This is a genomic window from Parabacteroides sp. AF18-52, from assembly GCF_003479145.1.
In the GTDB taxonomy this organism is placed as follows: domain Bacteria; phylum Bacteroidota; class Bacteroidia; order Bacteroidales; family Tannerellaceae; genus Parabacteroides; species Parabacteroides faecis.
This window is the reverse complement of sequence record NZ_QUGR01000003.1, coordinates 1-115,343: the sequence shown is the minus strand read 5'-3', so window position 1 is coordinate 115,343 and position 115,343 is coordinate 1. Positions and strand designations below refer to the sequence as shown.

General features: G+C 44.4%; 88 protein-coding genes (1 of these 88 running past the window's edge). 48 read left to right on the top strand and 40 right to left on the bottom strand.

All coding sequences use genetic code 11. The features are described 5' to 3' along the window. Positions 1-1,315, bottom strand: the 5' portion of a protein-coding gene (locus tag DWX23_RS07295) for a hypothetical protein (protein ID WP_122374006.1). It extends 470 nt beyond the left edge of the window; only the first 1,315 of its 1,785 coding nucleotides appear in the window; its start codon is at positions 1,313-1,315; the stop codon falls past the left edge of the window. Between the two features lie 351 nt (positions 1,316-1,666). On the opposite strand from DWX23_RS07295, the gene DWX23_RS07290 reads away from it, so the two are divergent. Together DWX23_RS07290 and DWX23_RS07285 are read left to right on the top strand one after the other, a co-directional pair. Further along, complete coding sequence (locus DWX23_RS07290) at positions 1,667-3,286, top strand: ABC-F family ATP-binding cassette domain-containing protein (RefSeq protein WP_122353863.1); 1,620 nt, start codon at positions 1,667-1,669, stop codon at positions 3,284-3,286. Beyond that, positions 3,283-5,124 (top strand): LTA synthase family protein, encoded by a 1,842-nt coding sequence (locus tag DWX23_RS07285; protein ID WP_122374005.1) that lies wholly within the window; start codon positions 3,283-3,285, stop codon positions 5,122-5,124. The genes DWX23_RS07290 and DWX23_RS07285 overlap by 4 nt, the downstream gene beginning before the upstream one ends. A gap of 86 nt (positions 5,125-5,210) precedes the next feature. Here the strand turns inward: DWX23_RS07285 and DWX23_RS07280 are convergent, their stop codons facing one another. The 13 genes from DWX23_RS07280 to DWX23_RS07220 form a co-directional block, all read right to left on the bottom strand. Then, positions 5,211-5,753, bottom strand: coding sequence for a DUF1097 domain-containing protein (locus tag DWX23_RS07280; protein WP_122374004.1), 543 nt, complete (start codon positions 5,751-5,753; stop codon positions 5,211-5,213). Between the two features lie 260 nt (positions 5,754-6,013). After that, positions 6,014-7,552 carry a ribonuclease Y gene (gene rny / locus DWX23_RS07275; protein WP_122353866.1) on the bottom strand — a complete coding sequence of 513 codons (1,539 nt, stop codon included), beginning with the start codon at positions 7,550-7,552 and terminating at the stop codon, positions 6,014-6,016. 107 nt (positions 7,553-7,659) lie between these two features. Continuing rightward, positions 7,660-7,956: a cell division protein ZapA gene (locus tag DWX23_RS07270; protein WP_122353867.1), complete on the bottom strand. Its 297-nt coding sequence runs from the start codon at positions 7,954-7,956 to the stop codon at positions 7,660-7,662. Positions 7,957-7,961: 5 nt separating this feature from the next. Continuing rightward, positions 7,962-8,255: a hypothetical protein gene (locus tag DWX23_RS07265; protein WP_122374003.1), complete on the bottom strand. Its 294-nt coding sequence runs from the start codon at positions 8,253-8,255 to the stop codon at positions 7,962-7,964. 148 nt (positions 8,256-8,403) lie between these two features. After that, positions 8,404-8,604, bottom strand: coding sequence for a winged helix-turn-helix domain-containing protein (locus tag DWX23_RS07260; RefSeq protein WP_007659033.1), 201 nt, complete (start codon positions 8,602-8,604; stop codon positions 8,404-8,406). 129 nt (positions 8,605-8,733) lie between these two features. Beyond that, positions 8,734-9,423 carry a B3/4 domain-containing protein gene (locus DWX23_RS07255; protein WP_122374002.1) on the bottom strand — a complete coding sequence of 230 codons (690 nt, stop codon included), beginning with the start codon at positions 9,421-9,423 and terminating at the stop codon, positions 8,734-8,736. 6 nt (positions 9,424-9,429) lie between these two features. After that, entirely contained in the window at positions 9,430-10,281 is an 852-nt protein-coding gene (pgeF, locus tag DWX23_RS07250) for a peptidoglycan editing factor PgeF (RefSeq protein ID WP_122374001.1), read from the bottom strand. Beyond that, positions 10,226-11,383: a GTPase ObgE gene (obgE, locus tag DWX23_RS07245; RefSeq protein ID WP_122353871.1), complete on the bottom strand. Its 1,158-nt coding sequence runs from the start codon at positions 11,381-11,383 to the stop codon at positions 10,226-10,228. Before obgE ends, pgeF begins: the two co-directional genes overlap by 56 nt. A gap of 15 nt (positions 11,384-11,398) precedes the next feature. Next, positions 11,399-11,971 carry an adenylate kinase gene (locus tag DWX23_RS07240; RefSeq protein ID WP_122353872.1) on the bottom strand — a complete coding sequence of 191 codons (573 nt, stop codon included), beginning with the start codon at positions 11,969-11,971 and terminating at the stop codon, positions 11,399-11,401. 121 nt (positions 11,972-12,092) lie between these two features. Further along, entirely contained in the window at positions 12,093-12,635 is a 543-nt protein-coding gene (gene hpt / locus DWX23_RS07235) for a hypoxanthine phosphoribosyltransferase (RefSeq protein WP_122374000.1), read from the bottom strand. An 88-nt stretch (positions 12,636-12,723) separates the two neighbouring features. Further along, positions 12,724-13,398, bottom strand: coding sequence for an ABC transporter ATP-binding protein (locus tag DWX23_RS07230; RefSeq protein WP_122373999.1), 675 nt, complete (start codon positions 13,396-13,398; stop codon positions 12,724-12,726). A gap of 27 nt (positions 13,399-13,425) precedes the next feature. Then, a complete protein-coding gene (locus DWX23_RS07225; protein WP_122373998.1) occupies positions 13,426-15,834 on the bottom strand; it encodes an FtsX-like permease family protein in 2,409 nt (802 codons plus the stop codon). A gap of 23 nt (positions 15,835-15,857) precedes the next feature. Then, positions 15,858-18,245: an ABC transporter permease gene (locus tag DWX23_RS07220; protein ID WP_122373997.1), complete on the bottom strand. Its 2,388-nt coding sequence runs from the start codon at positions 18,243-18,245 to the stop codon at positions 15,858-15,860. Between the two features lie 351 nt (positions 18,246-18,596). Here DWX23_RS07220 and DWX23_RS07215 point away from each other — a divergent pair, with 351 nt between their 5' ends. The 15 genes from DWX23_RS07215 (at position 18,597) to bioD (ending at position 35,612) form a co-directional block, all read left to right on the top strand. Next, a complete protein-coding gene (locus tag DWX23_RS07215) occupies positions 18,597-19,964 on the top strand; it encodes a sigma-54 dependent transcriptional regulator (RefSeq protein ID WP_122373996.1) in 1,368 nt (455 codons plus the stop codon). Beyond that, positions 19,961-21,283 (top strand): PAS domain-containing sensor histidine kinase, encoded by a 1,323-nt coding sequence (locus DWX23_RS07210; RefSeq protein ID WP_122373995.1) that lies wholly within the window; start codon positions 19,961-19,963, stop codon positions 21,281-21,283. The genes DWX23_RS07215 and DWX23_RS07210 overlap by 4 nt, the downstream gene beginning before the upstream one ends. A 335-nt stretch (positions 21,284-21,618) precedes the next feature. Next, complete coding sequence (locus DWX23_RS24855; RefSeq protein ID WP_158607057.1) at positions 21,619-21,783, top strand: hypothetical protein; 165 nt, start codon at positions 21,619-21,621, stop codon at positions 21,781-21,783. Positions 21,784-22,386: 603 nt separating this feature from the next. Further along, positions 22,387-23,898: an NAD(P)H-hydrate dehydratase gene (locus DWX23_RS07205; RefSeq protein ID WP_122373994.1), complete on the top strand. Its 1,512-nt coding sequence runs from the start codon at positions 22,387-22,389 to the stop codon at positions 23,896-23,898. 195 nt (positions 23,899-24,093) lie between these two features. After that, positions 24,094-25,812, top strand: coding sequence for a tetratricopeptide repeat protein (locus DWX23_RS07200; RefSeq protein ID WP_122373993.1), 1,719 nt, complete (start codon positions 24,094-24,096; stop codon positions 25,810-25,812). Positions 25,813-25,927: 115 nt separating this feature from the next. Further along, a complete protein-coding gene (locus DWX23_RS07195) occupies positions 25,928-26,287 on the top strand; it encodes a DUF3244 domain-containing protein (protein WP_122353881.1) in 360 nt (119 codons plus the stop codon). Positions 26,288-26,552: 265 nt separating this feature from the next. After that, complete coding sequence (locus tag DWX23_RS07185) at positions 26,553-27,620, top strand: DUF4831 family protein (RefSeq protein WP_122373992.1); 1,068 nt, start codon at positions 26,553-26,555, stop codon at positions 27,618-27,620. A 19-nt stretch (positions 27,621-27,639) separates the two neighbouring features. Continuing rightward, entirely contained in the window at positions 27,640-29,301 is a 1,662-nt protein-coding gene (locus DWX23_RS07180; RefSeq protein ID WP_122373991.1) for a peptide MFS transporter, read from the top strand. 14 nt (positions 29,302-29,315) lie between these two features. Next, positions 29,316-29,699, top strand: a complete 384-nt coding sequence (locus DWX23_RS07175; protein WP_122373990.1) for a hypothetical protein — start codon at positions 29,316-29,318, stop codon at positions 29,697-29,699. 38 nt (positions 29,700-29,737) lie between these two features. Further along, positions 29,738-30,718, top strand: coding sequence for a biotin synthase BioB (gene bioB, locus DWX23_RS07170; protein ID WP_122373989.1), 981 nt, complete (start codon positions 29,738-29,740; stop codon positions 30,716-30,718). 13 nt (positions 30,719-30,731) lie between these two features. After that, entirely contained in the window at positions 30,732-32,018 is a 1,287-nt protein-coding gene (gene bioA, locus DWX23_RS07165; protein ID WP_122373988.1) for an adenosylmethionine--8-amino-7-oxononanoate transaminase, read from the top strand. Next, positions 32,015-33,169 carry an 8-amino-7-oxononanoate synthase gene (locus DWX23_RS07160; protein WP_122373987.1) on the top strand — a complete coding sequence of 385 codons (1,155 nt, stop codon included), beginning with the start codon at positions 32,015-32,017 and terminating at the stop codon, positions 33,167-33,169. The genes bioA and DWX23_RS07160 overlap by 4 nt, the downstream gene beginning before the upstream one ends. Positions 33,170-33,531: 362 nt before the next feature. Then, the gene (locus DWX23_RS07155) at positions 33,532-34,194 is read left to right on the top strand and encodes a DUF452 family protein (RefSeq protein ID WP_122373986.1); all 663 of its coding nucleotides are present in this window, start codon (positions 33,532-33,534) and stop codon (positions 34,192-34,194) included. Next, the gene (gene bioC / locus DWX23_RS07150; protein ID WP_122373985.1) at positions 34,170-34,928 is read left to right on the top strand and encodes a malonyl-ACP O-methyltransferase BioC; all 759 of its coding nucleotides are present in this window, start codon (positions 34,170-34,172) and stop codon (positions 34,926-34,928) included. The genes DWX23_RS07155 and bioC overlap by 25 nt, the downstream gene beginning before the upstream one ends. Positions 34,929-34,934: 6 nt before the next feature. Further along, entirely contained in the window at positions 34,935-35,612 is a 678-nt protein-coding gene (gene bioD, locus DWX23_RS07145; protein WP_122373984.1) for a dethiobiotin synthase, read from the top strand. A gap of 89 nt (positions 35,613-35,701) precedes the next feature. Here the strand turns inward: bioD and DWX23_RS07140 are convergent, their stop codons facing one another. The 6 genes from DWX23_RS07140 to DWX23_RS07115 form a co-directional block, all read right to left on the bottom strand. Beyond that, entirely contained in the window at positions 35,702-36,097 is a 396-nt protein-coding gene (locus DWX23_RS07140; protein WP_122354009.1) for a YkvA family protein, read from the bottom strand. A 63-nt stretch (positions 36,098-36,160) separates the two neighbouring features. Beyond that, complete coding sequence (gene araJ / locus DWX23_RS07135; protein ID WP_122353891.1) at positions 36,161-37,336, bottom strand: MFS transporter AraJ; 1,176 nt, start codon at positions 37,334-37,336, stop codon at positions 36,161-36,163. 66 nt (positions 37,337-37,402) lie between these two features. Continuing rightward, on the bottom strand, positions 37,403-38,290 hold the full coding sequence (locus DWX23_RS07130; protein ID WP_122373983.1) for an outer membrane beta-barrel protein: 888 nt from the start codon (positions 38,288-38,290) through the stop codon (positions 37,403-37,405). Positions 38,291-38,310: 20 nt separating this feature from the next. Further along, on the bottom strand, positions 38,311-38,784 hold the full coding sequence (locus DWX23_RS07125; RefSeq protein ID WP_122373982.1) for a hypothetical protein: 474 nt from the start codon (positions 38,782-38,784) through the stop codon (positions 38,311-38,313). A gap of 12 nt (positions 38,785-38,796) precedes the next feature. After that, a complete protein-coding gene (locus DWX23_RS07120; protein ID WP_122373981.1) occupies positions 38,797-39,324 on the bottom strand; it encodes a hypothetical protein in 528 nt (175 codons plus the stop codon). Continuing rightward, the gene (locus tag DWX23_RS07115) at positions 39,321-39,830 is read right to left on the bottom strand and encodes an RNA polymerase sigma factor (protein ID WP_122354010.1); all 510 of its coding nucleotides are present in this window, start codon (positions 39,828-39,830) and stop codon (positions 39,321-39,323) included. The genes DWX23_RS07120 and DWX23_RS07115 overlap by 4 nt, the downstream gene beginning before the upstream one ends. A 97-nt stretch (positions 39,831-39,927) precedes the next feature. Here DWX23_RS07115 and DWX23_RS07110 point away from each other — a divergent pair, with 97 nt between their 5' ends. The 5 genes from DWX23_RS07110 (at position 39,928) to DWX23_RS07090 (ending at position 43,833) form a co-directional block, all read left to right on the top strand. Then, entirely contained in the window at positions 39,928-40,608 is a 681-nt protein-coding gene (locus tag DWX23_RS07110; RefSeq protein ID WP_122353895.1) for a response regulator transcription factor, read from the top strand. A gap of 4 nt (positions 40,609-40,612) precedes the next feature. Continuing rightward, positions 40,613-41,881, top strand: a complete 1,269-nt coding sequence (locus DWX23_RS07105; RefSeq protein WP_122373980.1) for a HAMP domain-containing sensor histidine kinase — start codon at positions 40,613-40,615, stop codon at positions 41,879-41,881. A gap of 67 nt (positions 41,882-41,948) precedes the next feature. Continuing rightward, positions 41,949-42,389: a PepSY-like domain-containing protein gene (locus DWX23_RS07100; protein WP_122373979.1), complete on the top strand. Its 441-nt coding sequence runs from the start codon at positions 41,949-41,951 to the stop codon at positions 42,387-42,389. A gap of 23 nt (positions 42,390-42,412) precedes the next feature. Further along, positions 42,413-43,261, top strand: coding sequence for a PepSY-like domain-containing protein (locus DWX23_RS07095; RefSeq protein WP_122373978.1), 849 nt, complete (start codon positions 42,413-42,415; stop codon positions 43,259-43,261). Between the two features lie 122 nt (positions 43,262-43,383). After that, a complete protein-coding gene (locus tag DWX23_RS07090) occupies positions 43,384-43,833 on the top strand; it encodes a PepSY-like domain-containing protein (protein WP_122373977.1) in 450 nt (149 codons plus the stop codon). A 44-nt stretch (positions 43,834-43,877) separates the two neighbouring features. Here the strand turns inward: DWX23_RS07090 and DWX23_RS07085 are convergent, their stop codons facing one another. From DWX23_RS07085 to truA, 9 genes are all read right to left on the bottom strand, one after another. Further along, the gene (locus DWX23_RS07085) at positions 43,878-44,420 is read right to left on the bottom strand and encodes a hypothetical protein (protein WP_233587537.1); all 543 of its coding nucleotides are present in this window, start codon (positions 44,418-44,420) and stop codon (positions 43,878-43,880) included. Positions 44,421-44,431: 11 nt separating this feature from the next. Then, positions 44,432-46,552 (bottom strand): glycoside hydrolase family 172 protein, encoded by a 2,121-nt coding sequence (locus tag DWX23_RS07080; RefSeq protein WP_122373976.1) that lies wholly within the window; start codon positions 46,550-46,552, stop codon positions 44,432-44,434. A gap of 110 nt (positions 46,553-46,662) precedes the next feature. After that, positions 46,663-48,363 (bottom strand): RagB/SusD family nutrient uptake outer membrane protein, encoded by a 1,701-nt coding sequence (locus tag DWX23_RS07075; RefSeq protein ID WP_122373975.1) that lies wholly within the window; start codon positions 48,361-48,363, stop codon positions 46,663-46,665. A 14-nt stretch (positions 48,364-48,377) separates the two neighbouring features. Next, on the bottom strand, positions 48,378-51,803 hold the full coding sequence (locus DWX23_RS07070; protein WP_158607056.1) for a TonB-dependent receptor: 3,426 nt from the start codon (positions 51,801-51,803) through the stop codon (positions 48,378-48,380). Positions 51,804-52,035: 232 nt separating this feature from the next. Continuing rightward, on the bottom strand, positions 52,036-53,013 hold the full coding sequence (locus tag DWX23_RS07065) for a FecR family protein (RefSeq protein WP_122373973.1): 978 nt from the start codon (positions 53,011-53,013) through the stop codon (positions 52,036-52,038). Positions 53,014-53,154: 141 nt separating this feature from the next. Continuing rightward, positions 53,155-53,697: an RNA polymerase sigma-70 factor gene (locus DWX23_RS07060; RefSeq protein WP_122353905.1), complete on the bottom strand. Its 543-nt coding sequence runs from the start codon at positions 53,695-53,697 to the stop codon at positions 53,155-53,157. A 132-nt stretch (positions 53,698-53,829) separates the two neighbouring features. Continuing rightward, a complete protein-coding gene (locus tag DWX23_RS07055) occupies positions 53,830-54,462 on the bottom strand; it encodes a DUF3256 family protein (RefSeq protein WP_122373972.1) in 633 nt (210 codons plus the stop codon). A gap of 10 nt (positions 54,463-54,472) precedes the next feature. Next, entirely contained in the window at positions 54,473-55,369 is an 897-nt protein-coding gene (locus DWX23_RS07050; RefSeq protein WP_122353907.1) for a DMT family transporter, read from the bottom strand. 3 nt (positions 55,370-55,372) lie between these two features. Further along, positions 55,373-56,125 (bottom strand): tRNA pseudouridine(38-40) synthase TruA, encoded by a 753-nt coding sequence (gene truA / locus DWX23_RS07045; RefSeq protein WP_122353908.1) that lies wholly within the window; start codon positions 56,123-56,125, stop codon positions 55,373-55,375. 124 nt (positions 56,126-56,249) lie between these two features. Here truA and DWX23_RS07040 point away from each other — a divergent pair, with 124 nt between their 5' ends. The 3 genes from DWX23_RS07040 to DWX23_RS07030 all read left to right on the top strand — a co-directional run bounded on the left by DWX23_RS07040 (position 56,250) and on the right by DWX23_RS07030 (position 61,430). After that, positions 56,250-57,848, top strand: a complete 1,599-nt coding sequence (locus tag DWX23_RS07040; protein WP_122373971.1) for an aspartate:alanine exchanger family transporter — start codon at positions 56,250-56,252, stop codon at positions 57,846-57,848. A gap of 114 nt (positions 57,849-57,962) precedes the next feature. Next, the gene (locus tag DWX23_RS07035) at positions 57,963-60,083 is read left to right on the top strand and encodes an HRDC domain-containing protein (RefSeq protein ID WP_199673251.1); all 2,121 of its coding nucleotides are present in this window, start codon (positions 57,963-57,965) and stop codon (positions 60,081-60,083) included. A gap of 675 nt (positions 60,084-60,758) precedes the next feature. Then, positions 60,759-61,430, top strand: coding sequence for a YitT family protein (locus DWX23_RS07030; RefSeq protein WP_122353911.1), 672 nt, complete (start codon positions 60,759-60,761; stop codon positions 61,428-61,430). A gap of 146 nt (positions 61,431-61,576) precedes the next feature. Here DWX23_RS07030 and DWX23_RS07025 read toward each other — a convergent pair whose 3' ends face one another. Beyond that, a complete protein-coding gene (locus tag DWX23_RS07025) occupies positions 61,577-62,197 on the bottom strand; it encodes a DUF4923 family protein (protein WP_122353914.1) in 621 nt (206 codons plus the stop codon). Positions 62,198-62,340: 143 nt separating this feature from the next. Between DWX23_RS07025 and DWX23_RS07020 the strand changes: the two genes are divergently transcribed. Both DWX23_RS07020 and DWX23_RS07015 read left to right on the top strand, forming a co-directional pair. Next, complete coding sequence (locus DWX23_RS07020) at positions 62,341-64,314, top strand: hypothetical protein (protein ID WP_122374165.1); 1,974 nt, start codon at positions 62,341-62,343, stop codon at positions 64,312-64,314. A gap of 10 nt (positions 64,315-64,324) precedes the next feature. Next, on the top strand, positions 64,325-65,728 hold the full coding sequence (locus DWX23_RS07015) for an MFS transporter (protein ID WP_122373969.1): 1,404 nt from the start codon (positions 64,325-64,327) through the stop codon (positions 65,726-65,728). Between the two features lie 478 nt (positions 65,729-66,206). Here the strand turns inward: DWX23_RS07015 and DWX23_RS07010 are convergent, their stop codons facing one another. Then, entirely contained in the window at positions 66,207-67,433 is a 1,227-nt protein-coding gene (locus DWX23_RS07010) for a FecR family protein (protein WP_122373968.1), read from the bottom strand. A gap of 71 nt (positions 67,434-67,504) precedes the next feature. On the opposite strand from DWX23_RS07010, the gene DWX23_RS07005 reads away from it, so the two are divergent. Together DWX23_RS07005 and DWX23_RS07000 are read left to right on the top strand one after the other, a co-directional pair. Further along, complete coding sequence (locus tag DWX23_RS07005; RefSeq protein ID WP_122373967.1) at positions 67,505-70,684, top strand: TonB-dependent receptor; 3,180 nt, start codon at positions 67,505-67,507, stop codon at positions 70,682-70,684. A gap of 29 nt (positions 70,685-70,713) precedes the next feature. Continuing rightward, complete coding sequence (locus DWX23_RS07000) at positions 70,714-72,672, top strand: RagB/SusD family nutrient uptake outer membrane protein (protein WP_122373966.1); 1,959 nt, start codon at positions 70,714-70,716, stop codon at positions 72,670-72,672. An 86-nt stretch (positions 72,673-72,758) separates the two neighbouring features. Here the strand turns inward: DWX23_RS07000 and DWX23_RS06995 are convergent, their stop codons facing one another. Then, entirely contained in the window at positions 72,759-73,298 is a 540-nt protein-coding gene (locus DWX23_RS06995; protein ID WP_122373965.1) for an RNA polymerase sigma factor, read from the bottom strand. Positions 73,299-73,458: 160 nt separating this feature from the next. After that, positions 73,459-74,457, bottom strand: coding sequence for a class II fructose-bisphosphate aldolase (locus tag DWX23_RS06990; RefSeq protein ID WP_122353921.1), 999 nt, complete (start codon positions 74,455-74,457; stop codon positions 73,459-73,461). A 221-nt stretch (positions 74,458-74,678) separates the two neighbouring features. Here DWX23_RS06990 and DWX23_RS06985 point away from each other — a divergent pair, with 221 nt between their 5' ends. Both DWX23_RS06985 and DWX23_RS06980 read left to right on the top strand, forming a co-directional pair. After that, complete coding sequence (locus DWX23_RS06985; protein WP_007659112.1) at positions 74,679-74,933, top strand: type B 50S ribosomal protein L31; 255 nt, start codon at positions 74,679-74,681, stop codon at positions 74,931-74,933. A gap of 180 nt (positions 74,934-75,113) precedes the next feature. Further along, the gene (locus tag DWX23_RS06980) at positions 75,114-76,211 is read left to right on the top strand and encodes a phosphotransferase enzyme family protein (RefSeq protein WP_122373964.1); all 1,098 of its coding nucleotides are present in this window, start codon (positions 75,114-75,116) and stop codon (positions 76,209-76,211) included. A gap of 95 nt (positions 76,212-76,306) precedes the next feature. Here the strand turns inward: DWX23_RS06980 and DWX23_RS06975 are convergent, their stop codons facing one another. After that, positions 76,307-76,894 (bottom strand): RNA polymerase sigma-70 factor, encoded by a 588-nt coding sequence (locus tag DWX23_RS06975; RefSeq protein WP_122373963.1) that lies wholly within the window; start codon positions 76,892-76,894, stop codon positions 76,307-76,309. 125 nt (positions 76,895-77,019) lie between these two features. On the opposite strand from DWX23_RS06975, the gene DWX23_RS06970 reads away from it, so the two are divergent. From DWX23_RS06970 to DWX23_RS06945, 6 genes are all read left to right on the top strand, one after another. Continuing rightward, a complete protein-coding gene (locus tag DWX23_RS06970) occupies positions 77,020-78,072 on the top strand; it encodes a FecR family protein (RefSeq protein ID WP_122373962.1) in 1,053 nt (350 codons plus the stop codon). Between the two features lie 229 nt (positions 78,073-78,301). Beyond that, positions 78,302-81,754: a TonB-dependent receptor gene (locus DWX23_RS06965; protein ID WP_122374164.1), complete on the top strand. Its 3,453-nt coding sequence runs from the start codon at positions 78,302-78,304 to the stop codon at positions 81,752-81,754. A gap of 12 nt (positions 81,755-81,766) precedes the next feature. After that, positions 81,767-83,797 carry a RagB/SusD family nutrient uptake outer membrane protein gene (locus tag DWX23_RS06960; protein WP_122373961.1) on the top strand — a complete coding sequence of 677 codons (2,031 nt, stop codon included), beginning with the start codon at positions 81,767-81,769 and terminating at the stop codon, positions 83,795-83,797. A gap of 165 nt (positions 83,798-83,962) precedes the next feature. Beyond that, positions 83,963-86,767: a sugar-binding domain-containing protein gene (locus tag DWX23_RS06955; protein WP_122373960.1), complete on the top strand. Its 2,805-nt coding sequence runs from the start codon at positions 83,963-83,965 to the stop codon at positions 86,765-86,767. A gap of 33 nt (positions 86,768-86,800) precedes the next feature. Further along, positions 86,801-88,513, top strand: coding sequence for an alpha-L-fucosidase (locus DWX23_RS06950; RefSeq protein WP_122373959.1), 1,713 nt, complete (start codon positions 86,801-86,803; stop codon positions 88,511-88,513). A 10-nt stretch (positions 88,514-88,523) separates the two neighbouring features. Further along, on the top strand, positions 88,524-90,941 hold the full coding sequence (locus DWX23_RS06945; RefSeq protein WP_122374163.1) for a hypothetical protein: 2,418 nt from the start codon (positions 88,524-88,526) through the stop codon (positions 90,939-90,941). 60 nt (positions 90,942-91,001) lie between these two features. Here DWX23_RS06945 and DWX23_RS06940 read toward each other — a convergent pair whose 3' ends face one another. Continuing rightward, positions 91,002-91,925 carry an AraC family transcriptional regulator gene (locus DWX23_RS06940; protein ID WP_122373958.1) on the bottom strand — a complete coding sequence of 308 codons (924 nt, stop codon included), beginning with the start codon at positions 91,923-91,925 and terminating at the stop codon, positions 91,002-91,004. A gap of 164 nt (positions 91,926-92,089) precedes the next feature. On the opposite strand from DWX23_RS06940, the gene DWX23_RS06935 reads away from it, so the two are divergent. Both DWX23_RS06935 and DWX23_RS06930 read left to right on the top strand, forming a co-directional pair. Next, entirely contained in the window at positions 92,090-95,416 is a 3,327-nt protein-coding gene (locus DWX23_RS06935; protein ID WP_122373957.1) for an SUMF1/EgtB/PvdO family nonheme iron enzyme, read from the top strand. Between the two features lie 35 nt (positions 95,417-95,451). Beyond that, positions 95,452-96,297, top strand: coding sequence for a hypothetical protein (locus DWX23_RS06930; RefSeq protein ID WP_229801123.1), 846 nt, complete (start codon positions 95,452-95,454; stop codon positions 96,295-96,297). 29 nt (positions 96,298-96,326) lie between these two features. Here DWX23_RS06930 and DWX23_RS06925 read toward each other — a convergent pair whose 3' ends face one another. From DWX23_RS06925 to DWX23_RS06915, 3 genes are read right to left on the bottom strand one after another with little or no spacing between them, the layout of a single operon-like run. Then, entirely contained in the window at positions 96,327-97,628 is a 1,302-nt protein-coding gene (locus tag DWX23_RS06925; RefSeq protein ID WP_122373955.1) for a PAS domain-containing sensor histidine kinase, read from the bottom strand. An 11-nt stretch (positions 97,629-97,639) separates the two neighbouring features. After that, positions 97,640-99,019, bottom strand: a complete 1,380-nt coding sequence (locus DWX23_RS06920; RefSeq protein ID WP_122353934.1) for a sigma-54 dependent transcriptional regulator — start codon at positions 99,017-99,019, stop codon at positions 97,640-97,642. 29 nt (positions 99,020-99,048) lie between these two features. Continuing rightward, positions 99,049-100,533, bottom strand: a complete 1,485-nt coding sequence (locus DWX23_RS06915; RefSeq protein WP_122373954.1) for a TolC family protein — start codon at positions 100,531-100,533, stop codon at positions 99,049-99,051. A gap of 744 nt (positions 100,534-101,277) precedes the next feature. Here DWX23_RS06915 and DWX23_RS06910 point away from each other — a divergent pair. Further along, positions 101,278-101,553, top strand: a complete 276-nt coding sequence (locus tag DWX23_RS06910) for an HU family DNA-binding protein (RefSeq protein WP_122353936.1) — start codon at positions 101,278-101,280, stop codon at positions 101,551-101,553. A 194-nt stretch (positions 101,554-101,747) separates the two neighbouring features. Here DWX23_RS06910 and DWX23_RS06905 read toward each other — a convergent pair whose 3' ends face one another. Further along, positions 101,748-104,516, bottom strand: coding sequence for a family 78 glycoside hydrolase catalytic domain (locus DWX23_RS06905; protein ID WP_122373953.1), 2,769 nt, complete (start codon positions 104,514-104,516; stop codon positions 101,748-101,750). A gap of 35 nt (positions 104,517-104,551) precedes the next feature. Next, on the bottom strand, positions 104,552-107,359 hold the full coding sequence (locus tag DWX23_RS06900) for a glycosyl hydrolase (protein WP_122373952.1): 2,808 nt from the start codon (positions 107,357-107,359) through the stop codon (positions 104,552-104,554). 237 nt (positions 107,360-107,596) lie between these two features. Between DWX23_RS06900 and DWX23_RS06895 the strand changes: the two genes are divergently transcribed. From DWX23_RS06895 to deoC, 8 genes are all read left to right on the top strand, one after another. Then, positions 107,597-109,243 (top strand): family 78 glycoside hydrolase catalytic domain, encoded by a 1,647-nt coding sequence (locus DWX23_RS06895; RefSeq protein ID WP_122373951.1) that lies wholly within the window; start codon positions 107,597-107,599, stop codon positions 109,241-109,243. Between the two features lie 40 nt (positions 109,244-109,283). Next, positions 109,284-109,793 carry a DUF2867 domain-containing protein gene (locus tag DWX23_RS06890; RefSeq protein WP_122353944.1) on the top strand — a complete coding sequence of 170 codons (510 nt, stop codon included), beginning with the start codon at positions 109,284-109,286 and terminating at the stop codon, positions 109,791-109,793. 164 nt (positions 109,794-109,957) lie between these two features. Next, on the top strand, positions 109,958-111,046 hold the full coding sequence (locus DWX23_RS06885; RefSeq protein ID WP_122373950.1) for an SMP-30/gluconolactonase/LRE family protein: 1,089 nt from the start codon (positions 109,958-109,960) through the stop codon (positions 111,044-111,046). 18 nt (positions 111,047-111,064) lie between these two features. Next, positions 111,065-111,448, top strand: a complete 384-nt coding sequence (locus tag DWX23_RS06880) for an electron transporter RnfD (RefSeq protein WP_075556422.1) — start codon at positions 111,065-111,067, stop codon at positions 111,446-111,448. Further along, positions 111,445-111,924 carry a hypothetical protein gene (locus DWX23_RS06875; RefSeq protein WP_122373949.1) on the top strand — a complete coding sequence of 160 codons (480 nt, stop codon included), beginning with the start codon at positions 111,445-111,447 and terminating at the stop codon, positions 111,922-111,924. The genes DWX23_RS06880 and DWX23_RS06875 overlap by 4 nt, the downstream gene beginning before the upstream one ends. Positions 111,925-111,941: 17 nt before the next feature. Beyond that, complete coding sequence (gene xylB, locus DWX23_RS06870) at positions 111,942-113,465, top strand: xylulokinase (RefSeq protein ID WP_122373948.1); 1,524 nt, start codon at positions 111,942-111,944, stop codon at positions 113,463-113,465. Positions 113,466-113,485: 20 nt separating this feature from the next. Further along, positions 113,486-114,520, top strand: a complete 1,035-nt coding sequence (locus DWX23_RS06865; protein ID WP_122354013.1) for a zinc-binding dehydrogenase — start codon at positions 113,486-113,488, stop codon at positions 114,518-114,520. A gap of 12 nt (positions 114,521-114,532) precedes the next feature. Further along, positions 114,533-115,228, top strand: a complete 696-nt coding sequence (deoC, locus tag DWX23_RS06860; RefSeq protein WP_122373947.1) for a deoxyribose-phosphate aldolase — start codon at positions 114,533-114,535, stop codon at positions 115,226-115,228. Positions 115,229-115,343 lie beyond the last annotated feature (115 nt).

Genomic DNA, 115,343 nt, shown 5'->3' with positions numbered 1-115,343 from the left:
TATTTTCTTCTATTCTTTCTTGCTCTACAGCTATTTGTTGCTCTAACTTTACGATAGTAACATTTCGCTCTTTCAAATATTCCTGGCTTTCTTTATATTTCTGCTCCTGAAGACGCAACGATTGGTCCTGCTGTTCTTCTTTTTTCTTCTTTTCCTTAAACAAATAAAAAGCAACGCATACCGCCATCAATAAAAAGAAAGAACTTCCTCCCCAAAGCCTGTACAAATAATTTGTTTTACGGTCTGCCTCCTGCCTGTAATACTCTTTTTCTTTTTCCACCAACCGATAATCATACAAACTTTGTAACCGAGCCAATGTTTCCATATAGGTCTGTTTCTCAATCGAGTCACGCAATAACTCATACTGTTCCTGAAAGTCGGCACTGGCTTTCCAATTTTGTCTGTATTTTTCGAAACGTGATAAATTACGATAGGCATCACACACTGTATGAAGATCAGTACTTTTCCTGGCAAAAGAAAAATAAGAATAAGCAGAATCCATTTTTCCGGTCTTCAAATACAAATCTCCTAAAGTTAAACTGACCAGACAGGAATCGTCGGCAGTCTCTATTTTTGAATAAGCTTTCCAGGCATAAGACAAACCTCTCTCATAGTCTCCTACCCGGCTGTACGCATCCGCCAATTCATTCGACATATAAAGCTCATGCGAATCGGATGTATGCAGCAAGGCTATCGAATAATAAATAATTGCACTATCCAGTTTATTCTCGCAAACATAAATACGAGCGATATTTCGAAGAGTCACAGACAAACTGACGGTATCTGCATCCTGAACAAAGTAGTCGACCGCTTTCTTCTGGTAATTCAAAGCCGGTTGATACAGTTTTTGGAAGGTATACAAGGAACCTAAATTGGCACACAATTGTCCGAGTAAAGAGGGAGCATCCAAACTCTTTCCCACTTCATAAGCCTTTAAATAATATTCCTGTGCCTGAAGTGCATCATTCAAATCATAGAATACATTCCCGCAATAATAATAAGCCTGCATCTTCCGATCCTCCCAACCAGCCTTCTCATAATACCTGACAGCTATTTGTATTAAAGAATCGGACGAATGCTTTATCCGATTCTTCTCCTGTGCCTCCGTATACAACAAACACCAGAGAGCCTGTTCCTTGCGCGACAAATCTTCCGGCCATTTTACACTGTCTAAAAGACATAAAGCCCTATCCGGCTTTACAGTCATATAGCTTTCAGCCTCACTCAACAGGGAAGCTACCTCGTTTTTTCCGCTACAGGCTAACAGTAAGAGAAAAAACAAAAGACCTAACAGTGGTTTAAATAGTTTGAACATATTAGCTACCCTTATTAATAACACTAATGTAAAACTTTATTTTCAAAAGTTCATCAATAAGAGTAATATTTATAAAAAACATACCTGATCAACGATACAAATCCTGCTATCCTGTGAACTTTTTTACTCATTCATTTTTGCGTTTGATATATATCAAACGAATAAAGCACAATTGTGTTCCTTTCGTTTGATAATTGCGTTTCTTTCATTTGATAATAATCAAACGGATGTTTATTCAGTATATACAATATTTTAATACGGTAACTCCGATTAAAACGATTCCGATTGGCACAGAACGTCCGTTTTTAGTATCTTTGCACACTCATTCGAAATTTAATAGATATTCAAAATATGATAACAGTAAACAATCTGGACGTACAGTTCGGCAAGCGCATCCTTTTTCAGGATGTAAATATGAAGTTTACACCGGGCAACTGCTACGGTATTATCGGTGCCAACGGTGCCGGAAAATCAACATTCCTTCGTGTAATCAGCAAACAACTCGACCCGACTCGCGGTTCAGTGAGCTTAGGTCCGGGAGAACGTCTTTCGGTTTTGAGCCAGGACCACTTTGCTTTTGACGAATATACGGTAATGGATACTGTATTGATGGGGCATACCACTTTATGGGATGTGATGAGCGAAAAGAATGCGCTTTACGAAAAACCTGATTTTAGCGATGCCGACGGTATCCGCGTATCGGAACTGGAAGAAAAGTTCGCAGAGATGGAGGGATGGAATGCAGAAAGTGATGCTGCCAGCCTGTTGAGCGGCCTGGGTATCAGCGAAGAATATCACTACAGCATGATGAAAGACCTGAGCGGTAAGCAAAAGGTACGTATTCTACTTGCCCGCGCCTTGTTCGGCCAGCCGGATAACCTGCTGCTGGATGAGCCGACCAACGACCTCGATCTGGAAACGGTCAGCTGGCTGGAAAACTACCTGTCCAACTCGGAACACACCATCCTGGTAGTAAGTCACGACCGTCACTTCCTGGATTCCGTTTGTACACATACGGTAGATATCGACTTCGGTAAACTGCAGATGTTTGCCGGTAACTATAGTTTTTGGTACGAATCGAGCCAGTTGGCACTCCGCCAGCAACAGAACCAGAACAAGAAGGCTGAAGAAAAGAAAAAGGAGCTGGAAGAATTCATCCGTCGTTTCAGTGCCAACGTGGCTAAGTCTAAGCAGACCACCAGCCGCAAGAAGATGTTGGAGAAACTGAATATTGAAGAGATCAAGCCGTCTTCACGCCGTTATCCGGGTATCATCTTCACCCCGAACCGTGAACCGGGCAACCAGATACTGGAAGTGAAGGGACTGACCAAGAGGATCGAAGGAAAAGTGTTATTCAAGGATCTGAACTTCAATGTCGAGAAAGAAGATAAAGTGGTATTCATCAGCCGCGACCCGCGTGCCATGACAGCCCTGTTCCAGATCATCAACGGCGAAGAGAAAGCGGATGAAGGTACTTATCAGTGGGGACAGACCATTACGACAAGTTATCTTCCGCTGGATAATGCCAAATATTTCGCATCCGATTATAATCTGATCGACTGGTTAAGCCAGTTCTCACCGGACACGAACGATGTGTTCCTGAAAGGTTTCCTGGGTCGTATGTTGTTCTCAGGTGAAGAACTGCTGAAGAAAGTGAGTGTATTGTCCGGAGGTGAAAAGATGCGTTGCATGATCTCCCGTATGATGCTTACGGATGCCAACTGCCTGATCCTGGATACACCGACCAACCATCTCGACCTGGAATCGATCCAGGCTTTCAATAATACGTTGCAGCAATTCAGAGGAAACATCATTTTCTCCAGCCATGACCATGAGTTCATCCAGACTGTAGCAAACCGTATTATTGAACTGACTCCGAACGGCATCATCGACAGGATGATGGATTATGATGATTATATCACTGATCCTGTTGTTGCCGAACTGCGCGAAAAGCTATATACCGCTTCATGAAAAAACGGTTATTATTTCTTCTGACAGTATTTTTCTGCTGGCTTCCGATCCTTGCGATTCAGAAGCCAGTCTTTATGTTATATCACCATGCCTTAGCGAACGAATGTTCGCTAATCGATTACCTTAAGGTAATTACCCATGGTTTATTGCTTGACTGTACGGTTTCAGGATATCTGACTGTAATTCCTTTACTCTGTATATTGGTTTCCGTCTGGTTACCAGGCACATTCTATCAGAAGCTCATCAAAGGGTACTTCCTGGCTACAGGGCTTCTGGTCGCTGCAATCTTTGCTGTCGATGTGGCACTTTACGGATATTGGGGATTCCGGCTGGATGCCACCCTGTTCTTTTACCTGCAATCGCCGGCAGATGCGATGGCAAGCGTTCCTATCGGAACTTTTTTTCTGCAGTTCCTACTATTTCTTATCTATGCTTATGGTATATACTGGGTGTTCAAACGGTTTGTCGTGCCTTTATTCCCCACTACTCCTGCCCATAACAGGCTAGGCGGAACGATCGTCATTCTTTTGTTGGGCGGTATACTGTTCATTCCTATCCGGGGAGGCGTAACGACTTCCACAGCCAATGTCGGGATGGTTTATTTCAGTAAGAACCAATTTCTGAATCATTCGGCTATCAATCCGGCCTTCAGCTTGCTTGCGTCGTTAAGCAAGCAACAGGACTTCGCCGCCCAGTTCGATTTTTTCCCTGAAGAAGAAAGAAAGGAACGTTATGCAGCGCTGACCGCCCATAACAACCTTCCGATGAACGATGCCGATACGGAAAAGCTGCTGACAACAGACCGCCCCAACATTCTGATCATCCTGATGGAAAGTTTTACGGCAAATGTAATCGAAGCTGTAGGCGGAGAGGTCGGCATCACCCCCAACCTGAACAGACTGAGCCGGGAAGGGGTCACATTTACGAATATGTATGCCAACTCTTTCCGCACCGACCGGGGAATAGTGGCCGTGCTGAACGGTTATCTGGCACAGCCGACAACATCTATTATGAAGTATCCGGCCAAAAGTCAGACACTCCCTTCCATCGCCAAAAGTCTGGGTGAACAGGGATATACGGCTGATATGCTTTATGGCGGAGATATCAACTTCACGAATATGCAAAGTTATTTCTTCAGTTCCGGATATAGCCAAATAACAGCCGACCGGGATTTTCCGCTCTCCAGCCGTTTAAGTAAATGGGGGGCAAACGACGATATAACCTTTACCCACCTATACGAATCAATCAAGGATCGGAATGAAAAGGCACCCTGGCTCAGTACTTTCCTGACATTAAGCAGCCATGAGCCTTTCGAAGTGCCCTACCATCACCTGGAGGATCCGTATCTCAACTCCGTAGCTTTCACGGATAGCTGTATCGGTAGTTTCGTCGACAAACTGAAAGAATTGCCTGTCTGGAAAAATACATTGATCGTATTGGTATCCGACCACGGCTACCGCTATCCTTCCTCGTTAACAGACTATGAACCCCGTCGTTTCCATATCCCGATGATCTGGCTGGGCGGTGCCGTCAAAGAGCCGACTGTCATCGAAACGTATGCCAATCAGACAGACCTGGCGGCTACCTTACTTAGCCAGCTGGGCCTACCGCACGACCAATTCATATTCAGCCGTGACATACTGGCTCCCGGGTATCCGGAATATTCTTTCTATACATTCACGAACGGATTCGGATTCATCGACAGCACAGGCGTTTCTGTATATGACAACGAAAGCAACAAACCGCTGATCGAAAATCCGGCAGCTGGCAGTGAAGAACGCCTGAATAGAGGAAAGGTGTTGTTACAAACATTATACGACGATTTGGGTAACCGGTAATAACTGAAAGACTACTTTGAAACAGCTGTTCCTTATATCCGGTACAGTCGCTTCAAAGCAGTCTTTTTATATCATTCCGTTATTCCTTATTCTTTTTCTTCCTTCGAATTATCTTCCGCCACTTTCTTTTCATAAGCACTACGCAGACAGATCGTGACATAACCGAAGATCAAACCGATCGTACAATAGATCATCTCCGTCAAAGCAGCCGTACAGAAGGTTGCATTCGGCACATAATTCATAAAAGCAAAGAAGGCACCTGCCCCGATAAACAACGCCGGAACCAGAGACAACCATTCGCTACGTTCGCAGAAAATAGCACAGAAAGCAATCACACCAACCGCAACAGGAACAGCAAAGAACCCTAAGGCCGGAGTCATCGCACCACCGAGAAGCATAATAACGATAGAAGCCGCAATACCGATCGCATACGCAATAAAGGCTTTTATCCCTCCCCTCACCGTACAACCGGCCAGGAAGTAAACAGCCCATGACTGAAAGGATATCCAGCTAAATCCGACATTTCCTTCAGGAGGTACCGAGGTATACAATAACTGATCTAACGCCTGGATCAGGCATGCAAGAACTCCGATAATCACCGGGATCAAAACAAACTTTTTTAGTGTCATGTGGTAAAAGATTTAAATGAGTAATTAGATATAGAATATAAGTGATTTTGTACCTCTCGCGGTAAATATATTAATTAAACAAATAGAATACAAGACCGGACACGATGATAACTCCCTGTTATTGTGCAAAATATAATAATACTATCAACCCACTTCTCCTATCTCAAAGTCTAAGAATTAACAGTTGCACAAAATAAAAATGGCCGATCTGAATAGACCGGCCACCTTAAATATTTGTTCTAAATATTTCCTAAAAGACTTTATTTCGCATAACTTACGGCACGTGTTTCGCGGATAACCGTGATTTTCACCTGTCCCGGATAAGTCATTTCGTCCTGGATCTTCTTAGCAATTTCGTTTGACAGATTTTCTGTATCCTTGTCGTCGATCTTATCTGCTCCAACAATTACGCGAAGCTCACGACCAGCCTGGATAGCATAAGTCTTCACAACGCCCGGATAAGACAAAGCCAATTGTTCGAGATCATTCAATCGTTTGATATAAGCCTCGACGATCTCACGACGGGCACCCGGACGGGCACCTGAGATAGCATCACAAACCTGAACGATCGGAGCCAGCAGGGTCTGCATCTCGATCTCATCGTGGTGGGCACCTACCGCATTACAAATATCCGGTTTTTCCTTATATTTCTCGCAAAGCTTCATACCCAGAATTGCGTGCGGCAATTCCGGTTCATCATCAGGCACTTTACCAATATCATGCAGTAAGCCGGCACGTTTTGCTTTCTTCGGGTTCAGTCCCAGCTCGGAAGCCATCACAGCACAAAGATTGGCTGTTTCACGGGCATGCTGCAACAGGTTCTGACCATAAGAAGAACGGTATTTCATCTTACCGATCATACGGATCAACTCAGGATGCAATCCATGAACCCCCAGGTCGATCACGGTACGTTTACCGGTTTCAACAACCTCGTCTTCCACCTGCTTTTTCACCTTAGTTACCACCTCTTCGATACGGGCCGGGTGGATACGTCCGTCCTGTACCAATTGGTGCAATGCCAGACGGGCTATTTCACGGCGAACCGGATCAAATCCGGAAAGTACGATTGCTTCAGGAGTATCGTCCACAACGATCTCGATACCGGTAGCAGCTTCCAGGGCTCGGATATTACGACCTTCACGACCGATGATACGACCTTTGATCTCATCCGATTCGATATGGAACACAGTGATAGAGTTTTCAATCGCCGTTTCAGTTGCTACACGCTGGATAGACTGGATAACGATCTTCTTTGCTTCTTTATTAGCAGTCATCTTCGCTTCTTCCATGATCTCATTGATATAAGAAGTAGCTTCCGATTTGGCTTCGTCTTTCAACGATTCGATCAGGCGTTCTTTTGCTTCATCGGCAGAAAGACCGGAAAGAGCTTCCAACTGCTCGATCTCTCTCTGGTGAAGTTTTTCCAGATCCTGTTTTTTACGATCTACCAGTTCCAGCTGGTTAGCCAGATTTTCCTTTACAGCATCTATTTCACAGTTTTTACGCTGCAAATCTTCCTGACGCTGATTCAGGGTCAGTTCACGTTGTTTCAGTTTACCTTCGGCCGACTGGATCTTTGCGTTCCTTGCCGATACTTGTTTTTCCAGATCCGCTTTCAGATGAAGGAATTTTTCCTTTACTTCCAGCAATTTATTCTTCTTGATCACTTCCGCTTCCTTCTCCGCTTCCCTCAGTACGGAATCGTACCTCGATTTCAGAAGAAAACGCATGCTCAACCACGTCAACAGCCCCCCTATCAGGAGAGCCACAATTGATGATATGATTATATACACAGCCATTTTACTTATAGTTTAAATTCATTTATATATAAAAACAAAAAAAGCACTACAATACACGATTCACCGTGCAGAGCAGTGCGGAAACTCTTCTTACAATTATTATATAATTACTTATCCTTCAAATACTTCTCCAACTCACCCGTGAGTTCTTGTATCTTATCTGTAATAGGACTTGTATCGTTTTTATCTTCCAATTGCAAATTACTCATAGACAATTGAAAAGCAACCATGGCTAACAAATCTTTTACATCCACATCGGATTTAGCAAAATATTGCCGATACTGGTTGATCTTATTACGTATTTGCTTGGCAGCATCCCGCGCAAGCTGTTCTTCACCCCGATCAATCCAGAGGCCGTAACTCTTTTCGGCTATTTCTAAATGTATAAGAAATTTATCGTCCATCGCTTCTATTCGTTTAATAGTGCAATGCACTTGTCTACTTCCCGCACTAACTTCGATAAGCGCATCCTTGCACTTTTCATTTCCCCTTCATTTACAGAAACTACTCTTGCTGTCAACAGCTTATCGCATTTGGTATTCAACTCTTCAATCGTTTTTATTGCCTGCTTCAATTCTGTTTCCTTATGGTTCAAAACAGTTGTGAGCTCGTTGATCTTATGGTTTTGCTTATTACATAATTCCATTAAATCACGAACCCTTACCTCAAATACAGCCAACAGTCTCTTTTGATCTTCGGTCATTTCACACCAAATTCTATACAAAAGTAAAATTTAGAATTGAATTAAGCAACAGTCAGTCCGTTTTTTTAAACCGAAAACGTATAGACACACAAAAGGCCGTCCAAATACTATCCGAACAGCCCTCCTTTACCTAGTATCGGTTACGTGATTAAATCAGCGCAACAAATAATTCACCTTCAATCTCTTCGAAAGACAACTTTCCTTCTTTTGCTAACCAACCAAACGCAGCATACATGTCTTTTTCTGCTTTGATCTTAGTTGCTTTCTTTACTGCCTTTACACTCATTTTTCCGCCTTCGTTCAATACTGTCCAAACGAGGCCGGCGTTTGTTCCAATCAATTCGATCATTTTCTTTTTCGTTTTGTTAATTCGTTAACGGGGGCAAATTTAGAGATTAATCGATTAAAACAAAAGGAAATAGATGTTTTTTAGCATAAAACCGGGTGTTTTTGAGGTTTATAAACATAATTAACACGTTTATAACAATATTTTCACTCTACTTTCAGGCGTAATTTCCTCTATTTCGAAGTTTGTTGCTGAAACATATCGGCTTAAAAGATCGACGCCATAGGAGACGGCCTCCCGTAAACCATCCTCTCCCGAGTATCCGTTTATAATCATTAACAGCTTTCCCGTGTGTATGTCGATCTTGGTCCGCTCCTCATCGCTGGTCGGAGTTCCAACGCCTCCCTGGTTATCGCGATATACCGGAAGACCGGCTATATTTAATTCGCCACGACCTATTCCATGATAAAGTTCTCCTTCCTGGCCGACTCCCAGCACGAGGTTACCATCTATTTTACCGGCATCGAACCCACCGATGGAATAACCGCTCCGGATGGATAAAAGATTGATTATATCGACTAACGTATCTATTTTATACAAGGGCAATTCACGAAGGATACGTCTGCGAAGTGCTTCCGCTGAAGGACGGTATCGATTCGGGTCTTTTCCCAGGCGTTTATAAGCCTGCCGGGTTGCCCGGATAGGGGGGAATTTATTTATCTCTTCCAGTTTACAGGAGCAACGGACAAGGGTTTCCACTTCCGTGATCTCTTTCCACAACTGTTCGTCTGATGCTGTATTTACCACGTCGCATTGCACAACAGCAATATGCAGCTCCGGACACGCCTTCGCTATTTCTTCCGAGATAGAAACATGTATCATATAGTATTACTCTTTAATTAGTATACCGGACAGGATGCGTCCGCTTTTAATACCCAACCGACGGGCTGAGAAAAAATCGTTATCATGCAGATAAGTACAGATGCCGGAAACCTCGATACCATCCTCCGGTAATCCGGATTGAAGCAGTTGGATACGGTTCGCTTCCCAAAGGTCGATATGAGCTTTGCCGGTCAGTGAGTTTCGCGTCATTATACGATTCATATCCACCCCGGTTGCCCGAAAGGCACCGACAACTTCCTCTCCCACCTCAAAAGCCTCCCGGCCGATCGACGGTGCAATACCGGCCATCATCTGTAAAGGATCGCAGGCATACCGATCCACCATACAACCGATTGTTTTAGCAACGATCTGCTTTACCGTTCCCCGCCATCCCGCATGGATAGCGGCCACCACCTTTTTATCCGGTGCATAAACCAGGACAGGGACACAATCTGCTGTAGAAACAGCCACACAAATTCCCGGAATATCGGTTACCAAGGCATCTTTACCGTTCATCTCATCCTTCTGCCCTGTCTCCGTAAGAGAGAGAAAATCAGTATCGATACACCCTATTTCCGCCTCATGCACCTGGAAAGGGGCAAAAATCTTTTCGGGAGAAATCCCAACCGCATCCGCAAGAAGCCGACGATTCATCCGGACAGCAGCCGGATCATCTCCGCTATACTCTCCCGGATTCAGTGCTGCATAATTCCCTTTGCTCACACCGCCGTGACGGGTCGTTATAAAATGAGAAATGTTGCATTCCCCACTTAATCCGGAGAATTGCAACATTTCGACTGTATTACTTTTCAGTTTCTTCATCTTCGTCGTCCCACTCGTATTCTTCATACTCTTCATCCGGATCATCCTCATCCACAGGAAAGACGAAATCATCGTCGTCGTCATCCAGCGGAATAGAATTTACGTCGATATTCTGATGAACGATATTCTCGACCTGGTGGAAGGTTTCCTTATTCAACTCCTTCCATAGCAAGTCTTTCAATTCTGTAATGCCTTGCTGGGTGATAGAGGAGATAAACACATGCGGAACACCTTCCGGTAGTTCCTCCGACAACGCTTCGATCAGTTCGTCGTCCAGCATATCGCTCTTGGTGATAGCCAGTACACGGCTCTTACCAAGCAGTTCCGGATTATATTTTACCAATTCGTTATGAAGGATCTCATATTCTTTCTTTATATCGTCGGAATCTGCCGGGATCATAAAGAGAAGCAGGGAATTTCGTTCGATATGACGAAGGAAACGAAGTCCGAGGCCTTTGCCTTCACTCGCCCCTTCGATAATACCGGGAATATCCGCCATGACGAACGAACGGTGATCGCGATAGCTCACAATACCCAGATTCGGTTCGAGGGTAGTAAACGGATAATTGGCGATCTTCGGTTTAGCAGCCGATACGACAGAGAGTAACGTTGACTTTCCTGCATTCGGAAAACCTACCAGACCAACGTCGGCAAGTAACTTCAACTGCAGAATCACCTTGCGCTCCTGAGCCGGTTCGCCCGGTTGAGCATAACGGGGAGCCTGGTTGGTAGACGTTTTGAAATGCCAGTTACCTTGTCCGCCGCGTCCGCCTTTCAGCAACATGACTTCCTGTCCGTCTTCGGTAACGTCGCAGATATATTCGCCGGTTTCGGCATCATATACCACGGTTCCGCAAGGCACTTCGATCACCCGGTCTTCACCGTCTTTTCCGAAGCTACGTTTAGCACTTCCGCCTTCGCCGTTCGTCGCCATGATATGACGTTCGAACTTCAGGTGCAGGAGTGTCCAGTAATTCCGGTTACCACGAAGATATACATGGCCTCCTCTCCCCCCGTCGCCTCCGTCGGGACCTCCTTTCGGAATATATTTCTCACGACGAAAGTGAGAAGACCCTCTTCCGCCCTTTCCCGAGCGGCAATAGATCTTTACGTAATCTACAAAGTTTGATTCAGCCATTTTCTTATTTCTTTCTTATTTTACTTTATTTACTGCTTCTTTGATACGGCCGAAGATTTCTTCTACTGTACCCATACCGTGAATACCAACATGTTTGCCTTCGCCAACATAATAGTCTGCCAACGGAGCCGTCTGGTTGTGGTAAACTTCCAGTCTCGATTTGATCGTTTCCAGGTTATCGTCAGAGCGTCCTGATACTTTGCCGCGTTCCAGCAGACGATTGATCAGTTCTTCTTCTTCCACCTGCAGGTTCAACATAACAGATACATCCGTACCCCGTTTGTTCAACATCTCTTTCAGTGCCTTTGCCTGCGGAATAGTACGAGGGAAACCATCGAAGATAACACCCTTAGAACCTGCCTTGCTATCCAATACCTTTGCCAGCATATCGACAATCAGTTCATCCGGTACAAGCTGACCTTTTTCAATATAATCTTTTGCGATCTTACCAAGTTCTGTTTCACCTTTCATTTCAGCACGCAACACATCACCTGTTGAAATGTGATCCAAACCATACTCTTTAATGATCAACTCGCTCTGTGTTCCCTTTCCTGATCCGGGAGCACCAAAAATAACAACGTTCAACATAATATTGTTTCTTAGTTTTATATAAATATACTTTTCAGTTGACAGTTGACAAGTGACAGTTGAGAATTATTTCGGTCTTCGACCGATTGATTACTAGCAACCATCTGTCAACTGTCAACTGTCACTTATCAACTATTACCTTATATATATCCCGGTAGGCACGTCCCATCTCGTCATAGTCAAGTCCGTAGCCTACAATAAAATCGCTGGGGATCCGGATGCCCACATAGTCTGGCTTCAAATCGCATTTCAGAGAATCCGGTTTGAATAACATGGTTGCCAGCCTGACATCGGCTGCACCGTCATTCCTTAACTTATCCATCACGAACTGCATGGTGTAGCCGGTATCGATAATATCTTCCAGCAGGATCAGGGTACGTCCCTTCACATCGGCCTGCACCGGCATGATCTCACGAACAACTCCGGTGGTATTAAGCCCCCGGTAGGATGAATAACGGGCAAATGTAATTTCATAGTGCGTATCCATCTGCCTCATCAGTTCGGCAGTAAACATAAACGCACCGTTCAATACCCCTACGAACAGGGGATTGCTGTCTCCTACATCCGCCTTGATCTGTTCAGCCATCTTCGCAATGGCCTCCTTGATCTCCTTCTCCGGGATAAACAGTTCAAATTCTTTATCTTTTAATCGGATCTTATCCATATACCGTTTATTTTTCGAGGGAGCAAAGGTACAACATTTTCATCGAAGCACAAACAGGTAGGAATGAATACAGAAGCAATATTATGTGTTATTTATAGCTTTCCGTCAGGATATTTCCATCCATCATGCGGATCAGCCGTCCCGCCATCCGGGCATTTTCTTCCGAGTGAGTTACCATGACAACGGTCGAACCTTCCTTGTTTAATTCGAGAAGCAGGTTCATCACCTCGCTGCCGTTCACGGAATCCAGGTTTCCGGTCGGTTCATCCGCGAGGATTATCTGGGGATTCGTAACAATGGCACGGGCAATAGCCACACGTTGCTGCTGGCCACCGGATAATTGTTGTGGATAATGTTCCGTACGATGGGCAATCTGCATCCGGTCGAGCGCAGCGTTTACCCTCGTCATCCGTTCTTTTGCCGGAACCCCGGCATACAATAAGGGAAGCTCCACATTCTCAAACACGGTCAGTTCATCTATCAGGTTGAAACTCTGAAAGACAAACCCCAGATTACCATTCCGCAAGTCGGTACGGTTGTTCTCCGTATAGCGGGAAACTTCCTGGTCCATAAACCATAACTCGCCGGAAGTCGGGTTATCCAATAACCCCAACAGATTCAGCAAGGTAGATTTGCCACAGCCGGAAGGTCCCATGATTGCCAGGAACTCACCTTGGTTTATTTCCAGATTGATGCCATTAAGGGCTGTCGTCTCAACACTCTCCGTACGAAACACTTTCGTTAAATTTACTGCTTTTATCATGATCTTTCTATTATTATTCTTATTGTTTTATTCATATCGTAACGATTCCACCGGGTTCCGGGAAGCGGCACGCCAGGTTTGCACGACTACTGTCAAGACAGTAATCAACAAAATGATCAACCCCGATACAGGGAAGAGCCACCAGCTGATCGTCGTCTGATAAGCGAAGTTACTCAGCCAGCGAACCATCAGGAGATAACCGAGCGGACAGGCTACCAGAAAGGCAACTCCTACCCAAAGTATATACTCCCGGCAAAACATCCGTACGATCCGGTCGGAATGTGCCCCGTTCACTTTACGGACCCCGATCTCTTTCGTCCGTTGCGCAGTGGCAAGGGCAACCAACCCTAACACTCCCATCATAGCAACAACGATAGCCAGTATCGTAAACACCAGGAACATTTCCCCCAGTTGTTGTTCATGGGCATAGTTCCGGTTGAGGGCATCCGAGAAGAAACGGTAAGAGAAAACATTGTCCGGACGCATCTCTTCATATTTTTCTTTCAGGAACTTCAAAGTCTCCATCCTATTCTCCGGAGCTATCTTGATGTACAACGTATTCAATAATTGGCGGGAATAATACAGGTAAGCAGGCTTCACCTTCTCTCGCAGCGGCTGGAAATGAAAATCTTTTACCACGCCGACAATCCGCGAAGTCTCTCCGAACCATCCGTTATTCTGAACGACCATGCCGATCGGATCTTTCACATTCATCATCTTCCAGGCCGTTTCATTGATCACGACAGGCGATTCCTTACTATATGTTCCGTCCATATAAGCATTCTTATCGGCACCGAACACCTCGCCTTTGAGCAATGTCAGTCCCAAAGTCTCCATAAAGTTACCGTCACCCACTACGCCGACCAGCTTCAACGAATCCACCTGTCCGTTGTCATGCTGCCAGCTGAAGACTGTTTCTTCCGTTTTATGTCCGCGGAGATAATTCGAGAGTTCCACACCGCCTGCCACATGCTTGACATTCGGGTTCTTCATGACTTCCTGCCGGTAATCGTCTATGCCCAGACCGCCGAAGTAAGACATCAGCTCGAACTCTCCGCAATTGACGACTATCATCTCTTCCCTATCGAATCCCAAATCCGCATTTTGCAGGTAAGAAAGTTGTTTGAATACAACCGAAGTGGAGAAAAGCATCGTTATGGCTATAATAAACTGTACGCAAACAAGTCCTTTGATCAGCATCCCTTTCTTACCGGTAGCCTTTCCACCTTTGAAAGCGAGCAACGGATTGAACGACGACATATAAAAGGCAGGGAAAGCCCCCGACAGGCAACCGATCCCTATGATCCCGAACAGGATAAACAACAAAGTCTGCCAGTTGAACTGCAAAACAATATCCTTTGCGACAAACACATTGAAGAAAGGCAACAGCAACTCCGTCAGTGCTAACGCCAGGACCAGCGAAAGAAAAGCCTGCACCAGACTTTCCGACAGGAACTGCACGATCAGCATTTTACGTTTTGCCCCTGTCACTTTCCGGACACCGATCTCTTTATAACGCAGGGATGCACGTGCCGTCGACAAAGTGGTAAAGTTGAATGCCCCCATAAATATGATCAGCAATGCCAGAGCGGTGAACAACCAGATCTGTGACATACTTCCATAGTTGCTGACTTCCGGGTCTTTAAACCAGGTATGCAGGTGAATATCATTTAGCGGCTGGAACTCCAGCGACAACCCGCCTTCCTGTCTGTCCTGCCAGGCACGGCTCATCGCTTGCCGGTCGGCATCCGAAAGAACAGTACCTTTCTTCAACTGGACATATACATTTGTCCCTTCCACATAATCCCAGCTCATCGGCTCAAAATAAGCCTGCTCACTCAGTAACACTTCAAACTGAATATGGCTTTTACGAGGTACATCCAACACGGCAGCCACTTTATAGCGGTTGAGTTGTCCCAGGAATTGGCAGGTTACTTCTCTCCCGACAGCCGTCGACTGTCCGAACAACTTTTGTGCAGCCGACTTAGCCAGCACGATTTGCTGCGGGTCTTTCTTTATCAGATTCGGATCACCGGCAAGGACCGGAAAACTGAATACATCAAAAAAAGTAGTATCCACATATGTATATTTTGCTTCGATCAGGTCAGCTCCCGAATGGAGGTTCAGCGTACCGAAGTTAAGCATAAAGGTCGCGTTCTCCACCTGTGGGAAATCCTCCCGGAAGGTTTTACTTAACGGAGCCACCGTATAGACAGATTCTTTTACTTGTCCGCCTTCATCCCGGTTCACGGCAATCACACGGTAGACAGAGTCGCCGTTCTTATGGAAATCCTCGAATGTCAGTTCATCCACAATCCAGAGGTAAATCAGGAAAGCAGCCGTCATCCCCAATACAAAGCCCAGCATATTGATGGATGAGAACAGAAAACTTCTCTTTATCAACCGAAAGGCCACTTTTACATAATGTTTCAACATATCGTTATCGTTTGTTTGTTCTTTTATTCATATCGTAAAGATTCTACCGGATTCCGGGAGGCGGCACGCCAGGTCTGGGCCATGACGGTCAACAAGGTTATCAGGAGTATAATGCCGCCCGCCAATGGGAAAAGCCACCAGCTGATCGTGGTCTGGTAAGCAAAGTTGCTCAACCATTTCAGCATGAAGAGGTAACCAAGCGGACAGGAGATCACAAAAGCAACACCCACCCAAATCAGGTATTCGCGGCAGAACATCTTCACGATCCGGTCGGAATGTGCCCCATTCACCTTGCGGACACCTATTTCTTTTGTCCGCTGCACCGTAGAAAGAGCCACCAGTCCGAATACTCCCATCATGGCAACGATAATCGCCAGTACAGTAAAGATCAGGAACATCTGGCTTTGTTGCCGCTCGCGGGCATAATTCTCATTTAATACATCTGTCAGGAAACGGTAATTGAAAAGCATATCCGGACGTGCTTCTTCATATTCCTTTTTCAGGAACTCCAACGTCTCGGTCTGGTTCTCTGCCGAGATCCGGATATACATATAATTAAACAACTGAACCGTATAATAGAAGAATGCCGGTTTTATCTTTTCCCGTAGCGGCTGGAAGTTAAAGTCTTTCACAACACCTACAACCCTGGAATTACGGATACCGATCCCGCCGCCCGTCAGTAACATACCGACCGGGTTCTCGACCTTCAGCATCTTCCAGGCCGTTTCATTGATAACGATCGGCGATTCCTTTGCATAGGAACCATCCCAGTAATGGTCGGGATTCGCTCCGAAAGTTTCCCCTTTCAGCAAGGTCAGTCCCAAAGCAGGAATAAAGTCGCTGTCTCCGACCATTCCGACCATCTTTACCGAGTCTGTTTTTCCATTCTCGTCTTCCCAGCTGAACATACTTTGTTCAAAGCCATATCCCTGCAGGTAGTTTGTGATCTCCACCCCCAACGCAACGCTCTTGACATACGGATTTTTAAGTATCTCTTGTTTAAATCCGTCCGCTCCCCGGCGCCAGTCTACAACATCCACCTCGATCAGATACTCTTTGTTCAACCCCAGATCGGCGTTCTTCAGATAATGGAGTTGCTTGAATATGACAGTCGTACAAATAATCATGGTTATTGCGATTACGAACTGTACACAAACCAGTCCCTTGATCAATGTACCCTTCTTTCCGGTCACCTGCCCTCCTTTGAAAGCCAGCAACGGACTGAACGACGACATATAGAAAGCGGGGAAAGCCCCGGCCAGACAACCTACGCCGACGATACCGAACAACACAAACAAGAAAGTCTGCCAATTGAGCTGCAAAGTAATATCCTTTCCGACAAATAGATTGAAAAATGGTAATAGCAATTCCGTCAGTGCCAATGCCAGCAGCAACGAGATAAAAGCCTGCACCAGACTTTCCGACAGGAACTGCATGATCAGCTTTTTCTTTTTTGCCCCGGTCACCTTCCGGACACCGATTTCTTTTGAACGCAGGGAAGCGCGAGCCGTCGACAACGTCATAAAGTTAAACGCCCCCATAAAGACAATCAGGATAGCCAACACCGCAAAGAGGTAAATCTGTTGAATATTTCCGTGGTTGAACACATCGTTGGGTTCTTTGAAAGGTGTATGCAGATGAATATCTTTCAACGGTTGGAACGCCAGGGGCTTCCCCCATTGCGAATGTTTCATCCAGAGATCACGCATGGCCAACCGGTCTGCATCCGTCAGTGCATTTCCTTTCCTCAGTTGGATAAAGACGTGCATTCTTTCTGAAAAGCCCCAGACTTCATCTTCTATTCCCGCCCATTTATAAGCATCCCAGCTGCCCAGCACCTCAAACTGAATATGGCTTTTGCGCGGAACTTTCAGGACGGCTGCCACCTTATAATATTTTTTACTGTTTTTACACTCGACTTCTTTTCCTATAGCCGATGTCTTACCGAACAGTTTCCCGGCTATCGCTTCCGACAGCACGATCTGTTGCGGATCTTTCTTCAGCAGGGACGGGTCGCCTGCCACAACAGGGAAAGTGAATACATCAAAGAAAGTCGTATCGACAAATGCATAGTTAACATCGATAGCCACCTCTTTTGTACGAATGTCATATTTCCCGCCGTACTTTATAAAGGTTGCATTCTCCACCTTCGGAAATTCTTTCCGGAATGTTTCACTAAGCGGAGTGACGGTAGAAGGCACCTGACCGTTTGCGGTCTGCTCTTCCCGGATCACCCGGTAGATAGATTCGCCGTTCTTATTAAAATCCTCAAATGTCAGTTCATCCACGATCCATAAGTAAATAAGGAAGGCGGCAGTCATCCCCAACACAAAACCGAATATGTTGATGGAGGAAAACAGAAAACTCCGTTTAACCTGGCGGATAGCTACTTTGATGTAATGTTTAAACATGGTTATTTCTTTTATGATAGTCAATGTTATACCGTTCTATCTATCGATACCTGGCTAACTATATCCAATATCTATGCCATTTTCATAACGTATTAAAAATTAAATATATAAACATAGCAGAGAATATAACAACCGTACGATATCGTACACTTTCCATACGATTCCGAACGGTTCATCACCAACAACGAATCCCAAACGCAGGGACTTTCAATTCTTTTCTAAGAAAGAACTAACAGGATAGTTGCCATAATTGGCACATTGGCATATTAACAAATTGGCAAATTATTAATCGTCTATCCGGAAATTTTACCTAAGTTTGGGGCACTCTATAACACACGAAGAACAAATATCATGGCAGTACGACAAGGCAAAATATTAGTGATCGATGATAACGAAGACATTCTCTTTACATTGAAAATGTTACTTCGTCCTTTGGCTGAAAGCGTTACGACCAGTACTAATCCGAAGGAGATCAACCGGCTCGTGTCGACCACCAAATACAACGTGATCCTGCTCGATATGAACTTCACGGCCGATGCCGTCAGCGGGAAAGAAGGCTTTTACTGGCTGGAACGCATCCGCGAAATATCACCCGAAACCGTCGTTATCCTGATCACCGCCTATTCGGATACGGAAAAGGCTGTCCGTGCCATCAAAGCAGGCGCCACCGACTTTATTCCGAAACCCTGGCAGAATGAAAAGATGCTGGCAACTATCTCGTCCGCCCTTGAACTCAGCCTGCGCCGCGGTGAGGTACAAACCCTGAAAGAGCAAAAATCGGTGCTCACCACTGCAGAGCCTAAAATTGAGGTGATCGGCGAATCTCCCGTGATGGAGCAGATATTCAGGACACTGGATAAACTGAAACATGCCGATGCCAATATCCTGCTTCAGGGCGAGAACGGGACGGGGAAAGACCTGATCGCCTACACGCTCCACCAGCAATCGCCACGTAACCAGGAGGCATTCGTACCTATCGACCTGGGAAGCATCCCGCACAACCTGTTTGAAAGCGAACTGTTCGGGTATGAAAAAGGGGCCTTTACCGATGCAGGTAAAAGCAAATCGGGACGTTTCGAGATCGCATCCGGCGGCACGCTTTTCCTGAATGAGATCGGAAACCTGCCGCTTATGCTTCAATCGAAGCTGCTCACGGTGATCGAACAACAGAAGATAAACCGCCTGGGATCGACCAAAGAGACGCCTATCGACGTCCGGCTGATCTGCGCGACCAATACCGACCTGCATGCGGCAGTAAACGACGGCAATTTCCGTCAGGACCTGCTTTACCGGATCAATACGATCGAGCTGTTCATCCCTCCTCTGCGCGAAAGAGGAAACGATGTCTCCCTCCTCGCCGATCATTTCCTGAAACGCTACAGCCTGAAATACAAGAAAGAGATCGACGGCTTCTCACGGGAAGCACGCCAGCTCCTCAAGCAATACCACTGGCCGGGCAACGTCCGCGAACTACAGCATGTCATCGAACGGGCGGTCATCCTTTCCGACCAGAAGAAACTGCAATACGACGACTTCATGCTCCGCACCCCTGTTGCCAGCTACCGGGAGAAAGAGGAGAAATTCAATCTGGAAGAACTGGAGAAGAATACGATACAAGAGGCGTTGCTACATTGCTCGGGTAACCTGACACAGGCCGCCGACCTGTTGGGTATTACGCGTACATCTTTGTATAGGCGACTGGAAAAATACGGCTTATGAAACAGTACTCAAAAAAGGCCATCGCTTCGATCCTGTTAGTACTGTTCACCAGTCTGGTTTGCGCATTTCTGGTGGCGGGGAAGTTCTACATCTCTGCGGGGATCGCCGGGATCGCTCTTCTGATCGAAGCCTGGTATCTGCTCCGGCAGATGGAACGGAGCGACCGACTGTTCCGCCAGTTTGTCTGGTCGGTACGTTATTCCGACTTTCTGGCTTCCGGGAAAACACCCAGAGAGAACTCGGAAGCTCTTCCCCGTGAGTTGACCGAAGCGATGGAGGATGCCTTACTTTATTATAAAAAACATCTGCAACAGAAAGAAAGCCAACTGCAATACTTCCAGGCATTGGCCAACCATATCGACCTTTCCGTCTTCGTCTATTCTTCCGAAACGGCACAGATCGAATGGATGAACCAGGCTGCCAAGATACAAACCGGATTGAATTTTGCCGAAACGATTGACGATCTGGCAGCTTATCACCCGGAACTTCCTGCCCGGCTGCGTATTTTGCATCCCGGCGAACTCTCCATCCTGCAAGTCCGCCGACAGGAGGATTATTCGCAACTGATACTCTCTTCCATGTCATTCGTGGTATTGAACAAGCCGCTTACAGTCGTCAGCATGAAGAATATCCGTTCCGTACTGGAAAACAAAGAGACCGAAGCATGGCAGAAACTGATCCGGGTACTGACACACGAGATCATGAATTCGATGACTCCTATCGTCTCCCTCTCCGAACTGCTGAAAAACAAGCAGGCTTCGGAGGAGATCAGCGAAGAGGACCGGGAGGAGATGAACCAGGCGATCAATACTATTTTCCGGAGAAGCAGCGGCCTGGTCCGTTTTGTAGAGAATTACCGGAAGGTGACGGGCATCCCTACTCCGGTTCCCGAAATCATTCCGGTAGACAGCCTGCTTAACAGCGTCGTCCTCTTGTTCAGGGAAGAAACAGATACGATAAGGATACTTCCTTCCTCATCGCATTTACAGGTCATTGCAGACAAGACGCTGATCGAGCAAATACTTATCAACCTGATAAAAAATGCGCTGGACGCAACAATAGATTGCCCGGACCCGTTGATAGAGTTGTCGGCAGGGATCAATACAGAGGGGAAAACCTTTATCCAGGTCAAAGATAACGGGACAGGCATTCCGGCAGATGTCCAGGAGCGCATCTTCATCCCATTTTTTACCACCAAACCTGTCGGCTCCGGCATCGGGCTGAGTGTTTCCAGGCAAATCATGTATATGCACAAAGGGAGCCTGACCGTTATTTCGGAAGCGGGAAAGGGCAGCCGTTTTCTGCTGACTTTCGCCTGAAAAACAGGAACAGTTTCATTGTTAGAAATAATTGAACTACTTTTCCCTTGATGGAAAAGTAGTCAAAAGATCAAGGCTTAACCGGCTTCACTGCTTCGGCGAAAGACTACGCTGAAAAATCCGAAACTCGCTACGCTCAGACAACGGATTTTTTTAACCGCTTCGTCTTCCACCTTCGCGGACGTTCACCCGCTTAGGCCTTTTATAGGAAGCTTCGCTTCCTTTAAAGATTGCCGATACCGACACCTATATAATATAACAGGTGCTTTCGGTTTTAACAGGCAGTATCAGCAATCACAAGAGAACGCAAAGCGTTCTATGAAAGGCATCAGCTGGTGAGCGTTAAACGCAGCAGCCGGAGAGAGCGTCCGGAGCATCCGCTGTTTGAGCGAAGCGAGTTCGGAGGCGACAGCGAACGCAGGATGCGAAGTAGCGAGGCAGGTGCAGCCTTGAACTTTTGGTTACTTTTCTTTCAAGAGAAAAGTAGCATTCAAATCTGATAATTTCTGAATCAAAATTTTCGGAACTCCGACCAGGCATAATCAGATTGTAGGACCAAGTATTTTGATGCTAGTTCTATATCGTACAATTAAAGAAATTAAGTTATACGCTGAGTTATACACTTCTTATACGCCGTATATTTTGAATTTCAATCGCCTAAAGCAAGTTATAAAACACACCTTATACACACGGACCGGTCTCTCTTTAAATATAGATAGAAGTATCTTTAATATAGAATTTATAATAGGGCATTTTTTCAATTTTTTTAGTAGAGGTCAAACCGTTCTCTAACGCTCTATTACAAAGTAAATCATTATCCAAAACATATATGTTTCGTTTGCAAATCATATATGTTTTGTCGTTAAAACACCTATGTTTCGACAGCGGTTGTCAGCTCTTTTTCCAATAAAGATTAACTGTCTTTATCCAGCACTAACCATCCCTATCTGCTCCTATCCGGTAGTCACTTTTCAGTTGTACTTACTTTTGTGAGGTTATCGATAATCTGATAATAACTGAATAAATTATTTTAGCGTAGTTAGCCTGTTTACAAAGTTTGTTATACATTTGTATGCAGAATAAATATTAGAGATCCTACAATCATGATAAAGATATTTCCAACCGATAAGGTTAAAGAACTCGATCAATACACGATCCAAAACGAGCCGATTAGCTCTATCGACCTGGTAGAACGTGCCTCAACGGTTTTTGTGCAGGAGTTCTGCCGCCGTTTTTCGAAGCAAACCCGCATCATCGTATTCGCCGGACAGGGTAACAACGGTGCCGATGCACTTGCCATCGCACGCCTGCTGAAAGATGAGTGCTACAAAGTTGAGACTTATTTATTCAATCCGACCGAACATCTTTCTTTTGATTGTGAGATGAATAAGCAACGGATACTCGGCCTGGAAAAGGTAGAGTTTACCGAAGTAGTAGCCGACTTCGTTCCTCCGGTACTGACCGAACGTGATGTCGTGATCGACGGTCTGTTCGGTTCCGGCCTGAATCGTCCGCTGACAGGCGGGTTCGCTGCTATGGTACATTATATCAATCAATCGGATGCGACGATCGTATCTATAGATATTCCCTCCGGACTGTTCGGCGAAAACAACCAGACCAATGATCCGGACTCTATCATCCGGGCCAACCTGACACTGACGTTCGGTTTCCCGAAACTGGCGTTCTTCTTCCCGGAGAATGCCGAATATGTCGGTGAATGGAAAGTGCTGGATATCGGTATTCATCCGGATATTGTCGATAATACTCCCACTCCCTATATGATGGTGACGGAAGAAGATATGGCGGAAGTATTCCAGCCACGCGACAAATTCTCTCATAAAGGGACTTTCGGCCACGCATTGCTTATTGCCGGAAGCAAAGGCAAAATGGGAGCTGCCCTGCTTGCCGCCCGTTCATGCCTGAGAAGCGGGGCCGGACTACTGACGGTTCACATTCCGCAACGCGGTGAAGTAATCCTGCAGGCCGCTTTCCCGGAAGCGATGGTCAGTTTCGATCCGCATCCCGACTATTTCACGACCGTTCCCGAAATATCCGCTTACTCCGCCATCGGTGTAGGACCCGGATTAGGCCAGCATCTCGAATCGGCTGCCGCTTTGGAACGTCTGCTTCAAACAACGGAAAAGCCGGTCGTGCTGGATGCCGATGCACTCAACCTGATCGCTTCCAATAAAGATCTTCTGAACCGCATCCCTCCGCACAGCATCCTGACACCGCACCCGAAAGAGTTCGACCGCATTGCCGGAGAAAGCAACAGCATGTTCGAACGTTTACGGAAAGCACAGTCATTCGCTGTCGATCATAAACTTTGCATTGTCCTGAAAGGTACCTATACGGCAACCTGTACTCCCGGAGGTAACATTTATTTTAATAGTTGCGGAAATCCGGGCATGGCAACTGCCGGTAGCGGCGATGTCCTGACCGGTATTATCCTGGGATTGCTGGCACAAGGAGCTGAACCTGAAACAGCTGCTGTATCGGGAGTTTTCCTTCATGGTACGGCTGGCGACCTGGCTGCCGTTTACCGCTCGGAAGAAAGTATGATCGCCGGTGATATCACCGACATGCTCGGAAAAGCGTTCAAGCAAATCAAATAACAACCGGAATGCATTCTGATTTATATTACCAGCCAGGTCCCTGAAAGGATCTGGCCGTACTTTTTTTATAAGTTGTGTACCTTTTAATATTCAGCGTTTTTCGCAAGTCATACCTAATAATCAGCCAAATATAACATTCTATAAGAGCTTATGTTTCAAAAAAAAGAGATATATTCGACCACCAAAAGTAGGCAAATGACAAATAAATCCATACATATTATATCCTATTTATTACTGATCTGTGTGCTGTGTTTCCCCTCTTGCTCAAACAGCAACTCAATCTCTCCGGAATTACATCAGGCAGAGATGTTGATGGAAACAGCCCCCGACAGCGCATTGACCATCCTCAATAATATACAATCCCCCGAAAAACTGTCGAACAAGGAATATGCTGCATATTCCTTGTTGTTCACACAGGCTCTGGATAAGAATTACATCATGATAACCTCCGACTCCCTGATAAAAAAAGCAGTCGCCTATTATGAAAATCAGAATGATATCCCGGCACTGGCATTGTCATATTATTATATGGGTAGGGCCTATTCGGATATGCAGGATGCACTGCAGGCACAACAATCCTACCTCAAAGCACGCGAACTGGGAGAAAGTTTACATGCTACCGACCTGCTTATCAAAGCAAACAATAGCCTGGGAACCCTTTATTCGTATCAGGACATCTACGAAATGGCACTTCCTCTCTATAAAAGGACATTGCAGCTTTTAGAAAACAGTAATGATTCTACCAGAATATCTTTCGCCCTACGTAACACCGCCCGTGTTTTTACCGAAACTCAGGAACCGGACAGCGCTATATATTACTACCGGCAAGCAATAAAAACAGCAACCCCGCAAAGTATCTCGTCGTTATATAACGATCTCGGAAGTTTATATCTGAAAACAAAACAATATCAAGATGCTTACGATTGTATACAGAAATCGATGCAAACATGCTTACCATCCAAGCCCCGCTATCATTTATACCTGACGTACGGAGAATATTTATTGAAAACAGCACAATATGACTCTGCCCGGTATTACCTGAACCGTAGCCTGGAAAGCCCGAGTATTTATACACAGGCCGGAAGTTTATATTTCCTGGCCCGGATAGAAAGACAGAAATCCAACCTGACAAACTATTTCAAATATTGGGACCGCTATGAACAGCTAAGGGATTCTATAGACGAAGACTCCCATTATGAAAATATACGTGTGGTACAAAGTATGTTCAACTACCAGCGTATAGCGGATGAAAAGAGCAAATATGAAAAGGAAGCATCCCAACGAATGATCATCATATACCAGATACTGATAATCACTGCCGCCTTGTTCCTTGCCGGCTTTTTCATCTTCAAAAAGGAACAAAAGAAAAAGAAGAAGCTGCTCGACCTGAAAGAACAGCTATACAAACAGAGCCAACAGTACATAGAGGATAACAAGAAACAGATCCGGCTACTCGAAAGAAATCTGTCGGAAGGAGAAGAATCTTTGAGCGAAGTAAAGAAACAGCTATTTGAAACCCAAAAGTTGATACTGGAAATGGAGAACAGGCAAGTCTCATTAAAGCAAAATACGGTCGAATTACTGGAACAGGATTTCAAGAGATCCTCTTTATACTCTAAAATCCACAAAGCCGACTCGGGACTGACCGATAGCGAATGGTCCGAACTTGTTTTGCTGATCGATGCCACATATTCGAACTTCACAAGCCGCATTCTTGAACTATCTCCGCGGCTCTCCCCGGAGGAATTACGCATATGTTATTTGGTCAAAATCGGTGTTCCTGTAAAAAAGATAGCGATATTAACCAACATAACCAGCTCCGGAGTCTCACAATGCCGTAGAAGACTGTATAAAAAATTGACACAAGAGTCTGAAAATGCAGAGAAATTCGACTCGTTTATATCTGATTTCTAATCAATTAAACATTGTCACCATTTTGTCACCAAAAATATAATCCATATTAAAATATCAATTATATTTTTGTAAGGCATTTTCATTTTTATCAACCTACAATTAAACATTTAAGATCATGAGACAGTTAATTGCTACTCTATTTTTAGTTATTTGCGGAGTGTTTTGCGCTCAAAATATCTATGCTGATCGTATCCCAACTAAGGGCAAATGGGGACCAGAAGATATTAAATCTATTTTTCCGGCACCTCCTACAGCTTCAATAGAAGGAAATAACCTGACAATCGAATTTACCAGTCCGCTGGCAAATCTGACTATTCAGGTAATAGATAATACAGGAACGGTAGTCTATGAAGAAAGTGTATCTGTTACAAGTCCGCAGGCATATACAATTCCATTAAATACAGAAAATGGAGAATACACCCTGTGCCTGGTACATCGATATGGATACCTGACCGGCTCATTTGTTATTGAATAGCATTAAATGCACTAAATTTATGTTTTCTGCAACTCGCGGAGGATGATTTAACCAACCCCTCTATATCTCGATCTCCTTTTCCATTCGCGAGTTGCTCTCCCATAACCAAAACATTAACTATGATTTTATTCCTTCCTACCCAATATACCATAATCCGACTTAACATCTGCATTACAAAAGACTAAAAGACGGTTCTATGGTTGGTTACTAACAAAATATTTCCTAGTTTTGTACAATCATTATTGAGATAATAAATTGTTTGGATATGAAGAATCTGATCACAATAGCATGTCTTTTGTTTAGTCTACCACTAATGGCACAAACCAAAGTGGTAAAGAAAAATGCTGTCAAAGCGAATAATTTCGGTATTACTTATTCATTGCCAAAAACACAACTGATCATCGATGCAGAAGTGACAAAGGTAACCTGTAAAGCAGGACCTTACTACAAGTATGCAGAGAAATATCTGGGAGTTAAAGATGCGGTAACGGAAGATAAAGTATACTATGAACTGGGTAAACTATCTCTGGTTAATAAGGGAATACCCGATCCGGATAACACGTATATTGTTGAATTTAAAAGCGGTACGGTTGCTCCTTACGCTTATCTGACGGAAGACGGCCTCCTATGTTCCATCAACGCCGAATATACTCCGGAAGAATCGGAACTCGAATCTATAAAGAAAAACGGACAGGGACCGGCAAAAGTAACGGATGCCTCTGTTTTTTCAGAAGAGCTGCTGATGGCAGGCTCTACAGCCCGGCAAGCGGAAGTTGCCGCAAAACAAATCTACCGTATCCGTGAAAGCCGTTTGAATATCTTAACCGGTGACGCAGACAACCTTCCTCCCGACGGTGAAGCGATGAAGTTGGTTATCCAGCAACTGGAAGAACAGGAAAAAGCACTATCTAACCTGTTCACCGGCATCCTGACCAAAGAAACATCTCATTATGAAGTAAGCATTACGCCTTATGACAATCTGGATAAAGAAGTTTTATTCCGTTTCTCTAACCTGATGGGGATCGTCGATGCAGACGATCTGGGAGGTGTTCCGGTCTATATGAATCTGAAAGCAACCGAGCGTGCTCCGGTTCTCGACCCGAAAGAAGCAGAAAAGAAGGGAAAATCAATGAAAGGCATTATTTATAACGTACCGGGAAAAGCCAGTATCGAGATCAGCATGAACAAAAAAACACTCTATAAGGGAGAAGCACAAATTACCCAGTTCGGTTCACGTGAAGGACTTGCCCCTGTTATGTTCGAAGATAAAAAAGCTCCGGTAAAAGTCTATTTCTATCCGGAGACCGGCGCCATAAAACAAATAATTCAATAATAATCTAATCTAAATTCTTATGTTTGAAGGACAACCTAAAGGTTTATACGCGTTAGCCTTAGCGAATACCGGCGAGCGTTTCGGGTATTACACGATGCTCGCAATTTTTACTCTATTTTTACAAGCTAAATTCGGCTTCACAGCTGCCGAGACATCTACCATCTTCGGGTCTTTCTTAGCAGCAGTGTATTTCATGCCGCTTATCGGAGGTATCCTTGCCGATAAATTCGGTTACGGTAAAATGGTAACGACAGGTATCGTTGTCATGTTTATCGGATATGTATTGTTATCTATTCCTACACCCTCTTCTACCGGAAAAATATTAATGTTCGGTGCATTGGCCCTGATCGCTTGTGGTACAGGTCTGTTCAAAGGGAATTTGCAGGTAATGGTAGGTAATCTGTACGATGCTCCCGAATACAAAGCAAAACGTGATACCGCATTCAGTATATTCTATATGGCTATCAATATCGGTGCGATGTATGCTCCGACTGCAGCTACAATGATCACCAACAAGATGTTGGGTAAAGCCGGATTTACCTATGTGCCGCAGATCCCTTCACTGGCTCATCAATTCCTGAACGGAACAATTACAGAAGAAGGAGCTACCACCTTGAGCGGTTTACAGGCTGCTCAGAATTTCGTCGGTGATACAGCTACATTCTGTACGACGTATATCGATAAATTATCGGAGGCTTACAACTATGGTTTCGCTATTGCCTGTATTTCTCTGATCGTATCCATGCTGATCTATGTGGTGTTCCGCCCGACATTCAAACATGCCGATTACAACTCTAAACAGGCAAAACCAGCTAATGTACAGGAAGAAGAACTGACACCGGAACAGACAAAAGCACGTATCCAGGCATTGTTGCTGGTATTTGCCGTAGTTATTTTCTTCTGGATGGCATTCCACCAGAATGGCTTGACACTGACATTCTTTGCACGTGACTATACGGCTCAATCCATTACCGGACTGGATCGCTTAGGCTTCAATATCGTGAACCTGACCTTCCTGTTAGTCATCGTTTACGCAGCCTTCTCTTTATTCCAGTCAAAAACAGGTAAAGCAAAAGGTATATCGGCTGCAATCCTTCTCGTTATGCTTGGCTTGCTCGGATGGAATTATGCCTCTATGGATCCGACAGTAGGTATCCTGCCGCAGATCTTCCAGCAGTTCAACCCATTCTTCGTAATCGTGTTAACACCGGTATCACTGGCAGTATTCGGCTATCTGGCAAAGAAAAAGAAAGAACCGTCTGCACCGCGTAAGATCGGTATCGGTATGGTGATTGCAGCCTGCGGTTTCCTTATCATGGCTGTAGGATCATTAGGTTTGCCGACACCGGCAGCAGTCGAAGCAAACGGTATTTCTGCCGATGTACTGGTTTCACCGAACTGGCTGATTTCGACTTATCTGGTATTGACTTTTGCTGAGTTGCTTCTTTCACCGATGGGTATCTCATTTGTATCGAAAGTGGCACCTCCTAAATATAAAGGTATGATGATGGGAGGATGGTTCGTGGCTACGGCTATCGGTAACTATCTGGTGGCTATCATCGGTTACCTGTGGGGCGGAATGCAGTTGTGGATGGTATGGAGCGTATTGATCGTATGCTGTCTGTTGTCTGCTCTGTTCATCTTCTCTATCATGAAACGTTTGGAAAAAGTAGCTAAATAAGAAAAAGCTGAAAGATGAAGTTGCAGCAACAAAGATATTTCAGGCAAAGTTCTTTCCGGTTCAAAAGATGGAGCCGGAAAGGGTATGCTGCATTCTTCAGTTTGAAGCGGGCCGTTACGATCGGACAACTTTCCTCTAATGTATCGGAAAGATTCCAGGTTAAGAACGGCTCCAACCACTCGTCTGTATTATTTGCCGGACGTATAAATACGGAAGAGACCGAGGTCGTAACGGATATCTCACAAGAGCGATCGGGCACGGAAGCCATCACATGGCTTTCGCAGATGTTACTTCTTTTATTCTCTTTGCCGACGGTAAAACAGACATCGGTAGCGGCTTCGTACGTACATTATATTATATTTATATATCCTAAAGCGGGAAGTTTCAGTATATGCTGAGACTTTCCGCTTTTTATTTCTTAAAAGACAAGAGCGATATGATTGAAACACTTAAACAGTTTGTTATTGAAGGGGGAAAAATAAGTGAAGAACAAGCGATTACTTTATCCCGGTGTACCGATAAAGAGGCTTTATATAAAGCCGCCCACCAAATAACACGGCATTTTATGGGAGATAAGTTCGATACCTGTTCCATTATCAATGCAAAAAGCGGGAATTGCAGCGAGAACTGTAAATGGTGCGCACAGTCCGGTCATTACAATACGGTCGTTGCTTTGTATCCTTTACTTCCGGCAGAGGAATGCGTTCATCAGGCATTGCATAACCGTCAGCAGGGAATCGAACGTTTCGGACTGGTGACCAGTGGAAAACGGCTATCCGACGGGGAAATAAAAAAGCTGACTGAAACAGTCAGGTATATTAAGCAGGCAAGCGATATCAAATGCTGTGCTTCCCTGGGACTTCTGAACAAAGAACAATTAAAGGAATTACGTGAAAGCGGCGTTGAGAACTATCATTGCAATATAGAAACAGCTCCCTCCTACTTCCGTACCTTATGTACGACACATACAATCGAACAAAAACTGGAAACGATCCATATGGCCAGGGAAGAAGGTTTCCGTATCTGTTCCGGTGGTATAATAGGTATGGGAGAAACGATGGAACAACGGATAGAAATGGCCTTACTGCTACAAAAAGAGCAGGTTCATTCTATCCCCTTGAACTTATTGCAACCGATACCCGGAACGCCGCTAGCCGGTACTCCGCCACTATCCGAAGAGGAGTTTCTGACTACGATCGCCCTATTCCGCTTTATCAATCCGAATGCTTATCTCCGTTTCTCCGGCGGACGTTCCTTGCTGAGTAAGGAAGCGCAACAAAAAGCATTATATATAGGTATAAACGCAGCCATCATCGGCGACCTGTTAACGACTATCGGAAGCTGCGTGGATGAAGATAAAGAACTTTTCACCGAAGCAGGTTATTCATTAACGAGAGAAACCGACTGGGTCGGATAAAACAGACAGACAAATGACTACAGAAGAATTATTACAATACGACAGAGAGCATGTATGGCATCCCTATACATCGACGATCGATCCGCTCCCCGTTTATCCGGTAGCAGGAGCAGAAGGTGTGGAAATTATCCTGGCAGACGGAAGACGACTAATCGACGGTATGTCTTCCTGGTGGGCAGCGGTTCACGGATACAATCATCCGGTACTCAACGCGGCAGCCAATGAACAATTAAAGAAGATGAGCCATATTATGTTTGGTGGTATTACCCATGAACCGGCTGTCGAGTTGGCACAAAAGCTATTGGATATACTTCCCCCTGAAATGGAAAAGATATTCTTTGCCGACAGTGGTTCGGTTGCCGTCGAAGTGGCGATGAAAATGGCTATCCAATACTGGCAATCAGAAGGAAAAACAAATAAACATGCTTTTGCGACTATCCGTAGCGGATATCACGGCGATACCTGGCATGCGATGTCTGTCTGTGATCCGGTAACGGGTATGCACGGAATATTTGCCGGTAGCCTTCCGGTACAGTATTTTATACCTCAACCTTCCGTGAAATACGGGGAAGAATGGAATGAAGATGCCATGAAACCATTGGCAGACTTGCTGCAACAGCATGCCGGTGATATTGCCGCCCTGATACTGGAACCTATCGTGCAGGGAGCCGGAGGGATGTATTTCTACTCACCTGCTTTTCTGGTACGTGCCAAAGAGTTATGCGAACAATATGAGGTATTACTGATCTTTGACGAGATCGCTACCGGGTTTGGTCGTACAGGCAAACTCTTTGCCTGGGAACATGCGGGGGTTGTTCCGGATATCATGTGCATAGGAAAAGCACTGACAGGAGGCTACCTGACATTATCGGCTACGCTGACAACGACACGGGTAGCAACGACGATCTGTTCCGGTGAAGCCGGTTGTTTCATGCATGGTCCGACCTTTATGGGAAATCCGTTAGCCTGTGCCATTGCTTCCGCCTCCGTTTCATTGCTTCTGGAAAGTGGCTGGAAAGAAAAGGTAAATGCTATCGAAAGGCAACTCCGCCGTGAACTGGCACCAGCCCAATCATTCGGGAATGTAAAGGAAGTACGAGTATTGGGAGCCATCGGTGTAATTGAAATGAAAGAACCTGTCCATATGGCAATCCTGCAACGTCGCTTTGTGGAGGCAGGCATCTGGGTCCGTCCGTTCGGCAAGTTGGTTTACCTGATGCCTCCGTTTATTATCAAGCCGGAAGAGCTGAGTATATTGACCTCCGGTGTATTAAACTGTATTGAAGAAACAGGACAATGAAAGATTATAATTCCATATTAAACCAACTCAAGGCTACAGGTAGCTATCGCCTGTTACCAGCCGTCACACATCACGGTTACCAGATCGAGAAAGAAGGTCAGACCATGCTTAACCTGTCTTCCAACGATTATCTGGGGCTGGCATCCCGCTCCGACCTTCAAAAAGCATTTCTGGAGGAATGGAAAGAACAGGAATACCCTTTTTCCTCCTCTTCCTCCCGCCTGCTGACCGGAAACTTTACAGTTTACACGGAACTGGAACAACTGCTGGCCGAACGCTTCAACCGCGAAGCTGCCCTGCTCTTCAACAGCGGCTACCATGCCAATACCGGAATACTCCCGGCACTGGCCGACAAACAGACAGTCATCCTTGCCGATAAATTGGTACATGCCAGTATCATCGACGGTATTTTACTCAGCGGCGTTCCTTTCCAGCGTTACCGTCACAATGATTACAATCACCTGGAAACTTTATTGAAAAGATTTGCCGGAGAATGCGAGCAACTGTTTATCGTTACAGAAAGTATCTTCAGCATGGATGGGGATATCGCAGATCTCCGCCGCCTGGTCGAACTAAAGAAAACTTATCCGAATGTCGTTTTATATGTCGATGAAGCACATGCCATCGGTGTACGCGGTAAAAACGGATTAGGGATTGCAGAAGAACAAGGCTGTATCGCAGACATAGACCTGTTGGTCGGTACGTTCGGGAAAGCATTGGCTTCGATGGGGGCTTATGTCATATGTGACCGTACCATCCGGGAATATCTGGTCAATTACATGCGTCCGCTGATATTCAGCACCGCCTTACCGCCTTTCCAGATAGCCTGGACACGGTTTATCTTTGAACGGCTGCCGGATTTTACACCTCTTCGCGAAAGGCTTGCACAGACTAGTCATCTACTGGCTGAAGCACTCGAAGGGAAAGGTGGAGAGATCAGTGAAAGTCATATCATCCCTTATATCATCGGAGAGAATACCGATTGCATTCTCAAAACTGAAGAGTTACAGCGCAAGGGCTTCTACTGTCTGCCCGTTCGTCCCCCGACGGTTCCGAAAGGGACATCACGGATACGCTTCTCATTGACGGCAGATGTAACGGTAGATGACGTATACCGATTGATTGATACAATTGCTAAGGTGAAGATTTGATATAAAGAACTTATTGATGGAATTAATCTGCTTTACAATTAGAAAGAAGTGAACCTATCTGAGCATAAGTCTCAGTCATCAATAAGACATACTTAGTTACAGGTTCATTTGCCGTCTGCTTCAGCTGACGGATTGGTAAATGATCTATCTCATTGGACTTTAGTCCCATTTTAAACAGTCTTACTATTTAAGAGAAATGCGGCTAAAGCCAAAAAAGGGATACAATCTGTAGACCGTTGGTTAAAACCAACGGCAAATGAACCTGTAATAGTCATGTCACTTTGATTATAGGATAGTTCAAATTTGATAAAAGGTGAATTAAGTTAATTCCGTTAACCAGTATAAATAATTAATTGAATAATATGAAGATACAAAAACAAACAGACATCCGAAATCGTCGCCTCCTTCTGTTTTTTGCCGGATGGTCCGCTACACCGGAATTATTCGTCCGACTGAAAGCGGAAGAAGGTACGGACATTATGATCTGCTATAATTACAGGGTGTTGACATTTGAAGAAGATCTCACCCGTTATGAAGAAATAGACCTCATCGCGTGGTCTATGGGAATTCGGATGGCAGAACTGACTCTGGCCGGTAAATACACATTCACCTCTGCCACTGCCGTTAACGGTACCTCCTTCCCGATACATGACACATACGGTATCCCTGAGAAGATTTTCCAGGGAACACTCGACAACCTGACAACCGAAGGTCTGAAACGTTTCAACCGCCGGATGTGCGGTACTCGTGACATACTGGCACAATACGAAGCATTCCCTCCCCGGCCATTAGAAGAAATAAAGGAAGAATTACAATTCATCTATGACTCCTGTAAGGAACATTCTGAGATAAATTCACAATCCACTCCTTCCCCTATTCCCTGGACACGGGCAGTCATCAGCTCGGATGATCATATTTTCCCGGCAGCCAATCAACATAACTATTGGGATGAACGTTGCCCGGTAATAGAAATAACAGCCCCTCACTATCCCTTTTACTTATGGAAACAGTGGAACGAATTATAACCCGCTTCAGCCGTGCGCTTGACAGCTACGACCAACATGCCGATGCCCAGCAGCAAATCTGCCGGAAGTTAACAGGGCTGTTATCACGCTACACCAGCATGCACTTCCGGCGTACATTGGAAATAGGCTGTGGCACAGGAGGTTTCACCCGCAACCTGAAAGATAGTTGTGTGATCGACGAATGGTATCTGAACGATCTTTGCGAAGGTTGCCATGATAAGATAGCCGAACTCTTTCCGGGACAATCGACCGCTTTTATTCCTGGTAATGCAGAAGAGATCGATTTTCCCGATCGTTTCGATCTGATTGCCTCTGCCTCTGCCTTTCAATGGATGAAAGAGCCGAAACTACTCCTACATAAGCTGGCAGAAAGACTTACTCCGAATGGCATTTTAGCATTCAATACCTTCGCCCCCGGTAATCTGGCAGAGATCAAACAACTGACCGGAGCAGGCTTAAACTATCCACCGACCAACCGGTTGACGGAATGGCTGGAAGAAGATTTCCATCTGCTCCATCTTCGGGAAGAAGATATTATCCTCACGTTCGATACTCCCCTCGACGTGCTTCGCCATCTGAAAAATACAGGGGTAACAGCAACCGGCGATGGCCAGTGGACACGTGGCAAACAAACTCGTTTCTGCCATGATTATCAGCAGTTGTTCCACACAAACAATAATAAAGTAACACTCACTTACCGCCCGCTTTATGTGTTGGCGGTAAAAAAACAATAGACTAAAATGAAAGGAAAAGTATTCTTTATCTCAGGTATCGACACGAATGTCGGCAAAACCTACGCTACAGGTATCCTTGCCCGTACTCTGGCTGCAAAAGGCCATACAGTAATCACGCAGAAGATGATCCAGACCGGTTGTACGGAAGTATCTGAAGACATCGAAATGCATCGCCACCTAATGGGTATCCCGTTTACAAATGAAGACAAATCAGGTGCCACGTGCCCTTATATCTTCACGTATCCCTGTTCACCACATATGGCAGCCGAACGTGATAAACGCGAGATTAATCTGTCTAATATTACAGTTAAAACTCAATACCTGCAAGAATTATATGAGTATGTATTGCTTGAAGGGGCGGGCGGATTGATGGTACCGAATGATTTTAAATCCCTGGCAATCGATTATGTGAAACGTGAACATTATCCTCTGATCCTTGTCACTTCCGGTAAACTGGGAAGTATAAATCACACGCTCCTGAGCCTTTTTGCCTGTCGTGAGTATGGTATTAAGGTAGAAGCTGTCATCTATAACCTTTATCCCCGGACTGATAAATTGATCGAAGAAAATACACTTGAATATCTCAGCCGGTATATCTCCCGTGAATGGCCCGGTACTCAACTGGTCGTTATGCCCGAACAAACCGAAGGTAAAACTCCACTTCCTCTCAATATCAACTTATAACAGAAAACACGATAAAGACACGATAAAAAAGAAGGCTTACACTCTGAATCCCAGAAAGTGTAAGCCTCCTTGTCAATATAACAAGCTCTTTATACCTGGTCCGTCCCCATGATTTCCGCTACACGTCCATTGGCCCGCGCTTTGATCTCCGGGGTAATACTGTCTTTTATCAGATTAATGACCAGAGTCATTACAGCAATATCGTCAGTAAAACCGATCACCGGAAGAATTCCGTCAGGGATCAGGTCGACCGGCAGGATAAAGTAACCGAGTGCACCGATAATATAAGCTTTATGCTTGACCGGTACCTTCTCATCCTGCAATGTGTAATAAAGAGTGAAGACAGGCAACAAAACCGTGGCACCGACTTTCTTCGCTACACGTTCCACCTTTTTCCAAAAACGGTTATCCGAGTAATACGTACCGTACTTTTGTACCTCGTGTACTTCCTCGAAAGGGACATCTTCTATTCTTTTTGTACTCATATCCATACTGTTTTATATGTAAAAAGCGTATTCGCCACTCTTACATACACAAAGATAAATAATTTATGCCGGAATACAAGCAGTCCGGAAATGACGGCGTTCAAACCGCCGGCTAAAATAACTTAATAACAGGAATCCGGCAAAAGCAGATGCAGCTCCAGGAAGCGCAGCATATTCATAGCTATACCCTGCCTCTATAGGCAGGCCACCACAATAAGCACCGAGCGCATTCCCCAGATTAAAGGCGATCTGTACACTGGCTGCCCCAAGCATCTCTCCTCCTTTCGCATTTTGTATAAGCAAAAGTTGCTGTGGTGCCGATACGGCAAACAAACAGGTTGTCCCCACACACATAAGTAACACGGAAATCCAGGGATTTGCGGCACAAAAGAAGATCAATACCAAAGTCAGGCACATCACGCCTTGTGTTACGGCAGCTACCCGTCCCGGAGTATAAATATCGGAAAGACGTCCGCCCAATATATTACCGACACACATGCCGAGTCCTGCCAACACCATGATAACGGTCATCTCGCCTGCCGGAAAGCCGGATACCTGCGTCAACAACGGTGTGATATAACTATATAAACAGAAGAAACCGCCGTTCCCGAACATCGTCGCAAAGATCAGCAGCCAAGGAGCCAGATTCTTCAGAAAACGAAACTGTCCTTTAAAACCATTATCCGGTAATGCCGCCACATACGGTACCCACCGCCAGATAAACCAGAACACAATCAGTCCCCAGCAGGCAGCACTGAAAAACGTAGCCCTCCACGAAAGAACATGGCTGATATAAGTTCCCAGCGGTACAGCCAACAGGTTCGCCACCGTCATTCCGGAGATCATAATAGCCACAGCCTCCGATTTCTTTCCTTCTGCAGCCAATCGTTCAGCCACGATCGAACCCACTCCGAAGAATGCTCCGTGAGGCAAACCGGATATAAACCGCATTGCCATCATTGTCCAATAATTAGGAGATAGTGAAACAAACAGATTCCCTACGATAAAAATAGAGACAAGCACAAGCAGGATTTGCTTCAATGGTCTTGTGCGGGCCAGCAATACCAATAAAGGCGCCCCTGCACAAACTCCCAATGCATAAGCAGAAATAAGATGTCCGGCCTCAGGAATAGTAATACCCAAATCGTGAGCCACATCGGGTAGTATCCCCATCATTACAAACTCGGACAGGCCAAGCCCCAACGTTCCGAACGCCAGGGCGATAAGACTTTTCTTCATAACCGATAACCTAAATTTTCGGTCGCAAAGTTAGCACATCAAACAAATATATTGGTTAAAATTATGTTATAAGTGTAGTTGCAACCCGAAAGAAATCGGATGAAGTGCCGGACCTTTATTATTCTCAAACATTTCAATGGGTGAGTATTTAAAATAAGCACCTATACAACCGACACCGGCCTGAAAAAGAAGGTCCATAGTCACGGGCCGCAGGTTCATACCGCCATCCATCTTCTGCTTTTTAGTCTTTCCCCGTTCGTCGTCGTAAACGACTTTGGAAGAAGAAGTTGTCTTGATGACACCCACAACACCACCGGAGACGAAGAAACGAGGTTTATGCCTTTTCTTCGGTGTCTGCCATTCGAGCAATACCGGAATGGTAAGACTGGTCGTATTCAGTTTGCTCTTTTTATAAACAATACCTTCGGCAGCAGGAACTAATCGGGTGACACCATCCACTTCCTGAAAATGGGCATTTTCATCTATACGGTATCGGTTCCAGCGCAAACCGGCTCCTGTTACCAACGCCCAGTTATAACGGGAGAAAGGGAAACTGAATTCCATAAAATTCAGGTTATATTCCAGCGATTTTCCTTTTCGCAGAGAGATATCATCGCCGGTAAAGCTATTAAAGCCCATACCGAAACCAGCCCAATGAGCAGAGAAATCTCTGTCCCAGGTAGGAACAGGAATGTTCAACGTCTTGATATGTTTACGGCGTTCGTACACACGACCGTCACGATATTGCCCTTCAAAAACCATCTCATCGTCTATTGCCTCTCCTTCTTCAGACAGTTCATACACACGGACTTTCAACCGGTCTCCGTTATCCTTTACTTCTATACGTTTCTTTTCCAATGTAATGACCGTATCGGTCGGCATCGGTTCAACTTCTGCTGCCAGCAAGCCCATTACAGGAAAACAGGCTGCCAGGATCAGTAATAATCTTTTCATCTTTGTATTGTTTTATTCGTTTATAAATCTTTTTTAGTGAACAGGATCGTGATCAGGTCGTCACTATCCAGATCTCCTTCGATATAGACCAGAGTGATTACTCCTTTCGCATTGACCTTGAAGAGGACAAAACGATTTATGTCGGCTTCTTTACCCGGTAACTGATAATAAGCGGAGATAACGCCGCCATCATCGGTTACCTCCTTGATTTTGCGGGCCCCTTTCTGATCGGCTTCCAGGCATTGCCGGGTAAAGTTCAGAGCTTCCGGATCATTCTTGATCGTGATACTTTTATAACGGGTCATCCCATAAGTTTCAAGCATCTCGTTCGACAGTTCCACCATCGTCACATTCTTCTTCCGTCCGTAACGTTGGAAAACGTCCTGTATCTTCAGGTCTTTCTGCATCACTGCTGTCTCCGTTGCTCCGGCACCGGCAGGAAACAGGATCAGGACTGCCAACCATACTAATAATGTGTATTTTATCTGTTTCATCGCAACATATTTTTATTCGTCATCACTAAAAATGGAACCTAGTTCCTTTAACTGGTTATCTATAAGCCGGCGGTCTGCCGCATCGCTATCCTCTTCGGGGAAATATTCATCCGCAGGAGTGGCCACCTCATGCAATGCCTCGAAAGCGGAAGAGCGTACTTTATGTATATCGGTATAGCACCGTCCGTTTATCACTACGTAATTATCAGAACAAAAGCACGGGTCTACAGGATATAATAACTGGCTGACTCCCAGGAATGCCAGCACACAAGCGGCTACCGTCGAAAGAATATAGACCACCGACCTGCGACTTAACCGGAAATGCCGTTCCTGAATTACCCCGGGAGCGATCTCCGACCATATCTCCTCCGCCTTGTCTTTCCCTTCCGCAATCTCCTCATCGAAATAAGCGAACATAGGTCTGTAAGCGGATAAATGATCCGGAACATGGTCCGAAGCAAAGAAACGGCGAAGTTCCCGCTCCTCGTCGGCCGAGGTCTCTCCTTCAAAATACCGATCCAATAATTCTTCTATATTCATAATTGCTCCTGTTTGTTTAACTGTAAAAATTGTTCCCGTATCTTCTTTCTGGCTCTCGAAAGGTTTACCCTGACCGCTTCGATCTGTGTGCCTGTTATTTCGGCAATCTCCGCCAGTTCATAGCCTTCTACGTCTTTCATCCGGATAATAGTCTGCTGAAGTGTCGGCAATTGGCTGATCAGTTGCCGGATCCGGGCTGCGGCATCCTGTTGTTCCAGCTGCTCGTCCGGCGGCCTGTATCCGGAGTCCAACGCGAGACTGGTTATATCGGGACCTTCCGGACGACGGGCACGCAGTTTATCTAAAGCCAGATTCTTAGTCACCTGCATCGCCAGTGCTTCCACACTATGATAACCGTCCAGCTTCTCACGGATATACCACAGCTTCAAAAAAGCCTCCTGCACGATATCTTCGGCATCGGCCTTTTCCTGTATCAGTTTCAGGGAAAAGTTGATCAGCTTATCCCTGAGTGGTATGACGGTTATTTTAAACGTTTCGAGTTCCATTCTGTTTATATGACGGCAAAGGAAAGAAAACATAACATGAATATTCCAGTTTTTTGCCAGAATTATTGCATAACTTTGTAAACAAACAAGATAGCTCATGAAAATCCTGATTGTAGAAGATGAAGATTCTTTACGTGAAGTAATGATCCGTTCGCTGGAAAAGGAACGTTATGTCGTGGAAAGTGCAGCCAACTATCATGAAGCATTGCTGAAGATCAATGATTATGATTACGACTGTATCGTGCTGGATATCATGCTACCGGGGGGTAGCGGCCTCGACCTGCTGGAAGAACTGAAAAAGATGCGGAAGAAAGACAGCGTGATCATCGTTTCCGCCAAAGATTCAATCGAAGATAAAGTGACCGGTCTCGACCTCGGTGCCGACGACTATCTGACAAAGCCTTTCCATCTGGCAGAACTGAATGCGCGTATCAAATGTATCATCCGCCGGAAACAACAAGACGGCGAACTGCATATCAATCTGGCTAACATTACTGTCTATCCGGACCGTCATGCCGTATATATTAATGATGAAGAGTTGGTCCTGAACCGGAAAGAGTTCGACCTGCTGTATTATTTTGTCACGAATCCCGACCGCCTGATCAGTAAAGGCGCCCTCGCCGAATCTATCTGGGGAGATTATATCGACCAGGCAGATAGCTTCGACTTTATCTACAGCCAGGTCAAGAACCTGCGTAAGAAACTGAAATCGGCCGGGGCTACCGCAGAAATAAAAGCAGTATACGGTTATGGCTACAAAATGATAAACGAAGAATAACTCCATGAAACTGATCCATTATACATTCCGTAACCTGTCTATCCCGTTACTACTTATTCTGACGGCCTGGGCATGTTGTTTCTATTTTGCCATCATGCACGAAATAGACGACGAGACCAACGACAGCCTGGAGAATTATAAGGAAATCATCATCAAGACAGTACTTGCCGACAGTACACTTTTACGTGACCATGTGGACATCATGACCAAATACTATATCCGTGAAGTCCCTGAACAGGAAGCAGATCTGGATAAAGATGAATTTTTCGACTCGACAACTTATATAGAAATAGAGATGGAATATGAACCTGTACGGGTACTGCGTACCTGGTTCATGACAGCCGACCGGAAATATTATGAACTGACGATCGAAACGTCCACATTGGAGAAGGAGGATATGGCAGAAGCTATTTTCTGGAGTATTATAATCCTTTATGCCAGCTTATTGTGCTGTATTTTACTGGTATCTCATTTCGTATTCAGAACCAGTTTCCGCCCTCTTTATACATTGATCAAATGGCTGAAAGAGTACAGACTGGGAAAACAACCGACTCCTTTGGTGAATGAAACCAAAGTAGAGGAATTTAAAATTCTGAATCAGGCAATCCAGACAACCATGAACCGGAGTACGGAAATGTACAATCAGCAAAAACAGTTCGTTGAAAATGCCTCCCACGAACTACAGACACCGTTGGCTATCTGTATGAATAAACTGGAACTTCTTAGTGAAAATCCGGATTGTACAGAAGAACAACTGATTGAAATAGCCGGGATCAATCATACCCTCCGGGGTATTATTAAGATGAATAGATCGCTACTGCTTCTTTCCCGTATCGACAATAAACAGTTTCCTGATACATCCGAAATAGAGATCAACCAGTTGATCAACAAATATCTGCCGGATTTCAAGGAGATGTATGAGCATAAAAATATACATGTCACTTATACGGAAACCGGCGCTTTGATGTGCACGATGAATGAATCGCTGGCTTCAACCCTGATCAGCAATCTGTTAAAGAACGCATTCGTACACAATAAAGAAAACGGATCGATCATCCTGACTGTAACTAACCGGACACTGACAATTGCAAACAACAGCGACAGTCCCGGACTGAATGAGGCAACCTTATTCAACCGTTTCGAGAAACAAACGCATAAGAAAGAATCGACAGGACTGGGACTGGCCATCGTTAAATCGATTGCATCCATCTACGGAATAAAAATAAAATATGAGTATAATGGCTTACACCAATTCATTTTAACATTCAAATGATCTGTTTTTCCCAAATCTTTCCCAAATGTTCCTTTTTCTTTGCAGTATAAATTAAAAGAAGAATATTATGAAGAAGTTAGGATTAATTATGGTCAGCCTGTTATTATCGACAATGGCTATTTTCGCAGACAACGAAAAAATAACAAGAGACAAGTCTGTATTGCCCTCTGTATGTCGTAATTTCATCTCTGCCAACTTCGGACAGACAGAGATCTCGCATATTAAGATAGAGAGCAATTTGTTAGGTACCAAAGGATACGATGTGATCCTGACAAACGGAGTAAACGTAGAGTTCGACAAATCCGGTGAATGGAAAGAGATTGAAGCGCGCCATTCTTCCATCCCATTAGGAGTCCTGCCGGAAAGGATAGCCAGTTATATCAGGAAGAATTTCCCCGATAACACGGTTATTTCTGTAGATAAAGATACACGCGAATATGAAGTTAAACTAAATAATGATCTGGAACTCAAGTTCGACCGTAACGGAAATTTCAAAAAGTTCGATTAATAACACAACAAAAAGAAATAAATATGAAAACAAAATTATCAGTATTAGCACTAGCGATGTGCGGCTTGTTAACTTTCACGAGCTGCGATGACGATGACAACAATTATCTGCCCGACCAAACCGTCACAAAAGCATTCGAAACCAAATATCCGGATGCCGGAAAAGTGGAATGGGAAACAAAGAACGGCTACGAGGTTGCAGATTTCCATTTGGGCGGAAATGATACTGAAGCCTGGTTCGATAATAAAGGTAACTGGCTGATGACCAAGACTGAAATCAATTTCGGTCTGCTACCTGAAGATATACGTCTAAGCCTGAAAGCAAATGAATATAAAGACTGGAAATACACTGAATATGATAAACTCGAACGTTCCAATACCGCTACAGTGTATGTGATCGAAGCAGAGCAGGGCGAAAAAGAAGTTGACCTGTATTACACAGAAGACGGTACGCTTATAAAAGTCGTTGACGATTCTATTAATGATAACAATAACTTCCAGCCCGTAACTATTCCGCAAGCTATCACTGACGCTATCAACGAAATGTATGCAGGCGCGACCATAGTTGAGTTCGACCAGGAAAAGACCGGTTTTGAAGTCGACATCCTGCACAACGGTATTTATAAAGATGTCTATTTTAATTCAAACAATGAATGGGTTTCTACGGAATGGGACATCACAGAAGATAAAGTACCGGCAATCGTCATGGATGCACTCAAAACTTCCGAATATAAAAATTACCGGATCGACGATATAGACCAGATCGAAAAACCGGCAGGTACTTTCTACTTGTTTGAACTGGAACAAGGAGATAATGATGTCGAAGTAACGATCAGTGCCGAAGGTAAGATCGAAAACGTCCGTAAAGATTAACAATGTAAAAAGAACTTTGTATAGAGTGAATTTGTTTCTTACGAGAATAAACTGCACGAATATAATGGCTGGACCTCCATTGTATTCGTGTTTTCTTTTATAAACAATTAAAATTAAACGTCATGAAAGAAAAACTATCTGTTTTAGCTATTCTCGTATGTTGTATCTCAGTATTTATCGGTTGTAACGACCACCAGAAAAAAGTAAATAAAACCATCGAAATCCCGCAGGCTCTCCAAAACTTTATCTCTACAAAATATCCGCAGGCAACAGTCCTGAAGTTTGACAAGGAAAAGAATGGTACAGAAGTCGATATAAAAGATAAGGATCTTGACAAAGAGGTTTTATTCAATGATAAGAACGAATGGATCAGTACTAAATGGGATACCCGTCCGGAAGATGTACCTGTTGCCGTCATGGATGAACTGGCCAGCTCCGCTTATAATCAATATAAAGTGTTGGAAGTAGATGCGATAGAAAAACCGGCAGGTATGTTCTACACTTTCGAATTGAAAATGAATAATAATGAGGTAAAACTCACCTTCGATTCGGAAGGACAACTGATAGAATAAAAAAGAAAATCCTCCGGATCCATTCCGGAGGACTCTTCACGACCTTATTGAATGCGCTTCTCCAATTCCTTCTGCCGGATATTATCCCAATACCGGCAATCCAACTCAAAAAAAGTGGATGTATAAGGTTTTGTCAAATTACTTTTCAATATGATCACATTAAAAATACGGCTTACACTATCCAAACGGGAAATTAACTGTTCATGAGGTATATATTGCAACCGATCCCCCAATAAATCCCCTGCACGCAACCGGAGTTCCGTCACACCGGGCACATCCGGTTCTTCCATAAACATCAATTCCCGATCCTGATATATAGTAGCCTTGATATGCGGTGCCTGATTTATTTCAGACATAACATACGACAATATATCCTGATAATCTTCTCCTGTATAAAATGTTTTAATACCTTCCTGGCTTTGCAACGGATAAGCCATATCGGTTACAACAATCCAGTTACGATGTCCCAATAAAAAAATATCCTTATGCAACTCATCTTTCCAGGAAAGCGGTTTGGAAATACATCCCTCCAGAAAAAGAAACAACAGACCAATCAATATATAACTCCGGTAATTCCTATATTTCATATCCGATAAGTTTAATTGTCTTTAAACAAAATGCAGTCCAATCCAAAATGATAAGCGGAAGCCTTTTCATTTTTACCGGCCACTTCTACTTTTAGTTCAAATGTATTGTTCACCGGTTGCTGTACTCCCAAGTCAAGTTCTTTATTCAAGATATCCGGACTGTAAGCATCCCAATCCTCTATGACCAATTTATTATTCATATAAATATTCAGTTTGGCAGAGACAGGGGTAGTAGTCAGATAAAGAATGACTTTTTTAGGATGATATTGTTCTCCAAAACGGAAAGAGAGATAATCGCCCACATTTTTAGCTTCTGCTAAAAGTTGTTTTGCCATACTCCATTTCGCATCACCCTTATCATTATCCATCGCCTGAACTTTACAGATCAATCCGTCAGAAAAAGAGTCCGGTTGTATATCTTCCAACTCAACAGCATCTTTTATACGGAATTTATTTGTCTGAGTTATCTTTTCCAAATCTTCTATCTGAGGAACCGGACTTGCTGCTGCCTCGATCATCGGACCCCTGTTATGAGTTGCCCCTTCTTTTCCGTACCAAAAAGAAGTAAGTGCATATTGCAGGATCGCATCCGGGCCTGTAGAGAAATTAAAAGCCTCCATATCCAACCTGAACCGGCTATTAAAAGGTATCGCATCCAGACTACGACTTCTCGTACAAATGTTATACCCACGTGTATGAGGATTTTCTCCGGTAAAACCCCGAGTCTCTCCTCCTACCCGGATATTCGCCAGGAAAGGAGTTGAAAATTCATCTTCACGACTCGGATGAACACCACCCGCCCAGCCATAATAATCTTCTGTCCCGGTTCCGAAATGAGATGGAAAACGACGGTCGAAATCTTCATCTATATAAATTTTTTCATCACCTTCCCCCCACCACCAGGGCAATGGATTCAAAACGGCAAAATTATCTCCAACATGGATACCTTCCCCTTTTACTTCGACAAAGGTCATGTCACGGACCGGATTTGCCAAATAAGGTTCATCTGTCCACCAGTTCGCATGGAAATAATAGGTATCGTTCGTCCATTTCCAGGGAGAAACTACCAAATCAGATTCCAACGTTACAGGAAACGAAGAATAGTTATGGATACGAATCTCACCTTTTTTCTTGTACGGCATAATCCAACGGCAAACCATCCTTCCGTCCTGGCGAACTTCCCGTTCCCAGGTCCGGTAAGGATCAACCGCATTCACATTTCCGAAAAAATCACCTAACGGACACCAGACTGCCGGTATATCATCAAACACTATCTCAAGAACAGTCGAACGCAAAGCCTGAGGTAAATTTTCTGCTGATAATTTAAACTCCATATTACGGATCGCGGACGTTCCTTCCGGTAATAAGATAGTCTCTGTCCGTTTACTACCTACGGAACCGGAAAAACAGACTTTTTCCCCTTTAGTAAAAGGGGTCGGATTTATCAATTCTTTCCCAACCAGCTCCACTGTAGCATGGTAACGGTCCATAAAATCCGGCTGAAATGTCTGAACTTCCACATTGGGGGAATAGGCCCTATAATTTATAATGTAGAAAAAAGAATCCCCTTCGACAGTCACTTTACAGCTTTTTCCAAACGGAATCGGTAAATACAGATCGCCGGCCCGGCAAGTATAAACAGCGAAAGGCTCTGGAGCAAAAGATTTACCGGTCAACAGACGGATCATATTGGTCCGTATCGTTGGTTCTTTAGCGCCATCCAGGTAAATCAAAATATCCGGCCCTTGACGATCATTGAAATCTTTATAAAAAAAGGGAGTCCATATTCTGGTCAATACCCCGGGACCATGACATTCCATTAAGACAGACTCCTCCTTACCGTTATTCATTTCTTTACGCAGATCAAATCCCTGGTCTCCATTCGCAAACCAGCCTGCCGGATCGTCCGGTGTCACAGAAGCACGGTTATAACTACTATTCTGCAATGATTTGTACGGAAACTCCGGCTTCTTTGTGACAACTGTACGATCAGTCATTTCGTTCAACAGCGATTCAAAAGTCACATCATATTGCTGAGCTTCGATATATGGCTGAAAACCAAACAAACAGGCAGTTATTCCCAAAAAGAATTTTATTCTTGCCGCTTTCACATATAATAATAATTGACCCATAAAAATACAACTATTTTGAATTTGAAAGCCCGGTCCCTGTTCCTGCTGGTTTTACTTATATACTCAGGATACCGGGCTTTTCTTATTCTATTGATTATTATTCTAATATACTATGACCAGCCCGGATTTTGCTCCAGGTTCGGATTCAGAAGTATCTGTCTGGTAGGAAGAGGGAACAAATAATGTTTCTCTTCAAATTTACGTTTACCGGTCGGCTCTACAATAATGTAATCATCTCCATTCTGAGGAAAATCAATATCTCCCCATCTTGAATCCGTGTCATACTGGGTACCCCTCCATAAAACACCTTCCAATGCCATCGGCATCTCTGTTTCCGCATTTTTCCAGCGACGCAGATCATCGAAACGGAACCCTTCAAGGAAAAGTTCGATTGTTCTTTCCCTGCGAATTTCAGTACGCATATCCAAACCATTCGTAGAAACGAAAGAGTTTGTCAAAGCAGGAAGTCCCGCACGATCTCTCAGTTTATTAATGGTCAAGTCCAGTTGCTGATCCGTTATACTACCATTCTTCTCAAATAAGGCCTCCGCATGTATTAATAGTACTTCAGCCAAACGGATAACAGGCCAGTCTACCCCGAACGGAGAAGGCACTTCCACCCTGAACTTAACAGCATAATACCCCGTTCGTGTCGTGTTTCCGAAATTGATATCATAAACATTTCCCCCATTAAAAGGATTATTCCAGTCACGGTTATATTCGGGAGGATTATTCGCCCAAAAACGAGTAAACGGTTTCTGCAATATATTTGTCATACGAAGATCCCTGTTTTCATATTCGCTTTCCACCGTTTTTCGTCCCTGGAATAAAGGAGATTTATTTATAGGCAAACCATCTGTACACAAAAACATATCCACAAATTTACGGGTGGCACTCGGGTATTTATGCGCGCTGCTGGTACCCGCCGCCCTTATATCCGCGTCAAAGCGATTCACTAAAATATATTCTTTCTGATCCAACTTCGTTAACCCGGCAACATTTGTTTTCCCTTTATCCAGCAAAAAGAAATACCGGTAACTTTCATCACCCAAAACATCCCTACGGTCAAAAAGAGCATACTGGTTACCGTTGATCACTTCACCCGTAGCAGAAATTGCCAGTTCCAACAAATCGTCCCCACTCTGTCCGCGATACTTACGCCAGGTACCTTCAAACAAAGCCACACGACCTTTAAAAGAAAGCGCGGCCTCCCGGCTTACCCGTCCTTTCTTTCCTTCAGCAATTTCATTTTCTTTTGGTAGCAAAGAAATTGCCTGATCCAAATCTTTCAAAATATGAGCAACAACTTCTTCCCGGCTGTTTCTCGGCCCGTAAAGCAATTCCGTATCATTCAAATCAAGTACTTTATCGATAATAGGAACCCCTCCGTAATATCTCAGTAATTCAAAATAGGCAAATGCTCTAAAGAAATGTGCTTCACCGACATATTCATTGATCTGATCCGCTAATTCGGGAACTAATACAGCTTTTTCCAGCAAGTACGTCGTATTCCTTATATTGACATAAGGAGCTTTCCACAAATCACTGTTCGGTTCAGGAGAATAACTACCGTTACTCACCGTATTTTCACTCCAGTCAACCAAAATATCGGAACGGACATCCTGACCGACTCCCGAACTGGGTAAAGTAAAATAAAACTGATTGGCAAACAGTTCAAATTGGCCTGCACTCTGAAAAAATGTCGACTCCGAATATTTGTCCTGCGGATATAGGCTCAAATCCTTTTCACAAGAACAAAATAAAATCACGGCCAACAGGAAACACATCGAATATACTATATTATTTTTCATAATCTTTCATGTATTTAAAGTGTAACATTGATCCCGAATGAATAACCTCTGGGGAATGGAGTAATACGGGGATTAAAAGGTTTTTCCGGATCATAGATACCTGGAATAGAATATGTTTCCCATATATCCGTACCACTGAAATAAACCCGGAGCTTCTCAATCTTAGCCTTTTCTATCAGACTCTTCGGAAAGGTGTACCCTAGTTGTAAATTCTTCAAACGGATATACTTATTGTTATAGAATTTATAGGGGGCATTGGACGAGGCATAATCATGGTTTTTAACTGCATCATTCTGTGACAAGCGCGGATAGAACGCATTTGTATTATCATTTGTCCAGTATTTACCATAGAAATATTCCTGCGGAGGCCATGAATCATACTCTATCGGCTTATTTGATTCCAAAACCTGCCATTTCAGTACCCCCTGGAAGAACATACTCAAATCAATATTTTTCCAGTTCACACCTAAATTGATACCAAACAAATAATGTTGTCCGTTATCTCCCAAATGTATCATATCACCTGAACCCGATGCCGGTTTTCCATCTTCTCCCAACTTATAAACCTGGGGTAGTAATTTCCCGTCACCATCCAAATCTTTATAACGGGCGTCGCCCAAAGATAGATTATTCGGAATACCGGATGTCATTTTCTCATTATAGGCAGCTAATTCCTGTTCCGTCCGGATGAAACCGTCAAAGTCATATCCAAAATAAGAACCTACCGGATAACCCTCCACGAAAGAATTATATCCCGAATTCGGAATTGTCGAGTCAGCCAGTTTCAATACTTTACTGGTGTTGTTGCTGATATTGACATTCGCAGAATATCCCCAGTCTCCTAGCTGGTCACGCCAACCGACTGATAATTCCCAGCCTTTCGAACGGACATAAGCCCCGTTAATACTAGGTGCTGTTACTCCTAAAACCTGCGGAAATTCCTGAGTAAAGAACATATTCGGATTGTTCTTGATATAGAGATCGAGGGAAGCATTCAAACGCGAATCCAACAAAGCGATATCCAATCCCAAGTTCTTGGTATCGATCTTTTCCCACGAACGTGTCTTACTAGCCATACCGGATAAGGTTGCTTGTTGGGTCAGTGAAGGGGATAAGCTATTACCCATCGGGTATTGTCCGTTTATATTGATCTGGGCTATATAATCGTATAAACCGATACTGGCCTCATTACCCATCTGTCCCCATGATGCCCGTAATTTCAGGAAGTTCACGATATGATTGACAGGTTGCATGAACGATTCATTCGAAATAGTCCAGGCCCCCGATACCCCAAAGAAAGGCGACCATCTATGCCCTTTGGCAAAACGAGAAGAACCGTCATAACGGAATGTACCTTCCAATAAATATTTATTGTCGAACGAATAACCCAACCGGGCAAAAAACGAATTCAAAGCACGGTCCGACTTACTTTCATTGTTATATTGTTCATCGCTGCTTCCTACACCAAAAGTAGGTAATTCCGGACTGATCAATCCTAGCCGTCTATAGGCTTCAAATTTACGATAGTCTTCCTCTTCATGGGAATATCCCGCCATCAGGTCAAACCGGTTTTTTTCCAATAACGTATATTGATAGTTAGCATAAATATTAGCTACCGTATAGCGTGAACGGCCATATAAAGACCCGGCAGAATTCCTGCCATTTGTCGAATTATAGGAATACTTATTGTTTTCGTCATACATATCGAATCCAAGTTCAGCCCATTCATTCTCATTAATATCGAAACTGGCTGAATATTCACCCGTTATCGACAAATTCTTAATCGGTGTCAGGACAAATCCGAGCAGGGCTTTAATCCTGTAATTCAAATCCGTTGAATTACCTCCATCCCGGGCATAACCTATCGGATTCTGATGAGAGCCGAAATTATACAAATGACCTGCTGAATTAAACGGCATGAATACCGGCCATATCAATCCCTGCCAAAACTCTACCTGATCATATCTGTAAGGTTCCGTCACTTTCTGCCGTTCAAAGTCAAATATTGTCTTTACCTTTAAAAAGCTGGTGATATCATAATCATTTTTCAGCTTGACAAAAAAACGTTTATTATAATTATCACCATAATTCAGCATAGCATCCTGGCCTACATATCCAACCGAGTTATAATAGTTCAATCGCTGTGTTTTACCGGAAACCGAGAGATTATAATTTTGCATCGGTGCAGGACTAAACATTATATCCGGCCAGTTATAATCGCCAAATACAAAATTTGCACTGTTATCAAAAGGCCATTGACAAGAATATTGCCCGTTGTTTTGTTTGATAACATCCATTGTCAGACTGTTATCTGCAATATACTTTACAATATGGCTATACATATTGGTCTTCTGCCCGTCATTCACAAACCCTTCATTCATCATCTCTACCAACTGAAGTACATTCGTACTTTTTTTCATCAACGAAGGTTGTTGGATCGTAAATGTTCCTGTAAAATTAATGGTAGGCTTATCGGTCTGCCCTTTTTTTGTGGTGACCAGAATAACTCCACCTGCAGCACGGGCTCCGTAAATAGCGGCCTGGGCATCTTTCAATACACTGATACTTTCAATGTCATCCGGATTAATATTATCCAAAGCATAAGTATTATTGTCTTTCTGAGCTATCCCGTCAATAACGACCAATACACCAGGATCACTTTTAGAGGTGGTTCCACGAATGGAAATACTACTATTGGTTCCACGGATTTTTCCCTGATTCGAACGGGTTATTTGTACACCGGGAGCTATCCCCTGTAGTAAATCAGTCGTTCTGGCAACCGGTCTGTCCTCCAGTACTTCTTTATCTATCATCGAAACAGAACCGGTCAACGTTGACTTTTTCCTTGTTCCATAACCGATCACCACCAGTTCATCCAGAGCCAAGGTCTCTTCCTTCATCTGTATATTCAGGACATTTTTACTACCTACTGCCATTTCAACCGGTACATAGCCTATATAACTGATCAATAAACGATCCTGATCTGATGCCGTCAGACTGAACTGCCCATCGACATCCGTTACAACTCCGGTCGTAGTACCTTTGATTACGATATTGGCTCCGATAATGGGATCACCATTCTGATCCACGACTTTTCCTGTTATATTTCTCTGGCCTTGCTGAACTGTAGTAAAAACAGTACGTTTGGATAATATGATATAATCATTCTCGAATTCATATTTTATCTCATTATTTCCAAAAGCTTCCACCAGATATTCCGAAACTTTCGCATGGTCATTTTTCACCCGTACAATCTGTTCCGTATCTATCTCCGTATCACTGAACACAACCAGATAATTCGTCTGTTGCTCTATGGCACGAATCAGTTCTCCTACGGTCAATTGGGTATCGGGTAATTTCACTATAGCATTTTGCGCTTCACTTTCAACAGCCACCAGCTGGAAGACAAAAGCAAATAAAAAGATCAGGGATATTTTCATAACACGAAGTATATTATTTCTTTTTTTTAAACATACCAGGGGTGTTAACAAAGGATTTCTTTTCATATCTTTGTTTCATTAAAGTAATTACTAGATTTTTAAGTCACACTGGGATTGCTTTATTCAGTCGGTGGATGTTGGTCGCATCCGCCGATTTTTATAGCAGGATTTTTTATTTTTTCATCATAGGCATTCTATTTTAAAGTTAAACATTCATTTTATAGATCAACACTTACTCTCTGTATAAAGTAATAATACTACGTTCTTCATTCTCACTTATTTTGAAATGATGTATCTTTTGAATGATACGTAATATTTCCGCTACTCCATCCCTCTGCCGGAACTTACCGGTATACCGATAGGACAATATTTCCGGGCTTTTAACTATAATCTTTACATCATAATACAATTCCAACTTTTTCAGGATCTCTTCCAGCCGTTCGGATTTGAAATTGTAAATACCCTCTTTCCAAAGCAAGTCGTCTTTATTTTGCATCCGGAACATCTGAAAAGATTTTTGATTATATATCAATTGTTGGTTCGGCTCCAGCACAATTCCATTCACCTCATCTTCCGGACGATACACTTTCACTGCCCCCTCGATCAGACTGGTACTGATCATTTCTACATTCGGATAACAAAAGACATTGAATTGTGTCCCCAACGCTCTTATATTCAACGATCCGGCAGAAACTATAAAAGGAGAATCCTGATTTTTTGCCACATCAAAAAAGCCTTCCCCCTGCAAATAGACTTTTCTCTCCTTTCCGAATACAGAAGGATAAGTTAAGGTCGATCCGGCATTCAACCAGACAAAAGTCCCATCCGGCAATTTTAACCGTGCCCGTTGTCCGGCAGGTACAAAAAACTCTTGTTGTTCCGCAATATAATTTTCAGGAATGCCTGCATAATTGACAGCAGTTATCCAGACAATCACAACCAGAGCAGCCACGGCGGCGGCATACCCCATACTTTTTATCAGATATTTTCTCCGGACAGTACGGCGTTGCTTTTCCATAAATAGCTGTAGGCTTTGACGTCCGGCATCTTTATTAGTCCCCTGAGGAGCCATTCCGGAAAGGGTATGTATATTCTGATATTCGATGATCTGTTCTTTCAATTTATCATCATGCACAGCCTCCTGTAGTAGTTTTACCCGTTCTGACTTTGTCAGTTCATCCTGAAAATATTTACTGATACGTTCATCCATATTATCAAAGCTTTCTTATCCTGTTTATAAGGTAGACAAACAAGCGAAAAAAATCCACTATACATTTTTAAAGAAATTGCGATTAAAAAAACAAAAAACGAAGACGTCCATTTTTTATGTTCATCTTCGTTTTCTCTTATTTTAAACTCCGAATAGTAAAATCAATAGCGGTACGTAATCTTTCAAATCTTCCCGCAATTTCTTGTAAGCAACAGCCATTTGGTTTTCCACCGTATTCACAGATATATTAAAATGTTTTGCTATATCCTTCTGTTTCATTCCCTCAAATTTATTCATGATAAAAATCTCCCGGCATCGTTGGGGTAAAGATTGTAAAGCCTTGTCCAAACGGGATTCTATATCATCCTCAGATGCAAATTCCAGATCAAACGCTTCCAGGGAATCAAATTTCATTCGTAAAGTCAAACTATATTCATCCTGCATCCACTGGGCGGTTTCTTTTTCTAGTATTTTACGCTGAATATGATTGATACATCTGTTTTTAGTAGCGGTAAACAAGTAAGCGACCGTATTAACCGGCATTGTCAGAACCTCCCTTTTTTCATACAATTCCGTGAACACATCCTGCACGATATTCTCGGCATCAGCATCCAACAACACATATTCCCGTGCAAAAAATTTCAGACGGGAATACCACGTTATATACAATTGCTCAAAATCCATAAAGAAAAAGTTCTCCCTTTCAAAACAAATCAGTAAGCAAATGTAACATTAAAATTGATATTTCAACTATTATATTACCTGTTACAAAAAAGATATATACATATCTTCAGAAATATCAATTATTTACGGACATTATTTGAAATGAAATTTCTCCCATGTATAGACCTTCGGAGATTCTTTTATAAAAGGGGTGACATTCTTCCGGTCTTCCTGGCTAAGATACAAAGGGGTTGTATAAGTTGCCGTCAATGTCAGACTGTCGGGACTCAGACTATATTGTATCAGATCCATATCCAAACGGGAAGTTGCATCCAGAAAGGCTGTACTGTTTTTATCTGCATCCTCTTTAATAAACCAGTCCGGAGAAACCGGGGTAAAAAGATCGGACGCTGCCAACGGTTTCCATTCAGTCGTAAAAAATTCTACCTGACTGTCAGCTACCGGACCATTAACCGTTTTCACCATACAAATTACATTCGTATTGTTCACCAACGGTAATAATTTCATCTCAACAGTACTCCGTTCGGTTACCTGTAGTAATAAATAATCGGAAGTCAGATTTTTCAGTGTGGAAAAACCGTTCATCGTATTCTTCAAACGGGCTTCTTTTCCCGTTTTAAACAGATCAATCAAATCTTTACGCCAGGCATTTTCCAGCTGGGGAATATTATTATCCGGCATGGAAACGAATAAAGCATCCATTTCCTGAGCTTTCACCCCAAATGCAAAAACACAAATCAATATAGAAAAAATAAGTCGTTTCATATTCTATTGTCTATTTCGTCCCCAAATATAAGAATATCATTCCTAACAACACAAGGAATAAGTCCACAGCCTTGCTCTTTAAGTTTTTTTCATGGAAGAAAAGTGCTCCGGCTATGAAAGTGACGAGCACATTGCTACGACGTATCATAGACACGATCGAGATCATGGAATCCGGGAAACTCAAGGCATAAAAGTAAATCCAGTCGGCGATGATCAGAAAGACGGAGATAAATACGATATTCCAGTGCCATACGAACGGAGTGCTCTTTTTCCGCTGCGGATACCATAACAACAACAGAATCGGCAACATGATCAGACATTGATAAACATTGAACCATACCTGCACCGTCATTACATCCATACTCCCCATCAGATGCTTGTCATACAAGCCGCTCATCGCACCGGTCAATATAGAGATCACCGTGAAAAAGATCCACTTATTATGAGTAAAGTTGATTCCCTCTTTCTTTCCTGAAGATGAAAGCATATAAAAGGAAGCGACCGACAGCAACACACCGATCCACTGGTACAGATTCAACCGTTCGCCGAAAATAACCATAGCACCGACCAGTGTCAGCACCGGCTGTGTAGCCTTGATCGGTCCGGTTATGGTAAGCGGTAAATGTTTCAGTGCAAAATAACCGGATATCCAGGAGGATAATACGATCACCGCCTTGATAAGCACCGCCACATGTGCTTCAAACGAAACACGCGGAACATAAAACATCGTACCGTCCAATACATTTGTGTAGAACGATAAAAGTATAAAAGGAACGAAGATAAGACTACTTATCAACGTATTCAGAAATAACACCGGAATTACGGCATTCCCGTTCAGGGAAATCTTCTTATTCACCTCATAACATCCCAACAGGAATGCAGAGGCAAACGCTAATGCTACCCACATATCTTAACTATTAAACAATTCTTCGGGATAAGTTACATCCACCAGAAAAAGTGCATGACCGGGAACAGACCCTCCGGCTTTGCATCTGTCTTTTGCCTCTATTACTTTACGAAAACCATCGATCGTCAGTTTACCCCGCCCCACTTCCAGCAAAGTACCGACTATTGCCCGTACCATATTACGCAGGAAACGATCTGCCTGCACGGTAAATACCCAAACATCTCCTTCCTGCTCCCATCCGGCCTGGTAAATACGGCAGTTGTTCGTTTTGACATCCGTATGCAATTTACTAAAACTGGTGAAATCAATATAATCGAACAAGACCTTGCACGCTTCATTCATCGCCCCGAAATCCAGCTTTCCACTCATCCTGTAAACCAAATCATAATTAAACGGGTCCTTCCGGGTCGTAACATAATATTTATATGTACGTGAAGTGGCGTCGAAACGGGCATGTGCCTCCGGTCTGACCGGTACAATACGATAAACGGCAATATCTTTCGAAAGCAAACGGTTCAGTTTTTCTGCCAGGAAAGCCAGATCGTCGATCGGTTCTTCCCAATCGAAATGAGCGACCATCGACCGGGCATGTACTCCCGCATCCGTCCGCCCTGCTCCGACGACCGGAACCGGCCGGCGCAATAACGTTGCCAATGCCTCTTCCAGGCATTGCTGCACGGTTACACCATTGGGCTGTACCTGCCAACCACTGAAATTTTTGCCATTATAACCTAAATAAATAAAATACCGATTCACGCGCAGGATATTTACTTCTTAATATTTCGCTGCAAAGGTAACAGAATTATCGCCAGGAGATTGCTCATACGTCCAAAAAAGTGTACTTTTGCGCTCTCAAATCTACACAATAAAACTATTTGACATGTTTGCAACATTGCTTCAATCGTCTTATTTTGCCTTGTTTCTGATCGTTGCATTAGGATTTATTCTGGGCAGGATACAAATCAAAGGTCTTTCCCTGGACGTTTCCGCTGTTATTTTCATCGCCCTTTTGTTCGGACACTTTGGAGTGATCATTCCAAAAGAATTAGGAAATTTCGGTTTGGTACTATTTATCTTTACCATCGGCATCCAGGCCGGTCCCGGGTTCTTCGACTCTTTCCGGTCAAAAGGGAAAACGCTGATTTTCCTGACTCTGCTCATCATCGGATCAGCCTGTCTGACCGGATTGATTTTCAAATATGCCCTGGGGATCGATACACCCAGCATCGTCGGACTGATCGCCGGAGCACTGACCAGTACACCGGGTTTGGCCGTTGCTATCGATACCACCCAATCGTCTTCCGCTTCTATCGCTTACGGTATCGCTTATCCGTTCGGTGTGATCGGTGTTATTCTATTTGTCAAATTATTACCCAAGATACTCCGCATAGATCTGAATGCCGAAGCCCAGGCATTGGAGGCCAAAAGAAAAGGCAAATATCCTCCGTTGCATACAGCCGCATTCCGTATTATCAATAGTAATATCTGCGGTAAAACATTGGCTCAACTTCAACTGCGCAGCATGACGGGAGCTGTCATTTCCCGTATAAAGCACAAAGACAAAACGTCCATTCCAACAGCACAAACGGTATTGAAAGAAGGAGATTTGATCAAAGCTGTCGGTAATGACAAATCGCTGGAACAACTGGAGATACTGGTAGGCGAACGCATTAAAGAAGACCTCCCTTTCAACAGCACGCAGGAACTTCAGTCCATGCTTATTACCAACAAGAACGTAATCAATAAAACACTGGGATATTTAAACTTGCAGAGTACTTTCAGCTGTACCGTGACACGGGTCCGCCGAAGCGGTATCGACCTCCCTCCCGAACCGGATTTGACGCTGAAGTTCGGTGACAAACTGATGATAGCCGGAGAAAAAGAAGACCTGAAAGAACTGGGACAAGTACTTGGTAACGATGAGAAAAAACTTTCCGACACAGACTTCTTCCCGATTGCAGCCGGTATTGTATTAGGAGTATTATTCGGGAAACTGAACCTGTCGTTTTCCGACTCATTCTCTTTCTCCCCGGGATTGACCGGAGGTATCCTGATGGTGGCACTTGTGTTGAGTGCGATCGGAAAAACCGGACCGATCGTCTGGTCTATGTCAGGTTCCGCCAATCAGTTGCTACGCCAATTGGGATTATTGTTATTCCTGGCAGAGGTCGGGACATCGGCGGGAATCAATCTGGTATCCACATTCCAGGAAAGCGGCTGGACTTTATTCGGTGTCGGTATGGCCATCACGATGATACCGATGCTCGTCGCCCTCGGCTTCGGATACTGGGTATTTAAAATCAACATTCTCGACCTGATCGGAACAATAGCTGGCGGAATGACCAGTACACCGGGACTCGCAGCAGCCGACTCCATGACAGACAGTTCAGCTCCAAGTATTGCCTATGCGACAGTCTATCCGATTGCAATGGTCTTCCTTATTTTATTCATTCAGCTGATCGCAAATCTGATCGCCTGATAAAAGTATCTAATAAAAAAACGGGCTTCTCGGCTTGATTTTTAGCCAATAAGCTCGTTTTTCACGTTTTTTTATTTTACATTTGCAGATACCATAAACAATAAATCTATGATAATGCAAATGAACCAACAATTTGACCTGGCCTTCAACTTTCTACAGAATACGGGAACACACCTCTTTCTGACGGGGAAAGCCGGAACCGGAAAAACTACGTTTCTGAAAAAGCTAAAAGAGGTTTCTCCCAAACGTATGATCGTTGTCGCTCCAACCGGTGTAGCAGCCATAAACGCAGGAGGTGTTACTATTCATTCCTTCTTCCAGTTACCTTTTGGCCCTTACATTCCTTCGGCAAACAAAGAAGGAAATCAAAGTAACAATTATACCAATAAATTCAGCCGGGATAAGATCAATATCATCCGGAGCATGGATTTACTCGTGATAGACGAAGTCAGTATGGTACGAGCAGACCTGCTGGACGCTATCAGCGATGTACTATGCCGCTATAAAGACCGGACGAAACCATTCGGCGGAGTGCAGTTACTGTTGATCGGTGACCTGCAACAGCTGGCACCGGTAGCCAAAGACGATGAATGGAATTTATTGAAAGATCATTATTCTTCCACCTTTTTCTTTGACAGCAAAGCGCTTTCTGAAAGCAATTACTACTGTATCGAATTGACACAGGTATACCGCCAGAACGACAGCTCATTTATCAACCTATTGAATAACATCAGAGAAAACAGATTCGACGACGATACATTGCATTGCCTCAACCAGCGATACATACCGGACTTCAAGCCGGACGATCGACAGGGATACATCACCCTGACAACACACAACTACCAGGCACAGCAACTCAACAACCGGAAACTGGCGGAGTTGCCCGGCAAGTCATATACATTTCAGGCAGAAATAAACAACGACTTCCCTGAGTATTCCTACCCGACCGATCAACATCTGGAACTGAAAAGCGGTGCCCAGGTCATGTTCGTGAAAAACGATTCTTCAGGTGAACACAGGTACTATAATGGCAAAATCGGCAAGATCGTTTTTATCAACCCGAACAAAATAACCGTTGTCGGAGAAGACGGAAATGAAATACAGGTTGAAAAAGAGACCTGGAGCAATGTCAAATACACGATCAATCCGGAGACTAAAGAAATAACGGAAACGATTGCCGGAACTTTCAGCCAGTATCCGCTGAAAACGGCCTGGGCGATCACGATCCATAAGAGTCAGGGACTGACTTTCGATCACGCCATCATCGATGCCTCGGCCGCTTTCTCACATGGCCAGGTATATGTCGCTCTCAGCCGGTGCAAAACATTGGAAGGCTTGGTATTGAGCAGTCCTATTACCCGCAATGCCATGATCAAAGATTTACGGATACAGGAGTTTTCATCGTCCGTCGCCACGAAACAACCGCAAAAAGAGCAGTTGGAACTGGCACAACAACAATATTTCCTGGAACTCGCCATCGAGCTTTTCAATTTTGAAAGTATCCAGCAGCGATTGCAATATGCCGCTTACATGGTTTATACTCATTTACAGAAGTTATATCCGGAGCTCAATACACAATATGCCAATACCCGTGATGCCTTCCGTTCCGTGATAACGGAAGTCGGAGGACGCTTCCAGCAGCAACTAATCCGTATGGTCACAGGTAATCCGAATTACCGCGAAGATGAAGCGATACAAGAACGCATCCGGAAAGGTGTGGCTTATTTTATAGACCATATCGACAGTCTTTGTACTTCTCTGGAAGAAAATTCGGCCGTCGAAATAGATAACAAGGAGAGTCGGAAAGCCGTAAACAATGCAATCAGTAAATTTACGGAAGAATTACACCAGAAACAGGAAATATTAAAAGCATGCCAGAACGGTTTCTCTGTCGTTTGCTATCTGACCGCCAAAGCAAAAGCATCGATTGAGCCGCCTGCATCCACCAAAAAGCGTTCCGAACGTTCTTCATCACAACCGGCAAAGGTTACCGTTTCCAGCGATATCTTACATCCGGATCTTTACAACAGCATCAGAAACTGGCGTTACGAACTAGCCACGGAAAAAGGATTACCGCCCTACACGATCCTACAACAGAAAGCCCTGTTAGGTATCGTCAATACATTACCGACCAGCTCCAGAGAGTTATTGGCTATTCCGGGAATAGGGAAAAAAGTAATTGAAAACTATGGAGGCGTATTGTTGGAACTTGTTGAAAAATATAAGAACAAATAAAAGAGGAACAAATCTTCTTTGAAATATCATTATGATCGTATATCAAATATATTCGATAAATTTTGACACAAATAACAGCAAAACGAAAACAGACATATTTTATAAAACGACATTACAGGGATTTGACAAATACATATTTTAACACACTTCGATAATAAGTCATTTTGAAAATCTCATTTAAAACAAATTTCACATTCGTTTAAAACGAAATTTTTCCCGTTTTAAATGGATGTGATCTTTATTTTAAAGCAAATTTTTGTTAATCACACGAGATTTCATCCCAAACAAGCAGTATAAATAGCCTTATTTTTATGCTATATAGCATATTACCCCACCTAAAAGGGAGCTTGTCTCATGCGTTTCCACAATAACAAAATACACCCATTAAGCTTCAATATGAAAACAAACAAATGCAGAAACAAGTATAGTAGTTCTTTTTGATAGCAAAACAAGTCTAACAGCATCTAAACATCAACCATAAACTCACTAACGACGACGTATACAACACCTCATCCGATGCCAACTCCAAACAGGAGAACCATTCGTATGTTAAATTATCATTTTGACACCAATTTATCAATCCCGATCATTTCGTTTTAATAAAAAAAACCGGATCTTTGTATATCTTTTTCATAACGACAAAAAATGAAAAGATCAGGCAAATAGAGATTTAATATGGATATAAAAGATTTATTAAAAAAGTATTCGGTTTTCATTTTAGGATTATATTTTTTAGCTGTAGGTATTGTATTGATTGTACGTTCTGCTTTAGGCACCACTCCTATTTCCAGTGTAAATTATGTGCTAAGTCTTAATACTCCCTTCTCGCTGGGAACGTGGACTTTTATCGTGAATCTCTTATTGATCATGGGACAATTCTGGCTGATCAGAAAAGACAGAAGCCGACAGGATACGATAGAAATTCTTCTTCAGATACCATTCTCTTTCATATTCTCGGCTTTTATAGACTTCAATATGGCCCTGACAAGTAATTTGCAGCCTTCCGGTTACGGCATGTCAATGGCATTATTACTCACAGGATGTCTTATTCAGTCTGTTGGCGTCGTACTCGAAATAAAACCGAAGGTAGCCATGATGAGTGCCGAAGCTTTTGTTAAATACGCATCCCGCTGTTATAATAAAGAGTTCGGAAAATTCAAGGTGTATTTCGATGTTACATTAGTTACTTTAGCCATACTAATTTCACTTATATTCACTCAAGGGATCGAAGGGATACGTGAAGGATCGCTTATCGCAGCCTGTATAACGGGATATATCGTTAGCTTTCTGAACCAGAGGATTATGACAAGAAAAACGCTTTACAAGTTATTGCCCGGTTTAAAATAAACAAAGTAATTTTATACGAACGATCATCGCTCTGAAAATTGTTCCGCCATCTATCGATAAACATTACCATTATGATAGCGGAACAACACATTTCACAAACCGGTCTGGTTCTGTCTTGATTGGTATATTAATCAATTAAGACATCGTTATTTCTTCAATTCAAACCCTAGCATCATTCCATCATATTCACTGGCTAATTTATTCACCATTTTCAATGTGGTGTTGTCGGAAATGGAAGATATCTTCGACAGAAAATCAAGTAACTTATCGGCATTGAACAACAACGACAGTTCATCGCCGGAGATAACGACATGAGCAGTTAAAGTCGTCACTTTCAGTTTTCCGCCTAGAGCATATTTCAGCTCGACTGTTTTTTCGTCCGGATTAACGGAAAAGGTACCTTTCAAGGTTTTCTTCTTCAATGCATTCGTAAATGTACTGTCATTATTGAATACATAATTGAACATGCCCTCTACTATACCCACTTTGGCACAATATGTCTTCAGCTTCTTTTCCAGTTCACCGGCAGCAACACTTCCGGCTACATTCTTCAAAGCATTATCACCTTCCAACTGAACAGCCGGATTCGTATACGTCCAGGTTCCCGCCAGATTCTCAACAGTCAGTTTCTTACCTCCAGTCACGGAAGTCACCGCATCTTTTACTGCAGACGAATTCAATAAATCTTTCAACGATTGTCCGTATGCCTGACCGGATACAGACAGCAGGATGCTAATAGCAACCATTAATCCCCACGCTTTTTTCATTTCTCTAGTTTTACTCTTTTTAAAAACGTACAAAGATACAAATATTATCCCTACATTTGCTCCTTACATTTATTTACGCAGCAAAAGATATTGAACTAAACAACATGAGTCTTATGGAAAATCTAACTAAACGCATTTGCATCATGCTTATTTGCTCATTAGCCTATTTGAACGGACAAGCGGCAATCGACCCGTCCATCGTACAATCGACCATTAACACGCTAACCGCAAAAGACAACAGTAACAAAAACGGAATCGAGAAAGGAGTTAACCAGGTAGCCCGTCTCTGGCAGGAAACAGACGGTGACAACGCTGCTTTCCAGACATTCTGTGAAACAAACTATATCACCGATCCGGAGGTGAAATACCAGACATTTCTTAAAATCAGTGATTATATGGAAACTATCTACGGGCATTTCAACGAAATGTCCCTTCGGCTTCAGAAGAACCTGCATCTGGATAACGGCCCGTTGCTATCTATCGATGAAAAGTTCGGTTCGTACAGTCCGTCCAGTCACCTAAGCGACGACTTGTATGACAATAAAATCGCCTTTATCATAGCCCTGAACTTTCCTCATCTGACCCTCGAAGAAAAAGAGGCACTCGGCACTGATCGTAAAGCATGGGCTTATGCACGTATGGGCGATCTGTTCACCGAACGTATCCCTGCTCCTTTGAAACAAGCAGCTTCAAACGCAGAAAGCGATGCCGATATTTATATTTCCCAATACAATATTTATATGGGACACGTGACAAACAAAAAAGGACAGTTGTTGTTTCCGCAAGACATGGTCCTGTTATCACACTGGAACCTGCGTGACGAGATCAAAGCCAATTACAACAAAGGGAAAGAAGGGTTGGATAAACAACGCACAGTTTACGAAGTAATGAAACGCATCATATCGCAGGAAATACCGGTCGAAGTGATCAACTCAGGAACCTATGAATGGGATCCGTATGCAAACACGATCAAGAAGGACGGAAAAGAGGTCAAGTCGACTCCTGAATCGACTATCCGTTACCAGAAGATGCTGAATAATTTCAAAGCCATGCAAGGTATCGATAAATACACAGGAGATACCTATATCGACCGTAAATTTAACGATGACATGGAAGTTGCTTTACAGGATGTCGAAAAACTGTTTGACGAATTCCTTTCTGCCCCCGAACTGAAAGAAGTCGGCAAAATGATCTCAAAACGTCTGGGACGTAAGTTGGAAGCTTACGATATCTGGTACGATGGTTTTAAGGCTCGCAGTAATCTGGATGAAACCAAGCTGGATGCACAAACGCAAGCTCTTTACCCGGATGCAGCGACATTGGATAAGAAATTACCGGACATTCTGATAAAACTGGGGTTCAGCGCCGAACGTGCTAATTATCTAGCTGGTAAGATCACGGTCGATGCCGCTCGTGGTTCAGGTCACGCATGGGGAGCATCGATGAAAGGACAGCAATCACGTCTTCGTACCCGTATCCCTTCTTCCGGGATGAATTATAAAGGATACAATATTGCTATTCATGAATTCGGACATAATGTGGAACAGACCCTATCGCTCTATGACGTGGATTATTACATGCTGCATGGCGTTCCGAACACGGCTTTCACCGAAGCGTTGGCTTTTGTTTTTCAGAAACGTGATCTTGAAATTTTAGGTATCACCGATCCCAATCCGGAAAAGCAAGCAATGGATGTACTGGATAAAATCTGGAGTATGTATGAAATATGCGGTGTTTCCATGTTGGATATTTCTGTTTGGAAATGGATGTATGCCCATCCGGATGCTACTGCGGAACAACTGAAAGAAGCAACCATCGCGCTGTCAAAAGAGATATGGAACAAATATTATGCTCCTGTTTTCGGAGTAAAGGACGAAACCGTATTGGCTGTTTATTCACATATGATCAGTTATCCGCTGTACTTATCAGCCTATGCATTCGGACAGATCATCGAATTCCAACTCGATCAGTATCTGGAAGGAAAGGATTTTGCCAATGAGGTCGAACGCATTTTCCGACAGGGATGTCTGACACCGAACCAGTGGATAATACTGGCTACCGGCAACCCGCTGACAGTCGAACCAATGCTGGAAGCGGTAAGAGAAGTTATTAAGTAATGACGATCAAATGATATTACAAAATCACGCCATAACTGTAAATGAGAACGACGGATTACCGTTACCCAAGCGTTACTGGGCCATATTAGCCACAGCCTTGGGCGTTGGAATGTCTGTAATAGACGGCACCATCGCCAATGTGGCTTTACCGACAATAGCCCGCGACCTGGGAACTTCACCGTCCGTAACGATCTGGGTGGTCAATGCTTATCAGCTGGCGATCACCATTTCGCTTCTCTCCTTCTCTTCATTGGGAGATATTTACGGTTACCGGAAGATTTACTTATCAGGGATCGCCCTGTTCAGCATCACGTCTGCCATCTGCGCCCTCGCCGATTCGTTCTGGATGCTGACAGCAGCCCGTATCTTACAGGGATTCGGGGCAGCAGCCATCACAAGCGTGAATACAGCACTGCTCCGGATCATTTATCCAAAACGTTTCCTCGGTCGTGGCATGGGGATCAATGCCCTCGTTGTTGCCGTCTCGATTGCAGCCGGACCAACGATCGCTTCAATCATTCTCTCGCTGGGTTCATGGCATTGGCTTTTTGCCATTAATATTCCGATCGGAATCGCCGCACTCATTATCGGACTGATGCATCTGCCTGACAATCCGGTGAAAGTAACCGGACGCCGTTTCGACAAACTCAGTTGCCTGATGAACGCGGTCACCTTCGGCCTGCTTATTTTCTCGTTAGAAGGTATTGCTCACAAAGAGAGCACAACATTGATCATAGCCGGAGTCCTTGCTTTGTTCGTGATCGGTTATTTCTTCGTACGCCGTCAATTGCATCAGCAGTTTCCGTTACTTCCGGTCGACCTGATGCGTATTCCGATCTTCTCCATGTCGATCGGCACATCGATCTGTTCCTTCACCGGACAGATGCTGGCAATGATATCCCTCCCCTTTTTTCTGCAAGGCTCGTTGGGACGCAGTGATGTGACAACAGGATTGCTCCTGACTCCCTGGCCGCTGGCTACCATGATCATGGCTCCCCTTGCCGGACGCTTGGTGGAACGGATTCATGCGGGCATATTGGGTGGCATTGGCATGACGATATTCGCAGCAGGTCTTTTTTTACTAGCCATTCTACCTGAAAATCCGACAGATATGGATATAGTATGGCGTCTGTTTATCTGTGGAGCTGGGTTCGGACTTTTCCAGACCCCAAACAACAGTACCATTATCTCATCCGCCCCATCCAACCGGAGCGGCGGAGCCAGTGGTATGTTGGGAACAGCCCGTTTACTGGGGCAGACTCTGGGTGCCACATTGGTCGCCATGATATTCAATCTGGTTCCAAACAATAATACGCAAGCATGTTTATATTTAGCTACAGGTTTTGCAATTGTAGCTGCAATAGTCAGTTGTCTAAGGATCTCACAACCGCGACCGTTAAAAGGTTTTAAATGAGAATTGACGATATAGCACCAGTTATTAACTAATATTTTTATTGAGAAATAAAACAAACACAAGATGACTGAAAAACAAGCCTCATTCAATCAATCTCTTATTTTTCAACCCATACAATCAATTAGTATAGAATTTCAAAATTAACTTAGTTCTAGACGAACTCCGTCAGAATAAAAAAATACGTACTCACTATTTTTCTCTACAGACGTGAAAACATCGCTGATAGCTACATTTGACAACTCTAAAGACAAACGTGTAGCTTGTGCATAGGACAACTCCGCTAAAAGAGATGAATTCACAGTAAAAAGCAAACACAACATCACACAAACGGCGTGTATTTTTCTTTTAATTTTTAGATATTCCATAATAATATAATAATTTTTTTCCTTGATATTAAAATTTCACTTGTTAACAACACAATGGTCTATTGTTTTGATACAATACTAAATTACGACATGTTTTATCTATTCATAGGCACTTATTTTTGATTATTAATACTATTTACTTCTATTAAATTATCTTTGCGATGGAATGAAATTGATAATGTTTTCTGAAGTGTTTGAAGCACTTGATCCATATTATCAAACAATACCAACTTCCCTGAACATTTTATCTGTTCTATATCGGAAGGACAACTGAATTGAACGCGATAATAACGTGAAATACTACGTAATACCTCACCCAAGTTTTTCTCATTAAATTGAAGGATACCATCTATCCATGAAATATAATCGTACACATTCACTTGTTTAACAGATATTTGATCGTTTTCAAGAACTAAAAGATCGTTCGGTTTTATGACTTGTTTTCCACCTTTATTTCCTTCGACGGCGACACTTCCTTCTTTTAGTATGACGGACTGATAATTTTCATCATTATATGCTACAACACAAAATGATGTTCCCAAAACTTTAACCTCCATTTGATTCGTTTTGACATAAAATGGACGAGATTCGTCTTTGGTGACTTCCAGGTAAACTTCTCCTTCCACATAAATCATTCTTTTCTCTTTTTCAAAGATTTCAGGGAATTGAACTACCGTACCAGAATTTACCCATACTTTCGTGCCATCCGGTAAAATCAATGAAGAATGACGTCCTTTAGGTACGCTCAACAGATTCATACGAATTTTCTTTTCCTCCCTGTTTTCCGCATAACTTTCACTGTCTACAGCCTCCACATTTTTATTACTTTTATCTGCAACCTTGATTTTCCCTTGTTGATCAACTAGAATAGTAGCATTATCCGCAACTTCCATTTTTTCTTCTGCCAAATGGAGCTCTACCTCTGTTTGATCAGTATCCAACTGGATCTCGTCTACCAGGGAAAGAGCCTCTCCTCCTTGAAACACATTTTCTTTATTGATCAGATATAATGAACCTAATGTACATACAATAAGAATGCAAGCTGCTGCATATTGCCATATCAAACGGATTTGCCTTGATTTTCTGCGTTTTTCCAAATCTCTGGTAATGTTCTTTTTGAGAGAGTCTTTTTCAAAGGATGATAGCTTACTATTATTCAATTTTAGTAAACGAACCATTTGCTTAGCCTTTTCTATATTTTCTCTTTCTTCCGGATAAAGTGTAAGATAATCATCAATCCACACCTGTTCCAGCTTTTCCGTAGGAAACAGGCACCAAAGAATAAAAGCATCGTCATGTATTAACTGATCAATCGTTTTTATATGTTGTTTTTTATTCATTTTTATTATCAATTTCGAATAAGACAAAAAACACTCTGATTTGACCCCATTTTATTTGTTAATTAGGGTTAATAACACAGCCTCCCCTTGAATTAGTTCGTCTAGAACTAAGTAAAAATGTAAGCATTAATATCCAATCTCAAACAATTGACCAAATCTTATCTGAAATTCTGAAGAACACAGGACTGACCTATGTTCTCAACGACAGACAGGTGATGATTATACGAAAGGGAGAAACACAACAACAAAAAAGTATCTCTATCAACGGAACAGTAAGAGATGCTCAACAAATTCCACTCCCTGGTGTCAACGTCCTTATAAAAGGAACTACAACGGGTACAACTACCGATATTAATGGTAATTACTTCATTAATGTTCCGGATAAAAATGTTGTACTTGTCTTCAGTTACATCGGTTTCGAAGCGCAGGAAATCAAAGTAGGAGACCAGATCAACATCAATGTGAACATGTCTGAAGAGTCAAATAACCTGGATGAAGTAGTTGTTGTAGGTTATGGTTCCCAGAAAAAAGTATCTGTAGTAGGATCTATTACTACGATCGAACCAAGCCAGTTACAACAAGGAACGACCCGCGCTGTCTCCAACAATTTGGCAGGCCAACTTGCCGGTGTGATCGCTGTACAACGTAGCGGTGAACCAGGGTCTGACGGTTCCGAATTCTGGATTCGTGGTATTTCTTCTTTCAAAGGAACAGGTATACAACCGCTGGTATTGGTAGACGGTATAGAACGTACACTGGATGACCTTTCTGCAGCAGAAATCGAATCATTCTCTGTATTGAAAGATGCTGCAGCCAGTGCCGTTTACGGTGTACGAGGAGCGAATGGTGTTATCATCGTTAAGACCAAAAGAGGTCAATTAGGTAAGCCTAAAGTAAATTTCCATCTCGAACAAGGTTTTACACAACCTACACAACTTCCGAAATATATCGGATCGGCTGACTACCTTTCATTGATGGATGAATTATATATGGATGCCGGAAACCCGAATCCGCTCTACGGAGAAGAAAAGATCAATAACTACCTCAACAATGTCGACCCGGAGCTTTATCCTAACGTAAACTGGTTGGATGCCGTTTCTAAAGACATGGCTTCAAATACACGAGGCGACTTGACTATCACGGGTGGTAGCGATATTCTCCGCTATGCATTGGTTGCATCGTACTATGGCGAACGTGGTATCTTTGTGACCGATAAAAGCAAAAATTGGGACTCATCAACACGCTTAAACAAATACAACATCCGTTCAAATGTAGACATCAATGTAACGAAAACAACTGTCGTCGGTATTAGTATCGGCGGATATTTACAGGAGCAGAACGGAATGGCAGTCAGTAGTCAGGATATATGGAATTATGCATTCGATACACCTCCTTTCTACCACCCGATCCAGTATTCCGGTGGACGCGATGTACGTGTAACAGAACGTCATAACCCTTGGGCGGAAGCCACACAACATGGCTATCAGACAACTACCAATTCAAAAGTCGAATCCTTATTTTCTATCGAACAAGACCTAAAATTTATTACTCCTGGTTTAAAGATTAAAGGACTTTTTTCTTTCGACCGTTATTCCAGTTCATGGGTTAAACGATCAAAAACACCGACTTACTATAATCCGGCAACTGGAAGAGACCCGGAAACCGGTGACTTGATCCTGACTGTCAGCACAGACGGACAAGAATTTCTGGATAGCAAAAGTGAATCTGCATGGGGTAACAAAGCAACTTATCTGGAAGGAAATATCACTTACGACCGCACGTTTAATGAAAAACATACTGTCGGAGCTATGTTCCTCTACAACCAGCGCGATTACCAGGATGGTAATGTTGTTCCTTTCCGCCGTATGGGTATTGCAGGACGTGCTTCTTATACTTTTGACAACCGGTATATCGCCGAATTCAACTTCGGTTACAATGGTTCGGAAAACTTTACGAAAGGACATCGTTTCGGATTCTTCCCTTCCGTAGCTGTCGGCTATATGCTCTCAGAAGAAAAATTCATGGAACAGTTCAAAGAAACTTTCTCCAAAATCAAATTCCGTGCATCATGGGGGTTGACCGGTAATGATCAATTAGACGGACGTCGATTCGCTTTCTTACCCACAATCGATACGGACGGATCCTATAAATGGGGAGTCAACAACGATTACAACCGTTCATCTCGTTTTGAAGGTGAATTCGGTGTAACGGATCTGACATGGGAAACTGTTGAAAAGTTGAATGTCGGAGTAGAGTTAGGTCTTTGGAACGCCTTAGACTTACAGATAGACTGGTTCAAAGAACAGCGTCGGGATATCTTCATGCAACGTAACAATATTCCTTCTGCCGCCGGTTTCCGTAAAACACCGTGGGCCAACTACGGAAAGGTAAACAACAACGGTGTGGATCTTTCATTGACTTACAACAAACAGATAAATAAAGACCTGAATATCGGTTTCCGCGGAACTTTCACTTACGCACACAACGAAATTATCGAAATGGATGAAGCGATGGGTGTTATCGGTACAAACCGCCAACGTACGGGAAGAGCTGTCAATGAACTCTTCGGTCTTGTAGCAGAAAGATTATTTACAGACGACGATTTCACGACAAACGATAAAGGAGAATTAGTACTGAAAGAAGGTATACCTTCACAAACGTTCAGCGCAGTGCGCCCCGGTGACATCAAATATGTCGATGTCGATGGTGACGGTGCAATCACAAGTAAAGACGAAAAAGCAATGGGCGGAACAGTCAACCCAGAAATTGTTTATGGTTTCGGAGCTACAGCACGCTATAAGAATGTAGATTTTAATGTCTTCTTCCAGGGAAATGGTCGGACTTACCGTTTCGTCGGAGGTGTTGCTTCTAATTTCTTACCAGGTTCGTCTCAAGGTTCTATAGGAAACATTCTGACTAACTATAACGACCGCTGGACAGAGGAAAATCCAACACAGGATGCTTTCTATCCACGTCTGAGCTATGGTGCAAACACAAACAACAGCCAGAATTCAACCTGGTGGTTACGTAACATGAGCATGCTCCGCATGAAAGATATAGAAATTGGTTACACACTTCCCAAACGTTGGATCAATTCGATCGGCCTTGCCAACATCCGTGTATATGCAAAAGGCTCTAACCTTCTGACATTTTCAGCGTTCGACCTTTGGGATCCGGAATTGGATACTGCAAACGGAGCAAAATATCCGATTATGAAATCTTTCTCTTTCGGATTGGATGTTAATTTCTAATAGAATTATAATTATAAAACACAAAAAAGATGAAACTACTCAAATATATAGGCCTATCATTTTTAGGTTTATCTCTCAATAGTTGTTCGGACTATTTAGACAATGCACCGGACGATACATTGACGATAGAAATGGTATTTAATGATAAAACCAGGACAGAAGACTGGCTTTCCGGTGTTTATAACAAAATTCCCGATCCTTATTGGGGTCTGCTGAGGGATTATGGTTATGACTCTATGGGAGACGATCTCGACCCTTCTCAACGCTGGTATCAATGGTGGGGAAATTCATTGAATTTTGTAATCGGACAATGGTTTACCAATTCGTCCTGGGACGCTGCTCTTTGGAATTCATGCCCGATACGTATCCGTTCCGCATATTTATTCATTGAAAATGCGCATGCACTTCCAGACCAGGGAGTTTCGGAAGAAAAGGTTGAAAGAATGAAAAATGAATGTCGTTTTCTGATCGCCTACTATTATTGGATGACGCTCGAAGCCTACGGTAGTATTCCCTTCTTCGACGGACTGGCGGATGTAAACGACCCGACTTTAATGCGTGGCCAAGTTCCTTTCGACGAAATGGTAGACTGGATCGACGGACAGTTAATAGACTTATCTAAAAAATTGCCGGCTTCTTGGGTAAGCGAATCGACACAGTTTTACGGACGCGCAACTTCAATTATGTGTCTTGCTGTTCGTGCCCGCATGTTATTGTTTGCAGCCAGCCCGCTGGTCAATGGCAATGATTGGTATAAAGGTTTTAAAAATTATGATGGTAAAGACCGTTTCAGTCAGACATATGATGCTACAAAATGGAAACGTGCCGCGGATGCTTGTAAAGAATTGATTGATGCAGCTCATGCTGCCGGCCATGGACTGGTATATGCATATAATGCAGACGGAAGTATTGACCCATTCATGTCATGCTATAATGTATTGTTCTTACGTGGAGACCAGAATTCGGAAGCATTGTTCATACGTGCAGACAGCAACTATAGTGAATTTGAAAAACACGCAACTCCGCGCGGAGCATCCGGCAACGGTGGTTTGGGAGTTTACCAAAACTTAGTTGATGCATTCTCTATGAAGGACGGATCATTACCCATCACCGGCTATAAAGGTAGCTACGCTTCTCCTGTTATCAACGATAAGTCCGGTTATACAGAACGAGGCTTCTCAAACGAACCGGATATCCGTAAAACAAAATACAATCTGTACCGTAACTGCCCGGGAGCAACAATAGATTCTCTTGGTACAGACGGTAACACTTACAACCAGGTTGCAGCAGCAGGTACATATAATATGTATGTAAACCGCGAGCCTCGTTTCTATTTGACTGTTATGTGGAACAGACAATGGTATCACCAAGCTAACCGTGAAGTACAAATGATGTCTAATGAACAAGATGGAGGGCCTACGCACGATGCACCGCAGGCTGGTTATCTGAACCGCAAAAAGGTATCGTTGGAACAGAATCAACGTGACGGTATTCACCCATATCGTCCGGGAATCCTTTATCGTTTAGGTGAAGCTTACCTGAACTATGCTGAAGCATTGAATGAGGCAGATCCTGGAAATCCGGATATTTTAAAATATCTGAACCTGATTCGTGAACGTGCCGGTGTTCCACAATACGGAACCGGAGTCGATAGCAATGGTTTCAACAAAATTACTTTAAACGGACAGGAAGAAGTCAGACAGGCTATTTACCACGAACGCCGTGTAGAATTATGCTGTGAAAACGGTATCCGCTATTTTGACCTGCGCAGATGGAAAAAAGCAGAAGAAGTGTTAAACCAGCCGATGTATGGTATGAACTTCGGCGGAACAGAATTATCTGATGATCCAAATAACGATAAGGCTTTCTTTGTTCGCAAACAATACATCAAACGTGTTTATGAACGTAAATTCTATTGGTATCCTATCTATCAGGAAGAAATAGATAAAGACCCTACGCTTGTTCAAGCACCATTCTGGGACGAATAAAGACCAATAAATAGACCGAAACTACAGGTGAGTTTTTAATTCGAAAGGGTAACCCGTGACGGGTTACCCTCTTTTTATTCCTTATACTATTCTACCAAAAAAATAAACACCAGCCATAGCGGAGCCACTCCATCCTGCATACGTTCCAATGCGCGATAAATAATTTTGCGTACACTTTTAGGCGTTATATGAAGTATTTCCGCAATTTCCTGATAACTCAATTCCTGCATAAAATGCAGATAAACCACCTCCCGTTGTTTATTCGTCAATAAACCGAATAAACTTTCCAGTTGTTCTTCATAAGCCAGCCTCTCCTCCTCGTCTTCCATTAATGCAAGGGCATCCACCTTTATCTGGAAATCATAATCCACATTGTCGTCAAGGCTTAACAAGTTCGAACTCTTTTGTTTAAAAGATATAATTCTATTTTTCAGAGAGCGAAGCAGATAAAACTTAGGATTATCCGTTATCTCTATTTTATCTGCCGATTCGTATAAATGCAAAAAAATATCATGTATAACATCCAGCACATATTCTTTCTCTATACCGAATGCCATTCCATACGAGAACAACTCATCAACGTATTGTTCATACCATTTATCGAACTCACTAATTTTCTGCTTCATTTATACCTTGCCAATTGTCATGCAAAACCTTAATATTCAAATGCAAACTTACAAATAATAAAATACTTAATTTTATATTTACACAACAAAATAGGACAAAAAATAAAAAAGCCACTCCGCAAATGCAGAGTGGCTTTCTATATATAATCTGTAACCTGGATTAAAGTTTGTTGTCAGAACCCAAAACGTTAAGAATTTTGTGTTTGTACAGCTTTTCCATGTTGTCACGAGCCGGACCCAGATATTTACGCGGGTCGAATTCAGCCGGTTTTTCAGCGAAAGTCTTACGGATTGCAGCAGTCATAGCCAGACGAGAGTCTGAGTCGATGTTGATCTTGCAAACTGCAGACTTAGCAGCCTTACGCAATTCTTCTTCAGGAATACCGATAGCAGCCTTCAAAGCACCACCGTATTTGTTGATAGTTTCAACTTCTTCTTCAGGAACAGAAGAAGAACCGTGAAGAACGATAGGGAATCCCGGAAGTTTTTCCATTACAGCGTCCAATACTTCGAATGCCAATGGAGGAGGAACCATCTTGCCAGTCTTCGGATCGATGTGGCACTGTTCCGGAGTAAATTTGTAAGCACCGTGAGAAGTACCGATTGAGATAGCCAAAGAATCGCAACCTGTGCGAGTAGCGAAATCGATCACTTCTTCAGGGTCAGTATATGTGTGATGGTCAGAAGATACTTCGTCTTCAACACCAGCCAATACACCTAGTTCACCTTCAACTGTTACATCGAACTGATGAGCATAGTCAACAACTTTCTTTGTCAAAGCTACGTTTTCTTCGTAAGGCAGGTGAGAACCGTCAATCATTACAGAAGAGAAACCTGAGTCGATACAGCTCTTACAAGTTTCAAATGTATCACCATGATCCAGGTGAAGAACAATCTGAGGATTTGCACAGCCTAATTCTTTTGCATATTCAACTGCACCCTGAGCCATGTAACGCAACAGAGTTGCATTAGCATACTGACGAGCACCTTTAGATACCTGCAGGATAACCGGAGATTTTGTTTCAACAGCAGCCTTGATGATAGCCTGCATCTGTTCCATGTTATTGAAGTTAAAAGCCGGAATTGCATATCCGCCTTTGATGGCTTTAGCAAACATATCTCTAGTGTTTACCAAACCTAAATCTTTGTAATTTACCATTGTAGTATATATTATTACGTTAATGATTGAAAATCCTGCACAAAGATAAGAACTCTCTGAAAACTTTATGCTTTTAAGCATATAAAAATAACACAAAAGTAGTTCCACAATAAAAAATAGTTGGAAATTCTTTGTTAGTTTGAAGCAAATCCATACCTTTGCAAGCCAATTTACCGGTTACCAAACTAATAAGAGTATAAATTAAATTAGATAAAGAAGCAATGAAAAAAGGAATTCATCCTGAAAACTATCGTCCTGTAGTATTCAAGGACATGTCAAACGAAGATGTATTTATCACTCGTTCAACTATCAATGCAAAAGAAACTATCGAAATTGACGGTGTTACTTATCCGTTGGTAAAGGTCGAAATCTCTAACACTTCTCACCCGTTCTACACTGGTAAGTCTAAACTGGTGGATACAGCAGGACGTGTTGATAAGTTCATGAGCCGTTACGGTAACCGCAACAAAAAATAATTGGAAGTTGACCTGAGTCAACCGACAATTCAAATGAATTTATAAAAAAGGCAGCGAACAGATTCGTTGCCTTTTTTATTTTATCAAAGATTATTTTTACATTTGCAAGCATGATTGATTATGACACAGTAACCGGTCGTTTCCAATCTGCATTTATCAATTGTCAATTAATAAAATACCATGGCAAAAACAAAAGAAGAATTACTGAACATTCTCGACCAGTTCACACTGGCAGAAAAAGTTGTTTCCGCTGAACCTTTCGGAAACGGACACATTAACGATACGCTGAAAGTAACGAACGAAAAAGGCGAAATCAAATACGTATTACAACGTATCAACCATCTGATCTTTACAAATGTAGATATGTTACAGAGCAATATCAACACTGTAACGACACATATCCGTGAGAAACTGGAAGCAAAAGGCGAAAACGATATCGATCGTAAAGTGCTGACTTTCCTTCCGACAAAAGATGGTAAACCCTATTACTTCGACGGCGATAGCTACTGGCGTGTATGCCTGTTCATCCCGAACAGCAAAAGCTATGAAGAAGTGACTCCCGAACTGTCTTATGAAGCAGGAAAAGCTTTCGGTGATTTCCAATCCATGCTGTCAGACCTGCCGGAAGGATCGCTGGGTGAAACAATACCTAATTTCCATAATATGGAATTCCGCCTGCAACAATTCCATGATGCAGTAAAAGCAAATGCCGCAGGACGTCTGGAAGAAGTAAAAGACCTGATCGAAGAAGTAGAAAAACGTGCGGAAGCCATGTGTATCCAGGAACGTTTATATCGCGAAGGAAAACTTCAGAAACGCACAAACCATTGCGATACAAAAGTGAACAACATGATGTTCGATGCCGACACAGACAAAGTGCTTTGTGTGATCGACCTCGACACCGTTATGCCGGGATTCGTTTTGTCGGATATCGGTGACTTTATCCGTACAGGAGCAAACACCGGTGCAGAAGACGATGAAAATCTGGACAACGTAAATGTGAACATGAATATCTTCAAAGCATATACCCGTGGTTACATGGAAACAGCAAAGGCATTCCTTTCTCCGCTGGAAATCAGTCTGCTTCCTTATGGCGGCCGTCTATTGACTTATATGCAGACCGTACGCTTTCTGACAGACTATATCAACGGTGATACCTATTATAAGATACACAGTCCGAAACACAATCTGATCCGTACAAAAGCTCAGTTCAAACTGCTGCAAAGCCTCGAAGAACATGCTGAAGAGATGGACGGCTTTATGAAAGAATGGCTGTAAACAGGTGATAGTGGACAGATGACAGTGGACAGTTAGTTAATAGACACTCGGCTTTCAGCCATACTATTCAACTATTAACTGTCATCTGTCACTTGTCAACTCAATAGGTGAAAATAAAGAAGCAACGGCAAATAATCTTTCAAATCCTTTTTTAGTATTTCAATTGCCTTTGCTTTATAACGTTCCACCGTACGTAAAGGTATATTCAGTTTTTCGGCAATCTCCGTATTGCTATTGTTCTCCAACCGACTCATTTCAAAAATAAGACGATACGTCTCCGGTAGTTTTGCCAGTGCTTCATCCAGGAGTTTCTGAAGTTCGGTCAGCAGATAAAATTCATCATAATCGGACTGATCTGCATTCTTTGCCAGATAAGCATCGATATAATTTTGCTTGTACCCTTCCCGCTTCAGGTAATTGAGGCATTGATTTCTGACACTGATAACCAGATAATTTCTGGCAGACGATTCCACTCTTATTTTCTTCCTGCTTTCCCACAAAGTTACAAATACATCCTGAACCAGATCTTCGGCAACAGCCCGCTCTTCGACATAGCGTTTGGCAAAGAGACATAATGCCGGATAAAAAAGATCGAAAAGTGTTCGATAAGCTTCTTTATCATCGTTAATGGCAATCTTCCATAACAATTCATCAGGATTCTGTATTTGAGTAGTCATTTTCATACAGATACAAATGTATTGAAAATTTTCTGAAAAAAATCACGAAATAACTGGCGGTCTTTTTACGGTCAGTTATCCTATATATAAAGGAGCATATTTTTCATTTATCAAAGACAACATAATCGACAATGAAAGAAAAAGATTTTTTTGATCTGGAAAAGGAGACATTATTAATAAAATATACACAGAAACAAACCACCCCGGAAGAAACCCGGCAGGTAGAATCCTGGCTGAAAGAATCGGATGACTGTCAAAAGGAATCAGACATTCTCCGTCAGGCCTTGGAATTGAAAACGAAGATAAATGAGCATAATTCATTCAATTCGCAAGAGGCATTTGCCGAAGTGAACAGAGAGCTGGAAAAGAGAAACAGAAGAAGGAGCCTGGTAAATTATTTATCGCGTGTCGCTGCGATTATTAGTATACCTCTCCTACTCTCCACACTGACTTTCGGATATCTGTTCTTTGAACGGCAAGCACCGGCGATCGAAAGCTCCGTACAATTCATGGAGGTTCTTTCCGCCCCGGGTATGGTCACACGGCTGGAACTGCCGGATCACTCGAAAGTCTGCCTGAACGCAGGAAGTACATTACGTTACCCGACCGTTTTCACCGGAAACACCAGGGAAGTGGAATTGACAGGAGAAGGTTATTTCGAAGTGCAATCGGATAAAGAACACCCTTTCTTCGTCACTACCAAATCCGGTCTGAAAGTGATGGCACACGGTACACAATTCAATGTAAACACATACGATGAACGTGAAGAAGTCGAAGCAATCCTGGTAGAAGGACTGGTGGATATTCACTCTTACGATAAGTTCATTGCCGGACTGAAACCGGGAGAGAGATTATCTTACAACAAACGAACGAATAAATATGAGATCCGGAAAGTCAACATCTATGAGAATACAGCCTGGAAAGACGGTAAAATTGTTTTCAGGAATACCTCGCTCGACGACGTATTCCGGGTGCTAGACCACCGCTTCAATGTAGAAATAGTGCTCCACAATCAGAAAAAGGATAAGGAATATAATTGCTGGGCCACATTTACCGACGAAACGATCTATCAGATATTCAGTTATCTGGAACAAGCCACACCGATCAGGTGGAAAGTGAATGCGATGAAACAAAACAGCGATACCACATTTGCTAAACAGCGAATCGACGTTTGGTTAAAATAAAACAGAATGAATTGTTAAACTTAAATGATTAAAGCCTATGGAGAGAGATTGAAAATACAGTCATAAGAAAAACAAGAGCGAGGTGCAACTCACTCTTGTTCGCGAAAATCACATCTTTGGCACAAGATCCAAAGACATAATTAATCACTAAATCAGCAATAAAGTTATGAAAATCCAGAAATTATTCGGGGATATAGGATCCCTATATTTCTTTAAAACTTGTCGAAAAATGAGAATAGGTATATTTTTATTGTTAATCACGATCCTGCAGATAAGAGCAGAAGAATCCTATTCACAATCTGTGTCGTTATCGCTCGCTTTTTCAAATGCGACGGTCGAACAGGTATTGGAACAAATCGAAAAGGAGACCGAGTTTACCTTCCTGTTTACCGACAATACGCTCGATATCAGTAAACCGGTAAACATACAGGTTAAAAATCAGGAGATAGGCAAAGTACTGAACCAACTATTCAAAAACACGGATGTACAATACAGCATTGTAGACCGTCAGATCATTTTGTCTAAAAAAGGAACTCCGTTTACCACCCAGCAAAGTAAACGGATACAGGGAACAGTCAGAGATGAAGCCGGCATTCCCGTTATCGGTGCCAACGTTTCCGTCAAAGGAACTACGATCGGCACTATTACGGATATGGACGGGCACTTCAGCCTGGATGTTCCCGAGAACTCCCTCCTGTTGATATCATATATCGGATATCTATCCCGGGAAATCAGAGCCGAAGCCGGTAAAGCACTTACCATCACACTTTCAGAAGATACACAAAGCCTGGATGAAGTCGTGGTAGTAGGTTTCGGTACACAGAAGAAAGTAAACCTGACAGGTTCTGTCGGGATCGCTAATGCAAAAGACCTGGAAGCACGTCCGGTAACCACCGCTACACAAGCCTTACAGGGTTTAGTCCCGGGTTTGCAGATCACACAACGTTCCGGCGACCTGAGCCAGACAGCCGATATAAACATCCGTGGTATCGCCACGATCGGACAAGGTTCAAGCGGCAGCCCGCTGATCCTGATCGACGGGATGGAAGGAGATATCAATGCACTGAACCCGCAGGATATAGAAAATATCTCTGTATTGAAAGATGCGGCAGCTTCCTCCATCTATGGTTCGCGTGCACCTTTCGGTGTGATACTGATCACCACGAAAACCGGTGTCAGCGGCAAACCCGTCATCAACTATAACAACAGTTTCCGCTGGAATGATCCCGTTCTGTTACAGGACCAGGTAGACTCCTATAAATTCGCTTTATACTTCAACGAAGCGAGAGCGAATGCCGGACAAACACCTTATTTTGATGCAACATGGTTACAACGGATCAAAGACAACCGCGATGGACACCCATCCACTCCGACCATGATCGAAAACCCCAGCAATCCGGGTTACTGGATGGACCCTTACAGTTCGGGTAGCGCCAACCAGGATTGGTATAACACGATTTTCGGGCATTGGGCTTTTTCACAGGAACACAATTTCAGCCTGAACGGAGGGAATGACAAAGTGACTTATTATCTGTCTTTGAACTACCTCGATCAGAACGGTTTGCTAAAGATTTCCGATGATAATTTCGGCCGCTATACCGCTACCGGAAAGATCAACGTCAAAATGACGGACTGGGCGCAACTGAATTACAGCAGCCGTTTTATCCGCGAAGATATATCCAAACCGACGACACTGGACGGTGTTTACGAAGGTTTAACCCGCCAGGCCTGGCCATTTATGCCGGCTTACGACCCGAACGGTTATCTTTACAGTGCTCCTACTCCGGCACTCGACCTGGTGGAGGGCGGCAGGATCAAGAAACAGGCCGACTATCTGTATCAGCAGGCACAGTTAGTACTGGAACCGATCAAAGACTGGAAAACATTCGTCGACGTAAACTACCGTATCTACAACTCGACACAGCATACAGACCGCCAGATCACCTATAACCACAATGTTGCCGGCGACCCGTATGTTTATAATTCAACCAGCTATGTATCCGAAGACATGTCGAAAGAAAATTATTTAAACTTCAATGCCTATACGGAATACAGCAAGCAACTGGAATCAGGTCATAACTTCAAAGGCATGTTCGGTTTCCAGTCTGAGTTATCGAAGAAAAAGTATACCTATCTGCAACGCAACGGTATCATCGTGCCGGGATTGCCGGAAACTGATATTACTTCCGGCGTCGATATCAATGGCAACCCGATCACACCGACTGTAAAAGGCTCTTCCGATCATTGGGCTACTGCCGGTTTCTTCGGACGTATCAACTATGATTACGAGGGTAAATACCTGGCAGAAGTCAACCTGCGTTATGACGGGACATCACGCTTCCGTTCATCGGAACGATGGAACCTGTTCCCCTCTTTCTCACTGGGGTGGAACCTGGCACGTGAAAATTTCTGGGAACCGATCGCCGATCACGTAGGCACATTCAAACTCAGAGGTTCTTACGGAGAATTAGGAAACCAGAATACGACAAGCCTGTACCCGACATATGCACAGATGCAATTCCAGGCCTCGAACGGAACGTGGCTAATCAACGGAATGAGACCTAATATCGCTATCACACCGGAACTGATCGCCTCCTCCCTGACGTGGGAAAGGGTAAAAACATGGAATATAGGTCTCGACTTCGGTGCATTGAACAACCGGCTGACCGGATCGTTCGACTACTTCGTCAGAAACACACTCGATATGATCGGCCCGGCTCCGGAACTACCGATCACGTTAGGAACAAACGTACCGCGCACCAATAATACCGACTTGAAAACCTACGGTTGGGAACTCTCTGTCGGCTGGAATGACCGCCTGCAAAATGGACTGGGTTACGGTGTACGGCTAATGCTGTCCGACTCACAGACTGAGATCACCCGCTATCCGAACAAAACCGGTGTCATCGCAAGCGATACGTACCGGAAAGGAATGAAAGTCGGAGAAATATGGGGCTATACCACAGTCGGCATTGCCAAGACACAAGCTGAAATGGACCAGCATCTTTCCAGCCTGCCTAACGGTGGACAAAGTGCGCTGGGTTCGCTCTGGGCCGCCGGTGATATCATGTACGCCGATACGAATGGCGACGGCAAAGTAGATGCCGGTGCCAACACGATCAGCGACCACGGCGACCTTTCCATCATCGGAAACTCGACACCGCGCTACCATTTCGGTATCGACCTGACAGCCGATTGGAAAGGTATCGACTTCCGCGCCTTCTTCCAGGGTGTGATGAAACGCGATTACTACCAGAACAGTTCTACGTTCTGGGGAAGTCACGGCGGCATCTGGTGGTCGACCTGCTATGCACCTCATCTGGATTATTTCCGTGACGAGAATTCAGTTATGGTACAGGCTGGTGAAGCCGGTGTGAATCTGGATGCTTATTTCCCGCGCCCCAGTTTCCGTACGAACATGAACCATAACATACAGACCCGTTACCTGCAAAACGCAGCTTATATCCGTCTGAAGAACGTACAGTTAGGCTATACATTGCCTTCGTCTCTCACCAACAAATTCTATGTATCCAAACTGAGAGTATTCGTCTCCGGCGAAAACCTCTGGACAGGAACCGGTTTATTCAAAACCCTCGACCCGGAAACGATCGATGCCGGTTACGGTGGTAGCGGATATCCTTTGTCCAAGACTTTATCGTTTGGCTTAAGTGTAACCTTATAAAACAGAATCATTATGAACCGTATAAATAATATATGCAAACAGACAGCAGGCATTATCCTGGCCGGACTCTTATTCTCGTGTAACGATTATCTGGACAGAGAGCCGCTCTCACAGATCACACCCGAATATTACCTGACGGAAGAAAGCCAGCTAGCTTCCTATATAAATAACGTGTATCCGGATATCCTGCCTTCACACAATACAGACATCAACTGGTATGGTACATTCGGATGGGATGTCGGAACAGACAATATGATCGCCAAAGGTGATTATAAAGACTATGTTCCCGGCGAGTTGAAAACAGCACAGACCGGTGGCGACTGGGAGTTCACCAAGATATACAAATGCAATTATTTCCTCAGCAGAGTTGTAGATAAATGGAAAGCCGGAGAGATCAGCGGAAACGAAGAGAATGTGAAACATTATATCGGTGAAGTCTATTTCCTCCGTGCCTATGAATATTTCAATAAGCTACAAGCTTTCGGCGATTTCCCGATCCTTTATCGTCCGGTCATCGACGAACAGGAAGCATTGACCGAAGCCAGTAAACGGGCACCGCGCAACGAGGTAGCACGTTTCATCCTGGCTGACCTCGATTCGGCGATCGTTATGCTGAAAGACGCTTCGCCCGACGGTAAAAAGAACCGCCTCTCCCGTAACTGCGCCTATCTGTTCAAATCGAGAGTTGCATTGTTCGAGGGTACCTGGCTGAAGTATTTCCGCAATACCCCATTCGTGCCCGACGGTAGCGGATGGCCCGGAAAAAGCAAAGATTATAATGCTAACTTCCAATATCCTTCAGGAAGTATAGACAATGAGATCGACTATTTCCTCGGCCAGGCTATGGATGCGGCAAAAGTCGTAGCCAATGCCGTTTCATTGACAGAAAACAATGGTATTTTACAACAAAGCACGGAAGATACCTCGAACCCATACTATAATATGTACGCTGATGAAAATATGGCTGGTTATGACGAGATTCTCATGTGGCGCCAGTATGACAAAGGATTAACATTGACACATGGTGTCGTTCAATTCGCACAAAAAGGGAATGCAGGCCAGGGTATCACACGCGGTATGGTCAATACCTTCCTGATGGCTAACGGATTACCGATCTATGCTGCCGGTTCGGGTTACGCCGGCGACGATTATGTCTCCGATGTACGTAAAGAACGCGACGGCCGCCTATGGCTCTTCCTCAAAGAACCGGGACAGACCAATGTGCTCTATCCTTCTTCCGACGGAACGCATGCCACCCCGGTTGAACCGGTTCCCGACATCACTATCGGTAATGCCGACGTGTATTATTCCACAGGGTATGCCATCCGCAAAGGCGGCAACTTCGATGCCAAGCATTGTGCGAACTTCGGTTCGTATACCGGAAGCATCACCTTCCGCGCAGCCGAGGCTTACCTGAACTATATCGAAGCCTCTTACGAAAGAACCGGTGCGATCGACGGAACTGCCACTTCCTACTGGCGTGCCATCCGTACCCGTGCCCAGCTCGATACGGATTACAACAAAAGTATCGCAGCTACCCATATGAGTGAAGAGGGTAAATATAACTGGGGAGCCTACTCTGCCGGTCAATTGATCAGTCCGACGCTTTACAATATCCGTCGCGAACGCAACTGCGAACTGATGGCCGAAGGTTTCCGCCATATGGACCTGAAACGCTGGCGTGCGATGGATCAACTGATTGCCAGCCCGTATCATATAGAAGGTTTCAAACTTTGGGGACCGATGAAAGACTGGTATAAAGACAGTGAAGGAAATAGTATCCTGATCTATGGTGCAAACGATTCCAGATCGAATGTCTCCGCACCGGAACTGAGCCAGTATCTGCGTCCGCAGGAAGTGGCAGGTAATTCACTGATTATGCAACAGGGAGGTTTCAAATGGGCGATGGCTCATTACCTTTCACCGATCGCCATACAGAATTTCCTGAATACCTCTGCAGACGGTAGCGATGTGGGCACCTCTCCGATCTATCAGAACCCGGGATGGCCAACCTCTCCGAATCAGGGAGCTGAAAATCTATAATAGGGATAATTTTAAAGAGCAGACATCGTGTTTAGGGTGATACGATGTCTGCCCCCTATCGTAACATTGTCCATCTTTTAGATGGTTTTATCTATTTAATCTTTATACAGAATCCTGTTAATTTGCAGAATATGCACACTATATCTCATTTATAATTCAATACTCATGAAAAAGTACTTGTTGATCTTATTTTCCTTTTTAGCTCTGACAGCCTGCCGTCAGGCAGATAATAAACAATCCCTGCAAGGAGAATGGCGCTTTGCCCTCGACCGGAACGACCGGGGATTGACAGAACAATGGTACACCCGGTCATTAACCGATACGATCCATCTGCCCGGTTCGCTTCAGGAGCAGGGATATGGCGATGAGGTCGGGATTGAAACGCCCTGGACCGGACAGATCGTCGACAAGTCATGGTACGACTCCCCTTTATATGAGAAATTCCGCCAGCCGGGAAATATCAAAGTACCCTTCTGGTTGAATCCTGACAGACATTATGTAGGAGTTGCCTGGTACCAGAAAGAGATCGATATACCCGCTTCATGGACCGGCAATCCGGTACAACTCGAACTGGAACGTACGCATTGGGAAACGACACTTTTCCTGGACGGTGTCGAAATGGGAAAACATGAATCATTGTCTACTCCCTATCGCTATACGTTCAAAGAGTTGACACCCGGAAAACATACGCTGACCCTTCGTGTAGACAATCGGGTCAATATTGAAGTCGGTGTGAATGCACATAGCGTTTCCGACCATACGCAGTCGAACTGGAACGGTGTAATCGGAATGATCAGCCTGACTGCTAAACCGTCCCTTTATATAGACGACATACAGATCTATCCGAACATCGCCGATAAAACGATTAAAGTAGCCGTATCGTTGGACGGCACGACTGCAACGAACGATGCCACCCTCCTTCTTCAGGTAGAGAAAAAAGACGACGGCGTGATTGGCAAACCTCATAAAGTCGCCATCAACCCCGAAGTCGGGATGAAGCAGGAAGTCACTCTATCTATGGGAGAAGATGCCCAGCTCTGGTCGGAACACAGTCCGAACCTCTACACACTGCGTGCCGTTGTTGAGAGCAATGGAAAGCAAGAGGAGCAATACCGTACTTTCGGTCTCCGCGAGTTCAAGGCAAACGGTACACGTTTCGAAGTAAACGGCCACCCGGTATTTCTCCGGGGAACCCTGGAATGCTGTATATTCCCACTGACCGGATATCCCGCTACAGATCGCGCCTACTGGACAAAAATATATAACCAGTGTAAAGCATACGGTCTGAACCATGTCCGTTTCCACTCCTGGTGTCCTCCCGAAGCAGCCTTCGCCGTTGCCGACAGCATGGGATTCTATCTGCAAGTCGAATGTGCAGGTTGGGCAACCGTAGGCGACGGCGGTTACTCCGACCAGTGGTTCCGCGAGGAAAGCGACCGCATCCTGAAAGAATACGGCAACCATCCTTCTTTCTGCCTGATGGCCTACGGGAATGAGCCCGGTGGAGCAAACCAGGTAAAATACCTTTCCGAACTGATCGACCACTGGAAATCGAAAGATCTGCGCCGTGCCTACACAAGTTCCGGAGGATGGCCTTACGTAGAAAATGCAGACTACTGGAATGCCCCCGATCCGCGTATACAAGGATGGGGAGAAGGATTGCGCAGCATCATCAATGCACAACCACCCCGTACCGATTACGATTTCGCCCATATCATCCGGGAAAATATGCCGACAGTCAGCCATGAGATCGGGCAATGGAGTGTATATCCGAACTTAAAGGAAATAGATAAATACACCGGTGTCCTGAAAGCTAAAAACTTCGAGATATTCCGCGAAACATTGAAAGATCATCACATGGCCGACCTTGCCGACGCATTCCTGTATGCTTCCGGCCGGTTACAAACGCTCTGTTACAAAGCCGATATAGAAGCAGCATTACGTACTCCGGGCTTTGCCGGTTTCCAACTGCTCGACCTGCATGATTTTCCGGGACAGGGAACGGCGCTTGTCGGCGTTCTCGATCCGTTCTGGGATGAAAAAGGATATGTAACAGGCGAAGAATACAGCACATTCTGTAATAATACAGTTCCGCTTATCCGCTTTCCGAAAATGGTCTGGCTGAACAATGAGACATTGAATGTCCCGGTCGAAATAGCCCATTTCGGAGAAAAGCCTTTACAGGCCGCCCATATCAACTGGCAGATCAGTGACCGAGCCGGTACAAAACTGGCACAAGGCAGTTTCACGAAAGACCTTCCGGTAACCAACTGTATCCCGGCCGGTAAAATCGAATACGCCCTTTCCGATATCGGTGAACCGTCGCAACTGATTGTCAGCGTGGAAGTGAAAGAGACAAACAGTAAGAACCAATGGAATATCTGGGTATATCCCGCCAAACAGGAAGCCGTAAAACAACTGCCCTATATAACCTCTACACTCGACAACCAGACGATGGCACGCCTCGACAAAGGCGAAAATGTGCTGCTCCTGTTAGCTCCCGGAAGCATCCTGCCGGAAAAAGGCGGAGATATCCGTGTCGGTTTCTCTTCCATCTTCTGGAATACAGCCTGGACAAACAAGCAACCTCCCCACACATTGGGAATCCTCTGCGACCCGGCACATCCGGCACTGGCAGCCTTCCCTACCGAAGGATACAGCGATTATCAATGGTGGGACCTCGTAAGCAATTGCAATGCAATGGTACTGGATGACTTTCCGGCAGATTACCGTCCGGTAGTGCAGCTGGTAGACGACTGGTTCACGAACCGGAAACTGGGAATCCTGCTGGAAGGCAAAGTAGGCAACGGCAAACTGATGGTATGCAGTGCGGACCTTCAAAAAGACCTGGATAAACGCCCGGCAGCACGCCAGCTCCGACAGAGTATCCTGCAATATATGGCATCCGGCCGTTTCAATCCGTCTACTTCGCTCGACCCGGCATTGGTGAAGGCTTTATATCAAAAATAAAGATTTCAGTGATCAACATTAAAGCGAATATTCATGAAACAAATAACTTTAACCCTACTTATTCTCCTGTCTTTCCTATCTCCGGTAGCACAAGGACAGGAGAATAAGATTCCTTTGCCGACGGAAGCACAACTGCGTTGGCATAATTACGAGCGTGTGATGTTCGTCCATTACGGTCCGGCAGCCTGGCAAGGACGGGAATATGATAATTTTACCACCCCGCTCGACCGCCTGAAAGTACCCGACCTGAATACCGACCAATGGTGCGAAGTGGCCCGGTCGTGGGGAGCCGGAATGGTTCTTTTCGTTGCCAAACACTGCGGCGGCTTTTGCTGGTGGCAAACAGAGACGTCCGATTACGGAGTCAAGGAAATCCCCTGGCGGAACGGTAAAGGCGATGTACTGAAAGACCTCTCCGAATCCTGTAAAAAGTATGGTCTCGACCTGGGTGTCTATATCTATCCGGGCGACGACCGCTGGGGAGCCGGTATCGGTAGTGGAGGAATCACGCAAGACCCGTCCAAACAGGAAGCCTACAACAAAGTCTTCCGTACCCAGCTGATCGAAGTCTTCACCCAATACGGTCCGATCAGCGAAGTCTGGTTCGACGGTAACTGCCGCATCCCGGTGAAAGATATCCTCGATAAATATGCTTCCAACTCCGTCATCTTCCAAGGGGAACAGGCAAATCTCCGATGGGTGGGGAATGAAGATGGCTATGCCCCTTATCCGAACTGGTACACGGTAAAGAAAGAGGACCTTACTTCCGGTGTCTCCACCGCCCTTCACTCGGATGTGGAGGGTGATTGCTATGCACCCGTGGAAGTCGATGTTCCGTTACTCAAGAACAAAGGACACAAATGGTTCTGGGCACCCGGATGCGATACGCTATTGATGACACAGGAGCAACTGATGAACCTGTATTATAAATCAGTCGGACGGGGTTCCGTCCTTCTCCTTAATTCCACACCCGATACGACCGGAGTCATCCCCCATACACATGCCGCCGTCTATCAGGCTTTCGGCAAAGAAATAGAGAACCGGTTCGCCCACCCGCTGAAACAAACGGCAGGCAATGGCGACATGCTTGAACTTGAATTTTCCGGGCCGACAACCGTCAACCATTGTATTCTACAGGAAGACCTGAGCGGAGGACAGCGCGTTCTCGCCTATCAGCTGGAAGGATATACGGAAGACAATCAATGGATACCTGTTTACAAAGGTAGTTCCATCGGAAATAAAAAGATAGATCATTTCCCTTCACTCCGCCTGAAAAAGCTACGTGTTCATTTCATGCAATCGAAAGCAACACCACTCATAAAGAAATTCTCCGCGTTTCATGTGGTCAGCGAACTCGATGATCTGCAAGACGATCGTCTACAGGATAAACCCCAGGTCATAGAAACCTGGTCTGCCAAGACATTCAACCCTGACCGATGGACAGAGATCAGTCTCGACCTCACTCCTTACGTCAATCAGATCGGCGAATATGAGATCGTTTTCTCCCGGCTGGCGACCGATTATCTGAGTAACAAATCCTCTGATCTGGAATTTAAAGACCCCGTACTTTTCATGTATGGGGAAAAACAAGTATCTTCGCTCGCCCTTTTACCAAAGAAACACACTTTCAGGATTACCCGTTCACAACAAACACTGGATGAATTTCCTACTACCCTGAATGTAAAAGTAAAAAATAAAGGGGCATCATCAATCGGCGAGATAACGATCAAAAGGTTAACATATTAAACAAATGAACATGAAACAACTCTCTCTAATCGGCAGAATCGTTCTGCTTTTCGCATTCGCACTGGTCTTTCAGGCCGGGGCACAGAATGTAAATCTAAAAACTCGTTCTACTCAAATCGGAATCAATAACGAAGGTTATTTCTCTTCCATCCAGGTAGAAGGCAAAGATATCCTCCATACAGGAAAATATCCGCTCGTAACAGCTTGCACAGGAAACGAACTGGTCACCCCGACAAAATTGACTTCCAGCGGAAACCAACTAAAACTAACGATGTCCGATGGCGGTACCATCGCCCTGAAACATAAGGAAAGCGATGTCTGCATCACGCTGGAAGTGGCTAATATCCCGGAAAAATATGAAGTATTGCTATTCGGCCCATTAGCCGTTAATATCAATGAAGTGGTCGGCGATGTAGTCGGTGTAGCCCAGGGCAACGGCGTTGCATTCGGCATACAGGCACTGAACATCAAGACAAATGCGGGTATCCCGGAAGAATACGGTCAACTGGTCACACAGACTTACGGTTACACCGGAAAGTCAGCCGAACTATCCGTTGCCAGCATTCCCGACTATAAACTGGCAGCTGCCGATATCTCCGACGGTACAGTATTCCATTTCTCCGCTCGCAGAAGGAACAAACAGGAATACCGCAAAGTACAACAGATCGAAAAATCGCTGGTTCTCCCGGTAGAAGGAGAAGACGGCCTGATCAAAGGTTCGAAAATAGCGTTCTTCGGAAGCAAGAATACGGATGCACTGGCCCGTATCGGTGAAATCGAGATCGAACAGGGGCTTCCTCACCCGTTATTTGACGGAGAATGGGGTAAAACAGCCCGTGCAGCCATGAAATCTTATCTGATCTCCGATTTCTCGGAAGATAATCTCGATATGATCCTCGATAAGGCTAAGATTGCCGGATTCGAATATGTATACCATAGCGGCCCGTTCCTGGACTGGGGACATTTCAACTGGGATCCTAAATTCACGAAAAGCGGTGACGAGGGTGTAAAGAAAATGGTAGACAAGGCAAAGGCGGAAGGTATTGCCATCGGTGTACATACCCTCAGTAACTTTATGACTACCAACGATGCCTATGTAACTCCCGTCCCCTCCGACCATTTATTGAAACAAGGCGTATTGTCACTCACCTCCGATCTGGACAAGGATCAAACGGAGATGACAATCAAGAAATCAGACCTGTTCTCTATGCCGATGAGCCTGAATGCCATGCAGATCGACAAAGAACTGATCACTTACGGAAGTATGGAAGACAAAGGGGAAACATTCCTGCTGAAAAACTGTAAAAGAGGAGCATACGGTACGACAGCCGCAGCCCATTCACAAAAAACTCCGCTTTACAAGCTATGGGATTATCCGTACAAAACTCTGTTTCCGAATCTGGTCCTGCAGGACAAATTCTCCGACCGACTGGCGGAGATCATGAATAAAACAGGACTTTGCCAGATCTCTTTCGACGGCCTGGAAGGATGCTCTTACACCGGACAGGACGAATATGCAAACAATCGCTTCGTCTATCGCTGGTACAATCAGCTGAACCATAACGTACTGAACGATGCCAGCCGCCTCAGCCATAACTTATGGCATATCCATACCCGCATGAACTGGGGTGAACCTTGGGGAGAAGCAATGCGTACAGGCCAGGTAGAAAACCGTATCAAGAACCAGGCATTCTTCAAACGTAATCTTTTCCCGCGTATGTTGGGATGGTTCCTGATACGCCTGGCAGACCGCAACTTCGAATGCTCTTCTTTGGAAGATTTGGAATGGGCATTATCCGAGTCAGCCGGTTTCGATGCCGGTTATGCTATGACGATCAACAGCAACACATTGCGCCGTCACGGACAAATCGACAAGTTGCTGGGAGCCATCAAAGACTGGGACAAATTGCGCGAAGCAGAAGCCTTCACCGAAGAACAGAAGGCCCGCCTGAGAGATCCGCAGACCGAATGGCATCTGGAGAAAACAGACGAACAGAATTATAACCTCTACCCGCTCCATATCTCCAAGCATTATCGTTGTAACCTGGCAGAAATGCAACCGGGACAACCGGGTGGAGCCGACTGGTCATGGGAAAGTCCTTATGAAAGTGTGTATGCTATCCGTCTGAAAGTGGATGGAGACGGCACGATCAAAGACCCGTCTTTCACAACTCCTAAAGGAGTGATCAAGTTCCCTTGCGAGATTTCCGACCGCCAGTATCTGCTTTATACTTTCGACGGAAAGGCAGTAGTTACCGACAAGAATTACAATGTGATCAGCGAAGTGCAACCCCAGGGAAATGCGGTACTTCCTGCCGGTTCATCGGCCGTCGCATTCTCCTGCGAACAGATCAGCGAAGATGCACCGGAGGTGATTATCCGTTATATTACCAAAGGAACACCGGAAGTAATAAAGCTGAAGAAGTAACAAAGGCATAATCGCCTACTTTATTTCAAATAGTTTCTCCCTAACGGAACATTAGTTTCATCAGGGAGAAACTTTTGTTTCATGCCTAAGATGATTATCCGATTTCAGTGCATTGAATTGTCTCAGGCGGTACTCTCTCGGAGAACAACGGATCATCTTCGAGAACAAACGGGAGAACTGGGACAGATTGCTGATCCCTACTTTTTCCGCTATTTCTACAATCGACATGTGGGAAGTAAGCAATAAAGTCTGCGCCCGCTCGATCCGTTTCATCTGGATATATTCACAAGGGGGCATACCGACTATCCGTTTGAACACTTTGGAGAAATGGTCGGAAGTAATGCACATCAGATCGGCTAGGGTTGAAACGGAGATACGTTGCTCCAAATTTTTATTGATATACTGTATTGTCACATCCAGCTTCTCATACAGACTGTTCCCTTCCGGCAAAAGCAGGCATTCTTCTGTTATAAAACGGGAAAAGAGCTGTAACAGGATGCCGCTGCTCTCCACACGGTTGGAGAATGTCGAAATAGAAACACCATCTTCTTTAGCATAAATATTCCGGTTGTTATCATACTGTTTCGGGTCCACCGCCGGTAACGATTTATACGGATTAAGAGCCAGAAAACGTTCCATCAGGGAATAATCCATCGCAGTGGCCTCCACCTGCAAATTCATTTTCATAGGATTACTGATACCTTTTCCTCCAGTCGTTTCATCGAAAAAACAGATATAATAATGTTCCATGAAATCGTCACACTCATAACTATGGAATGCAAATTTAGGTATCAGGAACAGTTGGCCGGGCAGCAATTCATATCCTTTCTGGTTGATATAAACCTTCCCTTTTCCTTTGGTAATCAGGTAAAGCCTATAAAACGGACTGATAACATCCTGATAATTCCACCAGGTTTCCACCCGGGAATGATCGGCATAAAGCAAAGGCAGTGACAAGTCGTACGGAGAATAAGAAACAAGCATATCAGATGTTTATTAGTTAACCGTCGTAAATATAGGAATTAAATTCAAATCACAATATCGGATTATGCAAAGTATTCGTCTTATTTTGTCAATGTTTGGAAAAAGAGAAGCTTTATTTTTGTAACTACTAAACTTCATCTTATATAACATAATTCTAACACACTATGAAACGGATCATTACAGCACTGATCATCTTTTCCGGACTATGTAGTCCGTTGCTGCTTTCAGCACAGGATTCCTGGCAAGGCCTGATCGACCGGCTTACTTATTATTCACCGGAAAAATACAAATCAGCAATAGATAATCTGAAGAAGAAATATCCCGACAGCTATCGTCCGGATAAAAGCTGGGAAAAAGCACTCGAAGAACTGAAGACAGACAAAAAAACACTGATCAACGGTTTGAAGGCCAAAGACCCGAAGGCTGAAAAACAAGCTCAGAAGTTATTGAAACAACTGGACGCAGCCCTATTGGCAAACCCTCTTCTGGCAGATAAGCAAGTGATCGCAATCCGCAGGACACTCGGCGAGAAGGCACGCAAAGCCATGAGTGGCGAACTGGGTATCGCCCCCTCCAATTTCCAGAATAACTCCGAGATATGGAATCCTAAAACAGGTTGGACCAACGAGTTTGTCTCGCTTACCATCAATCCCGGCAAAATCAAACAATCGACCTTATACAAACCGGAAGCGGGAATGATCGTTACCGATCCGGAACCTTATTTCGACGGAAAGAAACTGATGTATTCCTCTATCGGCTCCTCCGACCGCTGGCATTTGTTCGAACTCGACATCACAACAGGAAAAACCCATCAACTAACCCCGGATACATATAAAGATTTCGACAGTTTCGACGGTTGCTATACACCGGACGGACGTTATATTTTCTGTTCGACAGGAACCTTCCTGGGATTGCCTTGTACGGATGGAGGAAATAAAATGTGCGGATTATTCCTGTATGATCCGAAAACAAAACAAACCCGCCAGTTGACATACGACCAGGACAGCAATTGGGGACCGGTCATGATGGACAACGGCACCGTGCTCTACCAGCGTTGGGAGTATGCAGATCTGCCCCATTCCAATTCACGCCTGTTGTTTACCATGAATCCGGACGGTACCACGCAATCGGCTTTCTATGGTTCCAACTCCTACTTCCCGACTTCATTCTTCAATGCCCGCCCCATACCAGGACGACCGTCGGCCGTGGTCGGCATTGCCTCCGGTCATCACAGCGTTTCACGTAGCGGGCGCATGCTGATTATCGATACCAATAAAGGGCGTCACGAAGCGGACGGAGTCGTTGCCGAAATCCCGTATGCCGGTAGAAAAGTGGAAGCAGTCGTTCGCGACCGCCTACCCGACGGTATATGGCCGCAGTTCCTGCAACCGTATCCATTGAACGATACATACTATCTGGTTTCCATGAAGGAAAATCCGGAAAGCCTGTGGGGGCTTTACCTGGTCGACACGTTCGATAACCGTACTCTAATTGCCGAAGAGGAAGATGTAGCCTACCTCGAACCAGTATTGATGGATAATCGTAAATCACCAAATGTAATCCCCGACCGTATCAATCTGGCATCTTCAACTTCCACAGTTTTCCTGCAAGACATTTATGAAGGTGAAGGACTAAAAGGTATTCCGCGTGGTACAGTAAAGAAACTACGCATCGGTTCTTTCAACTTCAGCCCGTGGGGTCAAGGCGGATTGCTGGGCACCATCGGTATGGACGGACCGTGGGACATCAAACGGATCCTGGGTGAAGTGGATGTCGAAGAAGACGGCTCGGCCATGTTTACCATCCCCGCCAATACGGCCGTATTCGTACAACCGCTGGATGCAGAGGGAAAAGCATTACAGGTCATGAGAAGCTGGTTCACCGGAATGCCGGGCGAAACAGTCTCTTGCATCGGTTGCCATGAGGAAAAATCGACAATAGCCATTCCGAAACGGACGAAAGCATCCCTGCAAAAACCGCAGGCCATCAAAGAATGGTACGGGAAAGAGAGAGGATTCAGCTACCGTCACGAAGTACAGCCTGTTTTGGATAAATATTGCATCTCCTGTCACAATCAGGACAAACCCGGAAAACCATACCTAAAAGGAGATAAATGGATCGATGACTGGACTTCGGACATATCGGGAAGAGCCTGGAAGAACGGCGGACATTTTACACTTTCGTATGCCAACCTGCATCGTTACGTGCGTCGGCCGGGTATCGAGAGCGATATGCACATGCTGGTTCCGATGGACGTACATGCCGATCAGACCGAACTGATGCAGATTCTCCAGAAAGGCCATTACGGTGTCAAGCTGGACAAAGAGTCTATGGAGAAGCTGGCCTGCTGGATAGACTTCAACGCACCTTTCCACGGACGCCGTTCTGACATTCCGAAATTTGAAGATACAGAAAAGAGCAATGAATTGCGCGAACTATACCGCGAAATGTTCGGTGCACCGGAGTCGACCGCTGAATGGCTGCCGGAGATTCCACAGAATATCGAACCGGTCCGGTTTGAGAAGGAACAGAAAGCTATAGGCGATACCTTACTAGAGAAATGGCCGATCTACAACCCGACAGAAAAAACATATGCACAGTGGGGAGCAACCCATCAGAAACAACTAAATCTAGGGAATTTCCAGAAAAGCATTCCGCTGGGTAACGGCATTACTTTGGAACTGGTAAAAATACCGGCCGGTTCTTTTATTATGGGAAGCAACCGGAACCCGGACGAACTGCCGCAAACGATCGTACAGATAGACAAACCTTTCTGGATGGGACGTTTCGAGATAACGAACGCACAGTTCAGAGCTTATAACCCGGCACACGACAGCCGCGACGAACATCGCCACGGTTACCAGTTCGGACGGAAAGGTTATTCGATGAATCATCCGGATCAGCCTGCCGTACGCCTCTCCTGGCAGGAAGCAATGGACTATTGCAAGTGGTTATCCGAAAAGACCGGTATGAAGTTCTCCCTTCCTACGGAAGCGCAATGGGAATGGGCTTGCCGGGCGGGAAGCGACACGCCTTTCTGGTATGGTGACATGTCGGCCGATTTCTCCCGTTATGCCAACCTCGGAGATATCAAACTGAAAGAATTTGCCGCCTGTACCGCCTACAAATTCTATGAAAGTGCTATGGTCATTGAGAATCCGAATAAATACGACGACTGGATTCCACGCGATACGACTTATAATGACGGAGGATTTATTTCCGAACCGGTAGGGCGTTACGTCCGCAACCCCTGGGACCTGTTCGACATGCACGGAAATGTATGGGAATGGACCTTATCTTCCTACCAGCCCTATCCTTACAATGAAAAGGACGGGCGAAACGAAACCGTTTCAGAAAACGGTAAACGGGTTGTTCGTGGCGGTTCCTGGTACGATCGTCCTTACCGCTCGACCTCGTCTTTCCGTCTGCCATACCGTGAATATCAGAAAGTTTACAATGTAGGATTCCGTGTAGTAATGACAGAAGAATGATATACCGATATTTCAGATACTTGTTTTTCATAGCAATGATTAGCACTTATTGCTCATGTAATGACACCAGAGAAAAGCTACTCGTTTCCGGCTGCGGCTGGAAACAGGTAGCGATTCTCGACAAAAAAACAGGAGAGATCGAATGGAGCCATCCGCTGGCAGCTCATGAGGATTGCAACGATGTTGAAATAACCCAAGAAGGGAATATCTTCTATGCCTATACCTCCGGTGCCCGGCTGATCAACCGTGAACAGCAGACGCTGTGGGACTTCAAGGCCAAGAAGGGGGAAGAATTATTTACTGCCACCCAATTGCCGTCCGGCCGTTATATGCTGGCTATCTGCGGTACACCTTCCCGAATCATCGAACTCGATCCGCACGGGCAACCCGTAGAAGAAATAGAGTTCGATACCAGTATTACCGGCGTACATGACCAATTCCGTCAAATTGTAAAAACACCTCAAAACACCTATCTGATACCGCTAATGGGAAAAGGAGAGGTTATAGAAATGAATAAGGAGAAAGAGGTCATCAACAAGGTCGAGTGCGGAGGAAATCCTTTTGCTATCCAGATATTGAAAAACGGGAACTGGCTGGTTTCATGCGGGGATGCGCACTATTTCGTCGAGATTGCCCCGGAAAGCAAACAGATTGTCAGGAAAGTCGGAAACGATGACCTGTCAAACATCTCTTTATTATTCGTAGCTGAACTGGTTCGATATAAGAACGGGAACACATTGATAAGCAACTGGAACGGACATAGCCAAGATAAATCGCAACCTTTGCTGATAGAAGTCGATCCGGATAACCGGGTCGTATGGACGCTTCCCCTTCATCCGGATATTGTGAACATATCGGCTGTTTATTCTTTTAAAGAGTAGAAAGCCTCCTGTCGATCGAGTAAATAATCTTATTCGAAAAGGATACGGAACCGGGTCAGGCCATCCGTATAGGTACGAAGGGAGAAAGAACAATTCTGCTTCTGTAGTACCTCGCGGATAAAGATCAACCCGATGCCCTGTCCGTTGGGTTTGGTAGAGAAGAAAGGACTGAACAGTTTCTTTTCAGTCTCTTTATCTATGCCCTTACCTGTATCGGTAATTTCCAGACAGACCGGATTGCGTGAAGTACGAATATAGATCTGGCCGTCATGTCCGATAGACTCCGCAGCATTCTTGATAATATTGACCAGGACCTGTTCGAAAAGCGAACTATCTAGCTTCACAACCGGAGAAATTTCATCCAGTTCCATGATGATCCGGATATTACGATTCTGACAGATCGTTTCCATAAACCGTTTACAGGAAGTCACCACTGTATTCAATTCATGGTTACGCAACTGCGGCTCCGGGATACGCACGACATCAGCGAAGTTCGTTATGAAATGGCTCATGCTGTAACAACGTTCGATAGAGACGCGTAACACGTCGCATATATCTTCCGTGTTTTCCATCTCGCTGAAAGTCGACTCCAGGGTATCCAGGGTAGAAGTGATGCCTGCTGTTGTATTGTTTACCTCATGCGCAATCATACGGATCACCTTTTCGTAGGCTTTCTTCTCTGCCTTGAATACCTCCTGTGTCAGTATCTCCACCAGATAAAACGAATGATGAAATCCCCTGTCCACAAAAGAAGAATGCGTACATTTATATATATTGGCATCATTCAGGCGGACAGTCTGCGATTCATACAAAGGGATGCGCGCCAACTCCACTGCCAGCGGAGAGTCTATTTCTGCAAAAGATTTCCCGGCAAAATCGACAGACGACGGTTGACCGAACATCATACGGGCCGACAGATTAAGCGAAATGATCTCACCGTCCAGGTTCAGCATGATCACACCCATAGGAGATGCGTTGATCAGCAAATCCAGGAAATGATTCTGCTCCCGCAGATGCAGACGCTCGTTCTTCAGCTGTTCCATCATCTTATTGAAAATATCCACGATACGGTCGGCTTCCTTCTGTCCGACGCGGCTCAGACGGGAACTGAAATCCTGTTCTTTCAGCAACTCCATACCATTACCGATAATATCCAACGGTTTGATGATGCGGCGATAAAAGAGGAAAAGATACAGAATAGTTATCAGGATAAGTCCCTCTACAAGGAAGAACAGGGCAGAAGATAAATTGTAGAAGACATAATAAGTAATCACTCCTAAAATAGTCAGCAGTAACCCTGTCAATATCCAAAACAATCCTTTGACCTTCATCTGAATATCATTTACTTATCGGTAGGTATTCCATATTTTTCCAGCCTGCGGTACAGGGCCGCCCGACTGATGCCCAAAGCGGAGGCGACATGCGAAAGATTCCCTTCATGTGTTTCCAGTGCCTGCAAGATGGTCTGTTTTTCTATCTCATCCAATGTCATTCCCTCGAAATTGACGCTTCCGCCTTTCCGTACCGGCTGGTTATTACCCAGATTCAGACACTGCCCTTCAAAGTCGGAAACATCCAGCAACGATTTGCCGGATACCAACATGGTCCTTTCCACCAGATTCTTCAACTCACGGATATTTCCCGGATAAGGAAGACGCTGCAGAAAACCGACGGCATCGGAAGAGAAAGAAACTCTCGGCAAACCGTTTATATCCGATTGCTTATCCGCAAAATAACGGGCAAGCAAAGGAATATCGTCTTTTCTTTCACGAAGTGCAGGTAGATGAATGGTGATCAGGTTGATCCGGTAGAACAGATCCTCGCGAAAAGTACGTGTTGCCACCATTTCCGGCAGATTACAGTTAGTTGCGCTGACCACCCGGATATCGACCTTGCGGGGACGGCTGTCACCCAGCACTTCAAATGTCTGATCCTGCAGCACACGTAATAGTTTTACCTGGCAAGACAATTCCAGGTCGCCTATCTCATCCAGAAAGATAGTTCCCTTATTGGCCATTTCAAAACGTCCTGTACGGTCGATATAGGCATCCGTAAATGCTCCCTTTTTATGTCCGAACATCTCACTTTCAAAAAGGCTTTGCGACAGTCCACCCAGATTAACCTTTACGAAGGCTTCTTTCATCCGCGGACTATTGGCATGGATCGCTTCAGCGATCAACTCCTTCCCCGTTCCACTCTCGCCGGTGATTAACACGGAAGCATTCGTTGGGGCTATACGTGAAACAGTACCCAACACCTCCATCAAAGCATCACTCTGGCCGATTATCTTTTCAAAGTGGAATTTATTATCGGCATCACTCCGGTTCAGGGGCGAATTCTTTTCCTTTTTCTGTTCATTCAACTCAAGCGCCGTACGGATCGACTTCAGCAACACGAGGTTATTCCAGGGCTTGGTGACAAAATCGAAAGCTCCTGCCTGCATACCTTGTACAGCCAGTGAGATAGACCCCCAGGCAGTCATCAATATAACCGGGACGTCCGGTTGAAATATCTTTACTTGCTTTAATAACTGTATTCCTTCTTCTCCCGTCGTAGTCAAGGTAAAGTTCATATCCATCAAAATCAGCTGCGGCGCTTCCCGGCGGACGATAGCCAACGCTTCATTAGGCCCCGGAACAGCTTCCGGTTCAAAGCCTGCCCGCTTCAACAAAAAGGTAAGCGAAGAACGGACAGCAGCGTCATCATCAACAATCAATATCATATAGGTTTCTTTTTGGATTTGTAAAGATACTATTTTCTGACGATATCCTCAAAGTCTGCATCGAGATTGCGATCGTTCAGGAAATCATAAAGTGTCACACTACGGACATTATAGAAATAACTCCAGAACCCGTACAACTCCTGGATATGTTTCTGTTTTGCCTCGTCTTTCGATTGTTGGGCGTCATTCAGGTCAAGGATATTAATCTTTCCGATCATAAATGTTTCGATAGATGTCCGGTAACGCTTCTGGGCAATCTCGTCCGCCTCTTCCGCTATTTCCAGCTGGGCAGCCTGATTATTAAAATTCTCCACCAACAGGAAGATATTTTGGTTGAAGGTCATCTGGTCCTGCCGGTTTTTGGAGAGTACGACTTCGCGGTTGGACTCGGCTACCTTTACTTTACCTTTCCGCTTCCCCCAGTCCAGCAAAGGAATACTAAAACCGACCTCGACCACCTGATTGTCTCGCAACGGATTATAAGCACCTCTGAAGTCACTGTCTTTTCCCGTATATCCTACAGACGCAAACAGATTGATATCGCGACGTTTTCCTTTCGCTGTCGCTACAGCATAATCGGCTTCCAGTTGTTCGCGTAAAATACGTTTTGCAAATGAGTTGTTTTCCTGCGCCTTTTCCAACACTTCCTGATATACAAGGCGCATATTCGGTACCGATTCAGGAACGACAGGTTCTATCACATCGTCCTCGCTCAACCCGAGGAAAGAGCGCAACTGGAACATCTTGGCATTCAGATTGGACTGTGCCTCCGTCAATTTACCCTTTGCCTGCAATGCCGACAATTTCAATTGCATCAGTTCACTTTCGGATATATGTCCGATCTTTCGTTTGGCGATGGCAATATCATAGAGTTTGTTCGCATTATCCAGATTCTGGACAGAGGTTACCAGATTCTCTTTTGCCAGCAACAGGTTGAAGAAATAAGCGATCGTAGAGATCGTTACACCTTCCACACTTTCGATATAGGCAGCCTTTGCCTCCTGGTAACGGACAGGCTCGATCCGGCGGTTCCATTTCTGGTCGTTCACTCCGAAGATCGGTTGCGTCAGGGTCAGGCCGATCGGTACACTCATATATTCATTGAAAGCTCCATCTCCCAATTGGCGGGAGAAATTAAGGGAAGAATTCAACGATATTTTGCCACCGGTCAAGGCTATATTCTGGTCGACAGAGATCGCACCGCTCATCGACAGGTTATTATCCTGCACAAAGGCATAGGTTCCGTCCGACTGCTGGTAACGGGTATATTGCTTGCTGTAACTAGGGATCGTTCCTTTAAAATTGACCTCCGGCAACTGGTCGGCTACATGGGTACGGTATTCCCAGTAGGACGTTTTCAACTCATTCAAAGCGACGGCGGCATCTACAGATTGGTGTTGTGCCAATGTGATCGCTTCTTTCAACGTCAGATGGACAATATTATCTTGTTCTTCGGCTCGCAAACCAAAGCTTGTCAGCAATAAGTAAGTAATGGCTATATAGATCTTTTTCATCGTAATATATGTTTTACCCAGCTATAGGCAAAAGCTATGCCAAAAACTTATACCATTGATTATCTGCCCTATACAAACAAAAGAAGTGTCCGATAATGAACAGTCTGTCCGATAATGAAGTCATCGAGGGAATAGGACGTAGTTCGTTAAGAACTAAGGAAAATTCAGTAAACTACATGCTATTTCATAGGGAGAGTCCTATTATCTTCTCCTAATGGTAATAAAGAGGTGTAAGAGAAAGAGGTTCCAGCTAGATTGTGACATGGTAGTGACACTATAATGGCCCAGTTGTGCCACTAGGGTGGCATTACAGTGCCACTGCTATGCCACTACCTTTAGCATATAATGAATATTACATCTCTCTATCAGAGGAAACATAATTTACTTCTACCTCTTATTCATTCTTATATGGTACTTCAATAGAATCCGGATTCTTCTCAATAATCATTGGTACGAAGGACTTAACGAAGCATATGAGATGAATTTTAGCTGATATTTGATTGTGGATCCTTTGTATTTGTTATCTTTGCCGACATAAATAACAAAGTTCTTAACGAACTCCATTAAATTCAATAAACCTGTTTCACGTAATGAGAATAAGTTCATCGCATCCAAATTACAGATGCTGACATTGATTTCAGGGATATTATTCGGAAATAAAGATACTCTGCTTCTACCGCAGAATACTATTTCCGATCAAGTATCCGAAACAGTTGGATCAAAAATGATTTAAACCTGCGATATATGAATAAAAGTAAATTGATCGAACAAATAGCAACAGATACCGGCATGACAAAAACTGATGTAAAAGCCGTGATCAACTCCTTTATAGACAATGCTACGGAAGCATTACAGGATGGTGACCAGGTCGTATTCCAGGGATTCGGAACATTTCTTCCCTGGCAACAGACCGAACGGCCTGCCCGGAATCCCCAGACAGGAGAACCGGTGATGATCAAGCCGCGTACATCTGTCAAGTTCCGCGCAGGTTCAGATCTGTTAAAGGCTCTGAACAAATAATCCCAGGAAACTTCAGTATAACTATTCAACCAGCTATGGCTGTCTCTCCTGTGAAAGAAGATGATTTTTTTCTATTTACGGGAATGTCTAAAATAATTATGACGTCCTCAAAATGTTTTTGAGGACGTCATAAACAACTTTTATTGATGAAGAACATATCATCTATGTTCTATAAACCGGATCATATTTTACGATCACCTATTTTCCACCACAAATTTATAATCTCCCGATCCTACCTCCATACAGGAAAAACCATTGTCATATCCAAGTATTTTCATATCAGACACCCCCTTCAGGGAGCTGCCGCTTTCTGTTATCTTCGAATCTGTCGACGAGGGAAGATATATTCGCGCAGTTGTATTAGCAGGGACTGTTACCTGAAGTTCAAAGATATCCCCTTCCTTCTTCCAATTACTTACGATTGTTCCGTTTACAGATTCATAACTGCAATTTACCCACGAAAGATCGCCGGCCGGTTGCGGCTTGATCACAACTTTACTGAAACCGGGAGCCCCCGGGGTGATTCCTCCCAAAGATTGATACATCCACTCACCTACACTACCGAACATCGGATGGTTTTGTGAAAAGACATTATCCGAATACCTCCAAGTTTCCCACAATGTAGTTGCACCGGATTCCAACATATGGCCCCAACCCGGAAAGTCTTTCTTGGTCGCCATCTCATAAGCTATATCATTTCGGTTGTTTAGGCGCAAAACCTCAAAGACGGCGGGAACTCCGAAAATACCTGAAGCGACATGCCCATCCCATTTATCAATTGCTTGTAACAGGACATTGAAAGCTGTAGCCTTTTCATTTTCAGGAATCAAGTCATAGAACAAGGCAAAAGCTTGCGCAGCCTGGGTACAATTACCGACTTTTCCTGTACCGGCCTTCAGAAACTCTTTAATAAAAGCCTCCTTTATCTCTGAGGCCAACTGAGTATATGTCTGAACATCTTTTGTCCGTTTCGTCAGAGAGGCAAACTCTGCCAATAAAATCACATGATGATAATAATGAGCCGTTGCAAACAATGACGGAATACGTTCCTCAAGACTTTCATGATCATTGATACATCCTCCTATCCTATTCCCTTCTGCCTTCGAACGGAGAAATTCCACCTGTCTACGCAAAGCAGGGTAAAAGTCTACGATAGTTCGCAGATCACCATAATATTCGTATAACTGCTTCTGCATGAAAGCAAAAGCCAATTGCCAGCCAATCGGACCAGAATCGTCTCCCAACCCCTCTGCTGCAATTCCGTTATAAGGAGCTGTTTCCGTTATCCCACCTTCAGGGCGTTGATCGTTAGCAAAGTCTTGAATCGCTTTTCGATAGAAATTCTCCATATCATAGAACCAGCAGAAAGTCCTGGCTGTACCGACAATATCACCGCCGTAACCGAACTTTTCGCGTGCCGGACAATCAGACTGCACGCTGAATAAATTACTGTGGAATGTATAGTCAAGTACTTTATCCAAACGATTTAGCATCGGGTTAGAACATTCGAAACGCCCTGTCTTCTGCAAATCTGCACTCAAACGAACTCCTTCAATATCTGCCAGAGAGGGCCGACCGGGCCACCCGGTTATTTCAATATACCGAAAACCATGAAATGTAAAGCGAGGCGACCATATTTCCTCATCTTCGCCCTTCAAAACATAAACATCTTCCTGCCAGGCAGTCTGAGGTTGTCCGGGCATATTCCAATTGGCATTCCAGACTTTCTTCTGTTGTCCGGCAACCGAGGTCATAACATTCAAACTACCATCCGAATAGACATCTTCTCCGTAACGAATTTTCACGGCTGTTCCTTTCGGACCTTTGACTTTAATACGTGCAACACCGGCAAAGTTCTGTCCCATATCGAATATAAACTCTCCCGGACGGCATTCAGTCATTCTGACCGGTTTTATAACTTCAAGAACCCGGACAGGTGGCTGCATCTGGGCACTCAATTGTCCGGTCGGTATTTCCGGTACCAGTATAGCCTGTTTCCAATTGGCGTCGTCGAAATCCCCGGTATCCCAACCTGGAATCTCGTGACGGGCATCATAATGTTCGCCCAGATAAACATTGTTACGCATAATCGGACCAGTTGCTGTTTTCCAACTTCCATCCGTACATACAGTCTCTATAGAACCATCTGTATACTGAACACGAAGCTGTGCCTTCAGACAAGGCCGACCGATAGTCAGATATTCTCTTAAAGGCTGAAAAATACGGATAGGTAGCGGATTATAGAATCCGTTTCCTAACATAACACCGATCGTATTCTTTCCGGAGGCGATCAATGAAGTAATATCATACGTACTATATAATATTTGTTTCCCATAATTGGTCCAACCTGGATCGAGCACATGGTCTCCGACACGTTTTCCGTTCACACTGGCTTCATAATATCCGATACCGGCTATATATAAACGAGCTTCCTGCACCGGTTTACGTAATTGGAAATCTCTACGAAAGAGCGGGGCAGGATCATCCTTATAGAAATCCTCTTCCTTTTCCGGTGCTTTGGAACCGTCCGCGATCCACTCAGCTTTCCAGTCAACCGAAGACAACATGGCTGTCTCCCACCAAGCCGCCCGACTCCAATCGGAAACCTCACCGTCCTGATTATAAACACGAACCCGCCAATAGTAACGGGTAAAAGGTTTTAACTTTTTACCTGAATAAGTGATATTCACATTCTGTCGGCTATCGACCTTTCCGCTTTTCCAGACCAATTTCCTTCCATGCTGAAGATCATCTTCATTCAAAGAAACCTGTATCTCATAAGCCGATTGCATCTGATTGCGAGCTCGTGACTCCAATTGCCATCCAAGCACTGGGGTTAGGGCATCTGTACCTAATGGATTTTCCACATACTCGCAGGTCAGTTTCTTCAACTGTAACGGTTCGGCACCTGCAAGCCAGACAAAACCAGCCAAAAGACAGATCAAAAGTCCTGTCCTTCTCATATTCAATTTGCTATTCATATCATCTATACATATTACTACATTAGTTTAACAGGTCCCAACATACCCGTCGGTGCCCATTTCTGATAATGTGTCCATGCCTGTCCGATCTTATTTTCAGGAGTGGCTTTCAGATAATTACCCACAGTAGTCGTAATCTTTACCTGTATCGACTTAACCGGAGCTTTCGCCAGATGTTCCGGCAACTGATACACTCGGTTACCATACCATTTGTTGCCTAAATTCTCTCCGTTCACACTGACTTCCGAGACACCGTACACCTTCCCTAAATCCAGATAATAGAATCCTGCCGCATCATTTACCGTCTTTTCATAATACAGGTTTCCGGCAAACGACTGCGTTTCCGGACTGGCAGAGAAGTCTACCAATGTATCCAGTTCCCTCTTGGTCGATTCACCATTAATATGTGCCATTCTCACCGACCATCCGCTCAGTTCCTTAGGAGACGAACTTTGAAGAGGTACAGCCGGAATGGAAAGCTTGGCTACCTTTATTTCCTCAAAAACAATCAGTTTGGAATCTGCCGGTCCCAGGTCTATCAGTAAAGCAGAGTCGGCAGAAACAGGATAAGGAGTCCGTTCGCCTGTTTCCGGATTCCACAACCAGGGTGTTTTTCCGTTAGCTGCAAATGTTGCCTTTATCCGTACCTTATCTTCCGGATTACAATTCGTGATGAAGTAAATATCCTTATCCTCCGTTTGATGACGGATCTGACTCACATAGGGACTCGGTGCATCTATTTTCATATAAGGAACGATACCGCACTGCTGTTGTACCTGACGGAACCACGGCACCATCTCTGTCGGTGCATCCACGGTAAAGACTTGCGACGGATAGGATTCTTTGATACGACCGATCGCTTGCTTTACCCTCTCGTCGTTGGCCTGATGATCTTTAAATCCCGGAGACTTGTAAGGCTCTTTTCCGACAAAGATCAGTTTACCTCCGGCCTTTACAAATTCAACCAACGCCTCAGCCGTTGCCGACATCATCGATTCGACTTCCAGTAATAATAAAGTATTATATTTTCTTTTATTAAATACCAGATTTCCTTTCTTGAAACTACTCTGTTGAATAACATTTTCACTTATATAGTCGCAACTATTCCCATTCTGATGGATCGCTTCCCATACCTTATATTGATAAGACGGATAAAGCAGGCCGGGGAACGGATCACGCTGCGGTCCGTGTATCGTCCACATGTCTGCCAACGGATGCATCACGGCAATATCGGCAAAAAAGTCCGACTCCTGAAGTACAGTCGACACACGGGTCTTGTAGGTCGCCCACAGGTTGAAATAAGGCCACCAGCTATTACGTTCATTCAAGAATGCCCCGTACATAATCCAGCCGGGGAACGGGACTTCCAGAGGACTATAGTTGAAACCATGCAGTATCGAATGGGTGACACCGGAAAGATTACTCTGGTCGCCTGTCATCTTAATTTTTTCCAACGTGGCATTAAAAGCATTATTCGTATTGGTGATCTCCTCACAACTAACCAATCTTTTTCCTGAATAATGAGCAGCAGATGATACGAATTTATTCACGTTCGTATCCGTCGGTGATTTGACGAAAGCATCCTTATCACAACTGTCTGCATTCCAGAACCAGGTTTCACATTCGGGTATATCCACTTCAAACGATGCTTCCAGCGGATGGAATTCGCGTCCATAAGCCTGAACCCTCGATTTGAAATTATATTTATTACACCATTGTGTATAAGGTTTCAAGAAACGATCCCGGACAATATCCATACAGGTTACAAAAAAGTCATAACGAACGCGGTCGACCTCTTCTTTCGCTTCGCCGGACAACTTCGTTGCCGCAGCTCCCTCGATCGCATGCCCCATATGTCCGACTTTATACAGGATGAAAGGTAAATAAGGAGTAACATCATACCCTCTGCGCTTTTGAAACTCATCGGTAAAATCATGACACCAATTTGCTCCTTCCAGCTCCATGCTGTCGCAGAACATAGCACGGAATCCTTTCAATCCTTTGATAGCAGGAAACAGATTATCCGACATGCGGTTCAGGAATTTTTCCACTGCCACCTGATTATAATGGTTTAATACGGGACCGGCGGCACCGGGCGCCCCATTGATCACAGCCTGGAATCCGATAACCTTCACCAAGGCATAGAGAATATACTCTCCTTCCGGCAGCTCCACAGTGATTATCTCCGCCCCCTTCTCAAAAGGAATATCTTTTCCGGCAGAGAAAGTGTCCATTTCAAGAGGAGCCAGACAAAGCGCATGCAATTCACTGGTCGAACCTTCATATCTGGAACCGACCTGCGGAGATGCTTCCTTCAGCAAATCAGCTGTTTTCAACTGCACCTTACCGGGGCCTTTTACTTTTTGGGCGGTCTGTGTCATCAGTTGGGTCTGTTCTTCCGGTTGCAGGAACTCTCCTCCGAAAGGCCATCCTGACCCAACAATAATATCGCAGATCATTCCTCGTTCCTCCGCTCCGGCCAAAGCAACTTTTACCATTTCGATCCATTCGGGACTTAACCATTCCAACGAAGGAATACCCAGATCATCCCCTCCCGGGAAACGGATCGGGTTGATCTCGACCCCTCCGATACCGGCCGCTTTCATTATATCAAGCTCCCGTAAAATTTCTTTTGCCGTCACTTTATCCCCATTCCACCACCAGCGGACAAACGGCCTGGAAGTAACAGGCGGATTCTGAAACAGCATAAACAAACTGTCTCCTTCATTTTCTCTACTGTCAATAAACCGGCATCCTTGCATAAAAGGAATTCCCAGTACGGATACCACACTCGACTTGATAAAGGTTCTTCTTGAAAGGCTCATATTCACATGTATATTGATTAGCAAAAAGTTAGATTTGTAAATGTAGAAAAAAACTTTATAATAAATACGCTATACGAACACGAAAAGGATAAAATCAATCAAACTTTATCACCGTATCATTTTTGTAACATTTAATATCAATAATACAACATGCATCCACCAGATAAACGGTAATTTTATCCGCTATTTCAAGAAAGAATACTTTTGACGAAACACTTACTCATAATCTACAGAAACATGAAAACGACCCTAAAAAGACTTCTCTTAAACTGTTTACTTACCAGTTGTTTCATAACAGCCTACGGACAAGATTTTTACGCACCCCAACGTGCTTCCTGGGCTGAAAAAGCAGAACAAAGTATTCCAAGGCTGACCGTTACCGAAAAAAAGCCTGTCGCCCTGGTCAATATAGTTAAAGACGAAACAGCATTTCAACAATATAAAGCAGTTCAGACTGCCCCTATAAACAAATTATACGACAGTTCGTTTAAAGAGACAAAGTCCGTTATCGTAGACTTTGGGGAACATATAACAGGAAGTTTCAGCTTCAGTACAGACTTGTTGAGAGCCGAATCCGACGCACCTGCCCGTTTCAAGCTGACATTCGGAGAAGTACCGTCGGAACTGGTCACACCTTTCGATCCCTATCAGGGAGGACTCAGCCGTGCATGGTTACAGGATGAGGTTGTTACCGTGATGACGATGCCTGCAACAATGACCATTCCCCGCCGCGTCTCCTTCAGATATGTAAAAATAGAGTTGATCGCCACACCTCCCGGTTACGATTTCTGTATTTCCGGAATGAAATGTGACGCAGTGACGTCGGCTGTCAACACACCTGAAGAGTTATCGGCAACCACACCTCAACTGTTCAAGGATATAGACAGGGTTAGCCTGAATACATTAAAAGAATGTATGCAAACCGTTTATGAAGACGGTCCTAAAAGAGACCAGCGCTTATGGCTGGGAGACCTGTATCTGGAAGCATTGGCAAACAATTATTCTTTCAAACAGTACGACCTGACCAAACGATGCCTGTATCTGCTTGCCAGTTTAAGCGAACACAACGGAAAACTGAATGCGACTGTTTTTGAAGCTCCGGAACCGAAGCCCCAGGCCAAACAACATCTATATGACTATTCTTTCCTGTTTGGCGTGACCCTCAAAGACTACTTACTGGAAACCGGAGACAGGGAGACAGCGGGAGACCTGTGGCCCGTCGTTAAAAAACAACTGGAATCGGCCTACAAATATCTACAGGACGACGGAATGATGAATTACGAGCAAGCCTCCCGTGAATGGTGGATATTCTTCGACTGGAAAGATGGGTTACATCGGGAAGTAGCATTCCATGGCGTTACCATTTTCGCATTCCGGGAAGCCTACGAACTAGCACAACTGCTGAACAAAGAAAATGAGGTATCGCAATTACCGGAGCTTATCAAAAAAATGAAAAAAGCAGTCCGCAAGCATTATTATAATCCAAAAACAGGACTGTTCACCGGCATACTGAACGACCAGGTATCGTACGCCTCCCAGATCTGGATGGTATTAAGCGAAGTACCCACACAAAAAGAAGCCCAAAGGGCATTAAGGGCTTTGAAAACGACAGAAAATGTATGTACGCCGGGAGCACCTTACCTCTTCCATTATTATATAGAAGCCCTGATCAAATCGGGATTGAAAGAAGAAGCCAAAAAAGAAATGGCGGAATACTGGGGCGGAATGATCCACAAAGGGGCTGATACCTTCTGGGAAGTCTATGATCCCCGGAATGAATACCTGTCACCCTACAACTTCTATCCGGTTAATAGTTACTGCCATGCCTGGAGTTGTACCCCTACGTATTTCATTCGGAAATATCCGGAAATATTTCAGAAATAAGTTATATTTGTCTCTGTTCTAACTGAAATACAGAAACATTATGAAAGTAAGAAATTCTACTATTCCTCCTGATAGCCTGATAAACCAATATCTTCCGGCTAATTATTCGGACTCATTCGAATGTGAAACAGACTCGGATAAAAAGATCACGCCGGACGATATTCAGGTATCATTCTGGACAACTATGCCTGGCTGGGTGAATCAGCTGTTCAAACTACGGAATCTACTGGTAAAGCCATTCGGCTTACAAGCCGGAGAAGGAAAGATTCAGGAGTTTAAAGAATGTATCCGGTCAGGAGGCAATTGTAGTTTTGCCAGTGTCACGGACAAATCCCCACAAGAAACAATTGTTTGTCTCGACGATAAACATCTCTGCGCTTATTTATCCATCCATATAGAAAACCTCGAAGGAAATCGTAAAAAGATCAGAAGTATTACCGTTGTACATTTCCATTACTGGCTGGGATATGTTTACTTCTATACTATATGCCCTTTTCATTACCTGGTTGTCAGAAATATGCTCAGATACACATTGAAAAAGTTGATATAAGCAAGTTTACGATTGATTTTTGAAGATATTTGACCGATTACTGAAACCTTATTACTACAGGATTATATTCCTTTGCCAACGAAAAAATGAAAAAAACAACAGATAGCTTTAAGGGATAACCCTCCTTTTTGAGTCTGACTAATATATCAACAAATCTATATATCATGAGAAAAGTGTTTTTAATGTCTATCTTATTATCGGTCTTATTCGGTGCTTGCCACAGGACTTCTCAAAAGAATGCCGCTACGGTAGCCGATGTTACCACCATGCAAAAAAGCGAACTGTTTATGATATTGCCAGACGATTGCCCGACACCCGACGGTATGGCTATTGCCCCGAACGGTGACCTCATCCTGGCTTGTCCCAATTTTGCAAATCTGTCAAAACCGGCCTGCCTGATGCAGATTACCAAAGAGGGAAAAATCAGTAAATGGATGGATGTGCCCGTATTACCGGAAACGGGTTGGGCCGCACCCATGGGAATCACTTTCGATGACGAGGGTAACCTTTTCATTTGCGACAACCAGGGATGGAGCGGAGCCGAAAAGGCCAAAAACAAAGGGAGAATACTCTGTTTAAAATTAGACGGGTATAAGCTGAAAGAAGTTATTGAAGTAGCTTCCGGCATGGAGCATCCGAACGGAATCCGCTTCAGGAACGGGAAATTATATGTAACCCAAAGCTCCTTGTCTTCCATCCAGGACCCGTCCGGTTTGCTGGTCAGCGGTGTATATTGTTTCGATAAGAATGATAAAAATATAAAGATCACCAATACCCGGGAAGATAAAAACCTGATCACCACCGTCATTACCAAGAACAAAGATGTACAGTACGGACTGGATGGCATCGTGTTCGATAAGGAAGGTTATTTATATGTAGGCAACTTCGGTGACGGTACTATCCACCGGATAACAATGGATGGCAACAGCAATGTAACCAGTAATGAGATCTGGGCACAGGACCCTTCACAGTTACGTACCACCGACGGGATGTGTATCGATGACGACGGAAATATCTGGGTAGCCGATTTCTCCGAGAATGCTGTTGCCCGCATCGATAAGGACGGTCGTATTCAGCGTATCGCCCAGAGTCCGGATTGCGACGGAAGCGACGGCGGACTCGACCAGCCGGGAGAACCGATCGTATGGAACGACCAGGTAATCGTTTCCTGTTTCGATATCGTAACAGGCCCCGACAAAGTAAATACCGGACACGACAAGCCTTTTACACTAGCTAAATTGCAACTTAACTAACAGATTAACCATAATATCATGAAACACTACTTATCTACATTTGCCGGATCGGCCATATGCGGAGGTTTTGCTTTCGGCATCTGGCCGGAGCTTTGGAAGACCTACGGCCTCATGGGAGGATGGCTGGCGGCTACACTTATCATCGGGATCATGTGGTACATGAACCATTACAACGGAGCCATATTAAACCCGGAAGGAAAGATATGGCTGGACCAGGGATGGTGTATCGGTTCCGCCGGTATAGCCTGGGGGATCGTCCGTTTCCAGGGCGACATCACACAATTCTTTCTGGCGGCTCCTACCCTGCTTTGTTGTCTGATCGGGGGAGCTTTGGCCGGTCTGACTATCTGGGCGATGCGTTCGTGCGGTAACCGCCTGTCAAAAGAGGAGGAGGCAGTATGAGCGAGTGGTTACAGATTTACAATGAACTGTTCGGCATGTACAATGCCGGTATCATCACCAGTATATTCGGTTCTTTCGCCGTCACATTCACGGTTATATTCTGCTGGCCTAAACTGGTCAGGGACTTTGGAGCAAAGGGAGGCTTTATCGCCGCCGCATTAATCATAGGAACGTTCTGGCTCGTCAACCATAAATTGCCCGGCTTCGGTTTCTCCACCGGGCTGGCTCCGGATGCAAATGGACTGCCGATGCAGTTCAGCCTGATCCATCAAGGTGCACGCGGAAGTGCTCCCTGGGTAGATATGGGTTGGGCCATTGCGATGGGATTTGTGGTTTGCGATACGCTCTGCGCCCCGAAAGGCCAACGTCTGGGCTTATTGAAAGAAGCATTCCCGCGCTGGGTGGTTATTATAGCCGGAGGGATCGTTGGAGGTATTCTGGTCGGACTGACCGGATATACGAATGCTGCATTATAAATAATATTCTATAGACCATGTCAAAATACGTTATTGCACACGACTTAGGCACGAGTGGCAACAAGGCGACTTTATTCAACGAAGAAGGTATGCTGGTCGCCTCCTATGTAGCCTCTTACCGTACCGATTACGCTGCCGGTAACCGGGCGGAACAAAATCCTGCGGATTGGTGGAAAGCGATCGTTGAAACGACTCATGCACTATTGCAAATCGTTTCGCCAGATGATATTGCCGGGGTTGCCCTGAGCGGACAAATGATGGGTTGTTTATGCGTCGATAAAAAAGGAAATCCGCTTTATCCCCACCTATTGTATTGTGATCAGCGTTCGCAGGAGGAGGAAGCGTTCCTGGCCGGGAAGATCGATCCGCTTCATTTCTACGAGATAACAGGCCATCGCATCAGTGCCTCTTATTCGATAGAAAAGCTCATGTGGATACGGAAACATCTGCCGGAAGTATTCACGAATACTTACAAGATGCTCAATGCTAAGGATTATATCAATTTCCGTCTTTGCGGTACGATTGCCACCGATCCGTCGGATGCATCCGGTACGAATGCCTACGACCTGAATCGCTGGGCCTGGAGTGAAGAGATCATCGAGGCAGCCGGACTGGATATTTCGCTGTTCCCGGAAGTACGCTCCTCCATCGATGTGATAGGCGAGGTAACGGAAGAAGCTGCCAAAGCTACCGGACTCCGGAAAGGGACACCGGTCGTTTGCGGAGGCGGTGACGGCAGTTGTGCCGGAGTAGGCGTTGGCTGCGTAGCTCCGGGAACATCTTACAACTACCTGGGATCTTCCTCATGGGTAGCCCTGACTGTAGAGAAACCTGTTGTCGACGAACAGCGGCGCACGATGAACTGGGCGCATGTCGTTCCGGGTATGCTTCATCCGTCCGGCACCATGCAGACGGCAGGAGCTTCCTATAATTGGATGGTTCAGCAACTGTGCCAACAGGAACAGGAAGAAGCCAGACAAAGGAAAGGAAATGTATACGAACTGATCGACGAACAAATCCGGAAATCACCGATAGGTTCCAACAAGCTGCTGTTCCTGCCCTACCTTATGGGCGAACGTTCCCCGCGCTGGAACGTAAATGCCAAAGGAGCCTTTATCGGACTGACCGTAGGACATACGCATGGAGATATGCTTCGTTCCGTCATGGAAGGTATCACCTTGAACCTGGGACTTATCGTGAATATATTCCGTAACCACGTACCGGTTGAGAATATGACCGTGATAGGCGGCTGTGCCAAAAATCCGATCTGGCAGCAAATGATGGCCGACATCTACCAGACAGAAATAAAGATACCGAACTATCTGGAAGAAGCCACCTCGATGGGTGCCGCTATCCTGGCCGGTATCGGAGCCGGACTGTTCAAGGACTTCAGCGTAACCGACCGCTTTATCCATATCGATAAGAAAATCACCCCTATCCCAGCCAATGTGGAGAAATATCAGGAATTAATCGGAGTATTCGATAAAACATACGACCATTTGAAAGAGGTCTATACCGACTTATCGAATTTAAACCTATAAGAAAGAAGATGAAAGGACAAATGAAAAGCGTAATCGCAACAGCTCCCGGCGTAGTAGAAATCCGGGAGATAGATATACCGGCTATCACGCCGTATCAGGCTTTGGTGAAAACCGAGATGGTAGCCTTGTGTAATGCAACCGACAGTAAACTGATATCCGGGCATTTCCCCGGAGCAGACCAGTTCCCGATGGCTCTGGGACATGAGAATGTTGGTATCGTAGTGGAAGTCGGGGCTAAAGTTCGTAACTTCCGTGTGGGTGACAGGGCCATCGGCGGGTTGAATGCTACTTTTACAACTCCTGGATTGAACAGTGCCTGGGGAGGCTTCAGCGAATATGTTGTCGTGAACGATTTCGAAGTGTTACAGGAAGAAGGCCTCGCCACACCGGAACAGGGCTGCTGGGACAGCTTTGAGATTCAGAATGCCGTACCTGCCGATATACAGCCGGAAGAAGCAGTAATAGCGTGCACCTGGCGTGAGATAGTCGGCGCATTTAAAGACTTCCGTCTGGCTCCGGGCAAGAAAGTAATGGTATTCGGTGCCGGTCCCGTCGGGTTGAGTTTCGTCAAACTGGGCAAGTTGTTCGGCCTGGGACAGGTGGATATCGTCGATATGCTTCCCGCCAAGCTGGAACTGGCCAAACAGATGGGAGCAGACAACGGATATACTCCGGCAGAAATCGCCACCCCTGAATTTATAGCCGCAGCCAACCGTTCGTACGATACGATCATCGATGCAGTAGGTTTGCCATCCATCGTTAACTCGGCTCTGCCGCTTATCAAAATGGCCGGCGACATTTGCGTCTACGGTGTAATGACCAAAAATCCGACAATCGATTTAGATCAGGCTCCGTATAACTTCAACCTCTACATCCACCGCTGGCCGACCCGCTCGGAAGAGAAACGGGCCATGATCGCACTGACCGGATGGATACGTGAAGGCCGTCTGTCTGCCTCCGACTTTATCTCCCATCGCTTTAAGATTGAACAAATAAACGAGGCTCTGGAAGCCGTAAAACGTAACGAAGTAATAAAAACAGTATTAACATTCTAAACATCATTTATCATGAACGAAATAATCGCAAACTTAACAGCAGAAAAATTGGCAGGAATGATCGATCATACCTTCCTGAAACCTTTCGGCACGGCAGAGAACATCGAAAAACTGTGTGCCGAAGCACGGAAATATGAATTTGCAATGGTAGCCATCAATCCGGCAGAAGTAGAAACCTGCGTCAAACTGCTGGAAGGTTCGCCTGTTCGTGTCGGTGCAGCCATCGGATTTCCGTTAGGCCAGACGACCACCGAATGCAAAGCGTTTGAAACACGCGATGCCATCGAAAAAGGAGCAACGGAAATCGATACGGTAATTAATGTCCGCGCTCTGCAAAAAGGAAGATTGGACATCGTAAAGAAAGAAATCGAAGATATGGTAGCCATCTGCAAACCGGCAGGCGTGATCTGTAAAGTGATTCTGGAAACCTGCTACCTGTCTGATGCAGAAAAGGAGACAGTCTGCCAAATCGCCAAAGAAGCAGGTGTCGATTTCGTGAAGACTTCGACCGGTTTCGGCACGGCCGGAGCCACCGTAGAAGACGTTGCCCTGATGCGCCGGGTAGTTGGTCCGGAAATCGGAGTGAAAGCAGCAGGCGGCATCCGCGACCTGGATACGGCATTAGCCATGATTAAGGCAGGCGCTACCCGCATCGGTACGTCTAGCGGAGTCTCAATCGTAGAGGCTTACAAAGTTTCTTCCTTATGAAACATTAGTTTCACCTAAGAGAAACAACAGTTTCATCCAGAAGAAACAAATTGAAACTGTAGTTTAACGATTTTAGTTGACTACTTTCTGCCTAATCAATAAAAAGGGTTGACTC

Coding starts and splice junctions, on each gene's coding strand:
- DWX23_RS07290 (WP_122353863.1), top strand. CDS start 1,667: ATGATAACAGTAAACAATCTGGACGTACAGTTCGGCAAGCGCATCCTT.
- DWX23_RS07285 (WP_122374005.1), top strand. CDS start 3,283: ATGAAAAAACGGTTATTATTTCTTCTGACAGTATTTTTCTGCTGGCTT.
- DWX23_RS07280 (WP_122374004.1), bottom strand. CDS start 5,753: ATGACACTAAAAAAGTTTGTTTTGATCCCGGTGATTATCGGAGTTCTT.
- rny (WP_122353866.1), bottom strand. CDS start 7,552: ATGGCTGTGTATATAATCATATCATCAATTGTGGCTCTCCTGATAGGG.
- DWX23_RS07270 (WP_122353867.1), bottom strand. CDS start 7,956: ATGGACGATAAATTTCTTATACATTTAGAAATAGCCGAAAAGAGTTAC.
- DWX23_RS07265 (WP_122374003.1), bottom strand. CDS start 8,255: ATGACCGAAGATCAAAAGAGACTGTTGGCTGTATTTGAGGTAAGGGTT.
- DWX23_RS07260 (WP_007659033.1), bottom strand. CDS start 8,604: ATGATCGAATTGATTGGAACAAACGCCGGCCTCGTTTGGACAGTATTG.
- DWX23_RS07255 (WP_122374002.1), bottom strand. CDS start 9,423: ATGATACATGTTTCTATCTCGGAAGAAATAGCGAAGGCGTGTCCGGAG.
- pgeF (WP_122374001.1), bottom strand. CDS start 10,281: ATGAAGAGTATGAAGAATACGAGTGGGACGACGAAGATGAAGAAACTG.
- obgE (WP_122353871.1), bottom strand. CDS start 11,383: ATGGCTGAATCAAACTTTGTAGATTACGTAAAGATCTATTGCCGCTCG.
- DWX23_RS07240 (WP_122353872.1), bottom strand. CDS start 11,971: ATGTTGAACGTTGTTATTTTTGGTGCTCCCGGATCAGGAAAGGGAACA.
- hpt (WP_122374000.1), bottom strand. CDS start 12,635: ATGGATAAGATCCGATTAAAAGATAAAGAATTTGAACTGTTTATCCCG.
- DWX23_RS07230 (WP_122373999.1), bottom strand. CDS start 13,398: ATGATAAAAGCAGTAAATTTAACGAAAGTGTTTCGTACGGAGAGTGTT.
- DWX23_RS07225 (WP_122373998.1), bottom strand. CDS start 15,834: ATGTTGAAACATTATGTAAAAGTGGCCTTTCGGTTGATAAAGAGAAGT.
- DWX23_RS07220 (WP_122373997.1), bottom strand. CDS start 18,245: ATGTTTAAACATTACATCAAAGTAGCTATCCGCCAGGTTAAACGGAGT.
- DWX23_RS07215 (WP_122373996.1), top strand. CDS start 18,597: ATGGCAGTACGACAAGGCAAAATATTAGTGATCGATGATAACGAAGAC.
- DWX23_RS07210 (WP_122373995.1), top strand. CDS start 19,961: ATGAAACAGTACTCAAAAAAGGCCATCGCTTCGATCCTGTTAGTACTG.
- DWX23_RS07205 (WP_122373994.1), top strand. CDS start 22,387: ATGATAAAGATATTTCCAACCGATAAGGTTAAAGAACTCGATCAATAC.
- DWX23_RS07200 (WP_122373993.1), top strand. CDS start 24,094: ATGACAAATAAATCCATACATATTATATCCTATTTATTACTGATCTGT.
- DWX23_RS07195 (WP_122353881.1), top strand. CDS start 25,928: ATGAGACAGTTAATTGCTACTCTATTTTTAGTTATTTGCGGAGTGTTT.
- DWX23_RS07185 (WP_122373992.1), top strand. CDS start 26,553: ATGAAGAATCTGATCACAATAGCATGTCTTTTGTTTAGTCTACCACTA.
- DWX23_RS07180 (WP_122373991.1), top strand. CDS start 27,640: ATGTTTGAAGGACAACCTAAAGGTTTATACGCGTTAGCCTTAGCGAAT.
- DWX23_RS07175 (WP_122373990.1), top strand. CDS start 29,316: ATGAAGTTGCAGCAACAAAGATATTTCAGGCAAAGTTCTTTCCGGTTC.
- bioB (WP_122373989.1), top strand. CDS start 29,738: ATGATTGAAACACTTAAACAGTTTGTTATTGAAGGGGGAAAAATAAGT.
- bioA (WP_122373988.1), top strand. CDS start 30,732: ATGACTACAGAAGAATTATTACAATACGACAGAGAGCATGTATGGCAT.
- DWX23_RS07160 (WP_122373987.1), top strand. CDS start 32,015: ATGAAAGATTATAATTCCATATTAAACCAACTCAAGGCTACAGGTAGC.
- DWX23_RS07155 (WP_122373986.1), top strand. CDS start 33,532: ATGAAGATACAAAAACAAACAGACATCCGAAATCGTCGCCTCCTTCTG.
- bioC (WP_122373985.1), top strand. CDS start 34,170: ATGGAAACAGTGGAACGAATTATAACCCGCTTCAGCCGTGCGCTTGAC.
- bioD (WP_122373984.1), top strand. CDS start 34,935: ATGAAAGGAAAAGTATTCTTTATCTCAGGTATCGACACGAATGTCGGC.
- DWX23_RS07140 (WP_122354009.1), bottom strand. CDS start 36,097: ATGAGTACAAAAAGAATAGAAGATGTCCCTTTCGAGGAAGTACACGAG.
- araJ (WP_122353891.1), bottom strand. CDS start 37,336: ATGAAGAAAAGTCTTATCGCCCTGGCGTTCGGAACGTTGGGGCTTGGC.
- DWX23_RS07130 (WP_122373983.1), bottom strand. CDS start 38,290: ATGAAAAGATTATTACTGATCCTGGCAGCCTGTTTTCCTGTAATGGGC.
- DWX23_RS07125 (WP_122373982.1), bottom strand. CDS start 38,784: ATGAAACAGATAAAATACACATTATTAGTATGGTTGGCAGTCCTGATC.
- DWX23_RS07120 (WP_122373981.1), bottom strand. CDS start 39,324: ATGAATATAGAAGAATTATTGGATCGGTATTTTGAAGGAGAGACCTCG.
- DWX23_RS07115 (WP_122354010.1), bottom strand. CDS start 39,830: ATGGAACTCGAAACGTTTAAAATAACCGTCATACCACTCAGGGATAAG.
- DWX23_RS07110 (WP_122353895.1), top strand. CDS start 39,928: ATGAAAATCCTGATTGTAGAAGATGAAGATTCTTTACGTGAAGTAATG.
- DWX23_RS07105 (WP_122373980.1), top strand. CDS start 40,613: ATGAAACTGATCCATTATACATTCCGTAACCTGTCTATCCCGTTACTA.
- DWX23_RS07100 (WP_122373979.1), top strand. CDS start 41,949: ATGAAGAAGTTAGGATTAATTATGGTCAGCCTGTTATTATCGACAATG.
- DWX23_RS07095 (WP_122373978.1), top strand. CDS start 42,413: ATGAAAACAAAATTATCAGTATTAGCACTAGCGATGTGCGGCTTGTTA.
- DWX23_RS07090 (WP_122373977.1), top strand. CDS start 43,384: ATGAAAGAAAAACTATCTGTTTTAGCTATTCTCGTATGTTGTATCTCA.
- DWX23_RS07085 (WP_233587537.1), bottom strand. CDS start 44,420: ATGAAATATAGGAATTACCGGAGTTATATATTGATTGGTCTGTTGTTT.
- DWX23_RS07080 (WP_122373976.1), bottom strand. CDS start 46,552: ATGGGTCAATTATTATTATATGTGAAAGCGGCAAGAATAAAATTCTTT.
- DWX23_RS07075 (WP_122373975.1), bottom strand. CDS start 48,363: ATGAAAAATAATATAGTATATTCGATGTGTTTCCTGTTGGCCGTGATT.
- DWX23_RS07070 (WP_158607056.1), bottom strand. CDS start 51,803: ATGAAAATATCCCTGATCTTTTTATTTGCTTTTGTCTTCCAGCTGGTG.
- DWX23_RS07065 (WP_122373973.1), bottom strand. CDS start 53,013: ATGGATGAACGTATCAGTAAATATTTTCAGGATGAACTGACAAAGTCA.
- DWX23_RS07060 (WP_122353905.1), bottom strand. CDS start 53,697: ATGGATTTTGAGCAATTGTATATAACGTGGTATTCCCGTCTGAAATTT.
- DWX23_RS07055 (WP_122373972.1), bottom strand. CDS start 54,462: ATGAAACGACTTATTTTTTCTATATTGATTTGTGTTTTTGCATTTGGG.
- DWX23_RS07050 (WP_122353907.1), bottom strand. CDS start 55,369: ATGTGGGTAGCATTAGCGTTTGCCTCTGCATTCCTGTTGGGATGTTAT.
- DWX23_RS07040 (WP_122373971.1), top strand. CDS start 56,250: ATGTTTGCAACATTGCTTCAATCGTCTTATTTTGCCTTGTTTCTGATC.
- DWX23_RS07035 (WP_199673251.1), top strand. CDS start 57,963: ATGCAAATGAACCAACAATTTGACCTGGCCTTCAACTTTCTACAGAAT.
- DWX23_RS07030 (WP_122353911.1), top strand. CDS start 60,759: ATGGATATAAAAGATTTATTAAAAAAGTATTCGGTTTTCATTTTAGGA.
- DWX23_RS07025 (WP_122353914.1), bottom strand. CDS start 62,197: ATGAAAAAAGCGTGGGGATTAATGGTTGCTATTAGCATCCTGCTGTCT.
- DWX23_RS07020 (WP_122374165.1), top strand. CDS start 62,341: ATGCTTATTTGCTCATTAGCCTATTTGAACGGACAAGCGGCAATCGAC.
- DWX23_RS07015 (WP_122373969.1), top strand. CDS start 64,325: ATGATATTACAAAATCACGCCATAACTGTAAATGAGAACGACGGATTA.
- DWX23_RS07010 (WP_122373968.1), bottom strand. CDS start 67,433: ATGAATAAAAAACAACATATAAAAACGATTGATCAGTTAATACATGAC.
- DWX23_RS07000 (WP_122373966.1), top strand. CDS start 70,714: ATGAAACTACTCAAATATATAGGCCTATCATTTTTAGGTTTATCTCTC.
- DWX23_RS06995 (WP_122373965.1), bottom strand. CDS start 73,298: ATGAAGCAGAAAATTAGTGAGTTCGATAAATGGTATGAACAATACGTT.
- DWX23_RS06990 (WP_122353921.1), bottom strand. CDS start 74,457: ATGGTAAATTACAAAGATTTAGGTTTGGTAAACACTAGAGATATGTTT.
- DWX23_RS06985 (WP_007659112.1), top strand. CDS start 74,679: ATGAAAAAAGGAATTCATCCTGAAAACTATCGTCCTGTAGTATTCAAG.
- DWX23_RS06980 (WP_122373964.1), top strand. CDS start 75,114: ATGGCAAAAACAAAAGAAGAATTACTGAACATTCTCGACCAGTTCACA.
- DWX23_RS06975 (WP_122373963.1), bottom strand. CDS start 76,894: ATGAAAATGACTACTCAAATACAGAATCCTGATGAATTGTTATGGAAG.
- DWX23_RS06970 (WP_122373962.1), top strand. CDS start 77,020: ATGAAAGAAAAAGATTTTTTTGATCTGGAAAAGGAGACATTATTAATA.
- DWX23_RS06965 (WP_122374164.1), top strand. CDS start 78,302: ATGAGAATAGGTATATTTTTATTGTTAATCACGATCCTGCAGATAAGA.
- DWX23_RS06960 (WP_122373961.1), top strand. CDS start 81,767: ATGAACCGTATAAATAATATATGCAAACAGACAGCAGGCATTATCCTG.
- DWX23_RS06955 (WP_122373960.1), top strand. CDS start 83,963: ATGAAAAAGTACTTGTTGATCTTATTTTCCTTTTTAGCTCTGACAGCC.
- DWX23_RS06950 (WP_122373959.1), top strand. CDS start 86,801: ATGAAACAAATAACTTTAACCCTACTTATTCTCCTGTCTTTCCTATCT.
- DWX23_RS06945 (WP_122374163.1), top strand. CDS start 88,524: ATGAAACAACTCTCTCTAATCGGCAGAATCGTTCTGCTTTTCGCATTC.
- DWX23_RS06940 (WP_122373958.1), bottom strand. CDS start 91,925: ATGCTTGTTTCTTATTCTCCGTACGACTTGTCACTGCCTTTGCTTTAT.
- DWX23_RS06935 (WP_122373957.1), top strand. CDS start 92,090: ATGAAACGGATCATTACAGCACTGATCATCTTTTCCGGACTATGTAGT.
- DWX23_RS06930 (WP_229801123.1), top strand. CDS start 95,452: ATGATTAGCACTTATTGCTCATGTAATGACACCAGAGAAAAGCTACTC.
- DWX23_RS06925 (WP_122373955.1), bottom strand. CDS start 97,628: ATGAAGGTCAAAGGATTGTTTTGGATATTGACAGGGTTACTGCTGACT.
- DWX23_RS06920 (WP_122353934.1), bottom strand. CDS start 99,019: ATGATATTGATTGTTGATGATGACGCTGCTGTCCGTTCTTCGCTTACC.
- DWX23_RS06915 (WP_122373954.1), bottom strand. CDS start 100,533: ATGAAAAAGATCTATATAGCCATTACTTACTTATTGCTGACAAGCTTT.
- DWX23_RS06910 (WP_122353936.1), top strand. CDS start 101,278: ATGAATAAAAGTAAATTGATCGAACAAATAGCAACAGATACCGGCATG.
- DWX23_RS06905 (WP_122373953.1), bottom strand. CDS start 104,516: ATGAGAAGGACAGGACTTTTGATCTGTCTTTTGGCTGGTTTTGTCTGG.
- DWX23_RS06900 (WP_122373952.1), bottom strand. CDS start 107,359: ATGAGCCTTTCAAGAAGAACCTTTATCAAGTCGAGTGTGGTATCCGTA.
- DWX23_RS06895 (WP_122373951.1), top strand. CDS start 107,597: ATGAAAACGACCCTAAAAAGACTTCTCTTAAACTGTTTACTTACCAGT.
- DWX23_RS06890 (WP_122353944.1), top strand. CDS start 109,284: ATGAAAGTAAGAAATTCTACTATTCCTCCTGATAGCCTGATAAACCAA.
- DWX23_RS06885 (WP_122373950.1), top strand. CDS start 109,958: ATGAGAAAAGTGTTTTTAATGTCTATCTTATTATCGGTCTTATTCGGT.
- DWX23_RS06880 (WP_075556422.1), top strand. CDS start 111,065: ATGAAACACTACTTATCTACATTTGCCGGATCGGCCATATGCGGAGGT.
- DWX23_RS06875 (WP_122373949.1), top strand. CDS start 111,445: ATGAGCGAGTGGTTACAGATTTACAATGAACTGTTCGGCATGTACAAT.
- xylB (WP_122373948.1), top strand. CDS start 111,942: ATGTCAAAATACGTTATTGCACACGACTTAGGCACGAGTGGCAACAAG.
- DWX23_RS06865 (WP_122354013.1), top strand. CDS start 113,486: ATGAAAAGCGTAATCGCAACAGCTCCCGGCGTAGTAGAAATCCGGGAG.
- deoC (WP_122373947.1), top strand. CDS start 114,533: ATGAACGAAATAATCGCAAACTTAACAGCAGAAAAATTGGCAGGAATG.